Origin of the sequence: Streptomyces bullii (assembly GCF_042657145.1) — a bacterium.
Taxonomy (GTDB): Bacteria; Actinomycetota; Actinomycetes; order Streptomycetales; family Streptomycetaceae; genus Streptomyces; species Streptomyces bullii.
On sequence record NZ_JBHSNY010000006.1, the window covers coordinates 280,848 to 387,989 of the forward strand.

127 protein-coding genes, 1 tRNA gene and 3 pseudogenes (2 of these 131 running past the window's edge) are annotated in these 107,142 nt (G+C 70.8%); 25 read left to right on the forward strand and 106 right to left on the reverse strand.

All coding sequences use genetic code 11. The features are described 5' to 3' along the window. The 3 genes in view from ligD to ACFPZJ_RS18815 are tightly spaced (each overlapping or abutting the next) and all read right to left on the reverse strand, a layout consistent with a single transcriptional unit that may run on beyond the window. Positions 1-5 carry the 5' end (the start) of a non-homologous end-joining DNA ligase gene (gene ligD / locus ACFPZJ_RS18805; protein WP_381022665.1) on the reverse strand. The gene continues 922 nt to the left of window position 1, outside the view, so 5 of the gene's 927 nt are visible here — the first part of the coding sequence; its start codon is at positions 3-5; its stop codon lies off the left edge, out of view. Next, on the reverse strand, positions 2-1,849 hold the full coding sequence (locus tag ACFPZJ_RS18810) for a transketolase (RefSeq protein WP_381022667.1): 1,848 nt from the start codon (positions 1,847-1,849) through the stop codon (positions 2-4). The genes ligD and ACFPZJ_RS18810 overlap by 4 nt, the downstream gene beginning before the upstream one ends. After that, on the reverse strand, positions 1,846-3,591 hold the full coding sequence (locus ACFPZJ_RS18815) for an NAD(P)/FAD-dependent oxidoreductase (RefSeq protein WP_381022669.1): 1,746 nt from the start codon (positions 3,589-3,591) through the stop codon (positions 1,846-1,848). Before ACFPZJ_RS18815 ends, ACFPZJ_RS18810 begins: the two co-directional genes overlap by 4 nt. A 166-nt stretch (positions 3,592-3,757) precedes the next feature. Here ACFPZJ_RS18815 and ACFPZJ_RS18820 point away from each other — a divergent pair, with 166 nt between their 5' ends. Further along, entirely contained in the window at positions 3,758-4,720 is a 963-nt protein-coding gene (locus ACFPZJ_RS18820; protein WP_381022671.1) for an LLM class F420-dependent oxidoreductase, read from the forward strand. A gap of 324 nt (positions 4,721-5,044) precedes the next feature. Here the strand turns inward: ACFPZJ_RS18820 and ACFPZJ_RS18825 are convergent, their stop codons facing one another. Next, positions 5,045-6,058, reverse strand: coding sequence for an SDR family oxidoreductase (locus ACFPZJ_RS18825; RefSeq protein WP_381023449.1), 1,014 nt, complete (start codon positions 6,056-6,058; stop codon positions 5,045-5,047). Between the two features lie 30 nt (positions 6,059-6,088). After that, the gene (locus tag ACFPZJ_RS18830) at positions 6,089-6,592 is read right to left on the reverse strand and encodes a phage holin family protein (protein ID WP_381022674.1); all 504 of its coding nucleotides are present in this window, start codon (positions 6,590-6,592) and stop codon (positions 6,089-6,091) included. Positions 6,593-6,727: 135 nt separating this feature from the next. Here ACFPZJ_RS18830 and ACFPZJ_RS18835 point away from each other — a divergent pair, with 135 nt between their 5' ends. Continuing rightward, positions 6,728-7,075: a VOC family protein gene (locus ACFPZJ_RS18835; RefSeq protein ID WP_381022676.1), complete on the forward strand. Its 348-nt coding sequence runs from the start codon at positions 6,728-6,730 to the stop codon at positions 7,073-7,075. Between the two features lie 30 nt (positions 7,076-7,105). Here ACFPZJ_RS18835 and ACFPZJ_RS18840 read toward each other — a convergent pair whose 3' ends face one another. From ACFPZJ_RS18840 to ACFPZJ_RS18885, 10 genes are all read right to left on the reverse strand, one after another. Beyond that, positions 7,106-7,663: a GNAT family N-acetyltransferase gene (locus ACFPZJ_RS18840; protein WP_381022679.1), complete on the reverse strand. Its 558-nt coding sequence runs from the start codon at positions 7,661-7,663 to the stop codon at positions 7,106-7,108. Between the two features lie 31 nt (positions 7,664-7,694). Beyond that, a complete protein-coding gene (locus tag ACFPZJ_RS18845; protein ID WP_381023452.1) occupies positions 7,695-9,443 on the reverse strand; it encodes a CocE/NonD family hydrolase in 1,749 nt (582 codons plus the stop codon). A 210-nt stretch (positions 9,444-9,653) separates the two neighbouring features. Further along, entirely contained in the window at positions 9,654-10,601 is a 948-nt protein-coding gene (locus tag ACFPZJ_RS18850) for a S66 peptidase family protein (RefSeq protein WP_381022681.1), read from the reverse strand. Beyond that, positions 10,598-12,550, reverse strand: a complete 1,953-nt coding sequence (locus ACFPZJ_RS18855) for a prolyl oligopeptidase family serine peptidase (RefSeq protein ID WP_381022684.1) — start codon at positions 12,548-12,550, stop codon at positions 10,598-10,600. Before ACFPZJ_RS18855 ends, ACFPZJ_RS18850 begins: the two co-directional genes overlap by 4 nt. 14 nt (positions 12,551-12,564) lie before the next feature. Further along, entirely contained in the window at positions 12,565-13,878 is a 1,314-nt protein-coding gene (locus ACFPZJ_RS18860; protein WP_381022686.1) for a M20/M25/M40 family metallo-hydrolase, read from the reverse strand. Beyond that, positions 13,871-14,704: a M55 family metallopeptidase gene (locus ACFPZJ_RS18865; RefSeq protein ID WP_381022689.1), complete on the reverse strand. Its 834-nt coding sequence runs from the start codon at positions 14,702-14,704 to the stop codon at positions 13,871-13,873. The genes ACFPZJ_RS18860 and ACFPZJ_RS18865 overlap by 8 nt, the downstream gene beginning before the upstream one ends. Before the next feature lie 121 nt (positions 14,705-14,825). Further along, positions 14,826-15,464 (reverse strand): hypothetical protein, encoded by a 639-nt coding sequence (locus tag ACFPZJ_RS18870; RefSeq protein WP_381022692.1) that lies wholly within the window; start codon positions 15,462-15,464, stop codon positions 14,826-14,828. A 368-nt stretch (positions 15,465-15,832) separates the two neighbouring features. Then, the gene (locus ACFPZJ_RS18875; RefSeq protein WP_381022695.1) at positions 15,833-18,283 is read right to left on the reverse strand and encodes an ATP-binding SpoIIE family protein phosphatase; all 2,451 of its coding nucleotides are present in this window, start codon (positions 18,281-18,283) and stop codon (positions 15,833-15,835) included. Positions 18,284-18,424: 141 nt separating this feature from the next. Beyond that, a complete protein-coding gene (locus ACFPZJ_RS18880) occupies positions 18,425-20,821 on the reverse strand; it encodes an MFS transporter (protein WP_381022698.1) in 2,397 nt (798 codons plus the stop codon). A 161-nt stretch (positions 20,822-20,982) separates the two neighbouring features. After that, a complete protein-coding gene (locus ACFPZJ_RS18885; protein WP_381022701.1) occupies positions 20,983-21,426 on the reverse strand; it encodes an SRPBCC family protein in 444 nt (147 codons plus the stop codon). 158 nt (positions 21,427-21,584) lie between these two features. Here ACFPZJ_RS18885 and ACFPZJ_RS18890 point away from each other — a divergent pair. After that, positions 21,585-21,812 (forward strand): annotated as a pseudogene (locus ACFPZJ_RS18890) (Rv2578c family radical SAM protein); the annotation flags it as partial. Between the two features lie 399 nt (positions 21,813-22,211). Continuing rightward, complete coding sequence (locus ACFPZJ_RS18895; protein WP_381022703.1) at positions 22,212-22,442, forward strand: helix-turn-helix domain-containing protein; 231 nt, start codon at positions 22,212-22,214, stop codon at positions 22,440-22,442. Between the two features lie 102 nt (positions 22,443-22,544). Here the strand turns inward: ACFPZJ_RS18895 and ACFPZJ_RS18900 are convergent, their stop codons facing one another. From ACFPZJ_RS18900 to ACFPZJ_RS18910, 3 genes are all read right to left on the reverse strand, one after another. Then, positions 22,545-23,672, reverse strand: coding sequence for a methyltransferase domain-containing protein (locus tag ACFPZJ_RS18900; protein WP_381022705.1), 1,128 nt, complete (start codon positions 23,670-23,672; stop codon positions 22,545-22,547). An 8-nt stretch (positions 23,673-23,680) separates the two neighbouring features. Beyond that, entirely contained in the window at positions 23,681-24,601 is a 921-nt protein-coding gene (locus tag ACFPZJ_RS18905) for a radical SAM/SPASM domain-containing protein (protein WP_381022708.1), read from the reverse strand. 190 nt (positions 24,602-24,791) lie between these two features. Continuing rightward, positions 24,792-25,277 carry a DUF6415 family natural product biosynthesis protein gene (locus ACFPZJ_RS18910; protein WP_381022711.1) on the reverse strand — a complete coding sequence of 162 codons (486 nt, stop codon included), beginning with the start codon at positions 25,275-25,277 and terminating at the stop codon, positions 24,792-24,794. A gap of 499 nt (positions 25,278-25,776) precedes the next feature. Here ACFPZJ_RS18910 and ACFPZJ_RS18915 point away from each other — a divergent pair, with 499 nt between their 5' ends. The 3 genes from ACFPZJ_RS18915 (at position 25,777) to ACFPZJ_RS18925 (ending at position 28,443) form a co-directional block, all read left to right on the forward strand. Beyond that, entirely contained in the window at positions 25,777-27,222 is a 1,446-nt protein-coding gene (locus tag ACFPZJ_RS18915; protein WP_381022714.1) for a helix-turn-helix domain-containing protein, read from the forward strand. A 9-nt stretch (positions 27,223-27,231) separates the two neighbouring features. Next, complete coding sequence (locus ACFPZJ_RS18920; protein ID WP_381022716.1) at positions 27,232-27,714, forward strand: hypothetical protein; 483 nt, start codon at positions 27,232-27,234, stop codon at positions 27,712-27,714. 459 nt (positions 27,715-28,173) lie between these two features. Next, on the forward strand, positions 28,174-28,443 hold the full coding sequence (locus ACFPZJ_RS18925) for a hypothetical protein (RefSeq protein ID WP_381022719.1): 270 nt from the start codon (positions 28,174-28,176) through the stop codon (positions 28,441-28,443). Between the two features lie 57 nt (positions 28,444-28,500). On the opposite strand, the gene ACFPZJ_RS18930 is transcribed toward ACFPZJ_RS18925, so the two are convergent. The 32 genes and pseudogenes from ACFPZJ_RS18930 to ACFPZJ_RS19085 all read right to left on the reverse strand — a co-directional run bounded on the left by ACFPZJ_RS18930 (position 28,501) and on the right by ACFPZJ_RS19085 (position 54,288). Next, on the reverse strand, positions 28,501-28,794 hold the full coding sequence (locus ACFPZJ_RS18930) for a hypothetical protein (protein ID WP_381022722.1): 294 nt from the start codon (positions 28,792-28,794) through the stop codon (positions 28,501-28,503). Continuing rightward, complete coding sequence (locus ACFPZJ_RS18935) at positions 28,791-28,976, reverse strand: hypothetical protein (protein WP_381022724.1); 186 nt, start codon at positions 28,974-28,976, stop codon at positions 28,791-28,793. Before ACFPZJ_RS18935 ends, ACFPZJ_RS18930 begins: the two co-directional genes overlap by 4 nt. 390 nt (positions 28,977-29,366) lie before the next feature. After that, positions 29,367-29,951, reverse strand: a pseudogene (locus tag ACFPZJ_RS18940) (N-acetylmuramoyl-L-alanine amidase); the annotation flags it as partial. Next, on the reverse strand, positions 29,951-30,226 hold the full coding sequence (locus ACFPZJ_RS18945; protein WP_381022725.1) for a hypothetical protein: 276 nt from the start codon (positions 30,224-30,226) through the stop codon (positions 29,951-29,953). The pseudogene ACFPZJ_RS18940 and the gene ACFPZJ_RS18945, both read right to left, overlap by 1 nt. Before the next feature lie 19 nt (positions 30,227-30,245). Next, positions 30,246-30,545: a hypothetical protein gene (locus tag ACFPZJ_RS18950; protein ID WP_381022727.1), complete on the reverse strand. Its 300-nt coding sequence runs from the start codon at positions 30,543-30,545 to the stop codon at positions 30,246-30,248. 60 nt (positions 30,546-30,605) lie between these two features. Continuing rightward, positions 30,606-31,112, reverse strand: a complete 507-nt coding sequence (locus tag ACFPZJ_RS18955; protein ID WP_381022730.1) for a hypothetical protein — start codon at positions 31,110-31,112, stop codon at positions 30,606-30,608. A 23-nt stretch (positions 31,113-31,135) separates the two neighbouring features. Beyond that, a complete protein-coding gene (locus ACFPZJ_RS18960; RefSeq protein ID WP_381022732.1) occupies positions 31,136-31,597 on the reverse strand; it encodes a hypothetical protein in 462 nt (153 codons plus the stop codon). 10 nt (positions 31,598-31,607) lie between these two features. Beyond that, the gene (locus ACFPZJ_RS18965) at positions 31,608-34,784 is read right to left on the reverse strand and encodes a carbohydrate binding domain-containing protein (protein ID WP_381022734.1); all 3,177 of its coding nucleotides are present in this window, start codon (positions 34,782-34,784) and stop codon (positions 31,608-31,610) included. A 22-nt stretch (positions 34,785-34,806) separates the two neighbouring features. After that, positions 34,807-38,577, reverse strand: coding sequence for a hypothetical protein (locus ACFPZJ_RS18970; RefSeq protein ID WP_381022737.1), 3,771 nt, complete (start codon positions 38,575-38,577; stop codon positions 34,807-34,809). A gap of 146 nt (positions 38,578-38,723) precedes the next feature. Next, the gene (locus ACFPZJ_RS18975; protein WP_381022740.1) at positions 38,724-39,212 is read right to left on the reverse strand and encodes a hypothetical protein; all 489 of its coding nucleotides are present in this window, start codon (positions 39,210-39,212) and stop codon (positions 38,724-38,726) included. Positions 39,213-39,225: 13 nt separating this feature from the next. Next, on the reverse strand, positions 39,226-39,744 hold the full coding sequence (locus ACFPZJ_RS18980; RefSeq protein WP_381022742.1) for a hypothetical protein: 519 nt from the start codon (positions 39,742-39,744) through the stop codon (positions 39,226-39,228). A 184-nt stretch (positions 39,745-39,928) separates the two neighbouring features. After that, on the reverse strand, positions 39,929-40,924 hold the full coding sequence (locus ACFPZJ_RS18985; protein ID WP_381022744.1) for a phage tail tube protein: 996 nt from the start codon (positions 40,922-40,924) through the stop codon (positions 39,929-39,931). 2 nt (positions 40,925-40,926) lie between these two features. Next, positions 40,927-41,121, reverse strand: coding sequence for a hypothetical protein (locus ACFPZJ_RS18990; RefSeq protein ID WP_381022747.1), 195 nt, complete (start codon positions 41,119-41,121; stop codon positions 40,927-40,929). A gap of 34 nt (positions 41,122-41,155) precedes the next feature. Beyond that, positions 41,156-41,626, reverse strand: a complete 471-nt coding sequence (locus ACFPZJ_RS18995; protein ID WP_381022749.1) for a hypothetical protein — start codon at positions 41,624-41,626, stop codon at positions 41,156-41,158. Beyond that, positions 41,627-42,451 carry a hypothetical protein gene (locus ACFPZJ_RS19000; RefSeq protein ID WP_381022752.1) on the reverse strand — a complete coding sequence of 275 codons (825 nt, stop codon included), beginning with the start codon at positions 42,449-42,451 and terminating at the stop codon, positions 41,627-41,629. 13 nt (positions 42,452-42,464) lie between these two features. After that, a complete protein-coding gene (locus ACFPZJ_RS19005; protein WP_381022754.1) occupies positions 42,465-42,881 on the reverse strand; it encodes a hypothetical protein in 417 nt (138 codons plus the stop codon). After that, positions 42,878-43,165 carry a hypothetical protein gene (locus ACFPZJ_RS19010; RefSeq protein WP_381022756.1) on the reverse strand — a complete coding sequence of 96 codons (288 nt, stop codon included), beginning with the start codon at positions 43,163-43,165 and terminating at the stop codon, positions 42,878-42,880. Before ACFPZJ_RS19010 ends, ACFPZJ_RS19005 begins: the two co-directional genes overlap by 4 nt. Before the next feature lie 58 nt (positions 43,166-43,223). Next, positions 43,224-44,693, reverse strand: a complete 1,470-nt coding sequence (locus ACFPZJ_RS19015) for a phage major capsid protein (protein WP_381022758.1) — start codon at positions 44,691-44,693, stop codon at positions 43,224-43,226. Then, the gene (locus tag ACFPZJ_RS19020) at positions 44,635-45,711 is read right to left on the reverse strand and encodes an HK97 family phage prohead protease (protein ID WP_381022760.1); all 1,077 of its coding nucleotides are present in this window, start codon (positions 45,709-45,711) and stop codon (positions 44,635-44,637) included. Before ACFPZJ_RS19020 ends, ACFPZJ_RS19015 begins: the two co-directional genes overlap by 59 nt. Before the next feature lie 2 nt (positions 45,712-45,713). Next, complete coding sequence (locus ACFPZJ_RS19025) at positions 45,714-47,057, reverse strand: phage portal protein (RefSeq protein ID WP_381022762.1); 1,344 nt, start codon at positions 47,055-47,057, stop codon at positions 45,714-45,716. Beyond that, positions 47,051-47,311, reverse strand: a complete 261-nt coding sequence (locus tag ACFPZJ_RS19030) for a hypothetical protein (RefSeq protein WP_381022765.1) — start codon at positions 47,309-47,311, stop codon at positions 47,051-47,053. Before ACFPZJ_RS19030 ends, ACFPZJ_RS19025 begins: the two co-directional genes overlap by 7 nt. After that, positions 47,293-48,699: a terminase TerL endonuclease subunit gene (locus ACFPZJ_RS19035; RefSeq protein WP_381022768.1), complete on the reverse strand. Its 1,407-nt coding sequence runs from the start codon at positions 48,697-48,699 to the stop codon at positions 47,293-47,295. The genes ACFPZJ_RS19030 and ACFPZJ_RS19035 overlap by 19 nt, the downstream gene beginning before the upstream one ends. Positions 48,700-48,766: 67 nt before the next feature. Continuing rightward, a complete protein-coding gene (locus tag ACFPZJ_RS19040; RefSeq protein ID WP_381022770.1) occupies positions 48,767-49,309 on the reverse strand; it encodes a phage terminase small subunit in 543 nt (180 codons plus the stop codon). A gap of 33 nt (positions 49,310-49,342) precedes the next feature. Next, positions 49,343-49,537 carry a hypothetical protein gene (locus ACFPZJ_RS19045; RefSeq protein ID WP_381022773.1) on the reverse strand — a complete coding sequence of 65 codons (195 nt, stop codon included), beginning with the start codon at positions 49,535-49,537 and terminating at the stop codon, positions 49,343-49,345. Continuing rightward, the gene (locus ACFPZJ_RS19050; RefSeq protein ID WP_381022776.1) at positions 49,534-49,764 is read right to left on the reverse strand and encodes a hypothetical protein; all 231 of its coding nucleotides are present in this window, start codon (positions 49,762-49,764) and stop codon (positions 49,534-49,536) included. Before ACFPZJ_RS19050 ends, ACFPZJ_RS19045 begins: the two co-directional genes overlap by 4 nt. A 7-nt stretch (positions 49,765-49,771) precedes the next feature. Then, on the reverse strand, positions 49,772-50,008 hold the full coding sequence (locus tag ACFPZJ_RS19055) for a hypothetical protein (RefSeq protein ID WP_381022778.1): 237 nt from the start codon (positions 50,006-50,008) through the stop codon (positions 49,772-49,774). Next, complete coding sequence (locus ACFPZJ_RS19060) at positions 50,005-50,658, reverse strand: HNH endonuclease family protein (protein ID WP_381022780.1); 654 nt, start codon at positions 50,656-50,658, stop codon at positions 50,005-50,007. Before ACFPZJ_RS19060 ends, ACFPZJ_RS19055 begins: the two co-directional genes overlap by 4 nt. 504 nt (positions 50,659-51,162) lie before the next feature. Next, complete coding sequence (locus ACFPZJ_RS19065; RefSeq protein WP_381022783.1) at positions 51,163-51,447, reverse strand: MerR family transcriptional regulator; 285 nt, start codon at positions 51,445-51,447, stop codon at positions 51,163-51,165. A gap of 188 nt (positions 51,448-51,635) precedes the next feature. Beyond that, positions 51,636-51,887 (reverse strand): hypothetical protein, encoded by a 252-nt coding sequence (locus ACFPZJ_RS19070; protein ID WP_381022785.1) that lies wholly within the window; start codon positions 51,885-51,887, stop codon positions 51,636-51,638. Positions 51,888-52,283: 396 nt separating this feature from the next. Further along, positions 52,284-52,832: a YciI family protein gene (locus ACFPZJ_RS19075; protein ID WP_381022788.1), complete on the reverse strand. Its 549-nt coding sequence runs from the start codon at positions 52,830-52,832 to the stop codon at positions 52,284-52,286. Positions 52,833-53,052: 220 nt separating this feature from the next. After that, the gene (locus ACFPZJ_RS19080; protein WP_381022790.1) at positions 53,053-54,078 is read right to left on the reverse strand and encodes an IS701 family transposase; all 1,026 of its coding nucleotides are present in this window, start codon (positions 54,076-54,078) and stop codon (positions 53,053-53,055) included. 54 nt (positions 54,079-54,132) lie between these two features. Further along, a complete protein-coding gene (locus ACFPZJ_RS19085; RefSeq protein WP_381022792.1) occupies positions 54,133-54,288 on the reverse strand; it encodes a hypothetical protein in 156 nt (51 codons plus the stop codon). Positions 54,289-54,531: 243 nt separating this feature from the next. Here ACFPZJ_RS19085 and ACFPZJ_RS19090 point away from each other — a divergent pair, with 243 nt between their 5' ends. Further along, complete coding sequence (locus tag ACFPZJ_RS19090; protein WP_381022794.1) at positions 54,532-55,161, forward strand: hypothetical protein; 630 nt, start codon at positions 54,532-54,534, stop codon at positions 55,159-55,161. A gap of 195 nt (positions 55,162-55,356) precedes the next feature. On the opposite strand, the gene ACFPZJ_RS19095 is transcribed toward ACFPZJ_RS19090, so the two are convergent. From ACFPZJ_RS19095 to ACFPZJ_RS19105, 3 genes are all read right to left on the reverse strand, one after another. Beyond that, the gene (locus ACFPZJ_RS19095; RefSeq protein ID WP_381022796.1) at positions 55,357-56,346 is read right to left on the reverse strand and encodes a hypothetical protein; all 990 of its coding nucleotides are present in this window, start codon (positions 56,344-56,346) and stop codon (positions 55,357-55,359) included. Positions 56,347-56,484: 138 nt separating this feature from the next. Further along, the gene (locus ACFPZJ_RS19100; protein WP_381022799.1) at positions 56,485-56,880 is read right to left on the reverse strand and encodes a helix-turn-helix transcriptional regulator; all 396 of its coding nucleotides are present in this window, start codon (positions 56,878-56,880) and stop codon (positions 56,485-56,487) included. A gap of 145 nt (positions 56,881-57,025) precedes the next feature. Next, positions 57,026-57,406, reverse strand: coding sequence for a hypothetical protein (locus ACFPZJ_RS19105; protein ID WP_381022802.1), 381 nt, complete (start codon positions 57,404-57,406; stop codon positions 57,026-57,028). Between the two features lie 287 nt (positions 57,407-57,693). Here ACFPZJ_RS19105 and ACFPZJ_RS19110 point away from each other — a divergent pair, with 287 nt between their 5' ends. Then, positions 57,694-58,155: an ATP-binding protein gene (locus tag ACFPZJ_RS19110; protein ID WP_381023455.1), complete on the forward strand. Its 462-nt coding sequence runs from the start codon at positions 57,694-57,696 to the stop codon at positions 58,153-58,155. A gap of 92 nt (positions 58,156-58,247) precedes the next feature. Here ACFPZJ_RS19110 and ACFPZJ_RS19115 read toward each other — a convergent pair whose 3' ends face one another. The 46 genes from ACFPZJ_RS19115 to ACFPZJ_RS19340 form a co-directional block, all read right to left on the reverse strand. After that, on the reverse strand, positions 58,248-58,961 hold the full coding sequence (locus tag ACFPZJ_RS19115; RefSeq protein WP_381022804.1) for a hypothetical protein: 714 nt from the start codon (positions 58,959-58,961) through the stop codon (positions 58,248-58,250). Further along, positions 58,958-59,167, reverse strand: a complete 210-nt coding sequence (locus ACFPZJ_RS19120) for a hypothetical protein (protein WP_381022806.1) — start codon at positions 59,165-59,167, stop codon at positions 58,958-58,960. Before ACFPZJ_RS19120 ends, ACFPZJ_RS19115 begins: the two co-directional genes overlap by 4 nt. Positions 59,168-59,169: 2 nt before the next feature. Further along, positions 59,170-59,511, reverse strand: a complete 342-nt coding sequence (locus ACFPZJ_RS19125) for a hypothetical protein (RefSeq protein WP_381022808.1) — start codon at positions 59,509-59,511, stop codon at positions 59,170-59,172. A 33-nt stretch (positions 59,512-59,544) separates the two neighbouring features. After that, entirely contained in the window at positions 59,545-60,342 is a 798-nt protein-coding gene (locus tag ACFPZJ_RS19130; protein ID WP_381022811.1) for a hypothetical protein, read from the reverse strand. After that, positions 60,339-60,710, reverse strand: coding sequence for an HTH domain-containing protein (locus tag ACFPZJ_RS19135; RefSeq protein WP_381022813.1), 372 nt, complete (start codon positions 60,708-60,710; stop codon positions 60,339-60,341). Before ACFPZJ_RS19135 ends, ACFPZJ_RS19130 begins: the two co-directional genes overlap by 4 nt. Then, positions 60,707-60,859, reverse strand: coding sequence for a hypothetical protein (locus ACFPZJ_RS19140; RefSeq protein WP_381022816.1), 153 nt, complete (start codon positions 60,857-60,859; stop codon positions 60,707-60,709). Before ACFPZJ_RS19140 ends, ACFPZJ_RS19135 begins: the two co-directional genes overlap by 4 nt. A 5-nt stretch (positions 60,860-60,864) precedes the next feature. Continuing rightward, positions 60,865-61,236 (reverse strand): hypothetical protein, encoded by a 372-nt coding sequence (locus ACFPZJ_RS19145; protein WP_381022818.1) that lies wholly within the window; start codon positions 61,234-61,236, stop codon positions 60,865-60,867. Beyond that, entirely contained in the window at positions 61,233-61,418 is a 186-nt protein-coding gene (locus ACFPZJ_RS19150) for a hypothetical protein (protein WP_381022820.1), read from the reverse strand. The genes ACFPZJ_RS19145 and ACFPZJ_RS19150 overlap by 4 nt, the downstream gene beginning before the upstream one ends. Beyond that, positions 61,415-61,606 carry a hypothetical protein gene (locus ACFPZJ_RS19155; protein ID WP_381022821.1) on the reverse strand — a complete coding sequence of 64 codons (192 nt, stop codon included), beginning with the start codon at positions 61,604-61,606 and terminating at the stop codon, positions 61,415-61,417. Before ACFPZJ_RS19155 ends, ACFPZJ_RS19150 begins: the two co-directional genes overlap by 4 nt. Positions 61,607-61,699: 93 nt before the next feature. Next, the gene (locus ACFPZJ_RS19160) at positions 61,700-62,086 is read right to left on the reverse strand and encodes a hypothetical protein (RefSeq protein ID WP_381022823.1); all 387 of its coding nucleotides are present in this window, start codon (positions 62,084-62,086) and stop codon (positions 61,700-61,702) included. A 33-nt stretch (positions 62,087-62,119) separates the two neighbouring features. Next, positions 62,120-62,193 (reverse strand) — tRNA-Ile (locus ACFPZJ_RS19165). A 171-nt stretch (positions 62,194-62,364) separates the two neighbouring features. Further along, positions 62,365-62,610: a hypothetical protein gene (locus ACFPZJ_RS19170; protein ID WP_381022824.1), complete on the reverse strand. Its 246-nt coding sequence runs from the start codon at positions 62,608-62,610 to the stop codon at positions 62,365-62,367. 28 nt (positions 62,611-62,638) lie between these two features. Next, the gene (locus tag ACFPZJ_RS19175; RefSeq protein ID WP_381022827.1) at positions 62,639-62,998 is read right to left on the reverse strand and encodes a hypothetical protein; all 360 of its coding nucleotides are present in this window, start codon (positions 62,996-62,998) and stop codon (positions 62,639-62,641) included. Positions 62,999-63,161: 163 nt separating this feature from the next. Continuing rightward, positions 63,162-63,740 (reverse strand): DUF7341 domain-containing protein, encoded by a 579-nt coding sequence (locus ACFPZJ_RS19180; protein ID WP_381022830.1) that lies wholly within the window; start codon positions 63,738-63,740, stop codon positions 63,162-63,164. Next, positions 63,727-64,086 (reverse strand): DUF6085 family protein, encoded by a 360-nt coding sequence (locus ACFPZJ_RS19185; RefSeq protein ID WP_381022832.1) that lies wholly within the window; start codon positions 64,084-64,086, stop codon positions 63,727-63,729. Before ACFPZJ_RS19185 ends, ACFPZJ_RS19180 begins: the two co-directional genes overlap by 14 nt. Continuing rightward, positions 64,086-64,475, reverse strand: a complete 390-nt coding sequence (locus ACFPZJ_RS19190; RefSeq protein ID WP_381022835.1) for a DUF7736 domain-containing protein — start codon at positions 64,473-64,475, stop codon at positions 64,086-64,088. Before ACFPZJ_RS19190 ends, ACFPZJ_RS19185 begins: the two co-directional genes overlap by 1 nt. Next, positions 64,472-64,738 (reverse strand): hypothetical protein, encoded by a 267-nt coding sequence (locus ACFPZJ_RS19195; protein WP_381022837.1) that lies wholly within the window; start codon positions 64,736-64,738, stop codon positions 64,472-64,474. Before ACFPZJ_RS19195 ends, ACFPZJ_RS19190 begins: the two co-directional genes overlap by 4 nt. Before the next feature lies 1 nt (position 64,739). Beyond that, positions 64,740-64,967: a hypothetical protein gene (locus ACFPZJ_RS19200; protein ID WP_381022840.1), complete on the reverse strand. Its 228-nt coding sequence runs from the start codon at positions 64,965-64,967 to the stop codon at positions 64,740-64,742. A gap of 219 nt (positions 64,968-65,186) precedes the next feature. Further along, the gene (locus ACFPZJ_RS19205; protein ID WP_381022843.1) at positions 65,187-65,486 is read right to left on the reverse strand and encodes a hypothetical protein; all 300 of its coding nucleotides are present in this window, start codon (positions 65,484-65,486) and stop codon (positions 65,187-65,189) included. Between the two features lie 2 nt (positions 65,487-65,488). Beyond that, a complete protein-coding gene (locus ACFPZJ_RS19210) occupies positions 65,489-66,904 on the reverse strand; it encodes a hypothetical protein (protein WP_381022845.1) in 1,416 nt (471 codons plus the stop codon). Then, positions 66,904-67,128, reverse strand: a complete 225-nt coding sequence (locus tag ACFPZJ_RS19215) for a hypothetical protein (protein WP_381022848.1) — start codon at positions 67,126-67,128, stop codon at positions 66,904-66,906. Before ACFPZJ_RS19215 ends, ACFPZJ_RS19210 begins: the two co-directional genes overlap by 1 nt. Then, complete coding sequence (locus ACFPZJ_RS19220) at positions 67,128-67,367, reverse strand: hypothetical protein (RefSeq protein WP_381022850.1); 240 nt, start codon at positions 67,365-67,367, stop codon at positions 67,128-67,130. The genes ACFPZJ_RS19215 and ACFPZJ_RS19220 overlap by 1 nt, the downstream gene beginning before the upstream one ends. Next, positions 67,367-67,525 (reverse strand): hypothetical protein, encoded by a 159-nt coding sequence (locus ACFPZJ_RS19225; RefSeq protein WP_381022852.1) that lies wholly within the window; start codon positions 67,523-67,525, stop codon positions 67,367-67,369. The genes ACFPZJ_RS19220 and ACFPZJ_RS19225 overlap by 1 nt, the downstream gene beginning before the upstream one ends. Beyond that, the gene (locus ACFPZJ_RS19230) at positions 67,522-68,244 is read right to left on the reverse strand and encodes a WhiB family transcriptional regulator (RefSeq protein ID WP_381022855.1); all 723 of its coding nucleotides are present in this window, start codon (positions 68,242-68,244) and stop codon (positions 67,522-67,524) included. The genes ACFPZJ_RS19225 and ACFPZJ_RS19230 overlap by 4 nt, the downstream gene beginning before the upstream one ends. A gap of 6 nt (positions 68,245-68,250) precedes the next feature. After that, positions 68,251-68,613 (reverse strand): HU family DNA-binding protein, encoded by a 363-nt coding sequence (locus ACFPZJ_RS19235; protein WP_381022857.1) that lies wholly within the window; start codon positions 68,611-68,613, stop codon positions 68,251-68,253. A gap of 58 nt (positions 68,614-68,671) precedes the next feature. Continuing rightward, positions 68,672-68,959 (reverse strand): hypothetical protein, encoded by a 288-nt coding sequence (locus tag ACFPZJ_RS19240; RefSeq protein WP_381022859.1) that lies wholly within the window; start codon positions 68,957-68,959, stop codon positions 68,672-68,674. A 238-nt stretch (positions 68,960-69,197) separates the two neighbouring features. Beyond that, on the reverse strand, positions 69,198-69,674 hold the full coding sequence (locus ACFPZJ_RS19245) for a hypothetical protein (protein WP_381022862.1): 477 nt from the start codon (positions 69,672-69,674) through the stop codon (positions 69,198-69,200). Continuing rightward, on the reverse strand, positions 69,671-69,910 hold the full coding sequence (locus ACFPZJ_RS19250; protein WP_381022864.1) for a hypothetical protein: 240 nt from the start codon (positions 69,908-69,910) through the stop codon (positions 69,671-69,673). The genes ACFPZJ_RS19245 and ACFPZJ_RS19250 overlap by 4 nt, the downstream gene beginning before the upstream one ends. Then, positions 69,907-70,197 (reverse strand): hypothetical protein, encoded by a 291-nt coding sequence (locus ACFPZJ_RS19255; RefSeq protein WP_381022867.1) that lies wholly within the window; start codon positions 70,195-70,197, stop codon positions 69,907-69,909. Before ACFPZJ_RS19255 ends, ACFPZJ_RS19250 begins: the two co-directional genes overlap by 4 nt. Positions 70,198-70,199: 2 nt before the next feature. Next, the gene (locus ACFPZJ_RS19260; protein ID WP_381022870.1) at positions 70,200-70,550 is read right to left on the reverse strand and encodes a hypothetical protein; all 351 of its coding nucleotides are present in this window, start codon (positions 70,548-70,550) and stop codon (positions 70,200-70,202) included. After that, positions 70,547-70,969, reverse strand: a complete 423-nt coding sequence (locus ACFPZJ_RS19265; RefSeq protein ID WP_381022871.1) for a hypothetical protein — start codon at positions 70,967-70,969, stop codon at positions 70,547-70,549. The genes ACFPZJ_RS19260 and ACFPZJ_RS19265 overlap by 4 nt, the downstream gene beginning before the upstream one ends. Next, complete coding sequence (locus tag ACFPZJ_RS19270; protein WP_381022873.1) at positions 70,966-71,301, reverse strand: hypothetical protein; 336 nt, start codon at positions 71,299-71,301, stop codon at positions 70,966-70,968. Before ACFPZJ_RS19270 ends, ACFPZJ_RS19265 begins: the two co-directional genes overlap by 4 nt. Then, positions 71,298-71,723 (reverse strand): hypothetical protein, encoded by a 426-nt coding sequence (locus ACFPZJ_RS19275; protein WP_381022875.1) that lies wholly within the window; start codon positions 71,721-71,723, stop codon positions 71,298-71,300. Before ACFPZJ_RS19275 ends, ACFPZJ_RS19270 begins: the two co-directional genes overlap by 4 nt. A gap of 22 nt (positions 71,724-71,745) precedes the next feature. Further along, a complete protein-coding gene (locus ACFPZJ_RS19280) occupies positions 71,746-72,057 on the reverse strand; it encodes a hypothetical protein (protein WP_381022877.1) in 312 nt (103 codons plus the stop codon). Then, positions 72,054-73,349, reverse strand: coding sequence for a hypothetical protein (locus ACFPZJ_RS19285; protein WP_381022878.1), 1,296 nt, complete (start codon positions 73,347-73,349; stop codon positions 72,054-72,056). Before ACFPZJ_RS19285 ends, ACFPZJ_RS19280 begins: the two co-directional genes overlap by 4 nt. 58 nt (positions 73,350-73,407) lie before the next feature. Then, positions 73,408-73,914: a hypothetical protein gene (locus tag ACFPZJ_RS19290; RefSeq protein ID WP_381022881.1), complete on the reverse strand. Its 507-nt coding sequence runs from the start codon at positions 73,912-73,914 to the stop codon at positions 73,408-73,410. Continuing rightward, the gene (locus ACFPZJ_RS19295) at positions 73,911-74,399 is read right to left on the reverse strand and encodes a RusA family crossover junction endodeoxyribonuclease (protein ID WP_381022883.1); all 489 of its coding nucleotides are present in this window, start codon (positions 74,397-74,399) and stop codon (positions 73,911-73,913) included. The genes ACFPZJ_RS19290 and ACFPZJ_RS19295 overlap by 4 nt, the downstream gene beginning before the upstream one ends. Further along, positions 74,396-74,755 carry a hypothetical protein gene (locus ACFPZJ_RS19300; protein ID WP_381022885.1) on the reverse strand — a complete coding sequence of 120 codons (360 nt, stop codon included), beginning with the start codon at positions 74,753-74,755 and terminating at the stop codon, positions 74,396-74,398. Before ACFPZJ_RS19300 ends, ACFPZJ_RS19295 begins: the two co-directional genes overlap by 4 nt. Beyond that, positions 74,752-75,648, reverse strand: a complete 897-nt coding sequence (locus ACFPZJ_RS19305; protein ID WP_381022888.1) for a RecT family recombinase — start codon at positions 75,646-75,648, stop codon at positions 74,752-74,754. The genes ACFPZJ_RS19300 and ACFPZJ_RS19305 overlap by 4 nt, the downstream gene beginning before the upstream one ends. A 2-nt stretch (positions 75,649-75,650) precedes the next feature. Continuing rightward, the gene (locus ACFPZJ_RS19310; RefSeq protein ID WP_381022891.1) at positions 75,651-77,096 is read right to left on the reverse strand and encodes a YqaJ viral recombinase family nuclease; all 1,446 of its coding nucleotides are present in this window, start codon (positions 77,094-77,096) and stop codon (positions 75,651-75,653) included. Then, positions 77,093-77,563 (reverse strand): hypothetical protein, encoded by a 471-nt coding sequence (locus ACFPZJ_RS19315; RefSeq protein WP_381022893.1) that lies wholly within the window; start codon positions 77,561-77,563, stop codon positions 77,093-77,095. The genes ACFPZJ_RS19310 and ACFPZJ_RS19315 overlap by 4 nt, the downstream gene beginning before the upstream one ends. Further along, positions 77,560-77,928, reverse strand: coding sequence for a hypothetical protein (locus ACFPZJ_RS19320; protein ID WP_381022895.1), 369 nt, complete (start codon positions 77,926-77,928; stop codon positions 77,560-77,562). Before ACFPZJ_RS19320 ends, ACFPZJ_RS19315 begins: the two co-directional genes overlap by 4 nt. Then, positions 77,925-78,596 (reverse strand): helix-turn-helix transcriptional regulator, encoded by a 672-nt coding sequence (locus tag ACFPZJ_RS19325; RefSeq protein WP_381022898.1) that lies wholly within the window; start codon positions 78,594-78,596, stop codon positions 77,925-77,927. Before ACFPZJ_RS19325 ends, ACFPZJ_RS19320 begins: the two co-directional genes overlap by 4 nt. Beyond that, positions 78,586-78,891, reverse strand: a complete 306-nt coding sequence (locus tag ACFPZJ_RS19330; protein WP_381022900.1) for a hypothetical protein — start codon at positions 78,889-78,891, stop codon at positions 78,586-78,588. The genes ACFPZJ_RS19325 and ACFPZJ_RS19330 overlap by 11 nt, the downstream gene beginning before the upstream one ends. After that, positions 78,884-79,108: a hypothetical protein gene (locus tag ACFPZJ_RS19335; protein WP_381022903.1), complete on the reverse strand. Its 225-nt coding sequence runs from the start codon at positions 79,106-79,108 to the stop codon at positions 78,884-78,886. Before ACFPZJ_RS19335 ends, ACFPZJ_RS19330 begins: the two co-directional genes overlap by 8 nt. A 346-nt stretch (positions 79,109-79,454) precedes the next feature. Next, the gene (locus tag ACFPZJ_RS19340; protein ID WP_381022905.1) at positions 79,455-79,709 is read right to left on the reverse strand and encodes a helix-turn-helix domain-containing protein; all 255 of its coding nucleotides are present in this window, start codon (positions 79,707-79,709) and stop codon (positions 79,455-79,457) included. A gap of 220 nt (positions 79,710-79,929) precedes the next feature. Between ACFPZJ_RS19340 and ACFPZJ_RS19345 the strand changes: the two genes are divergently transcribed. After that, entirely contained in the window at positions 79,930-80,364 is a 435-nt protein-coding gene (locus ACFPZJ_RS19345; protein ID WP_381022908.1) for a hypothetical protein, read from the forward strand. A 237-nt stretch (positions 80,365-80,601) separates the two neighbouring features. Here the strand turns inward: ACFPZJ_RS19345 and ACFPZJ_RS19350 are convergent, their stop codons facing one another. Both ACFPZJ_RS19350 and ACFPZJ_RS19355 read right to left on the reverse strand, forming a co-directional pair. Next, a complete protein-coding gene (locus tag ACFPZJ_RS19350; protein WP_381022910.1) occupies positions 80,602-80,976 on the reverse strand; it encodes a hypothetical protein in 375 nt (124 codons plus the stop codon). A gap of 568 nt (positions 80,977-81,544) precedes the next feature. Next, entirely contained in the window at positions 81,545-82,984 is a 1,440-nt protein-coding gene (locus ACFPZJ_RS19355) for a recombinase family protein (protein ID WP_381022912.1), read from the reverse strand. Between the two features lie 9 nt (positions 82,985-82,993). Between ACFPZJ_RS19355 and ACFPZJ_RS19360 the strand changes: the two are divergent. From ACFPZJ_RS19360 to ACFPZJ_RS19370, 3 genes and pseudogenes are all read left to right on the forward strand, one after another. After that, positions 82,994-83,818: pseudogene (locus ACFPZJ_RS19360) on the forward strand (radical SAM protein); the annotation flags it as partial. A gap of 136 nt (positions 83,819-83,954) precedes the next feature. Next, on the forward strand, positions 83,955-85,526 hold the full coding sequence (locus tag ACFPZJ_RS19365; RefSeq protein ID WP_381022915.1) for an alpha/beta hydrolase: 1,572 nt from the start codon (positions 83,955-83,957) through the stop codon (positions 85,524-85,526). A 59-nt stretch (positions 85,527-85,585) separates the two neighbouring features. Further along, complete coding sequence (locus ACFPZJ_RS19370; RefSeq protein ID WP_381022917.1) at positions 85,586-86,296, forward strand: GNAT family N-acetyltransferase; 711 nt, start codon at positions 85,586-85,588, stop codon at positions 86,294-86,296. On the opposite strand, the gene ACFPZJ_RS19375 is transcribed toward ACFPZJ_RS19370, so the two are convergent. Further along, positions 86,220-86,795 (reverse strand): adenylosuccinate lyase, encoded by a 576-nt coding sequence (locus tag ACFPZJ_RS19375; RefSeq protein WP_381022919.1) that lies wholly within the window; start codon positions 86,793-86,795, stop codon positions 86,220-86,222. The genes ACFPZJ_RS19370 and ACFPZJ_RS19375 overlap by 77 nt on opposite strands. Positions 86,796-87,193: 398 nt before the next feature. Between ACFPZJ_RS19375 and ACFPZJ_RS19380 the strand changes: the two genes are divergently transcribed. From ACFPZJ_RS19380 to pssA, 9 genes are all read left to right on the forward strand, one after another. Next, complete coding sequence (locus ACFPZJ_RS19380) at positions 87,194-88,999, forward strand: 3-hydroxyacyl-CoA dehydrogenase family protein (RefSeq protein ID WP_381022922.1); 1,806 nt, start codon at positions 87,194-87,196, stop codon at positions 88,997-88,999. Positions 89,000-89,135: 136 nt separating this feature from the next. Then, a complete protein-coding gene (locus ACFPZJ_RS19385; RefSeq protein WP_381022925.1) occupies positions 89,136-89,945 on the forward strand; it encodes a TetR family transcriptional regulator in 810 nt (269 codons plus the stop codon). A gap of 414 nt (positions 89,946-90,359) precedes the next feature. Beyond that, positions 90,360-91,697, forward strand: a complete 1,338-nt coding sequence (ccrA, locus tag ACFPZJ_RS19390; RefSeq protein ID WP_381023458.1) for a crotonyl-CoA carboxylase/reductase — start codon at positions 90,360-90,362, stop codon at positions 91,695-91,697. Positions 91,698-91,707: 10 nt separating this feature from the next. Beyond that, entirely contained in the window at positions 91,708-93,735 is a 2,028-nt protein-coding gene (locus ACFPZJ_RS19395; protein WP_381022928.1) for a protein meaA, read from the forward strand. Then, positions 93,732-94,694 carry an HpcH/HpaI aldolase/citrate lyase family protein gene (locus ACFPZJ_RS19400; protein WP_381022930.1) on the forward strand — a complete coding sequence of 321 codons (963 nt, stop codon included), beginning with the start codon at positions 93,732-93,734 and terminating at the stop codon, positions 94,692-94,694. The genes ACFPZJ_RS19395 and ACFPZJ_RS19400 overlap by 4 nt, the downstream gene beginning before the upstream one ends. 5 nt (positions 94,695-94,699) lie before the next feature. Beyond that, on the forward strand, positions 94,700-95,212 hold the full coding sequence (locus ACFPZJ_RS19405; RefSeq protein ID WP_381022933.1) for a MaoC family dehydratase: 513 nt from the start codon (positions 94,700-94,702) through the stop codon (positions 95,210-95,212). Between the two features lie 2 nt (positions 95,213-95,214). Beyond that, entirely contained in the window at positions 95,215-96,420 is a 1,206-nt protein-coding gene (locus ACFPZJ_RS19410) for an acyl-CoA dehydrogenase family protein (RefSeq protein ID WP_381022935.1), read from the forward strand. A 170-nt stretch (positions 96,421-96,590) separates the two neighbouring features. Continuing rightward, entirely contained in the window at positions 96,591-97,247 is a 657-nt protein-coding gene (locus ACFPZJ_RS19415) for a phosphatidylserine decarboxylase (protein ID WP_381022938.1), read from the forward strand. Next, positions 97,234-98,094 (forward strand): CDP-diacylglycerol--serine O-phosphatidyltransferase, encoded by an 861-nt coding sequence (gene pssA / locus ACFPZJ_RS19420; RefSeq protein ID WP_381022941.1) that lies wholly within the window; start codon positions 97,234-97,236, stop codon positions 98,092-98,094. Before ACFPZJ_RS19415 ends, pssA begins: the two co-directional genes overlap by 14 nt. A 90-nt stretch (positions 98,095-98,184) precedes the next feature. Here pssA and ACFPZJ_RS19425 read toward each other — a convergent pair whose 3' ends face one another. The 3 genes from ACFPZJ_RS19425 to ACFPZJ_RS19435 form a co-directional block, all read right to left on the reverse strand. Further along, on the reverse strand, positions 98,185-99,627 hold the full coding sequence (locus ACFPZJ_RS19425) for a glycosyltransferase family 39 protein (protein ID WP_381022944.1): 1,443 nt from the start codon (positions 99,625-99,627) through the stop codon (positions 98,185-98,187). Positions 99,628-99,864: 237 nt separating this feature from the next. After that, positions 99,865-102,096, reverse strand: a complete 2,232-nt coding sequence (locus ACFPZJ_RS19430; RefSeq protein ID WP_381022946.1) for an ABC transporter permease — start codon at positions 102,094-102,096, stop codon at positions 99,865-99,867. Then, a complete protein-coding gene (locus tag ACFPZJ_RS19435; RefSeq protein WP_381022949.1) occupies positions 102,093-102,803 on the reverse strand; it encodes an ABC transporter ATP-binding protein in 711 nt (236 codons plus the stop codon). Before ACFPZJ_RS19435 ends, ACFPZJ_RS19430 begins: the two co-directional genes overlap by 4 nt. A gap of 740 nt (positions 102,804-103,543) precedes the next feature. On the opposite strand from ACFPZJ_RS19435, the gene ACFPZJ_RS19440 reads away from it, so the two are divergent. Continuing rightward, entirely contained in the window at positions 103,544-103,948 is a 405-nt protein-coding gene (locus ACFPZJ_RS19440) for a hypothetical protein (RefSeq protein WP_381022952.1), read from the forward strand. Positions 103,949-104,345: 397 nt separating this feature from the next. On the opposite strand, the gene ACFPZJ_RS19445 is transcribed toward ACFPZJ_RS19440, so the two are convergent. Beyond that, on the reverse strand, positions 104,346-105,464 hold the full coding sequence (locus ACFPZJ_RS19445) for a glycerate kinase (protein WP_381023460.1): 1,119 nt from the start codon (positions 105,462-105,464) through the stop codon (positions 104,346-104,348). A gap of 176 nt (positions 105,465-105,640) precedes the next feature. Between ACFPZJ_RS19445 and ACFPZJ_RS19450 the strand changes: the two genes are divergently transcribed. Both ACFPZJ_RS19450 and ACFPZJ_RS19455 read left to right on the forward strand, forming a co-directional pair. Continuing rightward, positions 105,641-106,714 (forward strand): ADP-ribosylglycohydrolase family protein, encoded by a 1,074-nt coding sequence (locus ACFPZJ_RS19450; protein ID WP_381022954.1) that lies wholly within the window; start codon positions 105,641-105,643, stop codon positions 106,712-106,714. A gap of 128 nt (positions 106,715-106,842) precedes the next feature. After that, positions 106,843-107,142, forward strand: the 5' portion of a protein-coding gene (locus ACFPZJ_RS19455; protein ID WP_381022955.1) for an NUDIX domain-containing protein. It continues 204 nt past the right edge of the window; only the first 300 of its 504 coding nucleotides appear in the window; it begins with the start codon at positions 106,843-106,845; its stop codon lies off the right edge, out of view.

Consider the following 107,142-nt stretch of genomic DNA (forward strand, 5'->3'; position numbering starts at 1 on the left):
CTCACGGCACGACCGCCTCCTCCACCAGCAACCGTCCGGCCGCCGCGATCGACTCGGCGTCGATGCCCGCGGCGTGCAGTTGCTCGGCCGGGGACGCCGAGCCCGGCATCGCCCGGACCGCGAGCCGCGCCAGGCGCGGTACGGGACGCCCGTCGAGGAAGGCCTCCAGCACTGCGTCTCCGATGCCGCCCTCGGGGTGGTGGTCCTCCACGGTGACCAGGCAGCCGGTCTCCTCGGCGGCCCTGCGCAGGGTGGCCCGGTCGACGGGCTTGACGGAGTACAGGTCGATGACCCGGACGGCGATGCCCTCCCGTTCCAGCGCCTCGGCGGCGGTCAGCGCCTCGTGCACGGTGACGCCCGCCGCGACGAACGTCAGCCGGTCCCGGTCGGAGGAGCGCAGCACCTTGCTGCCGCCGACGGGGAAGTCCTCGTCCGGCCCGTAGACCACGGGGCTCTCGCCGCGCGAGGTGCGCAGGTAGCGGATGCCCTCCAGGCCGGCCATCGCGCCGACCAGCTTCGCCGTCTGGTTGGCGTCGCACGGGTACAGCACGGTGGAGCCGTGCACCGCCCGCATCATCGCCAGGTCCTCCAGGCCCATTTGGCTGGGCCCGTCCTGGCCGATCGCGACGCCCGCGTGCGAGCCGACGAGGTTGATGCCGGAGCCGCTGACCGACGCCATGCGCACGAAGTCGTACGCGCGGGTGAGGAAGGCCGCGAAGGTGGCGGCGTACGGCACCCAGCCGCGCGTCGCGAGCCCCACCGCCGCGGCGACCAGCTGCTGCTCGGCGATGTAGCACTCGAAGTAGCGGTCGGGGTGTTCCTTGGCGAAGAACTCGGTGCGGGTGGAGTCGCCGACCTCACCGTCGAGGGCGACGATGTCGCCGCGTGCGGTGCCGAGCGCGGCGAGCGCCTGCCCGAAGGCGTTGCGCGTGGCCACCTCCTCGCCCTTCTCCCACCGGGGCGTGTCGAGGGCGCCGGTGTGCACGGCGTGCAGCATGCGGGCGGCGGGCGGCTCCTGCATGCGGACGCGCAGGTCGCGCGGGCCGCCGAGCTCGGCGATCGCCTCGTCGGCGTTCTTCAGCGGCTTGCCGTGCAGTCCCTCGCGGTCCTCGACGTCCGCGACGCCCTTGCCCTTGAGGGTGCGGGCGAGGATCGCGGTGGGCTGGCCCTTGGTGGAGATCGCCTCGCCGTAGGCGCGGTCGACGGCGTCGACGTCGTGCCCGTCGATCTCGACGGTGTGCCAGCCGAACGCCTGGAAGCGGCGGGCGTAGGCGTCGAGGTCGTGACCGTGCCGGGTCGGGCCGCGCTGGCCGAGCCGGTTGACGTCGACGATCACGGTGAGGTTGTCGAGGTGCTCGTAACCGGCGTGTTCGGCGGCCTCCCACACCGAGCCCTCGGCCAGCTCGCTGTCCCCGCACAGCACCCACACGCGGTAGCCGATGCGGTCCAGCCGCTTCCCGGCCAGGGCGATGCCGACGCCTACGGGCAGTCCCTGCCCGAGCGAGCCGGTGGCCGTCTCGACCCACGGCAGCCGCTGCGGCGTCGGATGCCCTTCGAGCCGGCTGCCGAGCTTGCGGAAGGTGAGCAGTTCCTCGTCGTCGATGGCGCCGGCCGCCTTGTAAGCGGCGTACAGCAGGGGCGAGGCGTGTCCCTTGGACAGCACGAAGCGGTCGTTGCCGGGGTGGGCGGGGCGGTCGAAGTCGTACCGCAGGTGGTTCGCGAGCAGGACGGCCATCAGGTCGGCGGCGGACATCGAGGACGTCGGGTGCCCGGAGCCCGCCGCGGCGGAGGCGCGGACGCTGTCCACGCGCAACTGCCGGCCGAGCTCGACGAGTTCACCGGTGTTCATGAGTCTCCTTCGGTGGGGTGGTCGGGTCGCTTCACGGGGCCGGGGGCGGTGTCGGCGCCGGGGGGCGGCTGGTCGCCCGGGGGTGGCGGGGTGGGCTGGTTCCTGGCGGGTTCGCCGCCCGGCTGCTGCTTGGCGGCCTCACCACCGGGCTGGTTCTTCGCCGCCTCGCCGCCGGCTCGGGCGTCGTCCGCCTCGCCTTGCGCGGTTCCGCTCCGGTCTTCCTGGCCGCCCGTGCCGTCGCCGCCCGTACGGCCGGTGCCGCCGGTAGCGCCCGTACCCCCGGTGTCCTCCGCGTCGGCCGGGGTCGCCGCCCCCGGCCCCGAGCGGTGGCCGGCCCGCCGGCGTGCCTTCGGGCCGGCGACCACCTGGCCCAGCTCCCGGTCGTCCTTCTCGCGCCGCTCCGGCGGGTTGGCCTCGCCCCGCCGCCCGGGCCCGCCCGGCAACCGCGCCAGCTCCGGGGAGGCCGTGTCCAGCGGGACCGACCAGGACCGTACGAGGCCCAACTGAACGGCCTGGCGCGGCAGCACGGCGTCCAGCAGCCAGTCGGCGGCGACACGGACGCGGTTGCCGGGCATGGCCGCGAGGTGGTAGCCCCGGGTGACGGCGCCCGCCGCCACCCCGGACAGCGGGACACCGAGCGGGTTGGCGGCGGCCTTCACACCGCCCAGGTCCACGACGAAGCCCAGGTCGCGATGGCGGTAGGGCCGCATCTCGCCGCCTCCCCGGCCGAGCGACGCGGCGACGTTGAGCGCCGCGATCTTGCCTTGACGCCAGGCGTGCTGCGCGGTCATCGGCGTGTAGCCGCCCGGCTTCTCCAGGTCCGGCACCGCCGCCGCGTCACCGCACGCGAACACCTCCGGTCGGCCCGGCACCCGCAGGTCGGGGTCGACGAGCAGCCGGCCCCGCTCCATCGGCAGCCCGAGCGACTCGGCGAGCGGATCGGGCCGGACGCCCACGCACCACACCAGGGTGCGGGTCTCGACGAACTCGCCGTCGCTGAGCAGCACCCCGTCGGGCGTGGCCTCCTTCACCGAGGTGCCCATGCGCACGTCCACGCCCCGCTCCCGCAGCACCCGGTCGGCGGTGGCGGAGAGCTTCTCGTCCATCTCGGGCAGCACGCGCGGCGCGATGTCCAGCAGCATCCAGCGCGGCCGCATGCCCTGCCGCAGCGGGTGCCTGCGGACCTGCGCGTCGGTGAACAGCTGCCCGTGCGCGGCGACCTCGGTACCGGTGTAGCCGGCACCGACCACGACGAAGGTGCAGCGGGCCTCGCAGCTCTTCGGGTCCTCGGCGGCGGCCGCCAGTTCCACCTGCCGGGTGACGTGGTCGCGCAGGTACAACGCCTCGGGCAGGCCGCGGAAGCCGTGCGCGTGCTCGGCGACGCCGGGGATGGGCAGCAGCTTGTTGACACTGCCGGCGGCGAGGACCAGCCGGTCGTAGCCGAGCATGCCGCCCTCGCCCTCGGGGCCGGTGTAGTGCACCGTACGGCCGTCCAGGTCGATGCGGTCGGCCTCGCCGAGCACCAGCCGTACGTGCGGCAGGGTGTCCGACAGGGAGACCGTGACCCGGCGCGGCTCCAGGACGCCGGCGGCGACCTGGGGCAGCAGGGGCAGGTACAGGAAGTAGTCGGTCGGGTTGAGCAGGGTGATGTCGGCGCGGCCCCGGGTGAGCTGGGACAGGGTGCGGGCCGTCCGGTACCCGGCGAAGCCGGCTCCGACGATCAGGATGCGGGGTCGACTCACGGTTCGCCTCCGGCGCAGTCGCGTACCTCGGGAGCCTTCCGCGTCCCCCTGGCCGGGGCACCCAAACGTGCGCCGGTCCCCGGCGGGGCCCGGTGGCGCCGGTTTCCGGCCCGGCCCCCGGGTACCCGGTTCCGGAGAGGCACGTCCACGTCGCGGAGGCACCCCCATGCCCCAGTACGGTTACTTCCTCTCCTGCGAGCAGTACGGTCCCGCCGAGCTGATCGAGCAGGCCCGGATGGCGGAGCAGGCCGGATTCCAGTCGCTGTGGATCTCGGACCACTACCATCCGTGGAACGACGAGCAGGGGCAGAGCCCGTTCGTGTGGTCGGTGATCGGCGCGCTGTCGGAGGCGGTGTCCCTGCCGATCGAGACGGCGGTGACCTGCCCGACCGTGCGGATGCACCCGGCGGTGGTGGCGCAGGCCGCGGCGACCAGCGCGGTGATGACGAACGGCCGCTTCCGGCTCGGCGTCGGCTCGGGCGAGGCGCTGAACGAGCACATCCTCGGCGACCACTGGCCGCCGGCGCACGTACGGCTGGAGATGCTGGAGGAGGCCATCCAGGTGATGCGCCGGCTGTTCACCGGCGAGGAGGTCAACCACCACGGCCCGCACTACACGGTGGAAAACGCCCGCCTGTACACGGTCCCCGACGAGCCCGTCCCGATCGACATCTCCGGTTTCGGGCCGGCGGCGACCCAGCTCGCCTCCCGCGTCGGCGACGGCTACATCACGGTCATGCCGGACGCGTCGATGGTGGAGCAGTACCGCAAGGGCGGGGGCGGCGCGAAGCCGGTCAGCGGCGGCACGAAGGTCTGCTACGGCACCGACAAGGAGGAGTGCGTCCGGACCGTCCACCGGCTCTGGGCGAACGAACAGCTGCCCGGCGAACTCGGCCAGGTGCTGCCCTCTCCGAAACACTTCGAGCAGGCCCAGCAACTGGTCACCGAGGACATGGTCCGGGAGAACCGGGTGTGCGGCGACGACGTGGAGGAGCACATCGCCGAGCTGACGAAGTTCGCCGACGCCGGCTTCGACGTCGTCTACGTCAACCAGATCGGCCCCGACATGCGCGGCTTCTTCGACTTCTACCGCACGAAGGTGCTGCCACAGCTCCAGCGGAACGGCTGACGGGGACGGACGGGGCGGGGCGGGGCGGACGAGAAACCCGCGCCGCCCTGCGGTGCGCGTGTGCACGGTGCGGCGTCCAGGCACACGGACCGCCGGTGTCCGTGCGCACGGCGCCGACATGTTCTCCGACGGCACCCTGGACCCGGCGGGCGGGGCGCGGTCCGCCCGGCCCAGCATTGGCCACGGCCTGACACCGCGCACGGCGAGGTGGGGACGAGGTGGAGGAGGCCGGGTCGCCTGGCGGCCCGGGCGCCCGAGGCCCCGTGGCCAACGCCCGAGGCCCCGGTGGCCAGGCTGTCACAAACCGCCTTTCGCCCAGCGGGCCTAGCGGCGGGCGGCCAGGCGGGCCAGCCCGCGTGCGGCCGCGACACCGGCGCCCACCGTGAGGACGGCCCCCATCCGCGACCGGTTCCGCGACAGCCAGTTCTGCGGGCTGTCGTCGTGGGACTCGTCGTCGAAGCGCCCGTGCGCCCCGAAGTCCCGGCCTTGCGGGCCGTCGGCCGGTGACCACAGGTTGCCGCGCCCGGCGGGCTCTCCCTCGTCCTGCTGGGAACCGAACCCCGCGCGGGCCAGGTACCGGTCCAGCAGCCCGGGGGCGACCGCGTTGGCGAGCAGCGTGGCCGCCGTCGAGGCGCCCACCCAGTACTCCCGGCGCCGTCCGTGCCGGGCGGCGTGCACGACGGCTCGGGCCGCCACCTCCGGCTGGTACACCGGCGCGACCGGCCGGGCCTGCCCCGGCATCCGGCTCAACACCCAGTCGAACTGGGGGGTGTTGACCGCCGGCAGCTGCACCATCGTCGTCCGCACGCCGCTGCGCGCGTGCAGCAGCTCGCAGCGCAGCGACTCGTTGAACCCCTGGATGGCGTGCTTGGCCCCGCAGTACGCGGACTGCAGCGGAATGCCCCGGTAGGCGAGCGCGGAACCGACCTGCACGATCGTGCCCCGGTCGCGCGGCAGCATGTGGCGCAGCGCGGCCCTGGTGCCGAACACGTAACCCAGGTACGTCACTTCGGTCACCCGGCGGAACTCGTCCGGGGAGATCTCAGTGAACGGCGCGAACACCCCGGAGAAGGCGTTGTTGACCCACACGTCGATCCGGCCGAAGGTGTCGACGACCTGCTGGGCGGCGGCGTCGACGGCCTGGGCGTCGGCCACGTCCACGGCGACGACGAGCGCTTCACCGCCCGCGCGCCGCACCTCGTCGGCCGCCGCTTGCAGTCCCTTGCGTCCCCGGGCCAGCAGGGCCACCTTGCAGCCCCGGGCGGCGAAGGCCCGGGCCGTGGCCCGCCCCACGCCGCCGCTGGCTCCCGTGACCACGATGACCCCGCCGCGCTTCAGCGGCCCCGTCCAGGATGTGCGCACAGCGCATCACGCCCGGTGGTGCGGCGTCTCGGGGTCGGTGTCGGGGCGCGGCGGCACGGCGCCCGGAGCGGGCACACCGGCCGGTCCGCCGACGGCGGGAGGAGCGGGCGGCACCGGCGGGTACGGCAGGGCGCCGGGCGCGGCGGACGGGACGGCCGGGCCGGTGCCCTCCCGGGCCCCGGACGTTTCCGGCCGGCGCTCGGAGGCCGCCCGGGACGCGGACGGCCGGGCCGCGCCGCGCAGCAGGTAGGCGACGGCGCCCAGGATCGCGGAGGTGATCAGCGCGGCGGCCCAGTCCGGCAGGAAGAGGGCCAGGACCAGGCCGAGGGCGAGTGCGAGGGCGGCGCCCGCGTACAGGGCGACGGCACCGGACGCCGCGTACAGCGTGGCCTTGCGGCGCTGCTTGCGCGTCTGCTCGCGCAGCTCCTCGCGTACCGTCTCGCGCGCCACCTGCGCCAGTTCGTCGACCAGGTGCCTGTCCAGATGCTCCAGGTGATCCAAGCGCTCCATGAGCGCCGGGTACCCGGGCCCCCCTGGCGCGTAACGCCCACCAGCGGCGGCGGTCGAGGAGACGGGGATCGAGGAGACGGTGAAGATCGTCGGGACCGGTCTCGTGCCCCGGCCGTCGCAACTAGGCTCGCCCGCATGGAGATTCTCGGTGCCACACTGCGCGTCTGCGTCGACGACCTCGAGACCGCCATCCCCTTCTACGAGCGGCTGGCGGGCGGCAGAGCCCTGCGCTTCGAACGCGGTGGCGTCCAGGTCGCCGCGGTCGGCTGTTTCCTGCTGATGAGCGGCCCCGCGCCCGCGCTGGAGCTGCTGCGCAAGGTCGCGGCGACGATCGCCGTGCAGGACGTCGAAGAGACTTACCGGGTGCTCACCGAGCTGGGCGCCGACATCATCGCGGGCCCCCTGCCGACCCAGGTGGGCCGCAACCTGATCGCCCGGCACCCGGACGGAACGGTGTACGAGTACGTGGACCGGCAGGGGTGAGCCGCGTGGTCGTGGCGCGGTCGGCGCGGCTCAGCGGGCGGTGCCGCGGAGCATCTCGACGGTGATCGCCCAGCGCTCGTGGTCGCGCCACGCCCCGTCGATGAAGAGCATGTCCGGTGAGAAGCCCTCGAGGCGGAACCCGCAGCCGCGGGCCAGCGCGATCGAGGCGTGGTTGGCGGGCTGCACGTTGATCTCCAGCCGGTGCAGCCGCAGCGGCCCGAAGGCGTAGCGCACGACGAGGCCGAGAGCCTCGCGCATCAGCCCGCGCCCGGCCGCGTGCGCGAAGGCACCGTAGCCCAGCGTGCCGCACTGGAAGCCGCCCTCGACGATGTTGTTGATGTTGATGAACCCGGCGAGGGAGCCGTCGTCCTTCTCGCAGACGAGGAACCCTGCCTTGGTCGGGTCCTCGATCAGCCGGCCCGCGTACGCGGTGTACGCCTGGGCGCTGTCCGGCGGGAACAGCCATGGGTGGTGCAGGTCCTTGCTCTCCCGGGCGCGGGCGGTGAACTCGGCACCGTCCTCGTAGGTGAAGTGGCGTATGCCGACCCGGGGTCCTTCGGCGAGGTAGCGGGAAGTGTTGTCGGGCACGCCGCCACCTTACGACGTGCCCTCGCGCGGCTCATCCGCCGGCGACCGGCAGCCGGAGCTCCCCGGTGTCCTCGGGCGCGCTGACCACGGTCACCGGCTTGATCCCGCGGTTGCCGAAGTAGGCGTCGTCGCTCGCCGCGATCACGAACCTGAGCCGGTGTCCCTTCTCGTAGCGGTGCACGATCCCGGGCAGGGTGACGGTGAAGCTCTTTGTCACGTCGGGCACTCGGACCGGTGCGACCAGCCGCCGGGCCAGTGTCTGCGTGCCGTCGGGCGCCACGTCGTAGAGCTTGGCGAACAGCACCAGCTTGTCGGCGGCGTCGCCGGAGTGCTGGGTCCGCTCGGCCTGCGGGGAGACGACCTTCAGGGTGACCCGGGGGGCTCCCACGACGTCCAGGGGACGCTCCAGCGGGGCGCTGGTCCAGGCGAGGTGGGTGCCCTCCCGGTCGTAGGGCGCCGGGTCCGGCAGCCCGAGGAACCCGGCGAACGAGCTCTCCGAATGGCTCGTGGGCACCAGCGCGTCGGTGTAGGTGCGGCTGCCGCGCGTCACCTCGCGGCGGCTGTCGACGAGTCTGCCGTCACCGGACAGGAACAGCCGCCGGTCGAGGGCGGGCAGGCGGTCGGCGGTGGCGTACGCGCGGCCGGGATCGGTGATCCAGTCGCGGTGGTAGGCGAAGGCGGGTCCCGTGTCGACCTGTGTCCGGCCCCGCAGGTAGCGGTCGAACCAGGCGAGGACGCGCCGGCCGACGTAGCTGGTCTCCAGGTTGCCCTGGGCCAGGTCGAGTTCACCGGTGGTCTGACCGCCGCTGTGGCCCCACGCCTGCCAGATCATCTTGGCGGTGGTGCCCTCGGCCCGCAGCGCCCGGTACGTCGCCGTGGCCTCGTTGAGGTTGAAGAGGGTGTCGGCCTGGCCCTGGACGAGCAGGGTGGGTGTGCGGACGCGGCCGAGGTACGACACCGGGGAGATCTGGCGTGCGTAGGCGAGCAGTTCGGCGGTCCGGTCGGCCGGGTAGCGCCCGGAGTTGAGGGTGCGGACCGTCCGGCAGGCCGGGGTGACGAAGTGCAGGCAGTCGAGGGAGTTGATCCGGGAGGGGTCCAGGCCCGGCTGGGTCAGCGGCTGGCTCTGTCCGATGAGGTAGAAGCCGTTGGTCCACTGCCATTTGAAGGCGCCGGGCACGTCGCGTGCGCCGACGGCGTTGTTGGGGTCGAGCGAGTACGCCAGGTCGTGCCAGGTGATCATCGGCACGAGCGCGTCGACCCGGTGGTCCACGGCTGCCGTCGCCAGCTGGATGGCGCCGCCGTAGGAACCGCCGATCATGCCGACGCGCGGGTCGCCCGGGCCGTCCTGGGTGACGAAACCGGCCGTGGTGCCGTCGTCGGCGGCGCGCTCGCCGCCCAGGAAGTCGATGAGCTGCGAGGCGGCGGCGCCGTCGACGGCGGGGTCGTCGAGGGAGATGAGGCAGCCGGAGCGGCCGAAGCCGAGACCGGAGTAGACGAGCGAGACGTAGCCGCGCTGGGCGAAGGCCTTGCCGATGGCGTCGGTGGAGCCGTCGGACTTGCTGCCGCCGAAGCCGTTGGTGGCGAGCACGGCGGGCGCGGGGTGGGCGTCGTCGACGCCCGTGGGCCGGTACAGGTCGGCGTCGACGGTGCAGGTGCGGTCGCCCGCCCGGACGGTGAACGTCAGCGGAGTGACCGTGTAGGGGGCGGTGGCCGCGGCGGCGGGCGCGGTGAGGGCGAGGGGCGCGGTGAGGGCGAGGGGCGCGGTGAGGGCGGCGCACAGGACGAGGGCGAGCGGGGCGCGGGATCTGGGCGCGCGTCGGGGCACATGGACCTCCACGGTGAGGACGACCCGAGACGGCCGATACCGACCAGTAGGTAGCGGCCGGTCCTCATGCTGTGACACGTGTCAGACGGGGTCAATCGCCGTGCCCGGGGTTTCTTGACGGATGTTCAGTGAAGGTTCCCGGACGTCCGGGCTCCGGAGTCCGGCTCACCGCAGCGCGGGCTCGTCGAGCGTCAGGGTGCCCGCGCACGCGTCGAGTTCGGCCGGGACACCGAAGGGGACCGTGAGCGCCCCCTCGCAGTGCCCGAACCCGAACTCCTCGACGACGGGCACGCCGAGACCTCCGAGCCGGTCGGCGAGCAGCGCCCGGATCCGGTCGTACGGGTCGCACCGCTCCCACGAGCCCAGCAGCAGCCCGCGGACGCCGTCGAGCCAGCCGGCACGCAGGAGTTGCGTGAGGTACCGGTCGAGCCGGTACGTCTCCTCCCCCACGTCCTCCAGGCACAACAGTCCGTCGCGGGCCGAGGGCCGGGCCCGCGGGGTGCCCAGGTCGGCGGCGAGCAGGCTCAGGCAGCCGCCGAGGGTGACGCCCCGGGCCCGGCCGGGGACCAGCGCGGTGCCGGAGGCGAGGGTGCGGACCGTCTCGGGGGCGAAGAGGGTGGCCTTGAGGTGGTCCTGGGCCCGCGCGTTCTTGATGAAGTCGATGCCGGCGGCCATCGGCCCGTGCAGCGTGACCAGGCCCAGCCGGGTCGCGAACGCCTCGTGCAACGCCGTGATGTCGCTGAACCCGACGAACACCTTCGGTCCGGCGGCGCGCATCGCCGGCCAGTCGAGCAGGTCGGCGATCCGCTGGGCGCCGTAGCCGCCCCGCGCGCACAGCACCGCGTCGACGGACGGATCGCACCAGGCGCTCTGCAGGTCGGCGGCGCGGTCCGCGTCCGTGCCCGCGAGGTAGTCGAACTCGGGGTGGCGGTCCAGGACATGGGGTGCCACCACGGGGTCGAGGTCCCAGCCGCGCAGCACGTCGAGCCCGGCCAGCAGCCGCTCCTCCGGCACGGGCCCGCTGGGCGCGACCACGGCCACGCGGGCACCCGGGGCCAGCCGGCGCGGGCGGAGCAGCGGCTGGACCTGTGGCGCGGGACCGGTGCGGGTCACGTGGTGAGCTCCAGGGTCGGGACGCCGCGCGGGTTGAGGCCGAACACCTGGGCGTACAAGGAGAGTTCGGCCTCCAGGGCGCGCACCAGCGTCTCGGCGCGCCGGAACCCGTGCCCCTCGCCCTCGAAGGCGAGGTACGCGTGCGGCACCTGCCGGTCCGAGAGCCGGGCCAGGAACCGTTCGCACTGGGCCGGCGGGCAGATCACGTCGTCCAGGCCCTGGAGCAGCAGGAAGGGCACCGTGAGCCGGTCGGCGTGGCGGGCGGGCGAGCGCTCGGCGTACCGCGCGGGCACCTCGGCGAGCGGCCCGATCAGCGTCTCCAGGTACCGCGACTCGAAGTCGTGGGTCTCCCCCGAGCCCCAGCCGGTCAGGTCGAGGACGGGGTACTTGATGGTGCCGCAGGCGTAGACGTCGGTGGTGGTCAGCGACGCGGCCGCGGTCCAGCCGCCCGCGCTGCCGCCCCGGACGGCGAGCCGGTCGCGGTCGGCGGTGCCCTCGTCGGCCAGGGCCCGGGCGACGGCGGCGCAGTCCTCGACGTCGACCACGCCCCACTGCTCGCGCAGCCGGTCGCGGTACTCCCGGCCGTACCCGGTGGAGCCGCCGTAGTCGACCTCGGCGACGCCGATGCCGCGCGAGGTGAAGTAGGCGATCTCCAGGTCCAGCACGAGCGGTGCCCGGCTGGTGGGTCCGCCGTGCGCCCGGACGACGTAGGGCGGCAGTTCGTCACCGGGCGCGACGCAGTCGGGGTGGTGCGGCGGGTAGATGTGCGCGTGGACCTCGCGGCCGTCGGGCCCGGTGAAGGTGCGGATCTGCGGTTCGGGGTAGTACGCGGGGGCCACCGCGTCGTCGTGCTCGGCACCGATCACGCGGGCGTGGCCCGTCCGGGCGTCGAGTTCGACCACCTCGTACGCGCTGCGCGGACTGGCGCCGACGCCCACCACCCGCTCGCCGTGCACCGCGAGCGTCGGCGCGAACTCGGTCCAGGGGCCCGCCACGTCGACGACCTCGCCGGTCTCGGGGTCCAGCACCCCGAGGACGGCCGGGCCCCGGCCGTGGACGACGGCGATCAGCCCGTTGTCCAGCGGGGCGAACCAGCGGTGGCCGAGCTGCCACAGCGGCCCGCCGAACTCCTCCTCACGGCCGCACAGCAGCTCGCCCTCGCGGTACAGGTTCCACCAGCCCGTCCGGTCGCTCGCGTACAGCAGACGGCCGTCCGCGCACCAGTCGGCCTGGGCGACGGACTCCTCCGGTCCGCCGGCCACCGTCCGTGCCCCGCGCAGGGTGCCGTCCGCACCGACCTCGGCGGTGACCAGTTCCGTGCCGTCCCACGGCATACGCGGATGGTCCCAGGCGAGCCAGGCCGCACGGCGCCCGTCGGGCGAGAGCCGCGGCCCGGTCACGAACCGGTGCCGCCCGTCGGTGAGTTCGCGTACGGCGTCCCGGTCCTGGGCGGCGGAGCCGTCCAGCGGTACGGCCGCCAGGACGCGGCGCACGTCGCAGGGTCCGTCGCCGGTGAACTCCTCCAGCACGCACCACACCTCGCCCAGCTCCGGCCGGGGCAGCGGCTCCGCCCAGCGCAGGCCGCCGCCCACCGGGGACACGGGGGTGAGCGGGTGCGGCTCGCCGTCCGGCCGGTACCGGTACAGCCGCTGGTCGGCGAAGTTCACGAACACGACGAGCGGTTCGCCGTCCGTCACGGTCCCGGCCCAGGGCTGCCCGCCGTACTCGATGACCCGGCTGCGCACGTTCCACGGCGCGGGCAGCAGCGACTCCTCGGTGCCGTCGGCGCGGCGCCGCACCAGGGTGCGCCGGCCGCCCTCGGCGGGCCGGGGCTCGGTCCACCACACCTCGTCGCCGACGAATCCTACGAACTCCGGGTTCCCGTCGTGCGCGGCGGCCGTGGCCGCGTCGATGGGCGAGGGCCACGCACCGTAGGGCAGGGTCTGCACGTCTCCCCCTTCGCCTAGGCCGACCGCAGGAACCGGTCGAGCACGCGGACGCCGAAGTGCAGCGCCTCGACGGGCACGCGCTCGTCGACACCGTGGAAGAGGGCACCGTAGTCGAAGCCCTCCGGGAGTTTCAGCGGTGTGAACCCGTAGCCGGTGATGCCGAGGCGGGAGAACTGCTTGGCGTCCGTGCCGCCGGACATGCAGTACGGCACGACGTGCCCCTCCGGGGCGAACTCGACGACGGCGGCCCGCATCCGCGCGAAGGTCGCCGAGTCCACCGGTGCCTGGAGGGCCACCTCCCGGTGGTGGTACTCCCACCGCACGTCCGGCCCGGTGAGCCGGTCGAGCGTGGCGCGGAACTCGTCCTCGCAGCCGGGCAGATACCGCCCGTCCACGTACGCCACGGCCTCCCCCGGAATGACGTTGATCTTGTAACCGGCGTCCAGCACGGTCGGGTTGGCGCTGTTGCGGACGGTCGCCTCGACGAGCCGCGCGGCGGGGCCGAGCTTGTCCAGCAGCGCGTCGACGTCGGTCAGGTCCGTCTCGATGCCGTACAGCGCGGCGAGTTCGGTGAGGGCGGCCCGTACGGTCGGGGTCGGCCGCAGCGGCCAGTCGTGCTCGCCGATCCGGGTGATCGCCGCCGCCAGACGGGTCACCGCGTTGTCCCGGTTGACCTTGGAGCCGTGCCCGGCCCGCCCGCGCGCGGTGAGCTTCAGCCACGCGGTGCCGCGCTCACCGGCCGCGATGGGGTAGATCTCGCGGCCGCTGCCGTCGTGGAAGGTGAAGGCGCCGGACTCGCTGACGCCTTCGGTGCAGCCCTCGAACAGCCCGGCGTGTTCGTCGGCGAGGAAACCGGAGCCGTCCTCGGCGCTGGCCTCCTCGTCGGCGGTGAACGCGATCACCACGTCCCGCCGGGGTTTGAGACCCTGACGCGCCCAGGCCCGCACCACGGCGAGGATCATCGCGTCCATGTTCTTCATGTCGACGGCGCCGCGCCCCCACACCACCGCGTCGCGGACCTCCCCGGAGAACGGGTGCACGCTCCAGTCCGCCGCCTCGGCGGGTACGACGTCCAGGTGGCCGTGGAGCAGCAGCGCGTCGGCCGAGGGGTCGTGGCCCTCGACACGGGCGACGACGTTGGTCCGCCCCGGGGTGCGTTCCAGCAGCACCGGCTCCAGCCCGGCCTCCGCCAGCAGCGCGGCGGCGTACTCGGCGGCGGGCCGCTCCCGGCAGTCGCCGCCGCCCCGGTTGGTGGTGTCGATCCGGATGAGGTCGGAGGTGAACGTCACGACCTCGTCCAGTGCCCGCTGGTCCGTCTGCTCAGCCATACTCCTCCTCCACCGCGGCCGAGACGATCGTCGTGACCGCCTTGAAGGTGCGGATGCCCTCGTACATGGTGCCGCTGGTGTACGCCACCTTCCGCTCTGCGACGCGTTCCACACCCGGGACGACGGTGGCGGCCATGGCCAGATGCTCCGCGTCGAACTCCACCGCGACGGTGAACGGACCGGCGTGAGCCGGTTCCCGGCGGCCCGCCAGCCCGGCCGCCTCCTTGGCAGCGGCCCGGATCTCGGCGGCGGTCCGGGCGGGCGTCCGGCACACGGCGGCGTACCGCGACACATGGTCCTTGACCGCGACCTTCAGCGCCTCCGGCGCGTACCCGAGCGCGTCCTCGCAGGCCACGTCGTCCCCGGTGACCAGCACCACCGGCACCCCGAACTCGGCGGCCACGGCCGCGTTGAGCAGCCCCTCGCTCGCCCGTACGTCGTTCAGCCAGACGCCGGTGACGGAGTTCGCGAGGTAGGTGTGCGCGAGGACGCCCTCCATGCCGGCGCCCGCGTGGTAGCCGACGAACGCGACACCGTCCACGTCACCGTGCTGCACGCCCTCCACCATGGACAGCGCCTTGTGCCGGCCGGTGAGCATCTGCGCTCGTTCGTCCAGCCGCTCCAGCAGCAGATTGCGCATGGTCCAGTGCGCCTCGTTGATGAGCACCTCATCGGCACCACCGTCGAAGAACCCCAGCACGGCCGCGTCGACGTCCGAGGTGAACAGCGCCCGGCACCGCTCCCACTGCGGCGTCCCCGGCAGCACGTCGGCCGGCCAGGTCACCCCGGTGGCGCCCTCCATGTCGGCACTGATGAGGATCTTCATACCGCGCCACGTTACGCGCCGGGGAGGGGCCCTGTCCGGTGGACACCCGCGCGGGGGCCTCCGGCCGGCCCCGACGGGCGGGTGCCCGGGGCGGCGCCGCCCCGGGCACCCGCCCCTGAACTCACAGGCCGTCGCGCACCATGGCGGCGACGATCCGTACGTGGCGGTCGGCCGCCGTGTTGGAGAACTCGTTCTCGTAGTTCAGGCCGTACGGCCAGAAGTGTCCGCCGCCGGTGGAGATCTTGGCCGCCGAACCGTCGTACTGCTTGACGAGGGCCGTGGCCTGTGCGCCGCGCCAGGTGCCGCCGGCGGCCAGGGAGCCCCACCCCGAGCTGGTGCCCACGCCGATGGTGTGCGCGATCTCGTGCAGGGCGGTCCGCTCGGTCATGTAGCCGCGGTTGCTGCCGAAGCGGATGGTTCCGTTGATGTTGCCGTCCGCGGTGGGCACGCCCGGTTCGTAGCGGACGGTGATGGCCTTGCCCAGGTCGCTGAGGTTGTTGTACCGGGCGACCGCGGCGTTCATGGCCGCCGTGATGCGGTTGTAGGCGTCCTGCTGGTCCGAGGTGGGGCTGCTCGCCCGTTCCAGGCGCCAGGTGATGCTCGCCGCCGCCTGTTCCTGGGACGCGGGTGCGGGCTGCGGGGCGGCCTGGGCGACACCGGGCCCGGCCAGCGCCGCGACCGCCAGTGCGGCGATGACCGCCTTGGCCCGCCAGGGCGTGGTGGCGCGCTCGGTGGCCTCCTGCGACCGTCGTGGAGTCATTGCGGGGTCCTCCTGTGGGGGGTGGGCCGTCGGGGTGGGGGGATGACGGCGTGACCGGTCCGTCGAGCCACGACCACTCGGACGGTGTTCGACATCGCGAACACACGTGGTACGGAAACTCCCGGGACCACGCCCGCAAGTATCCGGCCGGTCAACGGAACGTCAAGAGGCTGCGCGCACAACGGAGTTGAGCCACCGTCACCTGCGTCCCGACGCCACGGCCCGGATCGCCGTCGTCCCTACGCTGCGATGCCGCCCCCGCTGTCACGGGACGTCGAATGGCGCCTTCGACGCCGGCCGGCGGACGAGCCGACCACGGCCTCGGCCTCACTCCATGTCTCGGCATCCGGCCGGGACACCCCGGCGGCTCAGCCTCGCGGCAGCGTCAGTTCGCACCAGACGCTCTTGCCCGCCTTCGTCCGGCTGGTCCCCCACTCGCGGGCGAGGCCGCTGACCACCCGCAGTCCGCGCCCGGCCTCGTCGGCCGGGCCCGCGTTGAGCAGGGTCGGCAGCTCGTGGTCGTCGTCGTCCACCTCGCACAGCAGCGTGTCGCCACGCACCAGCCGCAGCTCCACGGGACGGCTGCGGGAGTGCCGTACGGCGTTGGTGACGAGCTCGCTGACCATCAGCTCCGCGCTCGCCACGAGCTTGTCCAGCCCCCACTCGTGCAGTTGCTCGCGGACCACCGCACGGGCCCGGCCGACCTCGGCGGGGCTCAGGCCGAGACGCCACTCGGCGACGTCGTCGGGTGCGATGCCGTTGAGGCGGGCCATCAGCAGGGCCACGTCGTCCTTGCGACCGCCGCGGGCACCCAGGGCGCGGATGATCGTGTCGCAGGCGTCGTCCATGGACGCGGCCGGGTGGGCGGCCGACTCGCAGAGCGTCGCGAGGCCGACGCCGATGTCCTCGCCCCGGACCTCCACCAGGCCGTCGGTGCACATCACGAGCCGATCGCCGGGCTCCACACGCACACGGACCGCCTCGAAGGGCACCCCACCGACGCCGATGGGCGCGCCGGTGGGCAGGTCGAGCAGCTCACTGCGGCCGTCGCCGGCCCGCACCAGCACGGGCGGGATGTGCCCGGCGTTGGCGAGGTGCACCTCGCCCGCGATCGGGTCGTACACGGCGTACAGGCAGGTCGCGAGGTAGGTGTCGCCGAGCCGCTGGGCGAGGTCGTCGAGGGTGCGCAGCAGGTGCGCGGGCGGTAGGTCGAGGGCGGCCATCGTCTGCACGGCCGTGCGCAACTGCCCCATCATCGCGGCCGAGTTGAGGCCGTGGCCCATGACGTCGCCGACGACGAACGCGGTGCGGGCGCCGGGCAGCTTCACGGAGTCGAACCAGTCGCCGCCGACCCGGCCCATGAGCGTGCCCGGCAGGTAGCGGGTGGCGATGTCGCAGCCCGCCATGCGCGCCGGGATGTGCGGCAGCATGCTGTCCTGGAGCGTCTCGGCGACGTTCTCCTGGTAGGTGTACATGCGCGCGTTGTCGAGCACGAGGCCCGCGCGGGCGGCCAGTTCGGCGCCGGTGACGCGGTCCATGTCGTTGAACTCGGGGCGCTCCGGGTGGCGCATCAAAGCCATGAAGCCGAGCACCACGTTGCGTGCCTTCAGGGGCACCATCAGCATGGAGCGGTGCGTGATGAGGGGCCGGATGTCGCGCTTGTCGAACTGGGAGGCGATGGCGTGGCCCATCTCCTCGCTGATGCGCGGGATGAGGATGGGCTCGCCGGTCGTCATGCACTGGAAGAAGGGCGTCTCCGCCGGGAACGGCATGGCCTCGCCGACCGGCACGACGTCCTCCCAGCGGCCCGGTTCGTCGGTGTGCTCCAACGCGACCCGGTGCCACATGGTGGTGGTGTCCGGCACTCCTTCGGGGAACCCCTCGCCGGCGACGACCTGTTCGCGCAGATACGTGCAGGCCACGTCCGTGAAGCGGGGCACGACCGCCTTGCTGACCTCGACGATGGTCTGCGCCAGGTCGAGCGAGGTGCCGATCTTGGAACTGACCTCGTTGAGGAACTCCAGGCGTTCTCGGACAGCGGCGTACTCGAGGTCCTCCGCCTCGTCCCGCAGGTCCGCCGGCACCGGCTCACCGGCGGCCAGGGCCCGGGCCGCCCGCTCCCTGCGCGCCCTGCGCTCGACGCGCCGGGGCACGCCCCAGTCGGGGGTGACGGGCACCCGGTCGTTCTGACTGAACTCCAGGACGGGATAACCCAGTTCGAGGACCTGCGCGACGATGCGGGTGCTCTCCTCGACGCTCATGCTGGGCAGGATCTCGGGGAGCCGGCGGGCGAGGTCGTCGGACCCGGGGAAGTCGGTGTGCAGGGCGAACCCGGGCGCGATGCGCTCGAACGTCGCCTCCTGCGGCCCGTACAGGGCGTCCGCGTCGGCGGCCAGCACGAGCAGCCGTTCCGGGCCCGGGCCCACCAGCGGGTAGCCCCACCACAGCACGTCGACGCGGTCCCGTCCGGCGGCGCCGAGCCGGGCGCGGCCCGCCGCCGGGTAGGACAGCCCTCCGTCCAGCGAGGACTCCAGGCCGGGTCCCGGCCCGTCGTCCCCCGCGTACGACTCGTACGGGCCGGTGGCGTCGGCTTCGGGCAGTGCCCCGGTGACGGGCAGCAGGTCGACGGCCGGACGGCCGACGGCCTCGTCCTTGGGAACGCCGAGCAGGCGCCGTGCGCCGCTGCTCCAGTGGGACACCAGGCCCTCGCGGTCCACCACGACCACGGCCAGCGGGATACGGCCGGCGGCGTGTTCCGCCACCGTAACCTCCCCGGCTCCGCGGCTGGGAAGTACGTCCCGGTCGGTGCCACGGTCCATGGCGTAAGGCCCTCCCTCCCCAGGCTGCGCAAGATCTGTGCAGGCGTCACCACCGTACGGCCACCACCGGTCGCCATGTGCGGCAATGCGCGAATTGACCGGCGGACCGCACCGGCGTGCGACCGGCGCGCGACAGCCGTCTCAGTCCTCGTGCCCCAGCTGCAGGTCCCGCTCGGTACGTCCCCCTCCGGCCACCCGGAGCACGGTGGCGACCGGCGGGTACCCCGCGGCGAGGACGGTGTACTCGCCGGACGACAGGTCGATGAACCGGAATGTTCCGTCCGGGCCGGTGGTGAGCGTGTCGACGACGTTGCCGCCGACGTCCAGCAGGGTCACGCGCGCGTCCTCGACGGGCCGCCCGCCGCCGGCCCGCACGGTGCCGCGCAGCACGGCGCCGCCGGCCAGCTCGATGTCCTGCCGGGTCTCCCGCGCGGCCTGCACGGTGACGGGGAGCGCGGCCGGACGGAAGGCGGCCGCGCTGGCGGCGAGGGTGTACTCCCCGGCCACCAGCTCGGCGATGACGTAGCCGCCCTCCCGGCCGCTGCGCGTGGTGGCCACCACCTCGCCGTGCACGTTGGTGAGGGTCACGGTGGCGTCCCGCACGGGCGTGCCGTCGGCGGTGACCACGCTGCCCACGAGGTGCCCGGCGCCGCCCAGGACGATGTCGAGCTCGACGGGGCGCTCCGCCACGGTCACGGAGACCGCCTGCGGCTGGTGACCGCCCGCCGCCGCGATCATGACGTAGGCCCCCGTGCCGGGCGTCGCCAGCGCGTAGCGGCCGTCCTGGCCGCTCGCGCCCCGTCCGATCTGCTGTCCCGTGACGTCGACGAGGGTGAGCGCGGCGCCGGGTACGACGGTCCCGTCGGGGTGCTGCACGGTGCCGCAGACGGGGATTCCGGCGGCACACGCCGAACGGGCCTGCGGGACGGCGGCGGCGAACGGTCCCGTCTGCGGTGCGGTGTCGACGGTGGGGGTGTGGTGGGACACGAGTGGTCTCTCCTTGAGGAAGAAGGCGGCGAGCAGGCCGAGGGCGAGCACCGGTACCAGACAGAGGAAGACGCGGGGCATGGCGTCGGCGCAGGCCTGGATGTAGTCCTCGCGCAGGGCGGGCGGCAGCGCGTGCACGAGCTGCGGGGTGATCGGATCCGGGTCGGGAAGCGGGGCGTTGGTGCGTGCGGGCAGACGCTCCTCCAGGAAGTCGGCGACCCGGCCGGCGCAGAGGGTGCCGCAGACGGCCGCGCCCACGCTGCCGCCGAGCTGCCGGACGTAGGTGTGCGCGCCGGTGGCGACGCCGAGGTCGGCGGGGCGCACGGAGTTCTGCACGGCGAGGATCAGCACCGGCATCACCAGGCCGATGCCCACGCCGAGGACGCCCGTCCAGACGCCGTAGTACAGCCGGGGCGTGTCGGCCTCCAGGCGGGACAGCAGCCCCGTGCCGACGACGCAGAGGGCCCCGCCGAGGATCAGGTGCGTGCGGTAGCGGCCGGTGTGGCTGACGAGCTGTCCGGAGAGGATCGAGGCGCCGACGATGCCGCCCGTCATGGGCAGCATCAGCAGGCCCGACTCGGTGGCGGAGGCCCCGTCGACCATCTGCAGGAAGGTCGGCAGACAGCTCGCGGCACCGAACAGGGCGACACCGGTGATCAGGCCCGCCAGGCCGGTGACGAGGAAGACGGAGTCCTTGAACAGGCGCGGCGGGATGAGGGGTTCGGCGGCGAAGCGCTCGGCGGCGAGGAAGAGGGCGGTGGCGGCCGCCGCGCCCGCGCCGAGGCCCAGGATCATGTGCGAGTCCCAGGCGTACTCGGCGCCTCCCCAGCTGGTCAGCAGGACCAGGCAGGTGGAGGCGGCGGCGAGCAGCAGCGCGCCCAGGACGTCCAGTCGGGGCCTGGCCGCCGGTTCGGGCAGCTTCAGGGCGGTGGCGACGACGGCGAGGGTGACGAGGCCGAGGGGGACGTTGACGTAGAAGCACCAGCGCCAGGAGAGGTGGTGTGTGAAGTACCCGCCGAGCAGCGGCCCGGCCACGGAGGCGAGCCCGAACGCGGCACAGATCGAGCCCATGTAGCGGCCGCGCCGGCGGGGCGGCACGATGTCCGCGATGATCGCCTGCACGCCGATCAGCAGGCCGCCCGCTCCGACGCCCTGCAAGGCGCGGAAGGCGATCAGCTGGTCCATGGTCCGGGCCAGGCCGGCGAGCGCGGACCCGGCGACGAAGACGACGATCGCGAACTGGAAGACGCCCTTGCGGCCGAGCAGGTCACCGAGCTTGCCGTAGACCGGCAGCCCGACCGTGGAGGTGAGCAGGTAGGCGGTGATCGCCCAGGACATCCTGTCCATGCCGTGCAGCTCGCCGACGATCTTCGGAAGCGCGGTGGCGACGATCACCTGCTCCAGCGCGGCGGGCAGCAGCACCGGCAGCAGGCCCAGGAGGGCCAGCCGCACACGGCGGGGGCTCAGTTCGACGGCCGGAGCCGGTGCCGGGGCGGGAGCGTGCGGGGGTGCCTCGGCCGGTTCGTCGTGCACCAGAGTGATCCCGCCCACGTACCGCTCCCCTCGTCGCGCCGCCGCACTCGTACGCGTGAACCTGCGTAAGGCGACAACTACGGTCAAGCGCGACGAGTTACGGCACGCGGCGGCGGCGCACGGAGATCACCCGAACCGGTGAGGCGGCCAACACCCTTGGGGAGAAACCGCTTTGAGGGTTACTTCTCGACCTCGGCGGCCAGCTTGGCGAGCACCGCGTCGTAGATCCGGCCGAGGCCCTTGGGCGCGAAGGTCCTCTCGAAGAAGCCGCCGATGCCGCCGGCGCCCTGCCAGGTGGTGGTCACGACGACCCGGGACCTGCCCTCGCCGGCCGGGGTGACCCGCCAGGTGGTGACCATGGAGGAGTTGCGGTCCTTCTCGACGAGCTCGCCGTCGGTGGGCTCGCTGACCTCCAGGAGGCAGTCGCGCACGCGCTTGCTGGTGGCCTGGAGCTTCCAGTGGACGAGGGTGCCCTCGCCGTCGCCGCCCTCGCGCACCTCGTACTCGCTGAAGTGCTCGGGCAGCAGCCTCGCGCGCGTGCCGCTGTAGTCGGCGAGGGCGTCGAACACCGTCTCCGCGTCCGCCGCGACGATCCGCTCCGTAGTGGCCTCGACCTGCGCCATCGGGTTCCTCCAGGACATGGGTTCTCGGGGGTCGGGGCAAGCCAACCACCCCGGTCCCCGGCCTCCCAAATCGGGGTGGCGGAACCGATCAGGAACGCGCGCGCACGATCAAGGGAACAAGTGTTCTATTATGCGGCCAGTGCTACCGAGGAGGCGTCATGCGCTGGGAGAACCTCACCCTGGACTCCGGCCACGGCCGGGCCGAGGCCGCGCTGTTCGGCGCGGACGCGGTCGTGAGCCGCACGTTCGACACGCCGGAGTTCCAGGGCATCACCTTCCACGAGATCCGCGCCCGGTCGATCATCAACCGGGTCCCGGGCGCCTCCCGCACGTCCTTCGAGTGGACGGTCAACCCCTACCGGGGGTGCACGCACGCGTGCGTGTACTTCGCTTAATGACCCTATTTACGGCCGGGAGTTTCGATGCTCAGCGCACTGCACGCGGACGAGGCCTGGCGGTCAATGTTGCGCGGGAGCTCACCTCACGAAACACCAGGCGAGCGTCCGGCCGAGAGGGCGGCGGGTCAGGCCGCCTACACCGCCCTCCTCGGGGGCGGCGTTCCTGCCGGCGACCCTGAGGCCGGTCAGTGGCTGCTCCTGCGTGACCGCACGGTACGCCGCCACGCAGGCGGACGAACGGGAGAGCAGCAACCCGCCCCACCGGAGTCTTGCGGAACTCCGACGGGGCGGGCGTTCGAGGGCCCTGAACTGCGAACCTGACTTCGTGTCAGAAAAAGCGTCAGGACTGACGCTGACATATGACCATGCAGCGTCCAACTTTGTCGAGTGCTTCGCGACAACCCGGAATGGATCATCGAACGACGTCGCGAGCTGGGCGAACGCATCGCGGACCTGCGCACCGCGGCCCACTACACCCAAGAGTCTTTCTGCGAGACCACGGGGCTGAGCCGCCGCAAACTGCAACGCATCGAGTCCGGCGAAACCGACCCCCGCTACGGAGACCTGCTCCGCATCGCCGCCGCCCTCGACACCCGCGTCTCCGTCCTCGTCGACTGAGCCCTCAGATGGGGAAGACCCCGCCCATCCGCCACGGGGGAAGCAGACGAGCGGGGCCGATCGTGTGGCGGGCCTGTCGGGACCGCCATGCCGCCGGGTCGGCTACAGGGTGACGGACCAGGCGCCCCGGGACAGGGTCGTCTCCCCGTCCGGGGTGATGGCGACCTGGGCGCCGTACACGGGGAGCCTGCCCTCGCGGTTGAGCCGGTTCCTGATGCGCTCCAGAACGTCCCACAGGCGTTGCGGGCCGCCCTGATGCACCGTCGGCGCGTCGAGGAACCCGCCCGCAGTGGCACGAGCCCACGAACCGTCGGGGTGCAGCATCCACACCGTCCGCTCGTCACCGTCCTGCCGGACGCGGTGGTCGATGCCCGGCATCTCCAGTTCGAGCATCGACATCACGTCCCAGGAGTCAGGCACGTACAGCAGCGGGTACCGGCTGGTCGTCACCTCCTCGCCGTCGGCGTGCTGCGCCGTCTCCCACACGTCCAGGGCCGGACGGTCGTAGTCGTCGCCGTGCCGGGTGCGCATGAACCCCGCCCCGTCCTCGGTGATGCGGCCCACGGCGGAGCCGTCCTCGGTCTTGTCCGCAGTGAGGACCAGTCCCGTTCCGGCGATGGTGGTGACGAGCCGCCCGCCCGGCCTCAGCGCGGCCAGCCAGGACGGTGGCACGGGCCGCACCGACACCGTGGACACGATCCGGTCGTACTGGCCCGGCAGCGTGCCGGTGATGTCGCGGACCTCCAGTTGAGGGTGCACCCCGAGCGCATCGAGCCGCTCCCGGGCCGTGGCGACCAGGCCGGGGTCGACGTCGATGCTCGTCACGCGCTTGTCGCCCAGGCGGCGGCACGCGAGCGCGGTTCCGTACCCGGACCCGGTTGTCACCAGGATTTCGGAGTCGTCGGCGATGACGGCGTGCCGGTACATCTGGACGACGAGGCCCGGCAGGGTGCTGGATGACGTGGGGAGCCCCGACGTGACCATGTCCGGTGAGGCGTCGTCAGCGTGCAGGGGTCCGACCCGCGTCACGAGCGTCCGGTCGCTGTACGCGGCGTGCATCCAGCGCTCGGGATCACTCGCGCCGTCGCGCAACTCCCACTGACCGTCAACGTTCTCCCACCAGCGAGGCACCAGCGTGTGCCGGGGCGTGGTGGCCAGCGGCTCGTGCCAACGGGACTCGGCACGGACGACCCGGGCCGCGAGGTTCCGCGCGTGCGCCTGCCAGTCCATCGCGTCTCCTAGTTGTACTTCGGGTTGCAGGCCGGGGTGCGGCTCGGGTCGCAGTCGTTTGAGTCGGCCGGCGTGCACGCGCCGGTCGGCGCCGCGCCCGGCGACGGCATGCACGAGTCCTCGTCGGGCGTGCAACCACCCGCCACCCGCGGCGGGATGAGCTGCTTCACCTGCCCCCACCGGTCGCTTTCGAATACGGCCTTCAGGCTGCCATCCTTCACCGATCCGGTGGGCAGGAAACGGCCGAGCACGCAGGGCGTGACCGTGCCGTCCGGCATGATCGCGGCCCGTCCGTTGGCGCAGTTTCCGCACAACTCCGACGTAGACGGCAGCAGCTTGGCCGCGTTACCGACACGGCGGACCCGGTCCATGTTGATGTCTTTCACGCCGAGGGCTTCGAGTTCGGCGCGCGCCTCGTCGACCCGCTGGCCGTCGAGGACGTCGACGATGCCGACCTGGACGTGGATGCCGCGCCTCAGCGCCTCGATGATGTTGGCGCGGGTGGCGGCGTGGCTGCCCTTGCGGCCGGTGACGGCATCGTGACCGTCGTCCGTGTCGGCGTAGTAGGACGTGGCCAGGGAGACCCCGGGCCGCTCGAACAGCTCCCAGTGCTCCAGCCGGACCCGGTACAGGTTGCTGTAGACCTGGACGCCGACACCTTGGTGCAGGGCGTGTTCCACCAGCTCCGCGAAGGCCGGGTGCAGGGTCGGCTCACCGCCGATGAACTGGACCTTCGTCACCCCGATGCGGGCGGCTTCGTCGATGACCTTCTTCCAGTCGTCGGCGGTCATCGTGCCGTGCCCCTTGGTCGGGCCGGCTTCGGCGTAGCAGTGCGACGAACACGTGAGCTGGCACCGGTTGGTGATCTCCAGTTCGAGGAAGGTCACACCCGGTTCGGTGTTGGTCGGCGGTTCCAGTACAGCGGTCATGTGGTGCTGCCTCCTGGTGAGAGTGGGATGCGCCAGCGCCCAGCCCGTGGACGGGTGGGAGCCGGGGCGGGAGTCTGGAGACCCGTCCCGTCGGAGGCTTGCGGTCCCCCGACGGGACGGGCGTCTGCGGTGCGACCCTGACCCTGCGGTCGCCGTGGGGCCCCTCACGCCGGGGCAAGGCGGCCGCAGGTCAGCGGCGGCGCGTGGCGCACGCGGCGTGGACGCCACCAGACCGTGCCGCGCCACCAGAGGGGCTGGCGTAGTCGTACGGCTCCCACGGCTCGTCGTCGCCATCGATCACCCGGTTGCACACCACGCACATGCTGATGCCGGTCAGTGCGTCGTAGTGGGTGCACAGGGCGATGACCGACCGGGCGAGCCGCTGCACCCGGGCCACTTCACCCTTCAGCCCCGCAGCCTCCGGCTCGATCAGGCGGCGGCGAGCCTCGGCGACTCCAGCCAGCGCCACCTGAGCGGGCACGTCGTCCCGGGACCGGGCTGCGGCGAGCTCCTCCACCTGCGGGATCAGGTGCTCGACGAAGGTACGGAAGTCCGCCTCGAAGGCCTTGACGTCCTGGTGTCCCAGGAGCGTGGGCTGCTTGAGGAACCAGGTCGCCTGGGTGACCATCGCCACCGTGCTCGGGATGGGCGCCGCCGTCTCGTGGGTAGCGTTCATCGCGCATCCCCCCAAGTACCTGCCTGAGCGTCCGCGAGCACGCTCGCGCCGAGATGCGCCACGTAGGGCCGGACAAGGGCACCGGTGTGCTCCCCCGGCTCATGTACGGTCGAGGTGTACCGCTTCCGGCGGTGGCTGCGGGCGGTAACGAGGCGGGCGCCCCAGACGTCCGGTGACAGCCGGTGAGGAGGCGCGGGACGGGCCACACCAGGGGTGGTGACGCGGCGGTGCCGGCCGGGGGTGCGGGGCCCGAACGGGACCGCTCTCACCCATTCGAGGGCCTGTGATAGGAAGACCACTGTCGACGCTCCTTCGCAGCGTTGGCCACGCCCCGGGACCGGTCGCACGGTCGCCGGGGTCTGAACTGTCATGCATCGAGGTTCCTCGCCTGTGTGCAGTCCTGGGATGACCGGCGGGTGTTACCGAGGCGGTAATACACTCGTTCCTGGTTCCGTAAGGGCGCGATCGAGCGCCTACCATCACTGCGGAAGTTGGCCCCATGGACGCCACCACCCCCGGCCCGCTCGCACCCGAAGTCCTCGAACGGGACGACGTGAAACGAGCCCTGGCAGAGCATGACTTCGCCGCGGCCTTCTCACTCATCAAGAAGTGGGGCGGCCTGTCGCAGAACCGCATCGCCGCGGCCTGCCAGCTCACACCTGGCAAGGTCTCCACGATCATCAGCGGACAGCAGCAGGTCACCAGCTTCGAAGTGATCTGCCGCATCGCTGACGGGCTGCGCATCCCCGGGAACATGGTCGGCCTCGCCGACCGGCCGTGGGAAAGACAGCCCGACAGCCCAGACCCGCCGACGCCGTCGGCCGCACGGCCTTCCGATGACGCCCCCTGGCGTCCGGCAGTGGCCGTGCACTTAGCCGCAGACCTGACACGGAGCGATCTCGTGATGGACCGCCGCGCCGCAACACGCGCCCTGGCAGGCGCCGCGCTATCCGGGGCCCCCTTGCTCGACTCTCTTGAGGGCTGGCTTCAGCCAGCACCACCAGCCGACCGGCAACACCGACGGGGCCGCATCGGACAGCAAGAGGTACACGAGCTTGAGGCGACAGCTCGCGCCTTCCGCGCCTGGGACCACCGCTTCGGCGGCGGCCTGCGCCGCAAGGCGGTCGTCGGGCAACTCAACGAGGTGGCCAGCCACCTCGACGAACACCAGAGTCCAGACGTCGAACAGGGCCTGTTCCGGGTGATGGCCTACCTGGGCGGCACCGCGGCAACGATGGCCTGGGACTCCGGGCTACAGAAGCAGGCGCAGAACTACTACCTGCTCGCGCTGCGCGCGGCTCACGCCGCCGGCGACGTCGCGTTCGGCGCCAACGTGCTGGCCGGCATGGCACGGCAGATGCTGTACCGGGACCGCCCCCAGGACGCTCTGGAGCTCGTGCACCTGGCTCAGAAGGGTGCCGCGAAGGCGGCTGGGCCGCGTGTTCGGGCCATGCTCCACACGCGTGAGGCGTGGGCGTACGCGGCGATGGGGCGCGCTGCTGCGTTCCGCCGAGCCACCGGGGATGCCACTGAAGCGCTCGCCGAAGCGGACGGGAGCGAAGAGCCCTACTGGATCGCGTACTTCGACGACGCTGAGCTGGCCGGCGTCACAGGCGGCCGTCTGCTGGACATGGCACGTGAAGACCCGCATCAGCACGCGGAGGCCGCCGCGGAGAATATCCGGAACGCACTCGTCAACCGCGGCTCCGAGGCGGGACGCAGTCACGCCCTCGACCTGATCGGGCTCGCCGAGTGCCACTTCCTGCTCGGTGACGTAACCGGTGCAGTCGACCACACTCACCGCGCGGTCGATGCCGCTGCCCGGACCCGGTCAAGCCGTGTCCGCGCCCAGCTCGGCCAGCTGTACCCGTACACGGTGGGCCGGTCGTCATCGCGTACGGTCGGCGAGGCGCGGGCAAGGATCCGCGAAGTCCTGTCGAGCTAGAGGAGCAACGTGACAACGATCGCCGTGACCGGGCACATGGACCTGAGCGACGCCAGCGTGCCCCTTGTGCGTGACGCCCTGCGAGAGACGCTGAAGCCGTACGCGGGCGATCTGACGGGTGTCTCGTGCATCGCCAAGGGGTCCGACTCCCTGTTCGCCGAAGTCATCCTGGAGCTCGGGGGCCGCTTGGTTGCGATCATCCCCTCGAAGGACTACCGGCGGAACAAGGTCAAGCCCGACCACGTCGAGACCTTCGACCGGCTCACCGAGGCCGCCGACGAGGTGGTCGTGCTCGACAACGAGACGGCGAACCGAGCGGCGTACGAAGAGGCCAACCGCACCCTTCTCCGCCGCGCTGACCGCCTTGTGGCCGTCTGGAACGGTGAGCCGCCGACCGGGAAGGGCGGGGGTACCGCGGACACTGTCCTGGAGGCCCGCGAAGCCGGCCTCCCGGTCGACGTCGTATGGCCGGACGGGGCGGCACGGGGTTGAGGCCCCGAGCCGCTTCATCGCGCCAGCCGAACGCCGCGTGCTTGGCTTTTCCCAGCGGACGCAGCGGCCAGAGACGGCGCCGAGAGCCGCCCGATGTGCGCAGGTGAAGCCGGGGAGGCCCTCGGCGACGGCGCCGACCGGGGTGCTGGTCTCAGCGGTTGGCGACAGATGATCCGCGAAGGGACCGGCGCCCCGGCACTCATCAGCAAACGCGGCCGCTGGCCGGGCCGCAAGTCCGGTCACCCATAAGGCCGACTGGCGCGGGCGGAAGCTACCCGCTACTACCCGTGGCCGGCGGCCCCGGCATGGGTCTCCAGAGATCACGTCGGCGGCGGTACGGAAGGCGCTGCAAGGAAGTAACCGCCGCCTGCGCACCTGGACGCATCCACCGTAGCCGTGACGCGCCAGGCAGGTACGCCAATAGGCGGCCCTCGCCGCGGACTGCCCCACACTGACGCCATGCCCAAATACGACGGACCGGCGACCATCGTCGCCGGTGACTTGGAGATTTGCGTGGAAGCGCACCTACGCACGCACACGCCAGGTGAGCTCAGCAGCTGGAGCGGCAGCGTCCGGGCGGATCCGAGCGAGGACTTCTACGAGGTCTTGGTCAGCAATGACGTAAAGATCCGGCTGCCTGACGGCCGTACAGGGGACATCATCCCTGGCCGCACGACGGTCGGCTCTGGTCTCCTGCCGATCCACGGGACCGGTCCTGCGCCCTTCTGACATGGCAACGCCCCCCGCCGCCCGAAGGCGGCGGGGGCGTGATGACCTACAAACGGATCAGTTGACGAACAGAGCGATCACCGCGGCAATCAGTCCGCCGATTCCGACTAGGGCGCCGATCTGCGCGAGGGGCCAGCGGCCCTTCTTCAGCTCGGCTACCTCGGTCCGGAGTTCGTCGAGTTCCTTCTCCACGTCGGTGCGCAGCTTGGCCAGGTCGGCGTCGGTGCGGTTCGTGCGCTCGACCAGGACGCCGAGAGTGCCCTTGATCTGCTCCAGACCCGTGTTGATCTCCCCTCGTAGCTGCGCGAGTTCGACCGCGATGTTGGTGGTCGGGTCGGGGGCCGCGGTCATGCCGAGTCCTTCGGCTCCCTGTTCGGCACCGCCCAGGTGACTCCGGCCGCTGCGAGCGCCGCCAGCACCGCGGTGATGCCCTCGGTGCTGGTCAGGGTGCCGTCCTGCGTCGCCGTGCCCAGCGATGCGGCGCCGGCGGCGACGGCGGCGACGACCGCCTTCCAGTAGTGGGAGATCTTCATCGCTCAGGCCTCCGGCTTGGTCACGGTGATGTCAACGGTGAGGCCGGCCAGCTTCGACACGAGCGCGGCCTGGAGCGCGGCGGGGTCGAGCGCGGCGAGTGTGGCCTGGACCTCCTCAAGGCGAGCGACAGCTTCCCGGCTGTGCTCCGCGGTCGTCTGGAGCGTGTACTTCGGCGTCCAGGTCTTGTTCTGCTCGTAGTCCGTGTTGGCGTACGGCGGCCGGGCGGCGGGGATGACGTCCCGGCTCCAGACGCGATCGAGGTCGCCGCCTTCCAGCACGCCTCCCCCGGCGAGCAGCTTCGCCACCACGGCGTCGGCGACCCGCTTCACGTCGTCGTTGGTCAAGGCCATGTCGTCCTCCTCGTCAGAGTTCCAGCCAGCGGGGTGGGTGAGGCGTTCTGCCACGCGGTCGCGCATCGACGCCATGGTGAAGCCGCGCGGATCGACCTTCCCCGGCTGCCACTCCAGGTGCCCGATCACCGACCGTTCCGTCCAGCCGTGGTAGCGGCACACAGCAGCAGCCGCGCGCTCGATCGCCTCCAGCTGAGCGGCCGGCCAGGGATCCTCGCCGTCCCCGAGGTTCTCGCACTCGAAGCCGTAGAAGTGCCGGTTGCCGTCGGTGCTCGCCTCGTTGTCAGCGGGCAGCGGCTGCTCGTCGATGACCGCGCGCAGCACATCGTCGTCGCCCAGGCCCGCGTGGTTGGTTCGGCCGTAGCCGACGAGGTGGACGTGCCCCTCCTTGCAGATCACCCCGTGGCAAAGCGGGCCGGGCAGGTCGGCGTAGCCCGTGCGGCAGATGTCCACCGTGCGGTCGTGCCCGCGGGTCACGGTGTGGTGGATCATCACGCCGTGGACGGGGCCCCACGGACCCTTGTGATTGCGGTTGTGGGACCGCCAGTCGCCCTCTTCGATGACGGTCAAGCCCTCGTCGCGTAGCGCCTTGAGGAAGCTGGTTGCGGGCAGCGGGGTGGCCATCACACACGCTCCGGCCATGACCAGGTGCCGGGCCCGCTGCCCTCGTGGCGGGAGGTGGCCCAGTGGGTGTCTTCACCGTCCAGGAGGACCTTGAGGTTGCAGGCATCAGCGGGGTTGCCGGCGAAGGTCCGTACGACGACGGCCGGATACCGGTCACCCTCGCGGACGAAGTTGCCGTTCACGCCGTCGTGGTGGCGCCGTTGGGTGATGTACCGGGCGTCGTCTTCCGTAAGCCGGTACAAAACGATCCGCCCCGGGGTGGTGGGTTGGGGCATGGCGGTCCTCCTTCAGAGGTCAGGCGGGGATCCACACCCCGTCGCGAACGAAGCCGTGCAGGCCGCAGCACCGCCACAGCAGCGACGGCTCCAGGTGCAGCGGCTCGCGGGACACGAGGGTGTGAGCGCTCGTCCCGGCGGCCACCCATGGACCGTGCACCGTGCGTTCCTCGGGCACGTCGGCGAGAGCGGAGCACCGGTGCCAGAAAGTGGGGTTGGTCTCGTGGGTCAGCCACCCGTAGTAGATGTCGTCGGTCAGCTCGGTCATGCCGACCATTTCCAGGCCGGGCCAGTCGGCAGGCGGGGCGCTGCGGGCCATCGGTCAGCCTCCGAATCAGATGGCGGGCGAGTCACGCAAGCCGAGGGGCACCGGTGCGTCCTACGCGGCGGCTTCGTAGCGGCCTTGGTGATAGAAGATGTCGCCAGCTGCGAGGGTGAAGGGGGCGACGGAGTCCCAGAACGCGGCGCCGGAGGTATCGGGGGCGGACAACTGTCGCAATGAGCCGTTGGCGTGGTTGGCGGTGGACACGATGCCGGTGCCGTGGAAGTTAGTGCTGGTGGAGTCGTCACGCCAGATCACGTGCTGGCTGCGGTGTCCGGACCAGGAGGCGAGCGGGGCTGCGGGCAGGCTGAAGTAGTAGTTGCCCGATCCGCCGCCGTCGCCGAAGGTGGTGGTCGACCCGATGGTGATGCGGTGGAGGTAGTCCACCGTGCGGCCCACCTTCAGGTGGCGGGCGACGATGGTGCCGTTGCCGATCACTGGCTGCGTGCCGGACTCGGCTCCCCATACGAAGGTAGAGCTGTAGTCGGTCCAGGCGCCGAAGAAGCTGTTGAGCTGGTCCCTGATCTCCTGGTTCAGCAGGCTGGCGGTGACGACCTCACCCACGACCCAGGTCCTCGGGCTGAACGTCACTGCGGTACCTCCCGGGCCGGCTCGGCGGTGGATTCAGTAGCGGGGTCGGCTGGCGCGTCGGATGGCGGGTGGCCCCACGGGTCCGGGTCGTCGGAGTGCCACCAGTTCCGCAAGTGCGGCAGCTCCTCTGCCACGCTCGCCTCGGCCGCGTCGACGTCGACGGGGAAGATCAGCGTCACCCAGCCGTAGCCGCACTCGGTGCAGGCGAACCGCGGGTCGACGGGAGTGACGACCTGGGCACTGCCGCAGGGGCAGTCGGCCACCCACCGGTTGTGGTTGATCCGGGCGTACAGGCGCTGCCCGATCAGGAACCCGTCGGGCGGGGTGATGCGCCGCTGCTGGCGCAGCTCGACCCACCGGAACACGCGCTCGGCCGGTGGCACCAGCGCCCACGCCTCCGCGGGCTCGCTGGGCGGCGGCAGGTAGAAGGCTTCGGCCCGTTCGACCGGAATCTGCACGGCGCCTCCCTCAGTAGGCGAGTCGAGTGGTGGAGTCGAGGACGGAGTAGCGGCTGTCGTCGAGGACCCACACGGTGTCGGTCTGCGCCCTTGAGGTGTGGAAGTCGAGGTAGTGGCGGCCCTGGCCGATGGTCTCGGTGTAGCCCTCGATGGTCACGGTCGCGGTCGAGGAGGGCGCCTCGGCCGGGAGCGCCGCCAGCTCCAGCGTGGTGGAGACGTCCGCGTCCAGCAGGGCCCGATAGGTGACCAGCGGCAGACTGTACGCGTCCATCGGAACCTGCCGGATCTCCGACGGCGGGTCCCCGTAGCGGGACACCAGCCAGTTGGCGGCGTCGGTGACCTTCAGGTCCGTGGTCTTGAACAGCTCCAGCGTCTGCGGCTTGGGGCCGTAGGTATCAACGGACGTCTGGTTGACGATGCGCTGGGTGGCGCCGCCCGGCCGGCTCGCCGCCACCGTGTTGATCATCTTCTGGTCGTCGTTGGACAGCTTCACAGTGTCGGTGTCCAAGTCCACGTACCGCAGCGACACAGCCGGGATCGGGTTGTACCGCAGGTCTCTGCTTTGGAGGATCAGCGCTGTCGTCGACCGGGAGGCCAGGAGTTTGCCGGACTCGGTGGTCTCGATCTCCCTCAGGTGCTCCAGTGCGCTTCGACCCAGTGCCTTCTGGGAGGCCACGCCGTCGAACACTGTGCCCTGGGCGGTGACGGTCAGCCCGACGTAGGAGGCGATGCGGGAGGCCCGCGCGGAGGCACTCTCGCCGATGTGCTCGGTGGTGCCGGTGGTGTAATGCGGGCTGATGTCGCTGATGGTGACCGACCGTACGTAGATGGCGAGCTGGGCGATCTGCCCGTTCCACAACCGGCTGTTCTGGAAGCCCCCGACATATAGCTGCCGGAAGTCGGCCGCGCTGGTGGTGACGGTGGAGTACGTGGTGCCGTCGACGAACAGCTCGTCAGCGAACTCGTTGAACACGATGTAGTGCCGGTTGCCGTCGGCCAGGTTGGGGGTTGCCGCGACGTACGACTGCAACGCCATGCCGTCCTGCGCGAACTCGATCATCAGCTTGCCAGTACCAGACTCCAGCGAGATGACCAGCTTGTTGGAGAGGTCCGGCGAGGCGAGCGCGAGGAGGACCCGCCCGCTGGTGCTGGTAGAGAACCAGCACTCGATGCGCAGGCGGAAGTTGACGTTGGCGTCCTGGAATGTCTGGCCGAGGTCGGCCTGCAAGTACTTCCCGGCGGACGCCGACGCCGGGGTGAACACCGGGCAGCCCAGCCCATCGGCGGGCACGGTCCCTTCGCCGAACGTCAGGGTGCCGCCCGTGCCTGCCTGGACGATGGACAGGCTGCCCACCTCCGCGGTGCCGGAGATGTCCCCCGCCGTGGTCGACTCGGACGGCTCGGACAGCGGGTAGTAGGCGGTGGGCTTGTCCAGGAGGATCTCCTGGTTGAGCATCGGCAGCAGCTCGCCGTTCAACCCGGCCCACTTGAAGATGTCCGTGCACGTGATGACGGCCTTGGACAGCTGTCCCTGCCATTCGACCGGCCATTCGTTGACCATACCGACGAAGCGGCCGTGGATCTGCGCCCCATCCAGCGCCCCGAACGCGCTGGCGTTGGAACCCTCCTCCACCTGGACGGTGTCCACCCACACCTGATGCCCGTACTGCGGGTACCCAGCAGGGATGATCTGCACCGTGTGACTGCCCCCCGTAGCAGTGAACGTGCAAGTGATGTGCTGCCACTGCCCGGTGAGGGTGGACGCCCCCCCGGTGCCGATGCCGGTGACGGACAGCTGCACGGCCGGGGCACCGCTTGGAACCCACACGTAGGCGCTGGCGGTGTAGGTGGTGCCGGCCGTCAGCCCGGTGATTGTGGCGCCCACCGCGGGGGCCGGGCTGCCGTTGGAGGCGAGGAGCCGCACTTCGTCGACGTACAACACGTCACTGGTCGGCGGTGTGCCGGAGATGGTGGGCACTAGCCTCGCGTAGACAGCCCCCGTAGGCGCGGTGAACGACGCGTTGAACAGGGTCCAGGTGTTCGCGGTCACCGCAGCGCTGTTGCTGGACGTCGAGATGTACGCGTGCGCTGCGTCGTACCAGTTGACGTTGAGGCCGACCGTCCGCGCGGCCGTGCACCTCAGGTAGCCGTGCGCCCGGTAGGACACTCCGGCGGTGACCGTCATCTCCTCCGACTGCATGCGGGGTGAGGCGGTGACACCGTCGGGGGTGATCTGCGCGGACCAGCTGCCGGACTGAGCGACGGTGATCACCCGGGTCACGGTGGCGCCGCCAGCGCCGGTCCAGGGCGACAGCGCCGTCTCGAACGTCGGGTTGGAGTTGAACGCGCCGCCCCACGTGGCCAGCAGCGAGTACGCACCCTGCCAGGCGCGCGTGGACGACTGGGCTAGGGAGGTCGACGCGTCCGATCCCAGCGCCCACCCGCTGGTGCCAGTCTCGAAGGTGGAGTTGACGACGTGGTTCAGCGCTGAGGCAGCGGAGCCTTCCTCGACCATCACGGCATCTATCCACACCTGGTCACCGGCGGCTGGCGTCGTGTTCGACCTGACGCGCAGAACGTGCTGGGGCGCGGTGGCGGTGAACGTCAGCGTGATCCGCTGCCAGGCATCGTTCACCGTCGATGCTGCGCCCTGGGGGCCGCCGTCCAGAAGGAAGTGCACATGCGTGTCCCCGGTCGGCACCCACACGTAGGCACTCGCGGTGTACGTCTGCCCGATGTCCAGCCCGTAGAGGGTGGTCCACGCGTTCTGGCCGGCGATCCCGCCACCGAAGGTCATCAGCATCGCCTGGCTGCCGTGCTTCACGTGCGTCGCGTCCTGGGCGATGGTCGGGGTGGCGGACGGCGACCAGTCCGTCAGCCCCGACTCGAACGACGGGTTGGTGATCAAGTTTTTGTCTGCGGTGATCGTCCTGACCCGGATGGGCACGTGCCTCTTGACGTTCGGGTGGTACGGGCTCGCTGTCCGATCTGCTGTGAAGCGGCCGTCGCTGTTGTCGAGGGTGAGGGTCATCGTGCCGGGCTGGGTCTCGCTGAGCTCGTTCTGCGTCCCCCGGGTGATGGAGATGCCCTCAGGCTGTTCGACGTACCGGGTGATGTCGGTCCACACCGGGGAGGCTGAGGTGATCGTGTACCCGAACGCCACCTCGGCGCTGATCCGCACCGGCACGCTGCCCTCCCCTCTCGTCGTGTCAGGCGATGCCCAGGTCGGTGCCGCCGTGTGCGCGCTTGAGCTCCAGCAGCGCCTCACGCACCGCGCGAGCCGTGCCCAGCCGGTCGACGAGGACTCCGTCGACGTGGATGTGAATGACCGTCCCCCCACCCCGGCCGGCACCGTTGGCCCGGCCGAAGGAGGGCTGCGCCGACGCCACCCGGCCCGTCACCACGGACAGGGCGCGGTCGAGGACGGGCACCCCGTCGACGAGGCCACGGGCCAGGCCCTCGGTGGAGTAGGCGCCGAGCTTGGCCATGACGGTGCTGGGGCTCTTGATGCCGAGTGCCTTCTTGATCGCCTTCTGCATGCCCTTGGCGATGTCGATCATGAGCTTCTCGATCGACTTCTTCTGGCCCTCCAGCCCCTTCAGGAAGCCCTTGCCCGCGTTCTTGCCAGAGTCGTAGAGGATGTCGGCGCCCGTCATGCCGAGCCTCTTCGACTCCTTGTCGATGGCGGCCTGCGTCTTGTTGATGGACGTGAAGGTCGCCTTGTCCGCCCCGGCGAGCGCGCTGGCGTACGCGTAGCCCTGCTCGGGCCCCATGTCGAGGATCTGCCTCAGGAGGCCCTTGTTGAGGCCGCGCTTGGCCAGCATCTTGATGTAGGTGGTGAACCGGCGGATCTTAGCGAGCTTCTGGGCCAGGCCGCCCTTGATGCCGCCCGCCGTGATCTGGTCGGGTTCCATGCCGAGGTTGGTCAGACCCGCGCCCTGGCGGGCGGTCTTCGTCACCTCGGACGCGTAGCTCTTGGCCTCGGCGATCTGCGCGGCGATCTTGTCCCTCTTGGCGGCCAGGTCGAGGAGCTTCTTCGTCTGCCGGTCGACCATCCGCAGCAGGGACGATTCTTTTCGCCCGCTGAATGCAGCCTTGATGTCCTTCGCCAAGTCCGCCGCAACCGACTTGATCTTGTCGCGGGACCCGGTCAGACCCTGGATGAAGCCCTTGCCGACGTCCTTCGCGAGCGCCGCGGTCTTCTTCGACGGTGAGGCGATCTGGAGTTCCGCCTTGATACCGGTGACGACTGCTGCCGCCATGCGTCGCGCTGCGGCGGTCACCTGGCCGACGCCGCCCGCCATGCCACCGGCCAGGCCGCCAGCGGCTGCTGCACCTGCGCCCGCCAGGCCTCCCCCGCCTCCCGCGAGCGAGCCCAGGCTGAGGCGGCCTTCGTTAACGGCCCGCAGGAAGGCGACGCCGTACTTGGCCACCGACTTGGCCTTGACGACGAACTCGTTCCTGCTCAGCCACGGCGCGAACACGCTGTCGGACGTCTCGGTGCCGGGCCCGTCGACCAGGCCGCCCTCACTGTAGCCGCGGTGCCGGAACACGCTGCCTGTCCACAGACCGCCTGTCGCAGCGTTGGGGCCGCGTCCGCCCTTGCCGGTGTTGATGACGCGGTTCTCAGTGATGTTGATGTAGTGCCGCGTGGTGGTCAGCTTCGTGGAGCGGCTGGGCGGGAGCGAGTTGATCTGCCGCAACGCGGCGGCGATCTTCCGCTGCCAGTCGCGGATGTCTGCCGTCAGCTTCGCTCGCTTGTCGCCCTTGGCCGTCCGCAGCTGCCGCTCGGCGTTCGCGACCTTCGCCCGCCAGTCCGCGACGTCCGCGGTGAGCTTCGCTCGCTTGTCGGCCTTGGCGCCCTTCAGCTGGAGCTCTGCCCGGGCGACCTGCGCCTTCCAGTTGGCGATGTCGGCGGTGAGCTTGGCCCGCTTGTCGCCCTTGGCCGTCTTCAGCTGCTTCTCAGCAGCCGAGATCTTCGACTTCCAGTCGCTGATGTCGGCCTTCAGCATCGCCGTCTTGCGCGGCGTCTTCAGGATCTGGTCGGCAAGCCTTGCGGCCTCGGCCCTGGTGAGGCCCATCTGCTGCGCGTTCTTGATCAGCTCAGCCCGGCCGCGCTCGTAGATGCCGTTGACCGTGGTCCACGACTCGCCGTTCTCGCGCGCCGACGCCGCGGCCTCGTCCGTCCGAGCCGCCAGGTCACTGAGTGCCTGCGCGGCGTTGCGGGCCTTCTCGCTGTTGAGGTTGAGCTTGCCACCGGACATCGACAGCGCGCCGGCGTTGTCCTTGGCCGCCTGGGCGGCAGCGTCGATGGCGCCTTCGAACGCGATCATGCCGCCGAGGCCCTGGCGCTGCACGTTGTTGAGGGCTTGCAGGCTCTGCCGGAGGCCGTCGGCGCTGAGCTTCTGCGCGGCGAGTGCCTGCTGCGTCTGCTGCGCCTGACGACCGAACAGACCCATCGACTGGGCCGCGAGCTCCGCTTCGAACCGCTGGTCGGCCAAAGCGGACTTGTAGTCGCCGAGCTCCTTCCGCAGCTCCCCAGCGCTCATGCCCTGCTCGCGCATGGCCGCAGCCACGCGGTTGAACGCAGCCTCGGCGACGTCGGCCTTCCCCGCCCTCACCAGGTTCGCGAGCGCCTTGTCGACCGCGTCGAGATCGGCTTTCGCTTCCTTGATCGGCGTCGAGTCCATGCCGATCAACGAGGTCAAGAACTGCTGGGCCTTATCGAGGTTGCTGGGGCGGGCCAGCGTGCGCAGGCTGTCGGCCAGCCCCCCGAGGTCCTGGCCGAACGCCTTCGCTGCCTCGCCGCTCGCCTTGCCCGTACGGGCCAGCTCACCGAGCGACGTGGTCAGCCGGTCAACGTCAGGCGGCGCGGACTTCCCGATGTTGGACAGCTTGTACAGGGCGACCGCGAGCAGGCCGATGCCGGTCGCCGCGACCGCGATCCGCGCCGTCGCCGACAGCGCCATGAACATGGCCCGCAGCGTGCCGAGCGTCCCGGACGCGCCGATGGCTGCTGTGCCCATAGCCATGATCTGCGTGCGCGCGAGAGAGAACGCGCCAGCGAGCATCAGTACGCCGGACCGTGTGAGGGTGACGACACGGATGGCGATCGCGATCTGCATCAGCGTGGCGATGAAGCCGGGCGGCAGCGACGCCACGACCCTGGCCGCGGCATTGGCGATCTGGAGCAGGCCGACGCCGACCCCGGACGCCGCTTGAAGCAGGTGGACCGCGGCGATCGCGATCTGCTTGAGCGTGTCGCCGACGAGGGGTCCCTGCTCGCGGGCGAAGTCCATGAACTCGGCGACGCTGCCGCCGATCTCCCCGCTGTCGGCGACGCGCGACAGGTGCAGGATGCCGTTGACGGCATCACGCAGCGAACCGACCGCGAACCGTTCGACCTTGCCCATGAACCGGTCGAAGCCCGGGGTGGACATGCCGCCCCCGACGATGGTCATCAGCCGGTCCAGCTCGTTCGACGCGCCCCGCACCAGGCCGGACGTCTTGGGCAGCAGCGCGGTGAACGCCTGCATGCCCTTGGTGAGGACAGGTGCCGTGTCGTCGGCGAGGTCGTCGGACCATTCGCGGTACTCGCGCTTGAGGACCGTCAGCGCGGCCGCCGCCTCCCGCGTGGCTGGCGGCATCTTGGCCAGCGTCCGGTGCATCTCCAGCTCGGCCTTGACCGCGGCCGCCGAGGATGCGCCGGACTCCTCAACGGCGTCCTGGTACTTCTTCTGCGCCTGCGACGCTTCGGCCAGGTGCCCGATCTGCCCGCCGACCGCCAGCCCGAACGCGGCCACCGCGACGCCGGCGCCTGCGATGGCCCCGGCGAACGGGGCGATCGCTGAGGCGGCGGGAATCGCCGCGCCGAAGGCGGCGAGCTTCTTCTCTGCGCGCTTCGCCGAGTCGCCCGCCTGGTCGAGGACGCGGGACAGGCGATCGCGACCTTCGAGGATGAAGGTCATGGTGGAGGACACCGGGGGTCACCCCCCTTCGGCCTCCTGGGCCTGAGCGGCAGCCGCCTGCGCGGCCTGGTGGCGCTGGACGAAGACGACGGCCTGGTAGAACCGGGCGCGAGGCAGGGACCCGAGCTCAGTCGGGCCGACGTGGAGAACCTGGGCGATCAGGGGCCAGTACTGATCGAAGAGGTCGCCCAGCCGTCCAGCGGGCCGTCGGACGTAGTCGACGCCGTCACCGGCTGGGTGGGCGGCTGGCCTTTTGGGGCCGCCATCTCGGCCAGGGCCCGGTCGACGTCATCCGGGTTGTGGGCGAGGACCCGCAGGTTCTTCGCGGCGTCCTCGATGGCGTCGCCACCGAGCTGGAGCTGCACGCCCTCCAGCAGGTCGAGGATCTCGCCGTACTCCAGGCGGGCCTTCAGCCGCTTCTTCCACTGGGCGAGGCTGAAGTCGGCGAAGCGCAGGCCGGCGGTCTGCCTGCGGCGGAAGACCCAGATGATCGCACTCATCGCGAGGGGCTTCTGCGCCTTGAGCGCGGTCTCGACGTCGTCCCATTCCAGGCCGGTGACCCGCTCGACCTCGGCCGACTCGATGGTGGCCAGGTCGTCGGTGGAGTATTCCTCCACCCGGTCGTCGTGGGTGTAGGAGACGATCACGTGGTGCTCGCTTTCAGCCGCCGAGGCGGCGCTTGACGTCCTCGAGGATGCGCGCCACATCGGCGCGCAGGCGGGGCATGTGGGGGCGGATGGTCCTCCACCACCAGTCCCGCTCGGCGTACTGGTTGACCCACCCGCCGCGGTGCTTGTTACCGAAGGTCGGATGCCTCCACCTGCCGTCGTTGGTGTTCTTCGGCATCGACCGCCAGCCGGGCGGCAGACGGCCCGGGTCGGACCACAGGCGGGCTCCGCCGCTACTGGTCACCGAGAGGCGGATCGATTCGGCGATCGTCGCCCTCAGCGGCGGCCCGTCAGTCTTGGGCCTGCTCCGGCCTTCCTTGCTGCCGGGCCCCCAGATGCGCAGGTTCCGGGCTTTGTTCTGGAGGGCGCGGTGGATGGGCTCGGCGGCCCGCCGGATCCGGCGGTTGAGGTTGTCGCGCAGCTGCGGTCCGCCGGCCGCGTGAAGGCGCCGCTGCAACTCGCCCAGCTGCTGCGTGTTGGTGATCCAGAAGTAGCGCTGCCCCTGAGCCACGAGGTCACCTCCGGTGCCGTCTGATGCGGGGAAGTTGATCGGCGCCCGGGTGCCTAAGACAGGACGCCGTCGCGGTCCTCGCGGATACCGCGTCCAGAAGGTCGATCCGGGGTGCACCTGCTCGGGAGAGCCGGAAGGCTTTCCTGGACTTCTGTCCCGCCGCTGGGCGGGATGCTGGGCGCCCCTACAGCGTCGTGTCGGTGGACATGATCTCGATGGTGAGTGGGGTGTTCGTCTCGTCGTCGTCGACCTCGAAGTTGAAGGTGGCGCCCACGATGCCGGGCCCGTCCACGGTCGGTGTGTCGCCGGTGAAGAAGATCGCCGGGGTCTTGAAGGTGGCACGCTCGTTGTAGGTGGCCTCGATCAGGTCGCCGGTGAAGTCCACCACCATGGAGGTGCCGGTGCTGCCGTGGAACCGGTCGGCGAAGTCGGCCTTGTTCTCGTAGTCGACCTCGACGGAACCGGTGATCTTCGTCCAGTCGTTCAGGAGCGGCTCGCTCTTCTTGCCCGCGTTGCCGAAGTAGAACCGCTCGGTGTCCAGGCCGCGTTCGACCTTCAGAGACCACTTCTTCACGCCGGACACCGACGCCTCGGAGCCGACCGCGCCGAGCTTGATCACTCCCTGGGCGAAGTGGAACGGCTTCAGGCCCGTGGTGTAGCTGGGCGCGACGAGGGCCTGTGCCTCGGACAGTTCGCGGCAGTCCCACTCGGTGGCCACCATCAGGTGACCGCCGGTCTCGCAGGAGAACTCCATCGACTTGACCTTGCAGCCGAGGAAGGTGTGGGGGCGTACGGTGCCGCCGGTGTCCGGGATACCGGCCTGCCAGGTGCAGAACTTGCCCGCCGGGTCCTGCAGGGTGTGGGTCTGGAGGTAGGCCGTGGACGTGGCCTGCTGCACGGGGGCGACGGTGCCGCCCATCAGCAGGTTGATCAGGCGGCCCATGCCCTTGTGGTAGAACTCGCTGGTGAACTGGCCTTCAGCCGCGTGGTGGGTGAGCACCCGGCGCGACTTCCGCTTGAGCATCTTGCCCGCGGCCAGGCCGCCGGCCTGGTTGTAGTTCGGGACCTTCTTGAAGGGGAACGCGTCGAGCGGGTGCCACCGGGTGGGCGCCGCGTACGTCCCGTACGTGGTCTCCACGGCCATACCGAGCGAACCGCCCAGGCCCGAGCCGATCGCCATGGTCAGTCACCTTCCTTCGCGGCCCGCTTCGGCGCGGCCTTGGACTTCGGGGATTCGACGGCCTGCCAGATGTCCTGGCAGACGTACGCGTCGAAGTCGTCGTCGGGGACGGTGACGACCTCGTCGGGCTGGACGGTGCGGTGGCCGAGCCACGGCACGATGCGCGGCTCGTCGGCGGCAAGGCGGATCTTCGCCACGTGGCTCTCCTCAGGGGCTGCCGGAACGGGACGGTCAGATGCGGGCTTCGCAGGTGACGCGGAATGCGACACCCACCTGGGCGCCACGGTCGGTCTGCTGCTGGAGCAGCTGGCCCTGGGTGATCCCGCAGAACAGGACGGCGCCGCCCAGGTTCGGGGCGGACGGGTTGGCGCCGGAGGCGCGCAGGTCCAACTCGCAGGCGGCGAACAGCTCGAACGCGCGTGTACGCCGGCCCTTGATGTCGAAGTCGCCGGTCCACGACTCGGCGAAGCACAGGATGTCGAACCGCTCGTCGCGGGTGTAACCGCCGATGTGCGCGAAGTCCTGCTGCATCTCGGCCGCGATGCCGTTCTCGGCGTTCGGCTGCCAGCCCACGTACACCAGGTCGTGCTGCTTGGTCAGGTCGGCGGTCGTGGGCCCGTCGATGACCAGCACGCCGGGCAGGGCCGCAGTCCAGCGGGTGACGAGCGCGTCGATCGCGGCGGGGACACGGGAGGTCGCCATCTACGCCACCCCCGGGGGAAGTCGGTCGTCCAGGAGAAGTTCGAGCGCCCGGTTGGGGATCGCGAACCCGAGGCCCGGGATCGGTTCGGTGACGGCGTAGTCGTCCATGCCGCCCGGCGCCGGACGGCCCATGCCGCCGCCCTGCGTGCGCCACAGGTGCTGGAGGATGATGCGCCCCGCGTGGCTGATGTGCGCGGAGATGATGGTTCGCCCGGCAACGTAGGTCATCCGCAGCGGGCCGTAGAGGAGCCCGCCGTCCTTGCGGCGCACGATGCCGGTCGCGCCGTCCAGGTCGAGGTCCGCGACCGCGTAGGAGGTGCCGCCGGTGAGCACTGCGGCGACGGTCGTCAGCGAGATGACGGGGATATGGCGCAGCGCCAGCACGCGGGCGTAGGCCCGGTCATGGGTCTCCGTCACGGTGCGGCGGGCGACCGGGCCGACGAAGTACTCCACGGCCTTGGTGGTGGCCTCGACCCAGCCGCGCAGTTCCTCGTCGTGGGTGGTGACGGTGGCGTTGACGTGCTTGCGGGCGTCGGCCAGCGACATGATCAGCGGCGGGTCGGCGGGCCGCACGTCGAACATGTCGGTGTACGCCGAGGCCGGGCCGGTGAACACCCACCGCACCAGGTGCCGCCCCGCCTGGGTGGTCAGGAAGTCGACGGTGTACTTGCCGGTCTGCGCGGGCGGGTTGGTCACCGCTGGGGATGTGGTGGTGCCGTCCGGCAGGGTGATGGTCAGCGTGGCCCCGGTGGCGTTGGTGAGCGTGCCGCCCGGGTCCGTGCTGTCCGCGGTCAGGCGTACGGTGTCGCCGAGGTCGAACGGCACGGCTCACCCCCGCTCAGGTGTGGCTGACCGGGCCGCGGCGCGGCTCGCCGAGCAGCACGACCGCGCCGAGCGTGCCGCCTCCGGTGGCACCGGCCGTGGTGACCGACACGCGCAGGTAGCGGCGTTCCCCGGTGTAGCCGATGACGAACAGCTTGTCGTCGTCGGTGGCGCCGATCGCGGGCTCGGTGCCCTGAAGGTAGGCGTCGGCGACCGCGGCCCATGTGCTGTTGTCGTCGCTGTCCTGCACCTCAATGGTGTGGGTGCCATCGGTGATGGTGCCGGTGTGGACCATGACCATCGCCGAGCGGTGCATGTCGCCGCCGACGTTGCGGTCCACGCTGGCACCGTTGACCGTGGCGTTCGCGGTACGTGACGCGATCGCCAGCGACGCGCGCGGGGTGACGTTGGTGTAGACGGTGCGCTTGCTCACTGCTTGTCCCCCTCCTGCGCGGTCTTGCCGCGTCCGCGGCGGGCCGGGGGCCGGGTGACGGTCCGCTGCTCGCCGGGGGCGGCGGTCGCCTGCTCTACGCCGCGCCGGGCCGGTGCGGTACGGCGAGCGCGGCGCTTGGCCATGTACTCCTCGACCGGCTCGAAGGCCTCGGGGCGCACCTTGTACACGTCCTCCTCGTCCTCGACGAGGTCGCCGACGTGGATGCTGACCCTGGCCCCGCCGATGCGCGTCACGAACGCTTCGTGACACCTGTGAATCGCCATGAGTTGTGTCCTCTCGGGGGACGGGAGCCCGCTGCGGAGCGGGCTCCCGTCAGGTGGGTCAGCCGGTCTTGTCGAGCATCCGGAACGCGCCGTCGTTCACCGAGTCGGCGCCGACGCGGTAGTAGGCGTACCAGCCGCGCTGGCCGGTCGGCCTGCGGTTGGTGCCCACCAGGTGTGGGATGAACTCGACGGTCATGCCCACCCGGTCGGCGATCACGTAGTTGCTGAAGTCTCCGTAGATGAGCACGAAGTTGGACTGCGCCGCACCGATCGCGCCGTCCATGTTCTCCGACTCGTACGCCGGGCGGCCCAGCAGCAGCGGCGGCACGTCCGCGCCGAGCCGCTCCCACGCCTGGGTGTTGGCGTCGGACAGCTGCCGGATGTCGTTGTAGATCGCCCGGTTCCCCAGCCACGACGCCAGGCCCCGGTAGCGGGCCGGGAGCGCGTCGTCCAGCGCGTACACGTCCGCCAGTGCCAGCGACGTGCCCGCGCTGTTCACCTCCGAGGAAGTGCCGGTCAGGGCGGTGACGATGCCGGTCGGCTGGCCGGAGCCGGTGCCGGTGGCGAACGCCGCCGCCTCCAGCGTGTCCTTGCCCTGCGCGAGCAGGCGGCCGACCTCGGCGGTCACGTTCGCCTCGTCCGACAGGGCCTCGATGCTGATCGGCACGAAGCCGTCGGCCTTGTGGATCGGCACCGTGGGCTGCGCGAACGTCGGCGCGTTGTCGCCGGCTTCGGAGCCTTCAGCGGCCCACCGCCACGACACCTCGCCCGCCGAGACGCCGTTCCACACGTCGCCGGTGGCGACGACCTGGCGGGCCACGCGGCGGATCTCGTTGAGGGAGCCCGCCGACGTGATGATCACCGTGGGGTCCAGCTGGAACGGAACCAGGTAGCCACCGGCGGAGTCGGTCAGCGACATGGCCCGCTCCAGGGCCCGCTGCTCCTCCGGGGAGACCATGTGCCCGCGGCCGCGGGCCAGCTTCGACCAGGCCCGCATGTACTCCGGGCTGGACGTGGCCAGGCACAGGCGGGCGATGGTCGACTTGTCGTCGTCCCACCGCTCGATGATCTCCGTGCCCGCCGCGCGGACCGCGTCGTTGGCGCCGGCCATCTTCTCGATCGCCGACAGGGCGCGGGCGCGCAGCTCCTGACCGACCTCGGCCGGGGAGCGGCCGAAGGTGCGGACCTCGGACAGGTCCCAGGGGTTGCGGAAGCGGCGGTCCTCGACCGAGTCCGGGTGCAGGACCGGGTCGAGGTCGTAGCCGTCGCGGGAGTTGTAGGGGGTGCCGCCTTCCACCTTAAGGGCGGCGGGGCCGCGCTCGGTGGCCTGCGTCGCCGAGCGGACCCGCTCCAGGGCGGCCTTACGCTCCAGCTGGCGGCGGTGGTTGTCGACCTCGGCGAACTCGCGGGTGAGCTCGTCGAAGGACTGCTCGTCCTCCGAGGTCAGTTCGTCCTTCTCGCCGAGCCTCTCAAGCTCGGCCTTGATGTCCTTCAGGCGGATTACCGCCTGAGAGTGACTGAGCTCCATCAGTCGTCTGCCTTTGCGCGATGCGCGCAAGCTGCTCGTCCATGAGGCCGGTGATCTCGCGGATCTGGTCCCGCAGGCGGCTGCTGCGCGGAGACGGTGACGGGTGCTCTGTGGCGAGCGGCGCGTCGGGGTTCTGCGGCGGGTGCTCTTCGGTGAGCGGCGCGCCAGGTGTTGCGGTGGTGCGGTCCGCCAGGTGCCCGGTGGCGGGCGGCGCGGCGGTGGCGGGCGGGCCGGGCACCCCTTCGTCGGGGGTGTCGGCTTCGGGGCCGAACAGCAGCGCGCGAGCGACGTCGCGGCGCACGTCCGGGTCTCCCAGGTCTTCGATGCCGGGCTTCGGGCGCGGGATGGCCGCCCGGGCGAGTGAGGCGCGGACCTCGCGGACCAGGTCCCGGTCCTGGCCGATGAGTTCGGCGACGCCGCGGGCGCGCACGTCGACCGAGGTCTGGGTGTAGGCGGGGAACACGACCGGGCCGAGCTCCGGCATCCGCACCTCGATCAGGGTCCGCTCCAGAGGGCCGCGGTCGCCCGGGTCCCACAGCAGGCGGCCCAGCTCTTCGGGCTTGACGAGCTTCCCGGCGTTGTCCCGCCACTCCTCGCGGATCACGGTGAACCGGAAGCTCATGCCCTTGATCGATCGCTCGGCGATCGCGTCGCGTACGGGCTGGATCAGCCAGTTGTCGGACAGGCGGGCGCGGACGTACAGGCCCTGGTCGTCCTCGCTGAGCTGCTCGATCGCGCCGATCGGGATAGAGCCGATGAGCGGGTGCCTGCCGTGGTCGAACTGGAGGACCGGGCTGCCCTCGCGGATCGTCTTGCGGAACGCTCCGCGTCGGATCTTCTCGGTGAAGGTGCCTTCCCACGAGTCGATCTCCGTGGGGGCGTCGAACACCGCGGCGTAGCCCTCCAGGGTGAGGCCGTCGCCCTCGCCGTCCGTGTCGCTGTCGGCGCGCGCGAGTTGGAAGGGGACGCTGCGCAGCAGCCCTTCGCGCGGCGCGGCCTGCATGGTGAGAGCGGTCATCACTACTCCTCGTCGCTGCTCGCGTTGGGGGCGGGAAGGGCGGGCGCCTGGGTTCCGGGCGGCTGGAGCTGGACGCTGAACAGGCCGGTGTGTTCGAGGAGGGACCAGTCCTCGGCGTCGACGGCGCGCTGGACGGAGGCGGGGGTGTACCCGGCGTCGACCAGGGCGCGGATCGTTTGCGCCTGCCGGAACGAGATCTCGGCGGCGTCCTTCCTGTCTTCGCGCAGGAACGGCACGTCACGCGGGTCGTACCAGAGCCGCACCGCGCCGGACGCGGCTTTGCCGGTCGGCCGTACGAGGCGGCGCAGCGTCCCGGCAGCGTTCTGCCACAGCGGGTGAATCGTTCCGTCTGCGAACCGGCGGCGGGCCTGGCTGTAGTTCGAGTACGTGGCGGCGGCCAGGCCCTCCGACAGGCCGACGATGACCGGCGGTACACCGGCCGCTGCGGCGATGCGTGTCTCGCCGGCGCCCTGGACGCGCGCGAAGTCGAGCTCCTGGAAGTTGGAGCCGACGATCGTGACGTCGGCGCCGCCACCCAGGTACAGCGTCTTGCCGGCGTTCTCCGGCCCGCGGTGCTCGGCCTCCATCCGCGCCTTGAACTTGTCCAGGGCGTCCGGCTTGACCTCGCGGTCGAACTTCACGATCACGTTCGGCGTGCCGCGGTTCTCGAGGTAGGCCTGCTTGTGCGCGGACATCAGGTTGTCGCCGCGGACCTCACGCGAGATCGGCGTCATCCACGACATGCCGCGGAACGTGGCGAGCGGGTCGGCACGGGGCGCGAAGTGGGCGACCTCGTCAGGCAGCAGCGCCACCGGTTCGCCGTCGGGCTCGGTGTAGATGTAGCCGAGCCGCCGCCAGCCGAGCCGGCCGCCGCGCATCATGCGCGGCTCCAGCACGATCTCGACCCAGTCGGGGCGCATCCGTACGAGGTCGCCGTTCTCCGGGTCGCCCGTCCAGTAGCTGTTACCGGCGAGGTCGGCGTCCTGGATCATCCGCACCAGCAGGTCCTGCGTGGTGCCGCCCGTCCACGGCTCCTCAAGGGGCCGCAGATCGGTGGTGCCGAACAGCTCGCTGGGGCGGCCGTTGTTGAGGCGCTGCCACTGGAAGCGGACGGCGGAGAACACGTCCTGGCGGACGGCGAGGCAGGCGAAGAGGACGCCGTTCGTGGCGGCCTGCATGGCGTACCCGGCGAAGTCCGCAGGCAGCCGCTCCTTCGCGACGCCGGGCATCGTCTGCTGAGTGCCGACCTGCGGGAACGTGTACGTGTTCCCGCCGTACTGCATGGCCTGGACGTAGTCGTCGATGGTCGTGATCGACCGGCGGGCCGCCCGCCACAGGCTCACCACGACTCCGGCCTCCTGTCATCCTCGCTCGGCTCGGCGACGTCGGCGATCAGCAGCGAGTAGGCGACGATCAGCGCGCCGGCCACGACCAGGGCCACGGGCCCGCCGAACCACTGCCACACGCCTGCGGCGATAAGGCCTCCGCCGGTGAACGTGGCGCCGCGGGCCCGCGCGAGGCGGCTCACCTTCGGCCGCTTCAGCCACGCCGGGCGGCTGACCTTCGGCAGCTTCAGGCGCTTCACCCGAATCCGAACCACGGCTCGACCTCCTCTGGTTCGATCCGTGGCAGCGCCAGGAAGACGGCCATGACCATCGCAATGCACGCGTCGATGTGTCGCTTCGACTTGCCCTTGGACAGGCGCCAGCCGCGGTCGGTCTCCCGGGTCGCGGCGGCGAGTACGTGGTCGGTGAGGATCGGGTCGTCGCCGTGGACGAGGACGCCGTCGGCGATGGCCCGGTAGGTGTCCTGGCAGGCGGGCACCATGTGGCCAGCGCCTTGTGGGAACTCCGCCATCGGCAGGCCTTCATCGGCCAAGGCCTCGGCGCTGCGCTGGAAGTACGCCGGGTCGTAGGCGATGGTCTGGACGTTCAGCGTGCGGTGCAGGTGCCGCAGGTGGTTGTCGACAGCGGCAACGTCGATCGTGGTGACGCCCTTCTTCGGCGTCCACACCTTCGCCCGCACGCGGACCTTGCCGTCGTCGCCGAGCTGCGCGACGACGACCGCCACGCTGTCCTGCTTGTACGCCATGTCGACGGCCACGTGCGCTGGCCGTTCGGGGTCCAGCTCGACGGCGCCCGCGCAGGCCTCCCACGCGCCCGGCGGCAGCCAGCACTCGTCGGCCCTGGTCCACTGCGCGAGGTGATAGCGGCGGAACTCGAACTCGGGGATCTGGTAGTAGCGGGCGACGACGTCGTCAACCCGCAGGAAGGTTCCGGCGGCGGGGTTCGCGGCGATGACCGCCGCGCGCAGCTGCTCTTCGTCGATGAGGTCGTACGCGCCGTCCTGGACGCCGTAGTGGACGAACAGGAACCGCGGGTCGTCGATCTCACCCGCGTTGACCCGGTAGCCGTACAGGTGCTTGCGGCCGGCCATCGAGTCCAGGTCGGAGCCGGGTGTCGTCGTGTTCAGGACCAGGCTGTTGGCCCGCTTCGCCATGCCGTTGACGAGAACCAGGTGCACGCGCTCCTTCGGGCCCGTCCACTCGTGGATCTCGTCGGCCGCCAAGCTGGACGGCCTCTGACCGTCGTTCGTGCCCGCCACCGCGGCGACCCGGTACGCCCGGCCGGGCCCGTTCCGCACCAGGATCTCCGTGTCGTAGACGTCGACGTGGTGCCTGAGCGTGGGGCTCTCGCGCAGGCAGTGCTTCATGTCGCCGAACAGCAGGTCCGCCTGCTCGAACGACGCTGCCGCCACGGGGATCAGCGGCGAGCCCTTCGGCCCGAACAGCGGCGGCCCCAGCAGCTCGAACAGCTGAACCCAGCCCGACAGCGGCGTCTTGCCGTTGCCCTTCGGCACCTCCAGCAGCGCCTCACGGAACCGGCGCTCGCCCGTCTGCGGGTTGTACTCGTACAGCCAGTACAGGAACTGCTTCTGGAAGCGGAGCAGCCGTACGGGCTGACCGAAGTAGTCGCCCTCCCCGTACACACAGTGCTTCTCGATCCAGCGGCAGACGAGCGGCCCATGTGTCGGCCAGCCCAGCGAACGCGGGGCGCTAAGCGGTCTCGCCGCCGATGACGTCCTGACCTGTGACGATGTCGAAGCGGGGGTCGTCGTCATCGTCGCCCCCACTCATAAACTCGGAGTTGAGGTCAGCGATCGACTTGGCCGCTTCACCCAGGGTGACGTTCAGCGAGAGCCGGGCCCGCGGGCTGAGGCCGAACCGGTCCTCCAGCTGGCGCACTTCGCCCTGCGTCACCTGGATGTGCCGCAGCAGCGGGTTGAGGACCGCCTGGCCCTGTGAGCCGGTCACCATGTGCCCGGTCTTCTTCACCGCGGCGTTGCTGCGCTCCAGGTCGTCGTACAGCACGAACAGCCGCTCAAGCGCGGGCAAGTCGCTGACCGGGTCGGCCAGCTTCGCCACCGGCGACGCCCAGTACTCCGCCCACCGATCCCGCGTCCGCTTCAGCAGCCCAGCAGGCGGCGCCGGCGGCTCCGGGACCTCGACGGCCGCCCCGGTGACGACCTCCAGATCCTTCGCCGCGTTACGACGCTGTCGACGCTCCGGGTCCTTCGGCGCTGGTCCTCTCCCCGCCATCAGGACCTCCCGCCTCCGTCCGCAGCACGGGCCTCAGGCCCGCTTCTTCCTGCACCACGCCTTGCCGCAGTCGATCAAATCCGGATTGGCCAACTGGTCGACGAGGTCGCCGCTCTGCTGGGTGGGCGTCAAGCCGAGTTCTTGTTCGAGCTGACGAATCTTCGCGGGCGAGGCCTCGTCGTGGGTGTCGCAGCGCCCAGCGATGCGGCGCAGGATCTTGTTCTTCAAGGCCTTGCGTCTCCTGCCACGTCGTCCGGCCGGTAGACGTCGATGCCGTCCACTCCGGCGAGCAGCACCACGTCGACGTCCGGCAGCCGCTCCCGCAGTCGGTCGGCGACCGTCTCCAGCTGGACCCTGGGCGTGTCGCGCGGCATGCGGACCAGGGCCGTGTCGCCGGGCCGGATGACCGTCACCTCGACGTTCACCCGGACGTTGAGGTCAGCCTGCTTCGCCATGCCTCGCCTACCAATCACTGTCGCCGGGCTCGTATCCAGCGATCCAGAATCCGACGCGCTCGCGCAGGCGACGGACGGCATCCAGCCAGGTCCACCGCCAACGCCGGTACAGCGAGGGCTGCGGCGGGGCCGGGGGTGGCTCCATGCCGGGAGGCAGCCGCAGCCCGGCGTCGAGCAGCTGCTGCGCCGTGACGGGCACATGGACCGCCAGACGCTTCACGTCGCCCAGCTGCGGATCGCTCATCCCGCCCGCTCCTCCCCTGTGGCCTGCCAGTTGCGCAGCACGGTGTCCTCGGGGTCCGGCTCGTACCGGTCGAACCACTGCCGTACGTACTGCTGCCACTCCGGGGGCCGCTCGCTCATCGCCCTCAGCAGGCATGTCTCCTCCGGCCACCACAGCACCACCACCCGCGCCCCGTACCGACGTCGGTAGTGCTCCCGCCGCGCGCGCTCCGGCGCCGTCGAGATGACCCAGCAGCGGCGCACCTGGTGCCCGCCGAGCAGCAGCCGCTCCAGCACCGCGTCCCGCGCCTCACACACGAACGGCAGGTGCGCCGGGATGTGCACGCGGGGCCCCGCGAGGCTCATCGCGGCGTTCAGCGCGTCCAGGTCCAAGACCAGGTCCTCGGGGTCGGCGTGCTCCCGGACGTACGTGTTCTTGCCCGCGCAGGCCGGGCCCGCCACGAGCACGATGTCCAGGCCAGGCACCCTGCGGTCCGCCATCGACGCGCCGCGCGCGGAATTGCAGGAGCGGCACAGCACCCGCAGCTCGCCGGCCTCCGAGCCCCCCGCGCCCGGAGGTACGACGTGGTCGGCCGTCAGGTCGTCGGCCGGGTGCGCCTCGCGCTGCCAGCCGGGGCAGACAAGCCCGTTCTGAGCGACCCAGGCGCGCACCGCATCGGCCCTGCGGATCCGTTCGCGCCGCGTGTACCCGGGCCGCTTCCTCGCCCCCGCCGGGACCTGGCGCGGACGGCCTTCGCCCTGATGGCAGCGGGGGCAGCGGCCGCGGACGGGCTGTCGGCAGCCGGGGCAGATCGTCGGCGGCTGCATGATCACCCACCCGGAAAAAATGGTCGAACCGAGTTCGCAGTGAATAGCGATGCATGGATATGCAATGCATGAGTATGCGCTTAATGCAGTCGAACTCAGTTCGCGATGATGAGAGCCCCAGACCCGTACAGGATTCTCCCGTGGGAGCGAAGCGGGGTCACCGGGAGTGCCGGCTTTCTCGTGGTGGTGGTACCCCCCTCCCCTGCCCGTATGTTGCGCGCTATATCCGTTTCGCCCTGCATTCGGGGCGGTCAGGGGGCGTGGCCGTATGGGTACGCATGGATATGCGCCGCATGATTATGCGGTGATCTATGCGGGGTTGATCCACTATGCAGGGTTATGCACTGGCTATGCGATGGCAGGTGCGGGGCGCTGCGCGCCGCGCTCAGCGGTGGCATGAGGTGGGGCGGTGCGTGCTGCCTGGGCTGCGGCGAGCTGGCGCTTGACACGGTCGAGGTCGGGCTTGGCGTACAGGTGGCGTGTGCGGTGGCCGTCACCTGGGATGGCGGGGGCCAGCAGGCCGCGGTGCTTCCACTGCCGGATGGTGGAGGGGGCGACGCCGGCGTAGGCGGCGGCCTGGTCCGGGTCGAGCAGCTCGGAGGGGCGGAGGTGGACCAGGGCGGAGGCGGCCATGTCACCTCCTGCTCATGCGTCAGCCCCCGTGCGGGGACGGGGGCTGGGGGTCTGTGGTGACACCTGTGGCACTGGCATCAGTGTTACAGCAGGTCACAGCGTTGCGCAAGGAAGGGGGGTTCAGGAGTGCCCCTGCCCCCTTGAAATGGATCACCTGGGCGGGTAGAGCGCCCGGTGGTGCCGCCGGGTCAGACGTCGCCGAGGACTTCCCTGCGTTTGGCCTCGGCCTTGCGGTTGAGGGCGTTCGTCATCCGCACGGCGGTGATGGTGAACGCGATGCCGCCGACGAGGAACAGCACCTGGGTGATGACGCTGACGATGCGGATGTCCTGGGTGGCCAGCGCGATGGCCAGCATGATGAAGCCGCCGCACGCCCACGCAAACCAGATCCTGAACTTCTCGACCCTCACGGCCGTCTGCACGTCTCTGTACTCGGACATCTCGTCCCCCCTGCGGTGGTGATGGTGGACGCATTGTGGCGCGATGTGGGCCAGGGGTGCAGGGGCGTGACGATGTTGTGACGCTGGCAAGAGCCCCTATAGTCAAAGGTGTTGATCCAGTGACCATCGGCCGTCACCCGTGACGCTCCGGGATGTTGGCTCGCTGGAGAGAGTGACCCCCGCGTAGGGTCGAGGCGCCTGCTCTCCGTGGAGGGGGTATGCGGGCGCCAGCGTGCAGGGGCAGGCTCGGAAACCCCCGTGACGGGTCTGCCCCTGCTCGTGGTGCTGCTTTCTCGGCTAGTACTGCAGCCGCAGTTGCTGCTGCGGCTGCAGTACCAGGGTTCGTGATCCCTCTTATGTGTCCCTCACAGGGTCATCTTTCTGCGTCTCGGTTCATCACCGTCTCCCGCCGAATTGCCAGTTATGGACCTCGATATGGTCGTAGTAGTCCGGGGCCAGGACGGCGCGTGCGGTGTCTGCGTCTGGGGCCCGAACCAGCACCGCAGTGCCCAGCCAAGTGGTGCCGTCGTCGGAGAGCAGCGGCCCGTAGGCGATCAGCTCGTCGCGGTCGGGCGGCACGGTGGGGTCGGCGGTCTGTCCTGTGCCGAGGCCGAGCACCAGGTATCGGTTGCCGCCGGTCCGGCCACCGGGGAAGTCCCACATGGTGCGCCCCAGAACGTTCTGCCAGCGGCGCAGCAGCACGTCCTGGTACACGCCGGCCTGGTAGCCGGGCTCGTCGAAGGCGAATGCGCGGGCGGCGGCCGGATCGGGCAGGTCGACTATGTGCACGCTGCCGGTGGGCGTGTCACCGTCGTCGGCGAGGGTCGGGCCGCGGGCGATCATTTCCGTCGCGTACCCGTCCATGTATGACCAGTGCTCTTCCAGCAGTTCCTTGCGCAGTGCGAGGGAGCCGGGCCGGTCGCGGTGGAAGCAGAAGAACTCCATGCCGCAGTCTCTACCATGAGGGCTCTGTCATGAGGCTCCGCCTATTGCTGGAGCCGCAGTCATGGGGGTCGGTGACCGCGGCGGCGGTAGTGGCTGATCCGGGCCCGGTGCTGGTGGCGGCGGCGCCAGCAGGACCAGTGCAGGACGTGTTCGGTGCCGTGCCGGACGGTGTGCGCAAACGTGGCAAGCAGGCGGCGGATCTCGTTCACGCTCAGTCGGATTAAGTCGCGGCGGTGTCCCCCTTTTCGGCGGTGGTGACGCGGATCGCGGTCAGGTGGGCGGCTGCGGCCATGGCCAGGGTGATGTGCCGGTACCAGGCCGGGTAGTGGCGGACCTGGTAGTGGTCAAGGCCGGCTTCGTTCTTGGCGGCCTGGAAGCACTCCTCGATGGCCCAGCGCGCGCCCGCGGCCCGGACGAGTTCGGCGAGCGGGGTGCCGGCGGGGGCATGGGTGAGGTAGTAGGCCCGTTCACCGTCGGAGCGGATCTCCCAGGCGTGCTCGGGCAGCACCGCCGAGACGGTCCGGGCACTTTGCCCGCGCGGCCCGCACCGGTGCGTGTATTTGATCGCCAGCACGTAGCCGAGCCGCCGGGCGGCGAGCCAGGTGCGCAGCACCGGGTCCTGGCCGTAGACCTCATCGCCGCACACCCAGCGAAACGGCACCTTCGCCTCAAGAGCGCGGGCCGGCATCGCCTTGGCCAGGGCTGGCTTGGTGGCGAAGGACACCCGGTCACTGATCTTCGCGTCCGCCCGGCGGGCCTCGTCCTCGATCCAGGTGTTGGGCAGGTACAGCTCCCGGTCGATCAGGGCTCGGCCGGCGGTGGAAGCGTAGGCGAGGAACACCCCGAGCTGACAGTTGTCGATCTTCCCGGAGGTGCCTGTGTACTGCCGCTGCACCCCGGCCGAGCGCAGGCCCTTCTTGATGAACCCGGTCTCGTCCACGACCAGCACACCGTCCTGCGCAGCCAGATGCTCCAGCACGAAGGTGCGGACCTCATCGCGGACCGCATCGGCGTCCCAGTCAGCCTGGTTCAAAAGGCGCTGCATGCCGTCCGGGCACCCCTCGCCGGCCTGCTCGGCCAGCGTCCAGCCGTTCTTTCGCTCCAGCGGCGCAAGCAGCCCGCGCAGATACTCCCGCGCTCGGCGACGCGGCTCCGACCTGCGGAAATGACCGGCGATCCGAGCATGGACCGCATCCAGGCCCGCGGCCCACCGCTGTACCTCGTCGAGCGTGACATCCCCTCCCATGCCCCACTCAACGACCAGGCGGACTCGACAGTCACACCAACTGCGGCTGCAGTACTAGCCGAGGGCCGTGCCGATGGCGAGGCCGATCAGACCCACGGCCACGACGGACAGGCCGAGGGTGGCGGCCTGCTGCTTGGCGACCTTGCTGAGGTACGCCTGCCCGGCGATGGCGGCGATCATGAGGACGGCCGCCTTCTGGTTCTTCGACATCTCTACTCACCTCCCTTCACGTGGAGTTATGGCGCAGCATGACACATGGGTCTGACAATGCCCGGATGCCGGAGGGACGTTGAGGCCTGGCACGATTCGGCGTCCCGACGCCTTCACCGTGGGGGCGGGGGGCGTTTGGTGGTCCAAACAAGCAGAAAACACCCTGGACGAGTTGCGAGGAGGGGAGGCCTCCGTACGGTTAGGAGTTGGAGCACCGACTGTCTCCGTCGATGGAGGTGAGCTGTGGCAGATAGCACGGAGCCTTCCGCCGGGGATCAGACGTCCCGCAGGCTCTCCCACCATCCCTTTTTTGAACGACACATGTCACTCTTAAGGTTTCTGGAGGTTGCTGCTGCTATTTTCATTGCCGGTGCGACGCTGGTGACGCTCATATTCCTCGCCAGGCAAACGGAGGCCGCTCGCCAGCAGGCTGAGGACACCGCCAACCAGGTGTCAGCGGCGAGGCTCGATGGCCTCTACCAGCAACTTCTGAGGTGGGATGAGTTCCGAAGCGCTTCCGATAACAAGCGCATGAACTTGCTTATGACTCAAGTTGACAGCTTTGACGACATCAAAGATGCCGAAGAGCGAGAGCAGTACTATTCTGCGCAGGTCTGGTTCGTCGATTACTTCTCCTACGTATACTCGACTCTTCCAGGGCTTGAAGAATGCGTCCCTGACGATGGACGCTTGACGTTGCGCGGATCCCCCGAAGACAAGGCGAGGAAGTGCGATACATGGATTGCCTGGAGTCAGACAATTCATGACGCGTTCTCTCATGGCCCTACATGTCAAGTGCTCAACGATTTCGAGGCCCTGTACGAAAGGAAGTTCGTGAATGCAATCCGCAAGAGTGGCGCCTGTGTAAAGTAGTAGCTTCTCAGGCCTGCGCACCGGTACGTTCGACCACGGGCCAGTCCGGCTTCCCTTTCCTTCGCGTCATCCTTCAGCGGACCCCTTGGTGCCGGCCCGGGGTTCAACCCCGTCCGGGAGCACCGAGTTCGCGCGGGCCAGCAGGGACCGTGCGGTGTACAGCCGGGCGGTGCTCCATCCGGGCGCCAGCGTACGTCAGGAGCCCTCCGCGGGTCCGGTCCACGTACGTTCCGGGAACGGCTTCTCGGGTCTCCAGTTTGCCGTCATCTGGGCTTCCAGCAGCTCTCTCACGCCATCAGCGCGTGCGGCTCGCAGAGCGGATTCGATAACGAACTGCCGTGCCCATCCGTAGTCTTCAGCAGTGATGGACTCGTCCCACTTGGTAACGATGAAGCGTCTACTCCCGTCATGGTACGCATGGACTCGCGGGGCCATGGCCTTGAAGCGAGCAAAGCCCGGGAAGTCGATTCCCAAGCTGATGACCTGCATGGCTTCCTGTGTCTCTTGGGCGATATCCGAGATCTTGCCCAACCGTGGATGGTCGTGGCGTTTCGGCCCGTCGACTCGGGGCTCGTCGACCCAGTGCAACTTCGGCCCGAACGAGAAGGGTGTCTGTTCCCACCCGATGCTACTGCCGTTGCCGGAGTAATGATCACGCAGGCCTTCGAAGGCGAGGGACAGTCCAGCCATGGCCTGAATGTAGTCGCCGATGTCCGCGTGGGTCTGCGCCTCACCGAGCAGCCGGGCCACTTCCCCCTGAGTCACGAGATCCACCATGTCGATGGCCTCGAAGTCCACGCCGAAGACCATCGGTGTGGCGGTAGTGAAGAACGTCGACACGTAGTCGCGGCACCGCTCGATGGTCTGCGTCGCCGGAACGTTGCCTTTGTGCTTGAAGCCGACCCGTGCATGGTTGAGCCTGTCCATGTCGGTCTTGCCCGGCAGCGCCACCGTGGTTTGCGTCTTGATCTGTCCCCAGTATTCCAGGAAGTCGATCTTCGGGTTGACATTGACACCCAGGTGGCTTGCGGACAGGCCCAGGAAGAGTTCGACGGCGTCGTGGAACTTCAGGACGGCAGTGGCGGATAGAGGATGTGGGCTGCGGCTTGCGTCCACTCCTTCTGCATAGATGTGCTTGACCAGGGCCAACTGCTGAACGATGGTCGGTGTGAGTCTTGGCGCCACGATAACTCCCGGTTTACTAAAGGGCGCTTGGCATCGCCGCAGCACGCCGTCGTCTGCCGCAGCTACGCAGGCGGTGTACGGCCCCCTGGTACGCCTGCCCCTCTCAAGGGCTCACGGGCCAGCGTACGCGTCGGCCCGTCACTCACCGGCCTTGTGGTACGCGCGGCGCCCGGCGAGGGCCTGGGTGACGGTGGCGCCGTTCCAGCGGTGTGCGCGGCCGGAGGTGTCGTCGGGGACGGGCCAGCGGCCCTTGGAGCGGTCGGCGCGGATGGTGGCGGCCGTGACGCCGGTGAGGGCCTCGATCTCCTTCGCGGTGTACAGGCGGCGCGGCTCCAGCTCGACGGCGGGCCGCTCGATGTGCTCGGCGATGACCTGGTCGACGGCGGCCGGGTCGAACAGCAGCTGCTTGCCGCGCTTGCCGATCGGCTCCGGCCACTGAGGATGGCGCGCCCAGGCGTTGCGTACGCGGTACTCGCTGCGGCCGTGGCGGGCGGCGATCTCGGTGTACGTCTCGCCCTGGGGTGTCTCTACCATGATGGTGTCCGTCCCTTGTGGATGGTTGGTGACCAGCGGGGGTTTTGCGGCGGACACTCTGGTGTCTGTGGGCTGCGGCCCGGCCCCCGCTGGTCGTCCCAGCGTGCGGTGAGGCCCCTGGATGGCTGCCAGGGGCCTCGGTGTGTCAGTCCTCCTGGGAGTCGAGCAGCTCGTGGGCCACGATGTGGAGGGCCTCACCGGCGGTCACGAGGTTGATCCTGATCTCCAGGCTCACCAGGTGTTCCTGGAGCTCCAGGTACCTCCCGTACAGGTGGGCTGCGGAGAGCCAGTGGAGGCATCCTCCCCAGATCCCTGCCTGAAGGTCTTCGTCGATCGGCTCGTCCTCGATGAGGTCGACGACTCGGGCGACACCCTCGATCATCTCCGCACCGTGGATCACGTCGTCCACGAAGTCCGGGAGGCGGATCGGGAGCGGGAGGAGCCCGCAGACCCTGGTGATCAGGGTGTAGATCCCGATAATGGAGCGACCCAGGTCCTGGATCTCCCGCTCGGACTCATCAGACATGGTGTCCGTCCTCTCTTGAGTTGTGGTGGTTGGTGAAGGTCTCGGGGTTTGCGGCCCCTCGTTCCTTCTGTCTCCATTATGAACCTTCGTGCACTGCTTTGCAACACTTCTGGCTTGGAAAGGCCCCAACTTTCCGCAAGTGACTCCACCTGACTCCTTCAGGGCAAAGGTGGAGCTGTGTCGTGATGTGCTCGTGATGTGAGGGTCGTATGTATGTTGCTGGACTTCGGGGGTATGCGAGCGCCCTTGCCGGGTTGCTCATGACGAGGGTGGCGGTGTGGCCAGTGGTGCACAAAGACGAGGATCAGCCCCTGGCCAGCCGGCCCATACTGTCTGCGGTCGCCCTGGAGGGCGGGGAGCGGATCGCTGAGGCCCGGGATGCGGCCCGCCGGTTCATGACCGAGGTGCAGGCCGTTCACGGGATCCCGGTCTCAGAGCGTGCGATGGGCTTGGCGGAGCTGGTGGTCAGCGAGCTGGTAACCAACGCACACAAGTACGCGCCCGGCCCGTGCCTGCTGGACCTGGAGGTCCGCGACGGCGCCGTGCAGATCAGCGTCTGGGACACCGATCCGGCCCTGCCGGTGCCCCAGGAAGCCGATCCGCACCGGGTCGGCAAGCACGGCCTGGAGATCGTGATGGCCGTGTGCCGCAGCTTCGAGATCCGCCGCGAGCCAGTGGGCAAGCGCGTCAAGGCCGCGATCGTGCTGGCCGATGATCCCGGCGGGAATCCGGCGGGCCGACTGATGTGACCTCCCTGTATGAATGCTGGTTCCGAACCGCCTGGACCTGCGCTCGGCACGCTCCAGGCAGACGGCACCTGAAGCCGGGACCGTTCGTCGGGTCAGGCGAGTTGCCAGCCGGACAACCGGTGATCCTCACCGACGTCGGCGGTCAGCCGCTTACCGGGCAGGTCGCTCACCGGCACACCGACCGCCGCGGCGATGTCCGCCGCGGGGTAGCGCTCCGGCTCGCCCCGCTCCTCCGGCGGGACATCGGCGACGATCTCAGCCTGGTCGCCGAACAGCAGCAGGACTCGGACAGTGACTCGTTCAGTGGTCATGAGGCCATCATCTCCATGTCGAAGGGAGGACTGCGGGATCAGGACGTCCACGCCACAGTCATCGCACACGCCTCCGTCGGGCAGGTCGCCCGACGTCATGGGAGCGAAGACGCCAACGCCGTGGCAGCACCGGACGCAGTAGAGGAAGCCGGAGCCGGGTGCGCGGTACGCCACGACCTCGGCGGCTTCGCGTGGCAGCGGGCAGCCGTCGTCTCCCCCGGCGCAGCGCATCCCGTCGCGGGTGGCGATGTGGAGGTGTTCGCCGGCCTTCACCGCCTGGTCGACAATCGCCGCGGTGATGGCGCTGCGGCCGCTGAGCTTCGGACGGCTCAGCCCAGCCCATGCGCTGACCCACTCCCGTTGCCAGTCGGCCAGCCGAAGCGGTGCCACGGCCTCATCGATCCACGCGAGAAGCGGGGACGGCGGCTCGCTTACGCGTCCGCGCTCCAGCTGGGCCAGGGCGAGGTCGACGTCGGGGTACGGGCGGTAGTTCACGTGACGGGCTCCTCACCGACGATCTTGCCGTAGCCCTGCTGGGTGAGGGCGAACTTGATGAAGCCGGGGTCGCCGAAGACGCGGACCCGGCACGTGGTGCCGTCGAAGGTGTCGTCGACAACGACGGCGGGGCCGAGCTGCTTGACGGTGGCGTCCAACAGCTCCGGGTTGGCTGTCTCAACGATCAGGTCCGTAGCAGTGCTCATGGTCACGCTTCCTCGTCGTCCGGGCGCGGCGCCTGGTCGCGGAAGACGCCCTCGGCGGGCTCCACGATCATCTCCAGCAGCGGGCCGACGGTCGGCTGCTGCTCCAGCACGGGCCAGTTGGTCGACCCGTAGCTGGAGTGCAGCCACTGCCGGGCGATCACCTCGTACGTGCCGCCCTGCTTCGCGATCGTGTCCCACAGGTGGATGAGGTCGCCGACCTGCGGCGGGTACGGCGTGTGCATCTTGCCGTCGTGGTGCGGGCTGCTGATGTTGATCGGGTCGTAGTGGAACTGGCCGCTCTCGGCTGGGGTGCGGATGTAGAAGCTGCACACGATGGGCTTCAACTGTGGGGCCTTCCTGGGATGAGGGGTTGCTGGTCATGAGGTGGAACGCCGCGCGTGGCGGCCGCGCTGCTCGGAGTTGAAGGCGTTTCGGCAGGGCTGGCAGGCGGACGCTGTGATGTAGCGGTGGGCCCAAAATCCTTCTGGGGTGCCGCACTTGCCGGTCCAGTCGGGGAACGCCTCCGGGTCGTCGATCCGGTCGTCGTCCCACGCTGCGGGCGGCGCCCAGTCGCGCTCGGCCGCGTACGCGCGAGCGCGGGTGATGCCGCCGGGGCTCGCGCCGTGTTCGGCCGGGTCGGCGCGCCACAGGGCGTCGTACATGGCGCGCACCTCGAGGGCCCGGCGCACCAGGACGTGGTCCCGGGCGAGCATCTGGCCGAAGTTGCCGGGGGCCATGCCGAGGTGGGCGGCGAGGTGCTGTTGGGGCCAGCCGACCGCGACCAGGGCTTGGACGCGGCGGCGGGTCCCCAGAGGACTGATCGGGGTGGACGGGGCGAGGTTCTCCAGGGTGGGTTCGACGGCCAGGACGGAAGCGGCGAGGGCCGGCCGAACCTTCTCCTGCGGCGGCGTGCCCCGCTCCGGGCGCCCCCTCAGCACGGCCTGGAGCCGCTTCCGGTCGACGCCCGCGAGGGCCGCGATGCGGCGCAGGCCCATACCGCAGTCCTGGAGGTTGCGGAGGTGGACGCGGACAAGTTCCGCGCTCGTCCAGGGCTGCCAGGTGCCGCGTCGCATGGCGTGGTCGCGGGCGTCGTTGTACTGGGCGACGGCCCAGCCGCAGACGTAGCAGCGACAGCCATCCAGCCGGTAGCGGGCGTAGCCGTGCGGGCGGGTCATGACCGGCCCTGCTCCGTGATGTGGTCGGCCATGGCGCGGATGGCGGCGCGTACGGCTGCCACGTTCTCCCTGGGGGTGTCGGGTCGGCCGCGGATGCCGCGCAGGACGGCGAGGGCCTGGCGCAGCGGCGCGTCGAGGACGAGGATCAGGCGGTCGCCGTCCGGCTCATCGTCCAGCTCGGCAGCGGGCGGCTCCGGCGCGGCCTGAGCGTCGGCCCGGCGGATCGCTTCAAGGTCCCGCAGCACGGTGTCCTTGCTGACGCCGATCTGACCTGCGATCTTCCTGGCGCTGAGCGTCGGGTCCTGCTCGATGAGCTGGCGCACGAGGGCTTGGCGCGTGGCGACGGTCATGGCGGGCGGCTGGCTCACCGGTCCTCCCCCGAGGTGTCGCCGGTGGCGCGCGACGGCGCATCGCCGGCGGCGGTCCGCAGCTCGTCGGCCGCCGAGCCGTAGGCCAGCCAGGCGACGGCGAGCGGCGGCCGGCTCGTGCGCTGCCAGTCGTTCGGGGTGGGGTCCATGGTGCTCACTCCTCGAATTCGGGGAGGCCGCGGGTGTCCAGTCCCATGGGGGACGTGGTGGAGTGCAGGTGGTCGACGGCCGCGCTGAGGAACCTGGCGGCCTGCATGGCGGTGTCCAGGGCGGTGCGCATGTGTTTGACGGCCTCGTCGGCGTCGCCGCCGTCGATGAGCAGACGGCCGTGCTTGTGCGTGTGCAGCACGGGCACGGCGGTCTGGTCGATGGCCTGTGGCAGCATGCCCACCAGGCGCGAGAGGGCGCCGAGGGCGTCGTACGAGGCGCCGGGGAACTCCCAGTCCGCCCGCGTGACGCGCGAGTCGTGGTTGAACTCGCGGACCAGCTCGGCGGCACCGGACAGGTGACGGGCGGGTGAGCTCATGATCCTTCTTCCTTCTGCGCGCGGTCGCGCGCTTCGCAGGGCTGGGTGAGGCGGGCGAGCAGCAGCGGCAGGGCCTCGACGTCGCCGATCTGGCGGGCGTAGGCGATGGCGTCGGTGATCTGCCGCTTGTCCTCGTCGGTGACCCAGTGGGCGATGACGTGGTGACAGGTGGTGTCGCTCACGGCCGTGACTCCGTCTCGACGCTGCTGATGTCGCGATCGGTTACGGCGGTGAAGTGCTGGCTGGTGTCGAGGTACTCGGCGATCAGGTCCGGGTCGTCGCGGAAGAGGCCGCCGAGCAGCTCGGCGGCCTGCTCGTCGCTGATCGGTACCTCGTACGTGGCGGTCTCGGTGACCTGGACGGTGAACATGGGAGTCTCCGGCTGGTGGGCCCGGCGGCGCGGAAGCGAGTCGGTGCGCTGGGCGCAGGTCGCGTGTCCGGCCGCCGGGAGCTCTCGGTCGGGTTACTCGGCGGGCCGCTGCGCCTCTCGGTCGCGCCGCACGGCCTCCTGAATGAGGCGGATGGCGGCGACGCACACCTCGCGGGTGATCGAGTCGTCGCCCCTGTTGTGCTCGATGTGCTCGTAGATCTCTTCGGCGTCGCAGGTGTACGGGAGGTTGGTGTTCCAGTCCTCCTCGACGGCGAAGCCGATGCCCACGGTGGAGAACTTCGGAAAGCCGACGATGGCCTGGCCGTCGGCTACACGGACGCGGTATGCCCAGTAGTCCTCGTTGATCGGCGGGGTGAGCATGCACGGGCCGATGACGGGGGTGGCGTTGGGCTGGTCGCGGACTTCGAGGATGAGGCTGGCGGGCGTGACGGGGTACGGGGCGGCGTTGGTGTCGGCCATGGCAACTCCGGTAGTAGGAAGTGCAGGTGGGAGAGCGCCCGACGGGAGTCGAACCCGCGCTTTGGCCGGGTATAAGCCGGTGCCTCTGCCAGTTGGGCTACGGGCGCTTGGAGTACGTCCGGCCGGACTCGAACCGGCGCGCTGCGGGGTATAAGACCGCTGCTCTGCCACTGAGCTACGGAGGCTTGGCGGGCCGCGCCCCGCCGGGGGGAGTTCGGGGCGCGGCCCCTGGGGTGGCGGCCGGAGGGGGAGTCACCGGCCGCCGGTCTGGTGGCCCGTCAGCCGCTGGCAGCCGAGCGGGTGACGGACTTGCGGCGCACGTGGAACGGGCCGGACAGCTCGCCCCACGGGTCGATGAGCGCGAACCGTGGGTCGGCCACCCCGAACGCGTCCATCGCGTCGCAGATGCCGCAGGTGCACGGGATCGCCAGCCACAGGCCGTGGCAGCACTCGAACGTCCCGTGGTAGAGGACCAGGTCGCCCGGCTCGATCAGGTCCAGGGACCGGAGCAGTGTGTCCGACATGACTCCCCCTTCAGGTGGGTGCGGGCGGTTACGGGTGGCTGCGGACGGGGCCGCCGGTCGGCGTCCACCGCATCGCGTCGGCGCTGGTCAGCCCGACGTACGGCGTGCGGTTGGCGCGGACCACGCGAGCGGGCCGGTGCTCGGCGAAGCGGCCGTACCGGTCCCATGCGGCCGTCAGCACGTGCGCCTCGGACGGCCGGTAGGCCATGACGCGGCGGAACCGGCCGTTGATGAACCGGAACGCCCGGCCGGGCTCACGCCGGTAGGTGTCGCGGTAGATCTCGGCGGCGACCCGGCCGAACGGGGAGCCGTACCGCCAGTCAGCCGGGAGACCGCGCTGTCCCAGGTACTCGGCGACCGTGATCCTGCGGCTGAGCTGGCTGTTCATGGCACCCCCTCGCGGATCACCGGGGCCGTTGACCCGACCCCATGTAAAAGATTGTACGAGGAAGTACGAGTCAGCACAATACACAGCTCCCACTTTCTTTGACTCATTCGCACTGTCCTGACGCCCGGTGGACCTCAACCACCGGGCGTCGCCCGGGACTTGATCACGACGGTTGCGCCGTGCTGTTCGTGGTGAGCAGGTAAAGGCGGTCGCCCTCGTAACGGGCGGGCACGCCGGTCTCCTCGTCGGCGCACTCAGGGTTGGTGCACCAGGCGCGCGGACGGTCGTCCTCGGGGCGGCAGTGGATGCTGGCCTGGCCGCAGACGAGGCAGCGCACCCCCCGCATCTGCCTGGACGGCGACTGGAGACCCAGCACGGTCCGCACGGTGGAATGCCAGCGCCCCACGGTAGACGTCACCTCGGCGACGCGGCCGGTAGCCTCAGCGCCCGCAGAAAGAGCCTTGAGGGCCCGGTCCCACCGCTGCATGTGCGTCGAGCCGCGCAGCTCCATGTCGAGGATCCGGGCCTGCGCCTTGATCGCCGTAGACCAGTGCACCGGGTCCAACGAGGCCGGCGGCCGGGAGCTGGGCGTGGACCGGCCGCCGACCTCCCGCGGCTGTGCGGTGCGCAGGGCGAGGCTGTCGAGCCGGTGGATGAGGCCGGGGCCGCCGTCGCCGGGGTGCTGCTCGTCACCGGTCCAGCGGTCGACGAGGTCGGCGACCAGGCCGTCAAGCGTCTGCATCGGTGGCCTCCTGCAAGTCGAGCCGCTGGAACAGCCAGGCGCCGCCCCGCGCCACGGCCCGGTAGCGGCCGGGGGCGTCCGGTGGGCCGGGCAAGGAGGCGCAGTGCCGATGCAGGTCGCATTGCAACAGCGCGTCGTCCAGGCGTTCACGCAGTGGGTGGCGGACGGTGAAGCCTTCGTCGTCGAACTTCACGATGTGCTCGGTGTCGCGGTCAGCGAGGACCCTGTGCGCCGCGTCGGGTTGGGGGCACTCCAGCCGCGAGCACGTGAGGTAGCCGCCCTCGCCGACGAAGAGCGACGCCCAGCCGCAGGCGGGGCAATGCCCGCGGGTGAAGACGGGTTGCATCAGGTGTCCTCCGTTCGAACGACGATCACGCGGTGAAGGCCGAGCATGTCCGTCAGCTCTGCGATGGGGTCGCGGCGCTCCCAGGCCCCGGTGGGCAGAGGCGCCACGGGGAGCTGTTCGCCGTGCTCGCGCTCGGCGTTGGCGAGCCATGCCATGAGGTCCGGTGCGTCGATGTCCTTCGGCGGCTCAACATCGCGGAGCTGCGGGTGCTGAGCGAGCCGTGCCGGGCCGCAGGTCTCGGCCGCACGCGGCAGCTGGTGCGTGAACAAGCTGTCGCCGGTCATGAAGCCCAGCACGTCGTAGATGCCGTCCATGTGCCGGTGCGAGAGCAGACGTCCGGTGGTGACACTGAGGATGTCGGCAAGGGGGTAGAGCTTGGAGGTGCTCACGGCCGGGTCACCTCCAGGCGCCGGCGGCCGCCGCGTGGCTGCCGGGTGGCGACGACGTGGTAGCCCTCAGCGCGGAGCTCGGTGGTGATCGCGTCGAGCTGGTCGGCCTCGCCGGGCCCGTCCCAGAAGACGTGCACGCGGCGCGGCCCGGCCTGGGCGACGCGGAAGCCGGGGTCCCAGTCGCCGGCCTCGAACTCGCTGAACTCGTGGCCACGGTCGATGAGGAAGCGTTCGACCGATGCGGCCTTGATACGGCGCGCCATGTCACCGCCTCCCCAGTCCATAGCGGCGAACGTCGCGGATCGCGTCGGCGATGTGCGGCGGGTCCGGCGGGACGTGGATGACGACAGTCGTCTTCGCGGTCTCCGCGTCGGCACGCCGTACGGGCGGCCGGTGCTGGCAGGCGCACTTCCAGGACGGGGCCCCGGTCTCGTCGCAGTGGCGGGCGCCGGGCACGCCGTCGGCAGCCTCGGCGCAGGGCTTACAGATCACGGTCAGACCTCCGTGGTACTGGACTGCTGAGCTCGCCTGCGGGCGTGACGGATGCATCCGCAGCGCGGCGGGCAGGACCACCGAACGTGCCGGTTCCGGTGCTTACCCCACCAGTGCCGCCCACGGGCGCACGCCACGGAGCGGATCACAGCGTCGGGCGTGGTCACTTCGGCGGAGGACCAGCAGCGAGGGGAGTCGCGGGGGTCGTTGGTGAACACGTCAGGCCTCCCTGTAGCGGACGGCGAAGCCGGGCAGGCCGAGCCCGAAGTCGGGGTCGGCGGAGGCCGGACGGAGCGGGGCGCGGAGCTCGGTCTCGTCGACGCTGCACATCGGGCCGCTCATCGAGAGGCCCGCCTGGAGCCCGGTCCAGCGGAACGGTTCGTCGCAGTCGTGGCAGTTGACCTTGATGTCGGCGTGGTAGCCGACCACGGTCGGGGCGTCATCGCTGGCCGTGACCCGGTTGACTTCCACGAAGGCGTCGAAGTTCTCGTGCAGGCACGGGCGGTCGGGGTTCGCCATGGTCACACCCCCGTCTCGTGCGGGCAGTCGGAGCAGCCGCCCGGCTTCAGGCAGTTGGCCGGCGCCTTGGCGAGGGCTTCGCGCCAGCGGTCGAAGTTGCTGGGGTGGACGGGCGCGGAGATGTAGCCGACGGTCGTGCGGGTGGGCTCGTCGTAGACACGGCGGAACGCGGCGAGGGCCTCCCGGAGCGCCTGGGCGATGTCGTTGCGCTGGCTGCGCAGCTCATCGATCTTCTCCCCCAGGCCGTCCTCGGCTGTGCCACCGTCGGGGCGCGGGGTGAAGGTGGCGGCGGAGTTGTCGAACTGCACGGTGACCGTGGCTTCGGCGGGGTTGGGGCCGTTGCAGCCGTACCGCTGCCTCTCCGACCGGCCGCGGTGCTTCGTGCAGGGCTGGGCGCCAGGCCCGGCGTAGTGCTGGCGCACGTCGTCCATGTCGTCGTCGGTCGTGTCCAACGTCCCCAGCAGCCCGACGATCCGCCCGATGCCGTCGCCTTCGACCAGGTCGTACGACGGGTCGTCGGCACGCGGGTCACGCCGGATGCGCGCGAACGCATGGTCGGCCGCCGCGCGCCCCTGGTGGGGCAGCAGGTACCCGCCAGTCGCTTGTTCGCAGCGCCCGGCGTATGTGTGCCCCTCGGCGCACTCCTCACCGCAGCGTGTCGTCGGTGAAGGCCGTGCTTCCCCCCTCGTCCACTTCGTACCTGCGGCAGTCTCATGCTCGTCGTGCGGGCCTCGCACAACACATGGGCCACCGCGCACGATGCCGCCCAGCGCGGGCAGAAGGCGCTCGCCGCACTCGGCTGAGTCGTCCAGCTCGTCGCGGAGCTCGGCGCCGGCGGCCCGCACGAGGAACATCGACGAGCCATGAGCGGCCTGCCAGCGGTCGGCGAGCAGGTAGGCCCGGCCCGCTGCGGCCTTGGCGCGGTCCCGCTGCTCCAGCAGCTGGCCGACGATCGGCATGACGGCGTCGGTGTGCTTGGTGCAGTGCTCTTCGGGGCTGGCAATGGACGGCGGTGCCACCCAGGCCTCAAAGATGGCCCGGTAGATCTGCTGATGCAGGTACGCCCGTTCCGCCTCGGGCCCGCACACGTCCGCGGGCACGTCGAACGCCTCGACGATATGGGCGAGGTTCCGGCGGCGTACCTCGATCTCGTCTACCTGGTCCGCCGCGTTGACCTGCTGCTCCGGCTCGGACTGGGCGACTTCAGCGACCACAGGGCCGGACTCGTCCAGGTCGGCGATGACCCTCTCCAGGGACAGGACGGCCTGGTGCACCTGGGTGGTGAGCGGCGAGTAGAACACCTTCGGGTTGCAGTGCAGGGCGGCGTTGCCCTCGTTGGTGGCCGTCAGGTGCTTCTCGGTCCACCGGAGTGCTTCGAGGGCTTTGCCGAGTTCGCGGATCAGATCATCGGCGCGCATCAGCGGCCTTCCTTCGGGTGGTGGGTGGTGTAGAGCGCGTCGATGGCGCGGCAGGTCTGAAGGTCTTCGCGGCGGGCGCGGCAGGCCTCACGCCGGTCCATGAGGTGCTCGAATAGGCGGTGCAGGCCTCGCCAGGCCAGGACCAAGCCGCGGTTGAGGAGCACGGCGCAGAATGCGGCGGCGAGGGCGAGCAGCAGCAGCTGGCGCAGGCTGAGGGTCACCATCACGTGCCGTCCCTGTCCGTGTCGCGGAGGGCGGTCCGCAGGGCGCCGACGGCGAGCAGCAAGCCACTGGTGAGGAAGACGACCGCCCATACCGTGAGCTCGCGGTAGGCGGCGTCGGCCGCGCCGAGCATGCACGCCAGGGACAGCAGCGCCAGGAACCAAGGGTCGGGCAGGTTGATGCCGAGGGCGAGGACGGCGACGATGCCGACGGTGAGGGCGGCCCAGCTGAGCGGGGACATCAGGGTCCTTGTGTGGGTTCGTAGTTGTCGATGGGCGGGAGGGTCGTGATGCGGCTGCGGCGGAGCAGGTCGGAGTCCTGGTCGTCGTCGGCGCAGGGGCAGTAGCCGTACGGGCCGCAGCCGCCGTAGGGGCAGCGCCATTCGGTGGGGCCACTCACAGCGGTCTCGCGACGTGCAGGTTGGCGATCAGTCCGAGCCGGTCACGGGTGTTGCGTACGGCCCGGACGCCGATGCCGAGCTCGGCCGAGATGTCGGGGTCGGACAGACCCTTGGACCACAGCGCGTACACCTGACGACTGCGCCGGTCGGCACGCTTCGTGGCCCGGTGCTTGGCGTATGCCGCCCGGCACCCGTCATCAATGGGCTCACCGAGCCGCAGGTGCCGCCGGTACGCGGACACCGACGGGCACGCCGACGGTTTCCTGCCGGACTTCGCGGGCGCCTCGCCCCGCTCCTTGCGGCGCTTCAGTTCCTCGTTGTACTCGCGGGCCGCGGCCTTGCAGGGTCCGCAGCGGCAGCCCGCCTTGTACGTGGACCGCTTGCCGTGCTCGCGCTCCTCCAGCGGCTTCGTCGCCGCCGGGGGCTTGTCCTCGGCGGGCTCCTGCTTCGGCGCGGCCGGGTCAAGGGCGAACCGCTCGGCGCGGTTGAGGCCGGCGATGATGGCGTCGTCCCGTGCGTGCGAGCTCATGCCGCGTTCCCGGGCCATGACCCACGACTGGCAGTTGAGCAGCGTGGGGCAGGCGAAGCACACCTTCTTCGCTTCACCCTCCCGTGTCGGTTCGAAGAACAGGTCTGGGTCGTGGCGGCACACCGCGTCGGCCTGCCACTCCAGGGGGCGGGCGAGCGTGTCCGGGAACTGTCCGATGTAGCCGCTCATGGTGGGTCACCGGCCGCCGCTGCCCTTGGGCAGCTTGCGGATGCTGGCGCTCGCGCTGAGGCGGCGGCGCACGGCGTCGGCCAGCGTGGGCGACACTCGGAACCGCACGGCCTGGTACGAGGCGGCCTTGAAGGTTTCGCCGGTCTGCGGGTTGCGGGCTTTGCGTGCCTTGCGGCGGTACGGCAGCCAGGTGCCGAAGTTGGTGACGGCGACCTTGTGACCGGAGGCTGCGGCCCGCGTGATGACGTCGAAGACCGTCATCACGGTCTCGTGCACCTGCGCGGGCGGAATGCCGAGGTCGGCGGCCACCGTCTCGATGAGCTTGGTGGTGTTCAGCGGTTCGGTGATGCGGGTGGGCTTCTTCTTCACGGGGTGCTCCAGGTGGGGCGGGGCCGGGCAGCCCCGCCGATGCAGGTCAGGAAGGGGCTCAGTCGTCGCAGTCGTCGATGTCGACGGGCACCGGCACGTACTTGCTGCCGCCGTTGCCCGGCTTGGCAGGGCTGACCGGCTTCGGCTTGGCGGGCGCCTTCGGCACAGCCGGACGAGCGGGTGCGGGAGCGGGCCGCGGGGCCGGCGGCCCGGGCTTGGCGGCTGCTGCCAGCGCCAGCTGGTCTGCGCAGTCGTCGTCCGGCCCGTCGCTACAGGCGGCCAGGGCGGCGAGGACGACGGTCGCGGTGAGGGCGGCCGTGATGGCGCGCAGTCGCGTGGAACGCATGGGGAGGCCTTTCGAGGTGATGCCGGGGCTGGGGCAGATGCAGGGGTACGCGCGGCGGCAGAACGGGCAGACGTTCCTGCTCACGGCAGCAGGCCCTTCGCGCGGGCCGCGGTCAGCCATGTGCCGAACTCGCGGGTGATGCCGTAGTTGCGGTGGAACACGGGCTTTCTCTTCTCTGTGCTGGTGTCCGCCCGCCGCCGGGGCCGGTGTCATCCGCGGCGGCGGGCGGGGCGTGGGGTCAGCTCGGCCTCGGGGCCGGGCTGATCGCGAACGGCGTCTGGTGCAGCGGGATGACCCGAGCGCCGGGCGGGGGCGTTGCGCCGTGAGGCGGCAGCGGCGTGATCCGGCGGGCGTTGGCCAGCTCCGCCTTCAGGGCCCTGACCGTGTCCCGCAGCTGGTCCCTGTCGCGAACCTGCTCTTCGAGCTCGGCGATCCTCAGCCCGGCTTTCTCGACGGCGGCCAGGGCGTTGTCGCGCTGGTCGCGGGTTGCGTCCAGCTCCTCGTACGCGTCGCCCAGGTCGTGCTCCAGGCGGCCGATGTAGTGCCCAGAGCCGTCCAGCTGGTGGCGGGCCAGGAGGAGTTCGTGGCGCATCTCGCTCTTGGTGAGCGTGGCGCGGCGTGCGCCGGAACCGGTGCCGGAGCGCCAGGCGACGACGATGAGGATGAGGCCGACCACGCCGGTGCAGCCGACGCCCAGGAAGACGTACGCGATCACGCCGTACCGCCCTTCGCTGGCTCGCTACCGAAGGGCTGGTCACGATCGAAGCGCGCGCCGCCGGTGGCCTCGCGCAGCATCGCGTCGGCGCCCTCGTTCGCGGCCTGGAGGATGGCGAGCCGCTCGTCCAGGCGCCGGTTGCGGTCTCGCTCGGCGGCCAGCTGGGCGCGCAGCCGGTTGGTCTGGGCGTCGCTGAGTCTGGTGCGCAGGCGGCGCACCCAGCCGGGGGCAGTCACGCTGCACCGTCCTGGATTTCGCTGACGTGCACGAGGTGACCGAGGCCGCGGTCGCATTTGCCATACACGACCTCGTTGTCCGTGGGCAGGCCCCCCATCGCGGAACGCATGGCGTATCCGAGCGAGGCAGGGTGGCCCTCGTAGCGCATCCACGACTGGCCGAAAACCCGGTCGTGCCAGTCCTCAAGGCGGAACTGGATCGGGTCGGTGGTGTCGTAGCTGTACAGGGCAGCGGTGGGCCGGACGGTGACGGTCTGTCCAGCGAGCGGATGTGCGGTGGTGTGCATGTTCAGGTGTCCTTGCTGGTGCGGGCCGCTTCGAGGCGGCGGGAGAAGGCTTCGAGGTCCTCGGTCAGGCCGCCTTCGATGGACTCGCGGTAGTCGCGGGCCTGGAGCGCGGCCGGGTCGACATACCGGATCCACAGATCGGCGCCGTCCTGGGTGAGCCGCACGTCGGCGGCGTACGCCCCAGCTGGGCGGTAGGCGGGAAGGCGGTCCCCGGTGCGGACTTGGAGCGCGGCAGACACCGCGCTGGCCCGGCTGCCGTACGTCCCGGCGAGCACCCAATGCCCGGGCAGCTGCCGGGCCTGGTCGGCGGCGTGCCGGTGGTCGGCTCTCGGCTGGCCCTTGATCCCGCTCACCGGTCGCCACCTCCCGGGAAGACGGCTGCCTGGTCGACGGGGTGGAGTGGCGTGAGCATGCGGTGTCCCTCGAAGGGCTCGCGGGGCAGCAGCTCTCCCTGGCCGGGCGGCGTCGGGATGGGGCGAAGCTCGGGGTCGGGGTCGTCTTCACTGCGGAACTCGGTGCACACGTACTGGTCGGCGATCCCGTACCGGCCGTGCTCGTCGCGCGGCCCGTCCAGGAACTGGGCCGGGGTGCGGCCCACCAGCGTGATCAGGACCAGCGGGCAGCCCTGGCCGTCGTCGCCCTGGCGGGCGGGCTTGTCGTGGATGCAGCGATCGCAGTTCGCGGCCATCCAGCCGTACCCCTCGGTGCCGTTGGAGAACGCGGGCTCGTCGCGGGACTCGGCGAACAGCCGGTCGTAGTCGTCGGGGCTCACAGCTCGTCACCCCGCAGGCATGCGGGCATCCGCACGCGGTGCTCGCGCAGCACCCCAGTGGCGACGTCGTAGTCCTGGGCGCGTGACCAGTTGGCGTGAGGGAAGGCCTCGCGCAGGATGATCGCTGCCTGGTGGTGCAGGCCGCCGTCCCGCAGGGGCACCTCACGCCCGCTCGCGCCGATCACCATGGCCACCCACCGCTTGCCGTCCGGCCAGTGCACGCGGGTGATGCGGACTTCCTTCACGCTGCGGCCGACCAGGGTGTACAGCTGCTGGTCCAACGCGGACCGCGTGGCGGCCGCGGCCTGGAACTCCTTCGCCGTGGTGCTCATGCCTCACCGCCGGGGTGGAAGCAGGCGCGGACGGAACCGAGCAGCTGCTGGTACGCGGCCACGACGTCCGGCGTCCACCGGTGTTCGGGGGCCGGGTGGGCGTGGCGGAACCACTCGTCGCAGACGGCGAGCAGGAGTTCCTCGCGGTCGGCCGGGCGCATGCACGACAGGGCGACCTCGGCCGGGTGGTCGGCCGCCAGGCGCGCGAACGCGTCCTCGAGAGCCGGGTCGTCCAGGACGTGCCGGTAGTCGTGCGGGTGCTCCACCGGGTACCGGCGGCGCAGGGCCTCGAAGTCCACCACTGCCGGGGCGCCCGGCGCGGGGGTGGGGCGGCGGCGCAGGCGGCCGGTGAGCCAGCCGGTCAGCGTGGCGAGCGGGCGGTGCGGGGTGGTGCGACGGGCGATGTGCAACGTTGCGGTCATCGCCATCGCCTCCCTTCGGGATTCAGTCGGTGTCGGTGTGGTGCAGGGCCGCGCGTACGGCGGCGGCCCCGCGCTGGTAGGTCTCGGGTCCGGGCGGGCGCCGGCGGTGGCGCCACGGCTCCGGCAGTTCGGCGAGCAAGTCCGGGGGCTGGGCCATGGGGTCGGCGATCATCTGCGCGACAACGACCAGGACGCGGCCCCAGGTCATGCCCTCGTTCCGGGCCTGGGCCAGGACGTCGCGCAACTGGTCGATGGACCAGTCCGGGCGGCAGGCCTGCGCGAGGGCGAGCAGCTGGCCGGTGGCCGGGCGGGGGACGTCTCTCTCGTCGGTCATCGCTGCCACCTCCTGAGCACGGTCAGCGGGTCGGGCGGTCGGCAGGCGCGGCACACGCCGTGCGGGAGCGGCGTGCGTGAGGGTGCGCGGCAGGCTTCGCACTCGTGCCAGCGGCCGGGCGGGCGCGGGTACGCGGGACGGCGGGGGCCGGGAGGGCGACCCGGCGGACGCTGCCCGTCGGCGGCACGCAGCTCGGCGCACACGTCGCAGCGGACGCCGGTGTGCCAGATCCGGCCCGACTCGCAGGCAACCAGCCCGCAGCCACGGCGGACAACGGCCGCGCCAAGCAGCCACCGGCCCGGGTCACGGATGTCCTGTGTGGCGGCGAACCGGAACTCCAGCCGGGAACGCAGCCGCTCTGGCTCCTGGCCCTCGTCGAGCTGCCGGGCGATCTCCCGCGCCAGCTCCCGCACAACGTACGGCGACAGGCCCGGCAGCAGCGGCTTCACGGGTTCGAGGACTCGCCAGATCCGCGGAGCGAGACTCAGCTCAGGCCCGGCGTACGGGCGGCGGAACGACGGCGGAAGCGGAGGGTTCTCGGCTGCCTCACGCGCGCTACTACCTGAGGTTCGCCTACGGCGGATACCAGAGACGGCAGTGGGCGGATCTTCGGGTGAGTCAGTCTGGTGGTCTTCCTTATACGCGAGGGACCCACACTCAAGATCCCCACCCGATCCCTCGCCAGTGTCCGCAGTCAGCGCGGCGTGAGTCGGCTCGTCGTGGCAGGTGTAGAGGTGGCGGCCGCGGTATCCGGCACGCCGCTCGACACTAATCCAGCCGAGCCGCTCCAGCTCCCGCAGGATGCGCCGCACCGACCGGACGTCGAGCGCCTGGCCGGCCTTCTGCCCGGACCGGTGGCGCAGCACGCGCGCCAGCTCGGCCAGAGTGACGTGCGCCCCTGTCGCGGTGGCGTACGACAGGGCGGCGTACGCGCGCAGCTGGCGCGGGCTGAGAGACTCGGCGGCGCGCGACGGCACCCAAGCCCCGTGCTCACGCCGGGGATTGGTGGCGCGTATGCGGCGTACAGCCGTCCAGCCGTCGCCGCCCGGCCGCGTGCGCCGCTGGCTCGTCAGCTCCACCACGTCGTCGTCCGGCGCAGGCCGCATCAGCTGCGTCAGCGCACGTTCGACAGTGGAGCGCGCCAGGCCGAGCAGGCTGGAGAGGTAGGCGACCCCCGCCTCGCAGCCGGTGTCACGCCGGTCCAGGGCCGCGACCTTCACGTACACGGACACGGTGGAGTCGGCGTAGTGGCCGACGATCACACGCAGCGGCACGCGGACTCGCTGAGGCATAGGGGTCACCTCCCTTCGAGGCGTGGTCGGACTGAGTTAGGAGGTCGTTAGGAGGTGCTCAGCTGTCGTCGCCGCGTGCGCCGTCCAGGGCGGCGGTCAGGCCGTCGGCGACGGTCTTCAGCTCGTGCAGCACCTCGCTGACCGTGAGGTTCGGGGTGTGCAGCACGCGCCGGGCGTACGAAGCCCAGTGGTTCAGCCCGGCCCGCAGCCGGGCCGTCTCCAAGTACGCGAGCTGCCCGCCGGTCAGGCGCAGCGTGGACTCGTCCAACTCCAGCTGGCCTTCGTCGTCGAGGGTTCCCCGCGCCGTGCGCTGGAGGTGCAAGAACCGCAGCGCCTCCCGCACGTACCCCTCCTGCGCCTCGTTGGGCAGCTCCAGGTGCGTGATGCGGACCTTGACCGACGCCTCCTTCTCCGTCCCGGGGGCGGGCTCGGTGCGCTCGATCGCGGCGAACTCTCCGATGAACAGGCGCCGGGAAGCGGGCACGTCGTACACCGGGCGAATGTGCGGCTCCAGCGCCTCCTGCGCCGACGCGCTGACCTTGGCGTCGAACTTCAACTGCGTCACGAATCGGACTCCTTGCTGGGTGTGTTCAGGCGCCAGACGCGGATGACGGCGCCGGGGTGAGAGAGAGCATCGGCGCCCGTCAGGACGTACCTCTTGGCGGCGGACGTGTCGGTGACGACGCTGTCGTCCAGGAGCACGCCCGCGTCCTTCAAGGCGTCCTGCGTCGAGCGGAGCAGCTTGTCCGTGTCGGGCTTGCCGGTCGGGAGCTGCGGCGCGGACGCCTTCACCACGCCCGCGTTGCGGCCGGTACCGTAGTGGCCTTTCGGCCGCCTCAGCGTGAACACGACCTCCAGCAGTACGGCCTCGCAGAGCGGCTGCCACGCCTCGTCATGGGCAAGAGCGTCGAGGGCGGCGTGCTTCACAGCCTCCCGCCACGGCTTGACCTTGGCCGACGACTCGTACATAGCGCCGGCGGCGTTGCGGGTCTTCGACCCCTGGGGGCCCGGGGTGCCGTGCACGGTGAGCATCAGGGCGGGAGCGGTCACGGCGTCTCACCACCGTTCGCCCGCCGGTCCAGCTCGTCGGCAGCGCAGGAGAGCACGGACAGCGAGGTGTCACGGCCGAGGCCACGGATCATGGCGAGGCCGCCGACCCAGGACGACGCGTACAGGAGCACGGCCGCGACGTCGGCGGGAGCGACCCCAGTTGCCGCCACGACGTCCTCTGCGAGACCTGCGGACCACTCGTCGACGGTGCGCATCACGGCCGTGTCTCCCTGCCGCCGGCGGTTCTCACGGACGACGTCGAGGGCGCCCTGATAGGTCCAGTCGTCCTCGCTCATGGCGCGGATGCCGCGCGCGGCCAGCTGTCGCACGGCCTGGTCGATGTCGGGCGTGGTCACGCCTGCTCACCGCCCTCGCTGGTGCTGCCGGGCTGTGCGGGCTTCGGCCAGCTGGGGGCCTGCGTCTGCTGCTCGCCCTTGTCCTCCTGGTCGTTGCGGGCGATGACGGTGCCCCGGATGACGGGCGGGGCGGCCTGGCTGTCGTCCGCGTCGTCGTCGGCCCGGATCAGCTCGGCGAGTTCGGTCGACGTCGGGACGACCTTGACCAGGCGGCGCACGCAGGACTTGGCCCACATGGCGTCGAAGTCGGTGTGCCAGGCGGAGTCCTGCTTGCCGTTGCGCTCCGCCTTCTTGTAGGCGTTGCTGTACTTGTTGCGGATGGCTTCGGCCTGGCTCTGGTTGAGGAGGATCACCTGGGAGCGGCGGCCGTCGATCCACGCAAACGCGTACGCCAGGATCACCTTGCCGCGCTCCTGCTCGGACAGGTCGACGCGTGGCTTGTGGAAGAAGTCCCGAGGGCTCGGCTCAGTCGGCGTGTAGTCCCACTGGTCCTTCTCCCGGATCCACCCGAAGTGGACGCTGTCAACCCGCGGGTGCCGGTACATCAGCTCGATGTAGCCCTCGTACATCGGCTGGAAGGTCGCGGTGTCGCCGTAGGGGATGATCGCTGCCTGCTTGCCGTCGGGCTCCAACCCGAACCGGGCACAGGCGAGGAACGCCTGGTGCACGCTCGCGTGCGTGCACTTCTCCAGATTCGGCATGATGGACAGGGCCACGGACATGAAGTGCGCCCGGTCAACGTGTCGAGGCAGCGCGTCGGTGAAGTACGTCGCCCGGCTCTGGAGCCATTGCAGGGCACTGTCGTTGACAGCGAGGTCGGTAACCGGCGCCTGTTCCGGCTGCTGCTCGTCGGTGGCGGTTGCCCGCTTCACGCGGTCCTTGAGGTCGGACATGGTCATCCTTCCGAGGGCACGCGCAGCACGCGCGCCCGGTACTTGCGGTAGATCTGGGGCTTCTCGTCCGCGAGCCGTTCGGTGTCGACGGTCGGGACCAGGCGGGTGTACTGGGCGGCGAGCTCGGGTTCTGCCTCGCGGAACCGGGCGTGCGCGAACTGGCCGTTCTGCCGCCAGCTGTAGGCCTCCCGGCCACCGATCGTGGCCACCTCAGCGTCACCGGCGAGCTGCCGCATGCGGTTCTCGATCTCGGTCAGCTCGTCAGCCAGGTCGCTGATCTGCTCGCGGAGTTCGCGGCGGCGCTGCTTGATCAGCATCGTCTCCACGGGGTCGACCTCGACCGTGGCTTCCGCGCGGGCATCCCACAGCCGCGCGAGCAGCTCGGTGGTGGCCTCGGAGCCGTCGGGCTTGGGCGGGATGCCGGCCTGCACGTGGTCGTGCCAGAACCGGTCGACTGCGTCGGCGAGCATGGCGCATAGCTCGTCGTCGCGCTCCAGTCGGAACCAGGTCAGGTCGTCGTCGATGAGCCCGGCGACGTAGGCGAATCGGTAGCCGGTGACCGTGAGGTACCAGTGGGCTTGGATGGCGGGCCCGTCGGGGGCCTCGTCGCCGTTCCAGCCTTCGGCGCGGGCGGAGCGCCAGTTGCGGGACTTGCATTCCAGCACGCCGAGCTCGTCCCTGGCCTGGTCGTCGGGGGCGACGGTGAGCCGGTCCGGGTTGGCGATCCAGTGCGGGTGGTCGACGTGCTGGAGCGTGCCGGGCGAGTCGAGCACGGTCAGGCCAGTCTCTTCGGCGAAGAACTCGGCGATCAGGCCTTCCAGGGCGTGACCGCGCCGGGCGGACCGCTCCAGCCGCGCGTTCCGCTCGGCGCGTGCCTGGCCGGTCTTCTCCAGCCAGACGCGCAGGGCGCCGCCGTGGCCGTCCATGCCGAGGATGGCGGCCACGTCCGAGCCGCCGACACCGCCCTGCCGTACGGCGCGCCAGACGTCCTCCGGAGCACCGGCGGACAGCAGCAGCCGCGCAGTGGGGGTGGCCGGGACGGCGGCCGTGGGGGTTGTCTCCGTCCCGGCCGGGGACCCGTTCCGCGCAGGCAGGGTCTCGGGAGCCGGTCTGTCAGTCGGCTCCTCTCCTGCCTTCGCTCCCGCGACGGCCGTGCTCTGTCCGGCGGCGGGTGACGTTGACGCGGAACGGGTGGTCGACGGTTCGCCCGGAGCAGGCTGGGTCTTCGGCGGGTTCAGCGGCGCCTCTCCGGCCTTGGCTCCCGCAACAGCGCTGCGGACGCCTGCGGGTGACGTTGACTCCGGGCGAGCGGTCTGGGACCCGCCCGGCGCAGGCGGGGTCACTGGAGCAGAGGAACGGACGTGCTCCTCTCCTGCCTTGGCTTCCACGGCGGCCTGGTTAGCGACGGCGGCGGCGGACGGCGTTGACGCCGGACGGGTGGTCTTCACGGCAACCTCACCGTCCGGACCGTGATGCCGGGGCTGGGCGCGGTACGGGCGTGCTCGGCGATCTCCCGCATCTGCTCGGCCCAGCTCGGGGACAGCTCGCGTGGTGTCTGTCCGGCCAGGGCCTTGAGCACGTCGCCGTGCACCGTGTCGAGGACGGTCACCGGCTGCGGCAGGGAGCAGAGCTCCAGAAGGCCGAGCGGAGTGTTGTCCGGGTTCCAACCGGTGAACACCACCGGCCCGGCGTACGGCTGGATGGGGGCACCGAACGCGGCGAGCACGCACGAGCCAGTGATGTTGCGCGGGTACCGCTCGGGGTAGAGCAGGCCGACGTCGTTGACCCAGCCGGTCACAGCAAGGCCCGGCAGGTGCACACGCGCCTTGCCCTTGGGACCGAGGAGGGTGTCCCAGTCGGGTTCGCCGTCGTGGTGGGTGAGTTCGCCGTCCGGGGCGATGACCGCGTACCTCATCGACGGCCGCCGATCCGCGCCTTGTTGCCGGGCCGGTTCACGGCCGGGGCGGCGCCGCGCCGGATCTTGGAGACGGGCACCCACACGCGCCAGGTGAGGTCGTACTCGTTGTCCCAGGTGACGAACACCATCGGGGTGTCGAGCCACCTGCCCATGAGGCACACGGCGGTGGGGTGGCCGAAGTGCAGCCCGGGCACGTGCCCCGGCTGGTCCAGGGCCACGGTGCCTTCCCGGCCGCAGACGTGGCGGACGCGGGAGCCGACGGGGAACTGGTCGGCCAGCGCGAGCAACTGGGTGCGCGCGAGTTCGTACTGCGGGCCGTCGCCGACGACGCTGCCCCGGACGTCGAGCGTGCGGGCGCTCATGACGCTTCCCTCTCTGTGGTGTCGGTGGTACCGAGATAGCGGGCACGGACTCGGTGTTCGCCGTCCTCGGTGAAGGCCTCGGCCTCCCACATGCCGGGGGGCCGGAAGGCCTTGAAGGCGCCGGTGCGCAGCCGGTAGGCGCTCTGCCGCGCGGTGGGGCCGCTGTCGTAGACGGCGACGATGCCCCACTCGCCGGGCGTCTCACGCAGCAGTGCTGCGCGCTCCCGATAGGTGTTGCGGATCTTGACGGGCGACGTCCGGTGCGGCACTTCGGGCACGCGCAACGCAGCACGCGGCAGCCACCCCCGCAGAAGGCAGACGGCGACAGCCTGAGCGGCCGTGCGGACCCCGAGGCGATGCATAGCGATCTGCCGGTACTTGTTCACCGTCTTCGCCGACAGGCCCATGTCCCGGGCGATGCCGGGGCACTCCTGGCCTCTGGCGGTGCCGATGATGACCTGGAGATGCCGTTGGCTCAGCGGACACTCGGCGTCCGGCTCCCACTGGGCAAGCGCGGGGGAAGACCTGAGTTGGTCCACTTCGCCGTTGAGCCGGTCGATCTCGTCGAGCAGGAGGCGCACCGTGCGCGCGGCCGGGGCGCCGGGGCTGCGTTCGGTCGCGGCCCGGAGCTGAGCGAGCAGGCGCGGGCTGAGTGCTTCAGAGGCCATGGCGGTCACCGCCCTTGGCCTGCTCCAGCTGCTCGACGCGGCGCCTCAGCAGGCTGATCTCGTTTCGCTGACGGGAGACCTCGCCCACGTAGCGCGGAAGGGCCTCACGGGCGTGGCGGATGAGCTCCAGGACGGGCACCCGCTCGCTGTCGACCCAGGTCTCCAGGAAGCAGATCGGGCCGATCTGGTCGGGCAGGCCGTGCTCGCTGGGCTCGATCTCCCAGGGGCCGTTCGGCGCGGCGGCGACGATCCGTTGTGTCTCCCGCAGGTACTCCGGGTTGAGTGGCTCAGGCATGGCGGCCGTCCTCGGCGTCGAGTGCGGCCAGGACCTGGCGCAGGCTCTCCTGGAGGGCACCGAACGTGCCGTACACGGCGAGCTCGGAGGCGAGGCTGGTGTCCAGCGCGTTGGCCTCGTCCAGTACGCGGCGCGCCTGCTCGCGGGCGATGTCGAGGGGCGGCACGAACGTCGGCTGCCAGGGCATCGGTTCGGTGTGTGCGATGCTGGAGTGCATCGGGCCCACCTCGTTCCTCTCAGGTGATGGGTGGTTGGGCCGAGGGCTCGCCGGGGGCACGGCGGGCCCTCATTGCTGTCAGGCGGCGGCGCGTGCGGGTTGCGGCTCCGGACGCGAATCGGTTCGGAGCAGAGCCCTCAATCCCTCCCGCTGTTCGGGAGTGAAGGGCGGCCAATCGGCGACCATGTCGCGGATGTACGCGTCGAGTTCTTCGCGGCTCATGCCGAACCCGCCTTGAATTGGCGGTCAGCGCCGCACACACGGCACTGCGCGCGGAGGATCCCGTTGCGGTGTCCGCAGTTGTTGCACACCCACAGGCACACGGCCCCGTAAATCCGGGCGCGCATCAGACCGAGCTTCCGGCGGGCTTCGTGGTGGCCTGGTCGTCCTGCTCGGGGAGAAGCAGGTCGCGGACCTCGCAGCCGAGCACGCCGGCGATGCGTGCGAGTCGCTCCAGCGACAGGCCGTGCAGGCCGCGTTCGGCTCCGGACACCAGCTGCTTGCTGCACCCGATCTTGCGTGCGAGGGCGGTCTGGCTCAGCCCTGCGGCGAAGCGGCGCGTGATGAGCGCTTCGGGGTTGGTCTTCGGGCGGCGTTCCATGTGAACGACAGTACGAGACTGTCAAAGACTGTGCAAGCCTCATGGCTGAATAAGTTCGCACAGCGGTGAAGGTTGTGTGCACTCCCTGGCGTACAGCCCAGTACTGTCCAGTACTGTCCAGTAAGGTCTAGCTAAGTACCGAGAGTCAGGGGGAGCCATGACGACACCGGCGGTCGGGACCCCACCCCGACCGGACGCGGCACTCATCCGCACAGCCCGCATGGCCAAGGGCATCAGCCCCGAAGCCGCAGCAGCCCAGATGCGGATCAAGTTCAGCGGTTCACGGTGGCGACAGATCGAGGCCGGCTACCGCAAGGACCTTGCCAAGGAGGTCGAGGCCAAGCCGGAGGTCCTGGCACACATGGCGCTCGTCGTGGACGTCACCGCGGACCGCCTGGAAAACGCGGGCCGCCCGGACGCCGCCGTGATCCTGCGCGAGATCCAGGCCCAGGACGCGCAGCGGACGCCATCGATGCCGGAGGCACTGAGCGCGGCGCCGCCGCATGTGCGCCGCATGATCGAGGCAGCACTGGAGGACGTCGATCCCGACGACCGGGCCGACGTGCTGCGCCAGATGGCCGCCGACTACGAGGCGGTCATGAAGCGCCGCGCCCGGGAGGGCGGGCAGCCTCAACGCCCTCGTCACGCTGGTTAGTTCGACCCGTCAAACGTCTGTAACGTTTAAGTCACGGTCCGCACATATGTACGTGACTGGATGTCACTCCCGACGCACGATGCGTATCCCGTACATGCGCCGACGTGTACGGGGCCCGACGCGCACGCAGCACTGGGGGCTGACATGGCCTTGGTCATTTTGGCGAGCGCGCTCGGCGTGATCATCAGTATCACTGGGGGTCTGTTCTTGCGGCGCCTCCTCGGTGAGCTGGCCGAACTACGCGGCCAGGTAGCCGAGGTCAGGCGACAGATCACAGGGATCGACAGGGAGATGCGCGCCCAGCGAGCCCGTGTGGACTTTCTGAGATACCTGATCGAAAGAGACGACGAGGAGAGAGACGGCGAGGACCAGCCGCAGGAAGCGGCCGTCGCCAACGGCGGCCTTGAACAGCCGCCTGAGCACCACCTTGGGCCGGAGCCGGTCCGGCGCAAGAAACACCTGCGACTGCACCTTGGCGGCGCCATCGCCGCCGCGCTGGTGACCGCGGGCACGGCGGTGCGCGAGGCCGTCCGCGAACATCGCGGCCAGGTCGTCGCCGCGGTCACCGGAACCGCAGTCACCGCCGCAACCATCACCGTCATCACGGTGCAACCATGGGACAACGGCGACTACCGACCGCCGTCCTCCGCACCGACGGCGGCTCCCACACCCGGATACACGCCGCCGCCCGGCCCTGGTCTGCCACAGCCCACCAGGAGCCAGTCACCAACCGCGTCCGTGCCCACGGCCAATGGGAGCGCTTCCTCCGCGCCCAGCGAATCCCTGGCGCTGACACGAAGCGGCTCACCCATCCCGATCGGCAACGAAGCCCCAGCCACAGGACCGGATGCGCCCGGCGCCCGGCCCGCCGAACCGCCAGGGCAGACCCGGGGACCCTCGGCGCACCCCGGCCAGACACGGCGTCCATCCACGCCACCAGGGCAGACACGTTCACCCGGGCCGCCAGCCCAGGTGCCCGTCATGGGGCCAACCGCGTCACCTGGGCGGCCCGATGAACCGCCAGGCGCCGGCCGCGGCAGTGGCCTGTCCACGGGCGTGACTCTTACGCCGCTGATCGATGCCGGGGTATGCATCGTGTGCGGCTAGTCAAGCACCTGAGCAGGTCAGTCCTCTCCTCCTGCGGCGGGATGCACCCGCACCCGCCGCAGGAGGAGAGGCGTCAGGATAGGCGGCGGCCCTTCGGTGTGATCTCAATGGATGTGGGATCGAACTTCCGTCTTCCTGGGCCGGCCGGATGGATGGTCACCGTCATCAGCATGTCGACGATGGCCCGCTTCCGGTCGAGCGGCAGGACGGCCCAAGCCGCCACCGGGTCCTCGGAGTTCACCACGTCACCGAGAACAGCTGCCCGCGCGGGGCTTGTCATCTGATCCTCGATCGCCGCCAGGCGCTCCTTGATGCGCCGCACCGCTCTCTTGAATTCGATGACGTCGGCCTCGTCGTCGTCGGCGAACGCATCGGTCATGTTCTTCAGCCGAGCTCTGAGGACGGCCGCCTTGGCGGACAGCTCATCCATGTCCGGGCGACCGTCATCGAGCAGGAGCCCCGCCGCGTCTTCCTTCAGCAGCAGCTGCGGCACGAGCCCCAGCGGCTCACCCGGCTCCGTGCCTGCGATCAGCATGTCGATCGGTTCCGCGTTGCGCGCGAGATGCTTCACAGGGCCGCGGCACTTGTAGACCCGATCCGGCCCGTTCGGGCTGCCCTTGGAGCCGCGCTGCGCGCTCGTGACAGTGGTGCCGTCGTTGCACACCCCGCACCGGGCGATCCCAGACAGCAGCCACTTGCGGGCGGGCCCCGGCGACGTCTTCCGTGACGGGTCCGTGAGCACGGCGACGGCATGGCGCCACTGGTCCTCACTGACGATCGCCGGCCACTTCCCCGGATACACGGCGCCGTTGTACTCGCGCAGGCCTGCGTACCGCTCGTTCTGGAGTAGGTAGCGCACGGCGTTGTGGCTCCACGGCCTGCCGTTGCGGTTCAGGATCTGCCGAGCGTTCAGGTCGGCTGCGATACCCGACAGGGTGGCTCCGGCCGCCAGCGCCTCATACATCTTGCGGACTTCGGCAGCCTCGCTGTCGATGACCTCGGAGCCGTCCGCCGTGTAGCCGAAGCAGCGCGGCCCGGTCGGGACCTGGCCGCGCTCGACGCGCTGGCGCATCTCGCGCTGCTCCCGCTCCGACATCTGCTCGACTTCGAACGTGTCGACTTCGCCCAGGAGCCCGGCCAGGAGCCGCCCGGCGGCCGTCGTGAGGTCCAGCTCGGGGCCCTTCACGCAGAGCACGCTCACGCCGTGCTGGCGGAGGATCTCGATTCCTTCGGCTCGTTCTCGCCGGTTTCGCCACAAGCGGCCGAGCATGTAGACGATGATGACGTCGACTTCGCCGCGCTGGACGGCGGCCATGAGCCGTTCGTAGTCGGGGCGGTGCTTGCCGTGCGTGGCGCTCCTGTCGTTGTCCCGGAAGCACCGGCCTTCGATGGGAATACCCCGTCTTTGGGCGAGTTCGGTGGTGTCCTCGTGCTGGCGCTCGACGCCATCCTCGTCACCGTCGTCGGCCTTGGAGATCCGCTCGTAGGTGGCGCCCCTCTGAAATGGTGTCACGGGCAGAAGTATAGGTGCGTGTACTGCTTCGCCCGCAAGACGCACAGCTATCTGGACCTGGACACGGGCCTCGGCTTCGACACCCAGATCGTGGTCAAGGTGAACGCCCCCGAGCTGCTGCGCCGCCAGCTCGCCTCGCACCGCTGGCAGGGCGAGCACATCGCGATGGGCACGAACGTCGACTGCTACCAGCGGGCGGAGGGCCGGTACCGGCTGATGCCGGGCATCATCGGCGCCCTGCGCGACCACGCGAACCCCTTCTCCGTCCTGACCAAGGGGACGCTCATCCTGCGCGACCTGGACCTGATCAAGCAGGCGGCGGAGGTGACCGAGGTCGGGATCGCCGTCTCGGTCGGCTTCACCGACACCGGGCTGTGGCGCACCGTCGAGCCGGGCACGCCCGCGCCGGAGCGCCGTCTGGAGGTCGTGCGGACCTTCTCCGAGCACGGCATCGGCTGCGGTGTCCTGATGGCGCCGGTGATCCCGTTCCTGAGCGACGAACCGGCCCAACTGCGCGCCACCGTACGGGCGATCGCCGCGGCCGGGGCCACGTCCGTCACCCCGCTGGTGCTGCATCTGCGGCCGGGCGCCCGTGAGTGGTTCATGGCCTGGCTCGGCCGGCACCACCCGCACCTGGTGCGCCGGTACGAGCGGCTGTACGCGGCGGGCGCCTACGCCCCGAAGTGGTACCAGCGCCGGATCACCCGTCAGGTCCACGACCTGGCCCAGGAGTACGGCATCGGCCCGATGCGGGCCGGTATGCCGCGACGGACCCCGGCACCGGGCCCGCCGGAGCCGCCGGTGTCCGAACCGACCCAACTTTCGCTCATCTAGGAGCGTTCGAGGGCATTCGACGGCCCAACTGGGTCAAAGTTTCGACAGAACACGTTTTTCCGGGGAGGCTTTCCGGGACGATGCGGCGAGGGCCGTGAGCCTCGCGGTCCGCCGACCTCCGTCCCGGGAGGACTCCATGAGAACACGCGCAGCCGTGCTGTGCGGCGCCGCCGTCGTCGTGGCCGGAAGCCTCAGCGCCGTCCCCGCCGGGGCGAGCGCGCCGCGCGCCGCCGATACCGCGTCGGTCGCTAGACCCGCCTGGAAGAAGTGCGGCACCGAGGACCATCCGACGCTCCAGTGCGCGACCCTGAAGGTGCCGCTGAACCACGCCAAGCCGCACGAGCGGCAGATCACGCTCGCACTGACCCGCATCCCGCACACCGCGACGACGTACCAGGGCCCGCTGCTGGTGAACCCCGGCGGCCCGGGCGGCAGCGGTCTCACGCTCGCCGGGGCCGTCGCCTCCTCGCTGCCCAAGGAGGTCGCGGCCCAGTACGACGTGATCGGCTTCGACCCGCGCGGGGTGGGCGCGAGCGAGCCCGCGCTGGACTGCGATCCGGGCCACTTCGCCCCGGTGCGCCCCGACTCCGTGCCGAGCACACCCGCCGTGGAGAAGGCCAACCTGGCCCGCGCCAAGTCCTTCGCCGCGGCGTGCGGCAGCAAGTACGCGGACGTACTGCCGTACATCGACACCGTCAGCGCCGTGCGGGACATGGACCTGATCCGGCAGGCGCTCGGCGCGAGGAAGCTCAACTACTTCGGCTACTCGTACGGGACCTATCTGGGCGCCGTCTACGCCAAGCTGTTCCCGGAGCGGGTGCGGCGCCTGGTGCTGGACTCGGTCGTCGACCCGACCGAGGTGTGGTACGACGTCAACCTCAACCAGGACCTCGCCTTCAACGACCGTCACCGCGCCTTCCTGGCCTGGGTCGCCAAGCACGACGGCACCTACCGGCTCGGCACCGACCCGGAGCGGATCGAGGCCCAGTGGTACGCGATGCGTGCGGCGCTCGCGAAGAAGCCGGCCGGCGGCAAGGTGGGGGCCTCCGAACTGGAGGACACGTTCATCCCCGGCGGCTACTACAACGGCTACTGGCCCTCTCTGGCCGAGGCGTTCGCGGCGTACGTGACCGACAAGGACGCCGACCCGCTGGTCGAGGCGTACGAGAACTTGGGGGCCGTCGACTCCTCCGGCGACAACGGCTACAGCATCTACACGGCGGTGGAGTGCCGGGACGCCGCCTGGCCGCGCGACTGGCGGCAGTGGCGCCGGGACAACTGGGCGGTGCACGAGAAGGCCCCGTTCATGACGTGGAACAACGCCTGGTACAATGCGCCGTGCGCGTTCTGGCCCATTGAGCCGCTGAAGCCGGTGAACGTCGCCAACGGCAAGCTGCCGCCGGTGCTGCTGTTCCAGGCGACGAACGACGCGGCCACCCCGTACGAGGGCGGCGTCACGATGCACCGCCTGCTGGCCCGCTCCAGCCTGGTGGTCGAGGAGGGCGGCGGCAACCACGGCGTCACGCTGAGCGGGAACACCTGCCTGGACAAGCACCTGGCGGCGTACCTGACGAACGGCACGGTGCCGCGCGGCGGCGGTGAGATCGACGCGGTGTGCCCGGCCCTGCCCGACCCGAAGCCGTCCGACGCTGCGTCGACGACCCTGCGCGGCGCGACGCTGCACGGGATGCTCGGCTTCCGCGGGTAGACGCCCCGACAGGCCGTCGGGCGGCGGGCGTTGTCAGCCCCCTGGTCCAAGATGGACACATGAGTGAGCCGACCAGGACGCCTGCCCCCAACGGCGCCGTGCCGCCCCCGCGGCACCCGCATCCCGTCGTGGGCGGCCGCTCCGCCGCCTCCGGTCGGCTCGCCCCGGACGAGCACGGCATACGGGAGATGACGCTCGCCGACTGCGCCGCCGTCGCCGAGATCCGCGTTCGCGGCTGGCAGACCGCCTACCGGGGGCTGATGCCCCGGTCGTACCTCGACGCGCTCAGCGTGAGGGAGGACGCCGCGCGGCGGCGGGAGCTGCTCGTCCGGAGCGACGGCAGCGTGGTGAACCTGGTCGCGGAGCGGGACGGCACGGTCGTCGGCTGGGCGGCGTACGGTCCGTACCGGGACGGTGACGCACCCACCGCGGACGGGGAGTTGTACGCGCTCTACGTCCATCCGGCACGGTACGGCGGCGGCGCCGGGCGGCTCCTGCTCCAGGAGTCCGTGCGGCGGTGCGCCGCCGCCGGTCATGACCGCATGTTCCTGTGGGTCCTCAAGGGCAACGCCCGGGCCCGCCGCTTCTACGAGCGGTCCGGCTTCCGGGCGGACGGCGCCGAGGAGCCCTTCGAGGCCGGCGGCGCCGTCGTGCCGGAGCTGAGGTACGTACGGGAGCTCTGCGCTGCGGACGTCACCTCGGCCGGGGAATCCGCTCCAGCGCCCGCACCGCCGCCTCGGCGAGCGCGGGATGCGCCAGGGCCTCCTTGAGGACGGGTCTGGCCCGGGCGTCCCCCAGCGCGCCGAGCCCCTCCACGCAGGCGAGGGCCACACGCCGGTACGGGTCGTGCGGGCGCAGCCGCCGCTGCAGGGTGGTGATCAGCGCGGGCACGGCCTCCGGGGCGCGCAGCTCGGTCAGCAGCCGTACCGGGTGCAGGGCGTAGGCGACACGGAGTTCATTGGTGGCCAGGGCGGCGGCCGCGCGGGCGGTGCGCGGATCGCCCAGGCGGGCGAGGGCGTACGCGGCGGATGCGCAGCGCGGCGGATCACGGTGGTTCAGCAGCAGGACCAGCGACTCGAAGGCCCGCCGGTCCCCCGCGAGTCCCATCCGGAACGCGGCGAGCTCCCGGGCCCACAGCGGCTGTCCGGGCTCCGTGAGCACCCCAGCCAGTGCGTCGAGGTCATCGGTCGCCACGAGACGGTCGTACGCCGCCGGCCCTCCCGACTCCGCCCGTAAGCGCTCCGTGAGTGATCGCAACTCTTCGTCCATGACACCGAGATTAGAGGCGGTGCGGGCCGCCCGGGACGTACATCACAAACACGGGGGCTGGCGCGCTCGTTACCCGCCAGTTAAGCTCAGACGAGCGAGTTACCCACTCGCACCTCCTCACGGCGGTTTGGTGACGCGGCCGTCGTGAGTGCAGTCGGTTCGGTACCGCAGGTACCGCAGTGCGACTCGGCCTGGGGACAGGGCCGGTCGGACCCGCCGTTGTCCGGGCGTGTGCGCGCCCGGCCCCCGTGCTCGGCCGCGCCGGGCGGGGACCAGCGACGGCACCGGGCGTGTGCGCCAGCAGCCCGGCCAGCACCCGCACTTCCTCACGCACCCGGTGCGCCCTTCGGCGCACCCGGGCGCGCATCCGTCGTCACCCTCATTCCTGGAGTCCCGCGATGGCCACTCCCCTTTCCGGCACGTCCCTGTCCCCGCTCCGGACCATCGCCGTCGTCGGCCTCGGCACGATGGGCACCGGCATCGCCGAAGTCCTGGCCAGGGCCGGCCGCGACGTCGTCGGCATCGACATCAGCGAGGCCCAGGCCGCGAAGTGCGTCGCCGCCCTGGAGTCCTCCACCGCCCGCGCCGTCGAACGCGGCCGTCTGACCGAGCAGGAGCGCGCGGACGTCCTCGCCCGTGTGCGCACCTCCACCGACCTGCGCGCCGCGTCCGACGCCGACCTGGTGATCGAGGTCGCGCCGGAGTCGTACGAGGTCAAGCAGCAGATCTTCCGGGAGCTGGACGGGATCGTGCGCCCGGAGACGATCCTGGCGACCGGCACCAACGCCCTGTCCGTCACCCGCCTGGCCGCCGACTCGGCGCGCCCGGAGCGGGTGCTCGGCCTGCACTTCTTCAACCCGGCCCCGGCGATGAAGCTGGTCGAGATCGTCTCCTCCGTGCTGACCGCCCCGGCCGCCGTCACCGCCGTCACCAACCTCGCCCTGGACCTCGGCAAGGAGCCCGTCGCGGTCGGCGACCGGCCCGGGTTCGTCGCCGACGGGCTGCTGTTCGGCTACCTCAACCAGGCCGCCGCGATGTACGAGGCGAAGTACGCCTCCCGCGAGGACATCGACGCCGCGATGCGGCTGGGCTGCGGACTGCCCATGGGCCCGCTGGCCCTGCTGGACCTGATCGGCATCGACACCGCCCGCACGGTCCTGGAGGCCATGTACGCGGCGTCCCGCGACCGGCTGCACGCCCCGGCCCCGATCCTGAAGCAGCTCAGCGAGGCGGGCCTGACGGGCCGCAAGGCGGGGCGCGGCTTCTACACCTACGAGGCGCCGGGCAGCGGCACCGTCGTGAGGGACGCGCTGACCCCGCTGGAGGGCGCCGACCTGGCACCCGGGCGGCCGGTCCGCTCGGTCGGTGTCGCGGGCTCGGGCACCATGGCCTCGGGCATCGCGGAGGTCTTCGCCAAGGCCGGCTACGACGTCGTCCTCGCCGCCCGCAGCGAGGAGAAGGCGCAGGCCGCCAAGGCCCGCGTCGGCAAGTCGCTGGCCCGCTCCGTCGACAAGGGGCGGATGACCGCCGAGGCCGCCGCGCAGACCCTGGACCGGATCACCCCGACCGGCACCTACGACGACTTCTCCGGCGTGGACCTGGCCGTCGAGGCCGTCGCCGAGGACCTGGAGGTCAAGCGGCAGCTGTTCGCGACGCTGGACAAGGTCTGCAAGCCGGGCGCGGTCCTGGCCACCACCACCTCCTCCCTCCCGGTCGTCGCCTGCGCCCGCGCCACCTCGCGCCCGCAGGACGTGATCGGCATGCACTTCTTCAACCCGGCGCCGGCGATGAAGCTGGTCGAGGTGGTCCGTACGGTCCTGACGGCCGACGACGTCCACGCCACGGTCCGCGAGGTCTGCGGCAGGATCAGCAAGCACCCCGTCGACTGCGGCGACCGGGCCGGTTTCATCGTCAACGCGCTGCTGTTCCCGTACCTCAACAACGCGATCAAGATGGTCCAGGAGCACTACGCCTCGCTCGACGACATCGACGCGGCGATGAAGCTGGGCGGCGGCTACCCGATGGGCCCCTTCGAGCTGCTGGACGTGGTCGGGCTCGACGTCTCGCTGGCCATCGAGAAGGTCCTGCACCGCGAGTTCCGCGACCCGGGGCTCGCCCCGGCGCCGCTCCTGGAGCACCTGGTGGCCGCGGGCTGCCTCGGCCGCAAGACCGGCCGTGGCTTCCGCGAATATGCCAAGCGCTGAGCGCCCCGGCGACTGGTTCCGCGCCGGCGAGGACTGGGGCGGACTGCTCGACCCCGCTGGTGCTCCCCCGCCCTCGGCGGGCGGGGGAGACCCGGTGCATGCGCACCGAGCTGCGCACATGCAGTACGTTCGGGGCATGTCCCAGCCCGCCAAGTCCTCACGTACACCAGCTACGACCGACGCGCCGGAGAGTGCCGCAGGCAGCCGAGCCGCCGCCCAGCGCCTCAAGATGCGCCGGGAGCTGGCGGCCGCCGCGATGGAACTGTTCGCGACCAAGGGGTACGAGGCGACCACCGTCGACGAGATCGCGGCCGCGGCCGGGGTCGCCCGCCGCACCTTCTTCCGTCACTTCCGCTCCAAGGAAGAGGCGATCTTCCCGGACCACGACGACACCCTGATCCGCGCCGAGGCGGTGCTCAACGCCGCGCCCGCGCACGAGCATCCGCTCGACACGGTGTGCCGCGGCATCAAGGAAGTCATGAAGATGTACGCGGCCCGGCCGGAGATCTCGGTCGCCCGCTACAAGCTCACGCGTGAGGTGCCCACCCTGCGCGAGGCCGAGATCGCCTCGGTGGCCCGCTACGAGCGCCTGTTCACGCGCTATCTGCTCGGCCACTTCGACGAGCACGCGCACGACGACGACGCCAACGACGACCCGCTGCTGGCGGAGGTCGCCGCGTCCGCGGTCGTCACCGCCCACAACCACGTCCTGCGCCGCTGGCTGCGGGCGGGCGGCCAGGGCGATGTGGAGGCCCAGCTCGACCACGCCTTCGCGATCGTCCGCAAGACCTTCGGCACGGGGATCATGGCGGGCCGGGCCGCGCCCCCCAAGCCGCCGGCGGCGTCGGTCTCCGGGCAGGGCGAGGTCCTGGTGACCGTGGCCCGCACCGACGCCCCGCTGGACGAGGTCATGCGGACGATCGAGCAGGCCCTCAAGGAGCACTGACCGCGCCCTTCCCCACTGCACCGGCGCCTCTCCCGCTGTGACGACGGCCACCCCACCGGGTGGCCGTTTTGGCATGTCAGGGCACGTTTGCGGGCGTCTCCGAGGGGTCCTTCGATCGATCATCGCTCATTTGTTGCGTAAAGATTTCATCTGAGAGCAAGTTCTGGCACTCAGTGCCTTGTCAGCTGACACGCGGTGTCATACGTTGAAGGAGTCCGGGCGCCTGTCCCAGCGGGCCACCACAGCCCGCGCGCCCCGGACGCCTGCGTCACAGGCAACCTCCCGCGCCACAAAGCGCTGCCGAACAGCACCACCGCCGAACCGACGGCACACCCCGAACCCTCAGCAGCCCGACGTAACCCTCAGCGCCCCTCCCCTCAAGGGGCGCGTATCGCCGGAGGCAACACCGTGACCGTGAAGGACATCCTGGCCGCGATCCAGTCGCCCGACTCCACGCCGGCCGACTTCGCCAACCTGCCGCTCCCCGAGTCGTACCGCGCGATCACCGTGCACAAGGACGAGACGGAGATGTTCGCGGGCCTGGAGACCCGCGACAAGGACCCGCGCAAGTCGATCCACCTGGACGAGGTCCCGGTGCCCGAACTCGGCCCGGGCGAGGCCCTGGTGGCCGTCATGGCCTCCTCGGTCAACTACAACTCGGTGTGGACCTCGATCTTCGAGCCCGTGTCGACCTTCGCCTTCCTGGAGCGCTACGGCAGGCTCTCCCCGCTGACCAAGCGCCACGACCTGCCGTACCACATCATCGGCTCCGACCTCGCGGGCGTCGTGCTGCGCACGGGCCCGGGTGTGAACGCCTGGCAGCCGGGTGACGAGGTCGTCGCCCACTGCCTGAGCGTCGAGCTGGAGTCCCCGGACGGCCACGACGACACCATGCTCGACCCCGAGCAGCGCATCTGGGGCTTCGAGACCAACTTCGGCGGCCTGGCCGAGATCGCGCTGGTGAAGACCAACCAGCTGATGCCCAAGCCGAAGCACCTCACCTGGGAGGAGGCCGCGGCCCCGGGCCTGGTCAACTCCACCGCCTACCGCCAGCTGGTCTCCCGCAACGGCGCCCAGATGAAGCAGGGCGACAACGTCCTGATCTGGGGGGCGAGCGGCGGCCTCGGCAGTTACGCCACCCAGTTCGCCCTGGCGGGCGGCGCCACCCCGATCTGTGTCGTCTCCTCGCCGGAGAAGGCCGAGATCTGCCGGAAGATGGGCGCCGAGCTGATCATCGACCGCAACGCCGAGGGCTACAAGTTCTGGAAGGACGAGAACACCCAGGACCCGCGGGAGTGGAAGCGCCTGGGCAAGCGCATCCGCGAGCTCACCGGCGGTGAGGACGTCGACATCGTCTTCGAGCACCCCGGCCGCGAGACCTTCGGCGCCTCGGTCTACGTCACCCGCAAGGGCGGCACCATCGTCACCTGCGCCTCCACCTCCGGCTACATGCACCAGTACGACAACCGCTACCTGTGGATGTCCCTGAAGCGGATCATCGGCTCGCACTTCGCGAACTACCGCGAGGCCTACGAGGCCAACCGCCTCATCGCCAAGGGCAAGATCCACCCGACCCTGTCGAAGGTCTACCCCCTGGAGGAGACCGGCCAGGCCGCCCACGACGTCCACCGCAACGCCCACCAGGGCAAGGTCGGCGTGCTGTGCCTCGCCCCCGAGGAGGGCCTGGGCGTGCGCGACCAGGAGATGCGCGCCCAGCACCTCGACGCCATCAACCGCTTCCGGAACATCTGAGGAGCGCCGCATGAGTGAGCGTCAGAAGGACCGGCCGTGGCTGATGCGCACGTACGCCGGTCACTCCACGGCCGAGGCGTCCAACGAGCTGTACCGGCGCAACCTCGCCAAGGGCCAGACGGGTCTGTCGGTCGCCTTCGACCTGCCGACCCAGACCGGCTACGACTCCGACCACATCCTCGCCCGCGGCGAGGTCGGCCGGGTCGGGGTGCCGATCGCGCACCTCGGTGACATGCGCCGGCTGTTCCAGGACATCCCCCTGGAGCAGATGAACACCTCGATGACCATCAACGCCACGGCCATGTGGCTGCTGGCGCTCTACCAGGTCGTCGCCGAGGAGCAGGGCGCGGACATCACCAAGCTCCAGGGGACGACCCAGAACGACATCGTGAAGGAGTACCTGTCCCGGGGGACCCATGTCTTCCCGCCGGGGCCGTCGCTCCGCCTCACGACGGACATGATCGCGTACACGGTCTCCCACATCCCGAAGTGGAACCCGATCAACATCTGCAGCTACCACCTGCAGGAGGCGGGCGCCACGCCGGTCCAGGAGATCGCGTACGCGATGTCCACCGCCATCGCCGTCCTCGACGCCGTGCGCGACTCCGGGCAGGTGCCGCAGGAGCGCATGGGCGACGTCGTCGGCCGGATCTCCTTCTTCGTGAACGCGGGCGTCCGCTTCATCGAGGAGATGTGCAAGATGCGGGCGTTCGGCCGCATCTGGGACCGGATCACGCGCGAGCGGTACGGCATCGAGAACCCCAAGCACCGCCGCTTCCGCTACGGCGTCCAGGTCAACTCGCTCGGCCTGACCGAGGCGCAGCCGGAGAACAACGTCCAGCGGATCGTCCTGGAGATGCTGGCCGTGACGCTCTCCAAGGACGCCCGCGCGCGTGCCGTGCAGCTCCCGGCCTGGAACGAGGCCCTCGGCCTGCCCCGCCCCTGGGACCAGCAGTGGTCGCTGCGCATCCAGCAGGTGCTGGCGTACGAGAGCGACCTGCTGGAGTACGACGACATCTTCGAGGGCTCGAAGGTGATCGAGGCGAAGGTGGAGGAGCTGGTCGAGGCGGCGCTCGCCGAGATCGACCACATCCAGGAGATGGGCGGCGCGATGGCCGCCGTCGAGTCCGGCTACCTCAAGTCCCAGCTGGTCGCCTCGCACGCCGAGCGCCGCGCGCGGATCGAGTCCGGCCAGGAGAAGATCGTCGGCGTCAACATCTTCGAGTCGACCGAGCCGAACCCGCTCACCGCCGACCTGGACACCGCGATCCAGACGGTCGACCCGGCGGTCGAGGCCCGGGTGATCGCCTCGCTCCAGCACTGGCGCGACACCCGCTACCAGCCGCCCTTCAACCACCCGCGTCCCTGCAAGGCGCTGGAGAAGCTGAAGGAGGCCGCGCGGGGCACGGACAACCTCATGGAGGCCACCCTGGAGTGCGCCCGCGCCGGCGTCACGACCGGTGAGTGGGCCGGGGCCCTGCGCGAGGTGTTCGGCGAGTTCCGCGCGCCGACCGGCGTGTCCTCCGCGCCGGTGGCCGTGCCCGCCGAGGAGGGCTCCAAGCTGGCCCAGGTGCGCCGAAAGGTGGAGCTGACGGCTCGTGACCTCGGCGTGGGCAAGCTGCGCTTCCTGGTCGGCAAGCCGGGCCTGGACGGGCACTCCAACGGCGCCGAGCAGATCGCCGTCCGGGCCCGCGACGCCGGGTTCGAAGTGGTCTACCAGGGCATCCGGCTGACACCGGAACAGATCGTTGACGCGGCCCTCGCGGAGGACGTGCACGCGGTCGGCCTGTCGATCCTCTCCGGTTCGCACGCCCAGCTGGTGCCGGACGTGCTGGAGCGGCTGCGTGTGGCCGGTGCCACAGATATACCGGTGATCGCAGGTGGCATCATCCCCAACGGTGACGCCGAACAGCTCAGGGCCGCGGGCGTGGCAGCGGTCTTCACCCCGAAGGACTTCGACATCACCGGAATCATCGGCCGCATCGTCGACGAGATCCGGAACGCGAACAAGCTCGACCCTCTGGAGGTCCCCGCATGACCACCGTCAACCGCCTTCGCCCCCGGCGCTCGTGCCTGGCCGTACCGGGCTCGAACCCGCGCTTTTTGGAGAAGGCGCAGGGCCTCCCGGCGGACCAGGTCTTCCTCGACCTGGAGGACGCGTGCGCGCCGCTCGCCAAGCCCGAGGCGCGGCACACCATCGTCAAGTTCCTCAACGAGGGCGACTGGACCGGCAAGACCCGGGTCGTGCGCGTCAACGACTGGACGACCGAGTGGACGTACCGCGACGTCGTCACGGTCGTCGAGGGCGCGGGCCCCAACCTCGACTGCATCATGCTGCCGAAGGTCCAGGACGCCCAGCAGATCGTCGCCCTGGACCTCCTGCTGACCCAGATCGAGAAGACGATGGGCTTCGAGGTCGGCCGGATCGGCATCGAGGCGCAGATCGAGAACGCGCAGGGCCTGAACAACGTCAACGAGATCGCGCAGGCCTCGCCGCGCATCGAGACGATCATCTTCGGCCCGGCCGACTTCATGGCGTCCATCAACATGAAATCGCTGGTGGTGGGCGAGCAGCCGCCCGGCTACCCGGCGGACGCCTACCACTACATCCTGATGAAGATCCTGATGGCCGCCCGCGCCAACAACCTCCAGGCGATCGACGGCCCCTACCTGCAGATCCGCAACGTCGACGGCTTCCGCGAGGTCGCCGGCCGCGCCGCGGCGCTCGGCTTCGACGGCAAGTGGGTGCTGCACCCGGGCCAGGTGGACGCCGCGAACGAGGTCTTCTCCCCCTCCCAGGAGGACTACGACCACGCCGAGCTGATCCTGGACGCGTACGAGTACTACACGTCCGAGGCGGGCGGCAAGAAGGGCTCGGCGATGCTCGGCGACGAGATGATCGACGAGGCCAGCCGCAAGATGGCCCTGGTCATCGCGGGCAAGGGCCGCGCCGCCGGCATGCGGCGCACCAGCACGTTCGAGATCCCGGAGGCGTGAGCGCCATGCAGTTCGGACGCACCTACGAGGAGTTCGAGGTCGGGGCGACGTACAAGCACTGGCCGGGCAAGACGGTCACGGAGTACGACGATCACCTGTTCTGCCTCCTCACCATGAACCACCACCCGCTCCACATGGACGCCAACTACGCCGAGAACACGACGGACTTCGGCAAGAACGTCGTGGTCGGGAACTACATCTACTCGCTGCTGCTCGGCATGTCCGTGCCCGACATCTCCGGCAAGGCGATCGCCAACCTGGAGATCGAGTCGCTCAAGCACGTGGCGCCGACCTTCCACGGCGACACGATCTACGGCGAGACGACCGTGCTGGACAAGTGGCCGTCGAAGTCGAAGAACGACCGCGGCATCGTCCACGTCGAGACCAAGGGCTACAAGCAGGACGGCACCCTGGTGTGCGTGTTCCGCCGCAAGGTCATGGTGCCGACCGAGACGTACATCAAGGAGCGCGGCGGCGAGCAGCCGGGCCGCCCCGAGCTGAAGCAGCAGGAGAAGTAGTCATGGCCCGCCTCGCCCAGACCGCCGGTCTCACCGACGTCCAGCAGGAGATCCTCTCCACCGTCCGGGACTTCGTCGACAAGGAGATCATCCCGGTCGCCACCGAGCTGGAGCACCGCGACGAGTACCCGCAAGCGATCGTCGACGGCCTGAAGGAATTGGGCCTGTTCGGCCTGATGATCCCCGAGGAGTACGGGGGCCTGGGCGAGTCACTCCTGACGTACGCGCTGTGCGTGGAGGAGATCGCCCGCGGGTGGATGTCGGTGTCCGGCATCATCAACACCCACTTCATCGTGGCGTACATGCTCAAGCAGCACGGCACGCAGGAGCAGAAGGACTATTTCCTGCCGAAGATGGCCGCCGGCGACATCCGCGGCGCGTTCTCGATGTCGGAGCCGGGCCTGGGCTCCGATGTGTCGGCCATCACGTCGAAGGCGGTCAGGGACGGCGACGCGTACGTCCTGAACGGCCAGAAGATGTGGCTGACGAACGGCGGAACGTCCTCGCTGGTCGCCGTCCTGGTCAGAAGTGACGAAGGTCACCCCGAAGGCACCGCGCCCCACAAGTCGATGACCACCTTCCTGGTCGAGAAGGAGCCCGGCTTCGGTGAGGTCCGCCCCGGACTGACCATCCCGGGCAAGATCGAGAAGATGGGCTACAAGGGCGTCGACACCACCGAGCTCATCATGGACGGCCTGCGGATTCCCGCCGACCGGGTGCTCGGCGGGGTCACCGGCCGGGGCTTCTACCAGATGATGGACGGCGTGGAGGTCGGCCGGGTCAACGTGGCGGCGCGTGGCTGCGGCGTCGCTCAGCGTGCCTTCGAGCTCGGCGTCCGGTACGCGCAGCAGCGTCACACCTTCGGAAAGCCCATCGCCCAGCACCAGGCCATTCAGTTCAAGCTGGCGGAGATGGCTACCAAGGTCGAGGCCGCTCATGCGATGATGGTCAATGCAGCACGCAAAAAGGATTCCGGGGAACGAAACGACCTCGAGGCCGGTATGGCGAAGTACCTGGCCTCCGAGTACTGCAAAGAGGTCGTGGAGGACGCCTTCCGGATCCACGGCGGCTACGGCTTCTCCAAGGAGTACGAGATCGAGCGCCTCTACCGTGAGGCTCCGATGCTGCTGATCGGTGAAGGTACCGCCGAGATCCAGAAAATGATCATCGGCCGGAGACTGCTCGAAGAGTATCGATTCCAGGGCTAGATGTCCGGATACGGGGTGTTTTCTTGGAGAACAAGATCACACCCCGTCAGCGCTCTTCGGCCGCCGACTCGGCTTCCTGGCTTACCCAGTTGCGGCCCGGAGCCGCTACGATCGCCGGAAAGCCGCCGTCCCCCGCCGAAGCGCGGCATCATCCGCTACGAAGGTCATCCATGCCCCACAGCCAAACCTCTGCACCTCGCGACAGCCGAGTCGGCGTACGCCTCGCGCGCGGAGCATCGCCGTGGCTCCTCCCGACCGTCGCCACCGCAGCCGTCAGCCTGGTCCGCGCCCGCCGCTCGGGTGCCGCCAAGGCCGTCGCCGTTCCCGCCACCGCGCTGGCAGCGGGGATGCTGTGGTTCTTCCGCGACCCCGAGCGTGAGATCGCCCAGGGCCGGGTCATCTCGCCGGCCGACGGTGTGGTGCAGAGCATCATGCCGTGGAAGGACGGGCGGACCCGCGTCGCGATCTTCATGAGCCCGCTCAACGTGCACGTCAACCGCGCGCCGCTGGCCGGCACGGTCACGTCCGTGGAGCACATCCCGGGCGGCTTCGTTCCCGCTTTCAACAAGGAGAGCGAGAACAACGAGCGGGTCGTCTGGCACTTCGACACCGAGCTCGGTGACATCGAGATGATCCAGATCGCCGGCGCGGTGGCCCGCCGCATCGTCCCGTACGTGCCGCAGGGCACCAAGGTCGAGCAGGGCGAGCGGATCGGCCTGATCCGGTTCGGCTCGCGCGTGGACCTGTACCTGCCCGAGGGTGTGGAGGTCGCGGTCGAGGTCGGCCAGAAGACCGTGGCTGGGGTGACTCGCATTGACCGTGATTGATCCGGACACCAAGGCCGGCTGGGTGCCGGAGGCCGACGAGGTGGACGAAGAGGAGGAGATGCCGCTGTCGCTGCGCCTGTCGATAGCGGACACTCTGACTCTCGGCAACGCCACGTGCGGCTTCATGGCGGTGTACTTCACCACCACGGGCATCCTCATCCCGCACCTCTCGGGCGACGACCTGGGCATGGCCCGCAACAGCGCGGCCACGGCCGTCATACTGATGCTGTGCGCGGCTGTCTTCGACCTGTTCGACGGCCTCGTCGCCCGCAAACTGCGGTCGTCGCCGATGGGTGCGGAGCTGGACAATCTCTCCGATCTGATCAGCTTCGGTCTGGCGCCTGCGTACTTCGTGCTCGTGTACGGCATGGTCGCGAGGGACGCGCATGAGCGGGTCGCGGCGGTGGGCGCGATCGTTGTGCTCTTGGCGGTGGTGCTGCGGCTTGCCCGCTTCTCGTGCGTCACCGTGAAGGACGGCACCTTCCAGGGCATGCCCTCGCCATTCGGTGCGCTCACGGTCGTCTCGATCGTGCTGCTCGAGCTGCCGTTCGAGGCGACACTGCTGGCGGTCGTCGGTACCGCCTGGCTGATGGTGAGCCGGGTCGAGTACCCGAAGCCGCGGGGCATCCTCGCGGTGGCGGTGCTCGCCTGGATCGTGTCGGCCATGGGCATGCTGGCGGCGTGGGCGTTCGACGCGCCGGGCGGTCAGGTGCTGCTGCAGACGGGCTGCGCGCTGCAGATCGTCATGGCGGCGACGATCCCACTGTTCGCCACGGCGCGCCGGGTGAACACCTTCCGCGGAAACCGGCGGGAAAGCCGCGAGGCGCGGGCGGCGCAGGTCCCGTAGCTCGGCTTGTCACGTCGCCCGAGGGGCCCGGACCGAATCGCGATTCGGTCCGGGCCCCTCGGGTTTTCCCGCGGCAGCACCTTCATTGCCCTACCGGTCCGGCCGGAGCCGCTCGTACACCGTCACCCGCCGCCCGCGGACCTGCTTGTCCGCCACCGCGGTGAAGCACTTCTGCAGGACGGCGATCTTCTCCCTGTCCCTTTCTGCCGACACCGGCCGGGCCACCTCGGGCGTATCGGTGATCAGCATGATCCGCCGCTGCGCCAGCATCGCGGTCCGTATGCGCTCCGGGCTCGCCTCCTCCCCCTTCAGCGTCCCGGACGCAAAAGGACTCTCCACCAGCGCGATGTCCCGCAGACCGGCGAACGCGGTGGGGGACACCAGTGCGGTGTCGCGGCGGGCCGCCGGGACGAAGACCACCGCGTCGCCGTCCTTCTTGAGCAGTCGCACGTCCGCCGCCACCGCCAGGACATCGTCCACACGGCTGGCCGGGGACCGTTTGGCCAGCGATTGCGGCCACAGTGCGATCACGGCCACGGCGACCAGGGCCGGCACGAGGCATCGTGACACCCGAGGGAACCGCGGCTTGATCATCCGTACCACCGCACCCAGTGCCGCGCCGATCAGCAGGGCCAGACCCAGCATGCTGAACAGGACATAACGGTCCAGGAAGAGCGGCTTGACCAGGGACAGGCCGATCAGGCCGATCTGCGGCGCGGCCAGCAACGGCAGGCCGACGGCTGCCAGCGACAGTCGGCCTGCCCGTGGCCGGTCCAGAAGGGCCCCGAGAGCTCCGATGGCCAGCACGATCGCCGGGCCGATCAGCATGTGCCAGGTCAGCGGTGGGATCCAGGACACCTGCCGGGACTGGGTCAGGGTGAACAGGATCATCGGCAGGGCGGCTGCCACGGCGGCCGTGACGGCCGCCGCCCAGCGGATCCATGTCCCGCGCCCGGTTCTCGTCCAGGCCAGAGTCGCCGCGTGCGCGGGCAGTATCAGCAGCGACAGCCAGTTGAGCAGCGCGCACAGCAGGACCGTGCCGCCGTACGCCGCCCAGTGCGTTTTCCGGTCGCGTCCCTGCAACGCGGTGGTCAGCAGCAGTGTGGAGATGCCGGCTCCTGCCGCGACCAGTGCGTACGGGCGTCCCTCCTGCAGGTAGAACTGCACGGCGGGCAGCAGCCCGAACACCAGGCCTCCCGCCAGGCCCGCCCAGCCGCCGGCCAGCCGGTGACCGATGACCGTCACACACGCCGCCGCCACCGCCGTGGCCAGCACGGAGGGCAGGCGCAGTGTCGTGATGCCGGCCCCGAAGCATGCGAAGAGCCCGTGCATCAGCAGGTAGTAGAGGCCGTGCACGGCGTCTACCTGCCCCAGCATGTGCCAGATGTCGGCGACGGGCCGCCGGGCCACCTGCCAGGTCGCGGCTTCGTCCCGCCACACGCTGTGCTGCCGGGACAGCCCCCACAGGCCCAGGGCTAGGGTCCACAGCACTGGTATCAGCCAGACGGGCAGGCGGCACCGCAGGGTGGTCATGTGGCAGCTCATGGAGTCGTTCAGGTCCTCGGGGTGTGGCGGAGCCGGCCGAAGCCGGCCTCGGGCGTCTGCTGAGACGCCCGAGGCGGGCCGATGACCGGCACGCGGGCAGAGCGCCCAGGCCGGCGGGAGTGAGGTCGGCTGGCGACGCGTGCGGGAGACGCTCACATCGGGATGGCCTCAGGTGCCGGGCCTCGCAGGCGGAACCGGATGGTCGGGCCGAGCCGGACGTGGCACCTAGGCTCGCCAGTCGCGTGCCTGTCGCCCGGCGATCCGAGCAGCCCACAGCCCCATCACGACGGACACGGCGAGCACTACGCTGACGGCGGTCGCCATGAGACCGCCGGGGACGAAGTACGCCATTCCTGGCCGGGCGACCGGTCGTGCGGTCCAGGCGGCGACGACGCACCCCGCCAGTGCGGCGAGCGCGAGCGGCGCGACGATCGCCCAGGCCGCGCTGCTGCGAAAGACGCGGTATCCGCCGGTCAACACGGTCAGCGGCGCCAGCGCCCGGCCCTGGCGCAGGAACTCGGCCTTGCCGGTGAGGCCGATGGCGAGCACGAGGATTGCCGTCCCCAGCACCCCGAAGAGCCGGATCCACCGGCCCTGGTCCCGGTCCGGGATGCCGTCCGCCAGCCACTCCTCGCCGGGAAAACGGACCTGGGCCCCGCGGGGATAAGCCAGGTAGGAGGCTTCCTTGAGGGCCGCGACGGCAGGGACGCCGCCATCGGCCCTCACCACCGCCAGGGTGTTGGTGCTGTGCACGGTCTGCTTGGCCAGCTCGGCCTGGTCGGCGCGCACCACCTTCAGATAGGTGCCGCCTTCCGTGTTCCAGTCGAGCAGTTGCTGCAAGCGCCGATCGAGAGCGGCATCGACGCGGGACGGTGCGGGCGAACACGGCAGCCGAAGGCTCTCCAGAGCCACGCATCCTCCGCTGACCGTGATGGGGCCGTCACCGGCGGTGCGGGGAGGCGCGATGACGACGGGCACATGGCCCTCGGGGAGGAGCTCGAGGTAGGCGGCGGCCTCCCGGGTGGAGACCGTCCCCCTGGGGCCGATTTCGGCCACCGTCCTGTCGGTGGCGCTGAGGATCTCCTCCATTTCGGCGTGGTAGGTCCCGAACATCGCCTGCCAGGCGAGGGCCTGCGCGAAGACGATCAGCGCAACCGTGACACCAGTGACCAGGCGGGCCGTAGCCGCCGGGTAGTGGCTGATGCGGCGGCCCGCGATCAGCGCACCGGCCCACCCCCGCTGTCGCCCGGTCCGCTCCAGGCCTTCCCCGAGCTTGGCCACGACGACGGCCACTGCGGCCGGCAGGGTGAGTACGACGAGGGCGAGGCCGATCCAGCTGATCCATGCCCGGTACTGCGTGCTGTCGCCGGCCAGTTCCGGACCGCGGCCGGCGAGCAGGATCGCGGGCGCACAGAGCATCGCGAGGTACCGCTGTCGGCGCGACCTGCTCGCGTGGGCGGGTCGGGGCCCCTTGGCCCGGCTGGACAGCTGATCACTGATGACGGCAAGGGCCAGCGCCGTCACGATGACCGCCACCGGAGTCAGCAGCACCGGCCAGCCATGCTGACGCACGTCGGCCGACGACGTCAGGTAGCCGACGAGCGGGATCCGGACGTCTACGAACGCGGCCACGGCGAAGAACGGGAGCGAGGCGAGGGCTCCCCACGTCACCGGTCGCATCGCCTCGCCCGCGGCGATCAGGGCGCGGTCGCGCCTCAGCCCGCCCAGGGCGTCGACCAGTGCGGCTCTGCGGTCACGGCCATGCGTCCCGGCACGGAGTGCGGTGGCCAGGAGCACGAGAGACGGTACGAGCAGCAGGCCGACGACGAGGCCCTGGAACATCCACTCGGGCTTGTCGTTGTCGCGCCCCGTTCCCGGCTCCAGGCCTTCAGCCGGCGTGCCTGCCTCCGGCCCGAAACCGACCACGGCCTCGATCGGCGCCTCGGCCTTCATGCCCTGGGCGGGACGGACGTAGGCGAGCCACTCTCCAGGGTCGTCCAGCCCCTCCTGCCCGACCGTGCCCGAGAGCTTTCCGTACCGGTCGGCGATTCCCTCCGCGGCGCCGGCTTTCAGCAGACCGGGGGACAGAACGGCCTCACCCGGTCCCGGCCAGCGATCCACCCCCGGAGGCAGTGGGGCATTCGGCGTGTGCGGCGCGATGAATACGACGGTGTAGATCCGCTGGCCCTTCAGCGCGTCCGAGCCGACCAGCCACAACGTGGCCCGGGTGGCCTGTGATCGCTCTGTCGGCCCGACCGGAGTCCTGGCGTCACGCCGCAGCTCCTTGCCGACGTAGTGGGCGTGCACCATCGCCATCAGGCCCAGGCACAGTGCGACAGCGAGCGCCGACAGCGCCAGGGCCGCGGCCCTGGTTCCGGCCCCCTCCGAGCGCCGGCCCGCGTCGCGCCCTATGCGCAGCAGCCGAAGTGACAAGCCGCCGTGTCCGGCCCCGCTCACGCCTCCACCGCCTCCCGCGCCCGGGCAGGAACCAGCAGGCCGGCCTCAAGACGCAGCACCCGGTCCGCTCGTGCCGCAACCTCGACGTCGTGCGTCACCAGCACCAGCCCGCACGCGCGCCGCCGAGGGAGGCCGAAGAGCAGTTCCGCGATGCGGGCGGTGGCGTCAGGGTCGAGGGAGCCAGTGGGCTCGTCGGCCAGAATCAGCTCGGGAGAGTTGATCAACGCACGAGCCACAGCTGTCCGCTGACGCTCTCCCCCGGAGAGTTCCTCCGTCGTCTCCGCCGGGGGAACGCGTAGTTCGTCGAGCAGTTCCTGCGCCTGGCGGTACCCGCCGACGCGGTCGGAGCGCGACAACAGCGCCGCCAGTGCCACGTTGTCCAGCGGGCTGAGTTCGGGCAGCAGCTCCCCGAACTGGAAGACCGTGCCGATCGTCTCGCTGCGCAGCTTGGCGATCTGCTTGCCCCGCAGCCTCGTCACGTCCGCACCGGCCACCCTGATGCTTCCGCCGTGCGGCGTGACCAGACCGAGGATCGACGAGAGCAGCGTGCTCTTGCCCGAGCCGCTCGGCCCCGTGATCGCCACTGACTCGCCGGCGCTGACACGGAGCTGCAGACCGTTGAACAGGGTTCGGTCCCGGACCGAGTAGGTCAGATCCTGAATGTCGAGTACGGGGCCGGGCGCGGGCCCGGTGTCGGAGTTGCTCACGTGATGTGCCCTCGGATAGCTGTTGCCGCGTCACCGTGCGACGTCGCGGTGGCGCTGCGGGGCAGAGGCGGCCCCCCTGTCCCGCGGATGACGGGCTCTTCCGGTGAGCGTGAAACAGCGCCCCCGAGAATCGTCCCCCGTTGCGCGAGAGAGGTCAGCCCCTCGCGATCGTTGCCGATATTAGGCCAAGGCGATCGGCGGACAAAAGGAAAAACCAAGCTCCTCGGCACGTTCACGTTGCGTCACAAAGACAAATCGGGCCCAAGGACGCCTGAACCCTTATTTCATTGAGGGATCGGCACGACCGGCCAAGAGGAACGCCGAGTGCCGGACATCGACGCCATATGACGCACGTCACATAGTGGAGAAGGCGTGCCGCACTTCAACGCTCCTTCCCGGCAACGAGGTTGCCAGCCTGGCCGTACGAAGGTAGGTAAATCCCCTTACACAGCAAGGAAGTTGCGTGACCACGGAGATTCCTTCCCTCCCCGGCCGAAGCACGCCGAGCGATGCTGCGAGCCCCGCAGGAACCGCGCTTGCCTGCCGTCGGCTTCCGCGTATGATCTTGCACTGGTCGCGAGGAAGGCCTTCTTCTCGCTTCCATGGGGGGCTCTTCAACAGAATCCGCTCGGCGTGACCTGCCTGGCGTTGCCCCGCCCATGGGTGCGTCATATCCGAAGGCCGTCTTCGTGATGACCACCAATCGCAGCCGTTGAGTTGCTGCGTCAAAGGGGAGAATCATGCAGATATCCAGGAGCGCCAAGAAGACCGCGATGGCCGTTGTCCTGCTCGGCGCCGTTGCGGGGGCATCGCCGGCCTACGCCGACGCCGGCGAAGACGTCACGTCCAGGCTCAACCACCACACGAACCCGGACATCCACATCTCTTACGCCTTCAGCTGGCAGTCGTCGGGCAACAAGAATGTCGGCGTGCGCGACGAGAGGGCGGACGGCAACCCCGTCTACTCGGAGTTCGACCGCAAGAACACCAAGGGCCTCCGCCTCTGGAACACCAAGGGCCAGGGAGAGACCACGTACAGCGACTCCTCCACGACCAACTACGTCGTGAAGGTCACCGCTTGCGTGCAGTACGACGGAACCCCGGACAAGTGCGGGCCGGACGACCGGCCCGGCGACGGACGCTGATCCCATGCCCTGTGGAGCAGATGCTGCATCCGCCCACACAGGGCATCCACGCCCCGGACAGCAACTCACCGGCGTTTGAAGGCCGTTGTTTCCTCGGCCGCCTTCGCCTCCGGACCGGGGACGACCCGAACCCGCCCGGCGCGTCGCGTCGGGTCGCGTTCACGTCCTACGTCCTGCGCCGCGTGTGCTCGTTCGGCGCGCTCACGATCGTGTCGAGGCCCGGATGCTTTCCGCATCCGGGCCTCACTCGCTGCACGCGTCGGTCCCTCACCTGCTGCCCGCGGGCGCCGGTACGGCGCGCGGGGCATCCGGGTCGAGCAGGCCCAAACGTCGCGCGTGCAGCAGGGCCGCGGTTCGCTGCGGGACGGCAGCCTCCGGCGCTGCGCCCCGCCGACGGTCAGGTCAGGAAGTCACGCGCGATCGACTCCGCCACGCGTTCCAGGAGAGGCCCCGCCTGGGCCATGGACGTCGCCGGGTCCGGTTCGAGCGCCGACAGGGCGTACGCCCGGCGGATCCCGGCCTGTCCGAGCACCGCCGGCGGCAGGGCCAGCCGTCCGCACACCGCGACGACCTCCTTGTCCGCCGCGCGGGCGGCGGCCGCGACACCCGCCGGTGCCTTGCCGTGCAGGGTCTGCTCGTCCAGGGAACCCTCCCCGGTGATGACCAGGTCCGCGCGCTCCAGCGCCGAGGCGAAGCCCAGCACGTCCAGCATCACCTCGATGCCGGGCCGGAAGCGGGCACCGACCAGCAGCGCGCCGTATCCGATGCCGCCCGCCGCGCCCGCGCCCGGCGAGGCGGCGTACTCCGCCGCCCGGGAACCGACGGAGTCCTCCAGCACCCTCGCGTAGTGGGCCAGCGCCGCGTCCAGCGTCGCCACGTCGTCCGGGGTGGCCCCCTTCTGCGGGCCGTACACCGCGGGGGCGCCCTTCGGCCCGGTCAGCGGGTTGTCGACGTCGCTGGCGAGGATCAGCTCGACCGAGGCCAGGCGCGGATCAAGGCCCGACAGGTCCGCCGAGGCCAGCGCGGCGAGGCCCCCGCCGCCCGGCGCCACCGGCTCCCCGTCCGCGCCCAGGAAGCGGGCGCCCAGCGCGGTCAGCATGCCCGCGCCGCCGTCCGTGGTCGCGCTGCCGCCGACGCCGAACACGATCGTCCGCGCCCCGGCGTCCAGCGCGGCGCGCAGCAGCTCCCCGGAGCCGTACGTGGAGGCCGTGAGCGGTGCGAAGACCCCGGCCGGCAGCCGCTGCAGCCCGCTGGCCTCGGCCATCTCGACCACCGCGGTGCCCTCGCGCAGCGCGAACGCCGCCGTCACCTCGTCACCGAGCGGCCCGACGACCCGTACCTCCCGGCGCTCGAACCCGGCCGCGACCGCCGCGGCCACGGTCCCGTCGCCTCCGTCGGCCACGGGCATCGCCTCGACCCGGAGGCCCGGCACGACCCGGCGCAGCCCGGCCGTCACCCGTTCGGCGACCTGCACGGCCGTCAGCGACCCCTTGAACTTGTCCGCGGCGATGAGCACCCGCTGTGTCACCTGATTTCCCCTCGCTCTCCGGGCCTCGCGCACGTCAAGGCCAGTCGCGCCGCTGTGACCTTAGCCGGAGGACGCACCCGGCGTCATGCCCCCGCCCAGCCCGTGGACCGGCCCGGGAGCCACCGCCACGTGCCGGCGGAGCGCGCCCGGGGTAGACCGGAGCTATGACCGCTGTGGCCACCGACGTCGAGCTCGCCGACCGCATCCTCGGAGGCTGGCTCGGCCGGATCGCGGGCAACATGCTCGGCAAGCCGGTCGAGCAGGGCGAGGTGTGGACCCGCGACCGTATCGACCGCTATCTGCGCCGGGCCGCCGCCCTTCCCCTCACCGACTACTTCCCCGAGCCGCCCGGCGAGGAGGACGGCCTCGACCTGCGCCCGGAGTGGCGCTCCTGTGTCCGCGGCCGCGTCCACGGCAGCTGCCGCGACGACGACATCGACTACGCCGTCCTCGGCCTGCACCTGCTGGAGACGCACGGTTTCGGCTTCAGCACCGAGCAGGTCGGCGACCTGTGGCTGCTGCGGCTGCCGTTCCTGCAGACGTTCACGGCGGAGCGGGCCGCGTACCGGAACCTCGCCAATGGCCTCAAGCCGCCGCTGACGGCGACGTACGACAACCCCTACCAGGAGTGGATCGGTGCCCTGATCCGCGCCGACGTCTACGGCTGGACCTGCCCCGGCGATCCGCGTCGCGCCGCCGCGCTGGCCCGCCGGGACGCGGTGCTGTCCCACACCGGCAACGGCGTGTACGGCGCGATGTGGGCGGCGGCGCTGGTCTCGGCCGCGTTCACCGCGCCCACCGTCCGGCACGCCCTGGACACGGCGCTGACCGTCGTCCCGGCGAGCAGCCGCCTCGCCCGCACCGTACGCCGGGTCGCCTCCCTGCACGACACCCGGATGACCTGGGAGGACACACTCGCCACGGTCTCGGCGGAGACCGCCGGGCTCGGCTGGATCCACACCGTCCCCAACGCCGCCGTGCTCACCGCCGGGCTGTTGTACGGCGACGGCGACTTCACCCGCACCATCGCCCTCACCGTCCGCGGCGGCCTGGACACCGACTCCAACGGCGCGACGGCGGGCTCGGTGGCAGGCGTGCTCACCGGGGCGTCGGCGATCCCCGGTCAGTGGAAGGATCCGCTGGAGGACACCGTACGCAGCGCGGTCTTCGGCTTCGACGGCGTACGGATCAGCGAGCTGGCACGGCGGACCCTGCGGCTGGCCGAGGCGACGGCCTGACCGGCCGGTGCGCGGTGGCCCGGCGCGTGCGCCCGCTCGGCGGGGTCCTCCCCCGCACGCCCCCGTGCGCCCGCCCGGACGGGCACCGGGCCCGCGGCGCGGCTCCGGCCCGCCGTTACCCTTCCTGCATGACCGCCCCTGAGGACACCCAGGACTTCGCCGCGTACATCGCCTCCCTGCCCCGTGTGCTCGCCGGTGCCGCGGCCCTCTTCCGGGACGCCGAGGGCCGGGTGCTGCTGGTGGAGCCCAACTACCGGGAGGGCTGGGCGCTGCCCGGTGGCACGATCGAGTCCGACGACGGTGAGACCCCGAGGCAGGGCGCGCGGCGTGAGACGGCGGAGGAGATCGGCCTCGACCGGCAGCCGGGCCGGCTCCTCGCGGTGGACTGGGTGCACGGCCCGGGCCGGCCGCCGCTGGTGGCGTACCTG

What these genes read in the sequence shown, in the direction of transcription:
- ACFPZJ_RS18810 (WP_381022667.1), bottom strand. Translation starts at nt 1,849, where the DNA reads ATGAACACCGGTGAACTCGTCGAGCTCGGCCGGCAGTTGCGCGTGGAC.
- ACFPZJ_RS18820 (WP_381022671.1), top strand. Translation starts at nt 3,758, where the DNA reads ATGCCCCAGTACGGTTACTTCCTCTCCTGCGAGCAGTACGGTCCCGCC.
- ACFPZJ_RS18830 (WP_381022674.1), bottom strand. Translation starts at nt 6,592, where the DNA reads ATGGAGCGCTTGGATCACCTGGAGCATCTGGACAGGCACCTGGTCGAC.
- ACFPZJ_RS18835 (WP_381022676.1), top strand. Translation starts at nt 6,728, where the DNA reads ATGGAGATTCTCGGTGCCACACTGCGCGTCTGCGTCGACGACCTCGAG.
- ACFPZJ_RS18860 (WP_381022686.1), bottom strand. Translation starts at nt 13,878, where the DNA reads ATGGCTGAGCAGACGGACCAGCGGGCACTGGACGAGGTCGTGACGTTC.
- ACFPZJ_RS18865 (WP_381022689.1), bottom strand. Translation starts at nt 14,704, where the DNA reads ATGAAGATCCTCATCAGTGCCGACATGGAGGGCGCCACCGGGGTGACC.
- ACFPZJ_RS18870 (WP_381022692.1), bottom strand. Translation starts at nt 15,464, where the DNA reads ATGACTCCACGACGGTCGCAGGAGGCCACCGAGCGCGCCACCACGCCC.
- ACFPZJ_RS18875 (WP_381022695.1), bottom strand. Translation starts at nt 18,283, where the DNA reads ATGGACCGTGGCACCGACCGGGACGTACTTCCCAGCCGCGGAGCCGGG.
- ACFPZJ_RS18885 (WP_381022701.1), bottom strand. Translation starts at nt 21,426, where the DNA reads ATGGCGCAGGTCGAGGCCACTACGGAGCGGATCGTCGCGGCGGACGCG.
- ACFPZJ_RS18900 (WP_381022705.1), bottom strand. Translation starts at nt 23,672, where the DNA reads ATGGACTGGCAGGCGCACGCGCGGAACCTCGCGGCCCGGGTCGTCCGT.
- ACFPZJ_RS18905 (WP_381022708.1), bottom strand. Translation starts at nt 24,601, where the DNA reads ATGACCGCTGTACTGGAACCGCCGACCAACACCGAACCGGGTGTGACC.
- ACFPZJ_RS18910 (WP_381022711.1), bottom strand. Translation starts at nt 25,277, where the DNA reads ATGAACGCTACCCACGAGACGGCGGCGCCCATCCCGAGCACGGTGGCG.
- ACFPZJ_RS18915 (WP_381022714.1), top strand. Translation starts at nt 25,777, where the DNA reads ATGGACGCCACCACCCCCGGCCCGCTCGCACCCGAAGTCCTCGAACGG.
- ACFPZJ_RS18925 (WP_381022719.1), top strand. Translation starts at nt 28,174, where the DNA reads ATGCCCAAATACGACGGACCGGCGACCATCGTCGCCGGTGACTTGGAG.
- ACFPZJ_RS18930 (WP_381022722.1), bottom strand. Translation starts at nt 28,794, where the DNA reads ATGACCGCGGCCCCCGACCCGACCACCAACATCGCGGTCGAACTCGCG.
- ACFPZJ_RS18935 (WP_381022724.1), bottom strand. Translation starts at nt 28,976, where the DNA reads ATGAAGATCTCCCACTACTGGAAGGCGGTCGTCGCCGCCGTCGCCGCC.
- ACFPZJ_RS18945 (WP_381022725.1), bottom strand. Translation starts at nt 30,226, where the DNA reads ATGCCCCAACCCACCACCCCGGGGCGGATCGTTTTGTACCGGCTTACG.
- ACFPZJ_RS18950 (WP_381022727.1), bottom strand. Translation starts at nt 30,545, where the DNA reads ATGGCCCGCAGCGCCCCGCCTGCCGACTGGCCCGGCCTGGAAATGGTC.
- ACFPZJ_RS18985 (WP_381022744.1), bottom strand. Translation starts at nt 40,924, where the DNA reads ATGGCGATCGGCTCGGGCCTGGGCGGTTCGCTCGGTATGGCCGTGGAG.
- ACFPZJ_RS18995 (WP_381022749.1), bottom strand. Translation starts at nt 41,626, where the DNA reads ATGGCGACCTCCCGTGTCCCCGCCGCGATCGACGCGCTCGTCACCCGC.
- ACFPZJ_RS19010 (WP_381022756.1), bottom strand. Translation starts at nt 43,165, where the DNA reads ATGGCGATTCACAGGTGTCACGAAGCGTTCGTGACGCGCATCGGCGGG.
- ACFPZJ_RS19015 (WP_381022758.1), bottom strand. Translation starts at nt 44,693, where the DNA reads ATGGAGCTCAGTCACTCTCAGGCGGTAATCCGCCTGAAGGACATCAAG.
- ACFPZJ_RS19020 (WP_381022760.1), bottom strand. Translation starts at nt 45,711, where the DNA reads ATGACCGCTCTCACCATGCAGGCCGCGCCGCGCGAAGGGCTGCTGCGC.
- ACFPZJ_RS19040 (WP_381022770.1), bottom strand. Translation starts at nt 49,309, where the DNA reads ATGGCGGGGAGAGGACCAGCGCCGAAGGACCCGGAGCGTCGACAGCGT.
- ACFPZJ_RS19050 (WP_381022776.1), bottom strand. Translation starts at nt 49,764, where the DNA reads ATGGCGAAGCAGGCTGACCTCAACGTCCGGGTGAACGTCGAGGTGACG.
- ACFPZJ_RS19055 (WP_381022778.1), bottom strand. Translation starts at nt 50,008, where the DNA reads ATGAGCGATCCGCAGCTGGGCGACGTGAAGCGTCTGGCGGTCCATGTG.
- ACFPZJ_RS19065 (WP_381022783.1), bottom strand. Translation starts at nt 51,447, where the DNA reads ATGGCCGCCTCCGCCCTGGTCCACCTCCGCCCCTCCGAGCTGCTCGAC.
- ACFPZJ_RS19070 (WP_381022785.1), bottom strand. Translation starts at nt 51,887, where the DNA reads ATGTCCGAGTACAGAGACGTGCAGACGGCCGTGAGGGTCGAGAAGTTC.
- ACFPZJ_RS19075 (WP_381022788.1), bottom strand. Translation starts at nt 52,832, where the DNA reads ATGGAGTTCTTCTGCTTCCACCGCGACCGGCCCGGCTCCCTCGCACTG.
- ACFPZJ_RS19080 (WP_381022790.1), bottom strand. Translation starts at nt 54,078, where the DNA reads ATGGGAGGGGATGTCACGCTCGACGAGGTACAGCGGTGGGCCGCGGGC.
- ACFPZJ_RS19085 (WP_381022792.1), bottom strand. Translation starts at nt 54,288, where the DNA reads ATGTCGAAGAACCAGAAGGCGGCCGTCCTCATGATCGCCGCCATCGCC.
- ACFPZJ_RS19100 (WP_381022799.1), bottom strand. Translation starts at nt 56,880, where the DNA reads ATGGTAGAGACACCCCAGGGCGAGACGTACACCGAGATCGCCGCCCGC.
- ACFPZJ_RS19105 (WP_381022802.1), bottom strand. Translation starts at nt 57,406, where the DNA reads ATGTCTGATGAGTCCGAGCGGGAGATCCAGGACCTGGGTCGCTCCATT.
- ACFPZJ_RS19120 (WP_381022806.1), bottom strand. Translation starts at nt 59,167, where the DNA reads ATGAGCACTGCTACGGACCTGATCGTTGAGACAGCCAACCCGGAGCTG.
- ACFPZJ_RS19130 (WP_381022811.1), bottom strand. Translation starts at nt 60,342, where the DNA reads ATGACCCGCCCGCACGGCTACGCCCGCTACCGGCTGGATGGCTGTCGC.
- ACFPZJ_RS19140 (WP_381022816.1), bottom strand. Translation starts at nt 60,859, where the DNA reads ATGGACCCCACCCCGAACGACTGGCAGCGCACGAGCCGGCCGCCGCTC.
- ACFPZJ_RS19145 (WP_381022818.1), bottom strand. Translation starts at nt 61,236, where the DNA reads ATGAGCTCACCCGCCCGTCACCTGTCCGGTGCCGCCGAGCTGGTCCGC.
- ACFPZJ_RS19155 (WP_381022821.1), bottom strand. Translation starts at nt 61,606, where the DNA reads ATGTTCACCGTCCAGGTCACCGAGACCGCCACGTACGAGGTACCGATC.
- ACFPZJ_RS19160 (WP_381022823.1), bottom strand. Translation starts at nt 62,086, where the DNA reads ATGGCCGACACCAACGCCGCCCCGTACCCCGTCACGCCCGCCAGCCTC.
- ACFPZJ_RS19170 (WP_381022824.1), bottom strand. Translation starts at nt 62,610, where the DNA reads ATGTCGGACACACTGCTCCGGTCCCTGGACCTGATCGAGCCGGGCGAC.
- ACFPZJ_RS19175 (WP_381022827.1), bottom strand. Translation starts at nt 62,998, where the DNA reads ATGAACAGCCAGCTCAGCCGCAGGATCACGGTCGCCGAGTACCTGGGA.
- ACFPZJ_RS19180 (WP_381022830.1), bottom strand. Translation starts at nt 63,740, where the DNA reads ATGCAGACGCTTGACGGCCTGGTCGCCGACCTCGTCGACCGCTGGACC.
- ACFPZJ_RS19185 (WP_381022832.1), bottom strand. Translation starts at nt 64,086, where the DNA reads ATGCAACCCGTCTTCACCCGCGGGCATTGCCCCGCCTGCGGCTGGGCG.
- ACFPZJ_RS19195 (WP_381022837.1), bottom strand. Translation starts at nt 64,738, where the DNA reads ATGGCGCGCCGTATCAAGGCCGCATCGGTCGAACGCTTCCTCATCGAC.
- ACFPZJ_RS19205 (WP_381022843.1), bottom strand. Translation starts at nt 65,486, where the DNA reads ATGGCGAACCCCGACCGCCCGTGCCTGCACGAGAACTTCGACGCCTTC.
- ACFPZJ_RS19210 (WP_381022845.1), bottom strand. Translation starts at nt 66,904, where the DNA reads ATGCGCGCCGATGATCTGATCCGCGAACTCGGCAAAGCCCTCGAAGCA.
- ACFPZJ_RS19215 (WP_381022848.1), bottom strand. Translation starts at nt 67,128, where the DNA reads ATGGTGACCCTCAGCCTGCGCCAGCTGCTGCTGCTCGCCCTCGCCGCC.
- ACFPZJ_RS19220 (WP_381022850.1), bottom strand. Translation starts at nt 67,367, where the DNA reads ATGTCCCCGCTCAGCTGGGCCGCCCTCACCGTCGGCATCGTCGCCGTC.
- ACFPZJ_RS19230 (WP_381022855.1), bottom strand. Translation starts at nt 68,244, where the DNA reads ATGAGCGGCTACATCGGACAGTTCCCGGACACGCTCGCCCGCCCCCTG.
- ACFPZJ_RS19240 (WP_381022859.1), bottom strand. Translation starts at nt 68,959, where the DNA reads ATGCGTTCCACGCGACTGCGCGCCATCACGGCCGCCCTCACCGCGACC.
- ACFPZJ_RS19255 (WP_381022867.1), bottom strand. Translation starts at nt 70,197, where the DNA reads ATGCACACCACCGCACATCCGCTCGCTGGACAGACCGTCACCGTCCGG.
- ACFPZJ_RS19270 (WP_381022873.1), bottom strand. Translation starts at nt 71,301, where the DNA reads ATGAGCACCACGGCGAAGGAGTTCCAGGCCGCGGCCGCCACGCGGTCC.
- ACFPZJ_RS19275 (WP_381022875.1), bottom strand. Translation starts at nt 71,723, where the DNA reads ATGACCGCAACGTTGCACATCGCCCGTCGCACCACCCCGCACCGCCCG.
- ACFPZJ_RS19280 (WP_381022877.1), bottom strand. Translation starts at nt 72,057, where the DNA reads ATGACCGACGAGAGAGACGTCCCCCGCCCGGCCACCGGCCAGCTGCTC.
- ACFPZJ_RS19285 (WP_381022878.1), bottom strand. Translation starts at nt 73,349, where the DNA reads ATGCCTCAGCGAGTCCGCGTGCCGCTGCGTGTGATCGTCGGCCACTAC.
- ACFPZJ_RS19305 (WP_381022888.1), bottom strand. Translation starts at nt 75,648, where the DNA reads ATGTCCGACCTCAAGGACCGCGTGAAGCGGGCAACCGCCACCGACGAG.
- ACFPZJ_RS19315 (WP_381022893.1), bottom strand. Translation starts at nt 77,563, where the DNA reads ATGAGGTACGCGGTCATCGCCCCGGACGGCGAACTCACCCACCACGAC.
- ACFPZJ_RS19320 (WP_381022895.1), bottom strand. Translation starts at nt 77,928, where the DNA reads ATGAGCGCCCGCACGCTCGACGTCCGGGGCAGCGTCGTCGGCGACGGC.
- ACFPZJ_RS19325 (WP_381022898.1), bottom strand. Translation starts at nt 78,596, where the DNA reads ATGGCCTCTGAAGCACTCAGCCCGCGCCTGCTCGCTCAGCTCCGGGCC.
- ACFPZJ_RS19330 (WP_381022900.1), bottom strand. Translation starts at nt 78,891, where the DNA reads ATGCCTGAGCCACTCAACCCGGAGTACCTGCGGGAGACACAACGGATC.
- ACFPZJ_RS19335 (WP_381022903.1), bottom strand. Translation starts at nt 79,108, where the DNA reads ATGCACTCCAGCATCGCACACACCGAACCGATGCCCTGGCAGCCGACG.
- ACFPZJ_RS19340 (WP_381022905.1), bottom strand. Translation starts at nt 79,709, where the DNA reads ATGGAACGCCGCCCGAAGACCAACCCCGAAGCGCTCATCACGCGCCGC.
- ACFPZJ_RS19345 (WP_381022908.1), top strand. Translation starts at nt 79,930, where the DNA reads ATGGCCAAGGGCATCAGCCCCGAAGCCGCAGCAGCCCAGATGCGGATC.
- ACFPZJ_RS19365 (WP_381022915.1), top strand. Translation starts at nt 83,955, where the DNA reads ATGAGAACACGCGCAGCCGTGCTGTGCGGCGCCGCCGTCGTCGTGGCC.
- ACFPZJ_RS19370 (WP_381022917.1), top strand. Translation starts at nt 85,586, where the DNA reads ATGAGTGAGCCGACCAGGACGCCTGCCCCCAACGGCGCCGTGCCGCCC.
- ACFPZJ_RS19375 (WP_381022919.1), bottom strand. Translation starts at nt 86,795, where the DNA reads ATGGACGAAGAGTTGCGATCACTCACGGAGCGCTTACGGGCGGAGTCG.
- ACFPZJ_RS19380 (WP_381022922.1), top strand. Translation starts at nt 87,194, where the DNA reads ATGGCCACTCCCCTTTCCGGCACGTCCCTGTCCCCGCTCCGGACCATC.
- ACFPZJ_RS19385 (WP_381022925.1), top strand. Translation starts at nt 89,136, where the DNA reads ATGTCCCAGCCCGCCAAGTCCTCACGTACACCAGCTACGACCGACGCG.
- ACFPZJ_RS19395 (WP_381022928.1), top strand. Translation starts at nt 91,708, where the DNA reads ATGAGTGAGCGTCAGAAGGACCGGCCGTGGCTGATGCGCACGTACGCC.
- ACFPZJ_RS19400 (WP_381022930.1), top strand. Translation starts at nt 93,732, where the DNA reads ATGACCACCGTCAACCGCCTTCGCCCCCGGCGCTCGTGCCTGGCCGTA.
- ACFPZJ_RS19405 (WP_381022933.1), top strand. Translation starts at nt 94,700, where the DNA reads ATGCAGTTCGGACGCACCTACGAGGAGTTCGAGGTCGGGGCGACGTAC.
- ACFPZJ_RS19410 (WP_381022935.1), top strand. Translation starts at nt 95,215, where the DNA reads ATGGCCCGCCTCGCCCAGACCGCCGGTCTCACCGACGTCCAGCAGGAG.
- ACFPZJ_RS19415 (WP_381022938.1), top strand. Translation starts at nt 96,591, where the DNA reads ATGCCCCACAGCCAAACCTCTGCACCTCGCGACAGCCGAGTCGGCGTA.
- ACFPZJ_RS19425 (WP_381022944.1), bottom strand. Translation starts at nt 99,627, where the DNA reads ATGACCACCCTGCGGTGCCGCCTGCCCGTCTGGCTGATACCAGTGCTG.
- ACFPZJ_RS19440 (WP_381022952.1), top strand. Translation starts at nt 103,544, where the DNA reads ATGCAGATATCCAGGAGCGCCAAGAAGACCGCGATGGCCGTTGTCCTG.
- ACFPZJ_RS19450 (WP_381022954.1), top strand. Translation starts at nt 105,641, where the DNA reads ATGACCGCTGTGGCCACCGACGTCGAGCTCGCCGACCGCATCCTCGGA.